Annotated in this window: 122 protein-coding genes, 6 tRNA genes, 3 rRNA genes and 1 pseudogene (1 of these 132 running past the window's edge); 114 read left to right on the forward strand and 18 right to left on the reverse strand. The window is 37.4% G+C overall.

Annotation, left to right across the window (positions count from 1 at the left end):
• The 7 genes from PYW36_RS02545 to PYW36_RS02575 all read left to right on the forward strand — a co-directional run.
• A protein-coding gene (locus PYW36_RS02545; RefSeq protein ID WP_103159007.1) for an LCP family glycopolymer transferase crosses the window boundary here: on the forward strand, positions 1-624 show its 3' portion. Its footprint begins 291 nt before the window's first position; 624 of the gene's 915 nt are visible here — the last part of the coding sequence; the start codon falls outside the window, past its left edge; its stop codon occupies positions 622-624.
• A 98-nt stretch (positions 625-722) separates the two neighbouring features.
• Positions 723-1,364 carry a pyroglutamyl-peptidase I gene (gene pcp / locus PYW36_RS02550; protein ID WP_103158983.1) on the forward strand — a complete coding sequence of 214 codons (642 nt, stop codon included), beginning with the start codon at positions 723-725 and terminating at the stop codon, positions 1,362-1,364.
• 172 nt (positions 1,365-1,536) lie between these two features.
• Positions 1,537-4,473, forward strand: a complete 2,937-nt coding sequence (gene fdhF / locus PYW36_RS02555; protein ID WP_103158984.1) for a formate dehydrogenase subunit alpha — start codon at positions 1,537-1,539, stop codon at positions 4,471-4,473.
• Positions 4,473-4,937, forward strand: coding sequence for a helical membrane plugin domain-containing protein (locus PYW36_RS02560; protein WP_037574902.1), 465 nt, complete (start codon positions 4,473-4,475; stop codon positions 4,935-4,937). The genes fdhF and PYW36_RS02560 overlap by 1 nt, the downstream gene beginning before the upstream one ends.
• Before the next feature lie 113 nt (positions 4,938-5,050).
• Positions 5,051-5,293, forward strand: coding sequence for a hypothetical protein (locus tag PYW36_RS02565; protein ID WP_037574900.1), 243 nt, complete (start codon positions 5,051-5,053; stop codon positions 5,291-5,293).
• 26 nt (positions 5,294-5,319) lie between these two features.
• A complete protein-coding gene (locus PYW36_RS02570) occupies positions 5,320-6,102 on the forward strand; it encodes an N-acetylglucosaminidase (protein ID WP_103158985.1) in 783 nt (260 codons plus the stop codon).
• A 130-nt stretch (positions 6,103-6,232) separates the two neighbouring features.
• Entirely contained in the window at positions 6,233-7,357 is a 1,125-nt protein-coding gene (locus tag PYW36_RS02575) for an FAD-dependent monooxygenase (RefSeq protein ID WP_103158986.1), read from the forward strand.
• A 74-nt stretch (positions 7,358-7,431) separates the two neighbouring features.
• Here PYW36_RS02575 and PYW36_RS02580 read toward each other — a convergent pair whose 3' ends face one another.
• From PYW36_RS02580 to PYW36_RS02590, 3 genes are all read right to left on the reverse strand, one after another.
• Positions 7,432-8,388 (reverse strand): 2-hydroxyacid dehydrogenase family protein, encoded by a 957-nt coding sequence (locus PYW36_RS02580; protein WP_103158987.1) that lies wholly within the window; start codon positions 8,386-8,388, stop codon positions 7,432-7,434.
• Positions 8,389-8,593: 205 nt separating this feature from the next.
• Positions 8,594-9,163, reverse strand: coding sequence for a CHAP domain-containing protein (locus PYW36_RS02585; RefSeq protein WP_037574890.1), 570 nt, complete (start codon positions 9,161-9,163; stop codon positions 8,594-8,596).
• A 397-nt stretch (positions 9,164-9,560) separates the two neighbouring features.
• Complete coding sequence (locus PYW36_RS02590) at positions 9,561-9,938, reverse strand: DUF4870 domain-containing protein (RefSeq protein ID WP_103158988.1); 378 nt, start codon at positions 9,936-9,938, stop codon at positions 9,561-9,563.
• Between the two features lie 190 nt (positions 9,939-10,128).
• On the opposite strand from PYW36_RS02590, the gene PYW36_RS02595 reads away from it, so the two are divergent.
• The 3 genes from PYW36_RS02595 (at position 10,129) to PYW36_RS02605 (ending at position 13,236) form a co-directional block, all read left to right on the forward strand.
• Entirely contained in the window at positions 10,129-11,205 is a 1,077-nt protein-coding gene (locus PYW36_RS02595; protein WP_037574884.1) for an NAD/NADP-dependent octopine/nopaline dehydrogenase family protein, read from the forward strand.
• A gap of 20 nt (positions 11,206-11,225) precedes the next feature.
• Positions 11,226-12,638, forward strand: coding sequence for a Na+/H+ antiporter NhaC (gene nhaC / locus PYW36_RS02600; RefSeq protein WP_037574882.1), 1,413 nt, complete (start codon positions 11,226-11,228; stop codon positions 12,636-12,638).
• A gap of 124 nt (positions 12,639-12,762) precedes the next feature.
• Complete coding sequence (locus tag PYW36_RS02605; RefSeq protein WP_103158989.1) at positions 12,763-13,236, forward strand: hypothetical protein; 474 nt, start codon at positions 12,763-12,765, stop codon at positions 13,234-13,236.
• A 142-nt stretch (positions 13,237-13,378) separates the two neighbouring features.
• On the opposite strand, the gene PYW36_RS02610 is transcribed toward PYW36_RS02605, so the two are convergent.
• Complete coding sequence (locus tag PYW36_RS02610) at positions 13,379-14,161, reverse strand: CHAP domain-containing protein (protein WP_103158990.1); 783 nt, start codon at positions 14,159-14,161, stop codon at positions 13,379-13,381.
• A 453-nt stretch (positions 14,162-14,614) separates the two neighbouring features.
• Between PYW36_RS02610 and PYW36_RS02615 the strand changes: the two genes are divergently transcribed.
• From PYW36_RS02615 to PYW36_RS02655, 9 genes are all read left to right on the forward strand, one after another.
• Positions 14,615-14,959, forward strand: coding sequence for a PH domain-containing protein (locus PYW36_RS02615; RefSeq protein WP_103158991.1), 345 nt, complete (start codon positions 14,615-14,617; stop codon positions 14,957-14,959).
• A 129-nt stretch (positions 14,960-15,088) separates the two neighbouring features.
• Entirely contained in the window at positions 15,089-16,138 is a 1,050-nt protein-coding gene (locus tag PYW36_RS02620; RefSeq protein WP_103158992.1) for an LLM class flavin-dependent oxidoreductase, read from the forward strand.
• 18 nt (positions 16,139-16,156) lie between these two features.
• Positions 16,157-16,510: a DoxX family protein gene (locus PYW36_RS02625; protein ID WP_037574870.1), complete on the forward strand. Its 354-nt coding sequence runs from the start codon at positions 16,157-16,159 to the stop codon at positions 16,508-16,510.
• Positions 16,511-16,768: 258 nt separating this feature from the next.
• Positions 16,769-17,116 carry a transcriptional regulator, SarA/Rot family gene (locus PYW36_RS02630; RefSeq protein WP_037574867.1) on the forward strand — a complete coding sequence of 116 codons (348 nt, stop codon included), beginning with the start codon at positions 16,769-16,771 and terminating at the stop codon, positions 17,114-17,116.
• A gap of 264 nt (positions 17,117-17,380) precedes the next feature.
• Positions 17,381-18,547 carry an acyl-CoA dehydrogenase family protein gene (locus PYW36_RS02635; protein WP_103158993.1) on the forward strand — a complete coding sequence of 389 codons (1,167 nt, stop codon included), beginning with the start codon at positions 17,381-17,383 and terminating at the stop codon, positions 18,545-18,547.
• An 87-nt stretch (positions 18,548-18,634) separates the two neighbouring features.
• Positions 18,635-19,030: a YbaN family protein gene (locus PYW36_RS02640; protein ID WP_103158994.1), complete on the forward strand. Its 396-nt coding sequence runs from the start codon at positions 18,635-18,637 to the stop codon at positions 19,028-19,030.
• A 187-nt stretch (positions 19,031-19,217) separates the two neighbouring features.
• The gene (locus PYW36_RS02645) at positions 19,218-20,132 is read left to right on the forward strand and encodes an ABC transporter substrate-binding protein (protein WP_037574859.1); all 915 of its coding nucleotides are present in this window, start codon (positions 19,218-19,220) and stop codon (positions 20,130-20,132) included.
• 328 nt (positions 20,133-20,460) lie between these two features.
• Entirely contained in the window at positions 20,461-21,015 is a 555-nt protein-coding gene (locus PYW36_RS02650; protein ID WP_037574857.1) for a biotin transporter BioY, read from the forward strand.
• Positions 21,016-21,039: 24 nt separating this feature from the next.
• Positions 21,040-21,798, forward strand: a complete 759-nt coding sequence (locus tag PYW36_RS02655) for a GNAT family N-acetyltransferase (protein WP_229717293.1) — start codon at positions 21,040-21,042, stop codon at positions 21,796-21,798.
• Between the two features lie 71 nt (positions 21,799-21,869).
• Here the strand turns inward: PYW36_RS02655 and fdhD are convergent, their stop codons facing one another.
• Positions 21,870-22,667, reverse strand: a complete 798-nt coding sequence (gene fdhD, locus PYW36_RS02660) for a formate dehydrogenase accessory sulfurtransferase FdhD (protein ID WP_037574851.1) — start codon at positions 22,665-22,667, stop codon at positions 21,870-21,872.
• Between the two features lie 188 nt (positions 22,668-22,855).
• Here fdhD and modA point away from each other — a divergent pair, with 188 nt between their 5' ends.
• From modA to PYW36_RS02685, 5 genes are all read left to right on the forward strand, one after another.
• Positions 22,856-23,629, forward strand: coding sequence for a molybdate ABC transporter substrate-binding protein (modA, locus tag PYW36_RS02665; protein WP_103158995.1), 774 nt, complete (start codon positions 22,856-22,858; stop codon positions 23,627-23,629).
• 8 nt (positions 23,630-23,637) lie between these two features.
• Entirely contained in the window at positions 23,638-24,309 is a 672-nt protein-coding gene (modB, locus tag PYW36_RS02670; RefSeq protein WP_037574845.1) for a molybdate ABC transporter permease subunit, read from the forward strand.
• Positions 24,310-24,936 (forward strand): ATP-binding cassette domain-containing protein, encoded by a 627-nt coding sequence (locus PYW36_RS02675; RefSeq protein WP_037574842.1) that lies wholly within the window; start codon positions 24,310-24,312, stop codon positions 24,934-24,936.
• Between the two features lie 207 nt (positions 24,937-25,143).
• The gene (locus PYW36_RS02680; RefSeq protein WP_037574840.1) at positions 25,144-26,148 is read left to right on the forward strand and encodes a ThiF family adenylyltransferase; all 1,005 of its coding nucleotides are present in this window, start codon (positions 25,144-25,146) and stop codon (positions 26,146-26,148) included.
• A gap of 12 nt (positions 26,149-26,160) precedes the next feature.
• Complete coding sequence (locus PYW36_RS02685) at positions 26,161-26,661, forward strand: MogA/MoaB family molybdenum cofactor biosynthesis protein (RefSeq protein WP_103158996.1); 501 nt, start codon at positions 26,161-26,163, stop codon at positions 26,659-26,661.
• 82 nt (positions 26,662-26,743) lie between these two features.
• Here PYW36_RS02685 and moaC read toward each other — a convergent pair whose 3' ends face one another.
• Positions 26,744-27,226, reverse strand: coding sequence for a cyclic pyranopterin monophosphate synthase MoaC (moaC, locus tag PYW36_RS02690; protein ID WP_037574834.1), 483 nt, complete (start codon positions 27,224-27,226; stop codon positions 26,744-26,746).
• A gap of 68 nt (positions 27,227-27,294) precedes the next feature.
• Here moaC and PYW36_RS02695 point away from each other — a divergent pair, with 68 nt between their 5' ends.
• The 6 genes from PYW36_RS02695 to moaA are packed head-to-tail and all read left to right on the forward strand — an operon-like array spanning position 27,295 to position 31,369.
• The gene (locus PYW36_RS02695; RefSeq protein ID WP_103158997.1) at positions 27,295-28,554 is read left to right on the forward strand and encodes a molybdopterin molybdotransferase MoeA; all 1,260 of its coding nucleotides are present in this window, start codon (positions 27,295-27,297) and stop codon (positions 28,552-28,554) included.
• Complete coding sequence (gene mobB, locus PYW36_RS02700) at positions 28,551-29,030, forward strand: molybdopterin-guanine dinucleotide biosynthesis protein B (protein ID WP_103158998.1); 480 nt, start codon at positions 28,551-28,553, stop codon at positions 29,028-29,030. Before PYW36_RS02695 ends, mobB begins: the two co-directional genes overlap by 4 nt.
• 1 nt (position 29,031) lies before the next feature.
• Positions 29,032-29,484 (forward strand): molybdenum cofactor biosynthesis protein MoaE, encoded by a 453-nt coding sequence (locus PYW36_RS02705; protein ID WP_037574826.1) that lies wholly within the window; start codon positions 29,032-29,034, stop codon positions 29,482-29,484.
• Entirely contained in the window at positions 29,481-29,714 is a 234-nt protein-coding gene (gene moaD / locus PYW36_RS02710; protein ID WP_037574823.1) for a molybdopterin converting factor subunit 1, read from the forward strand. The genes PYW36_RS02705 and moaD overlap by 4 nt, the downstream gene beginning before the upstream one ends.
• Before the next feature lie 9 nt (positions 29,715-29,723).
• A complete protein-coding gene (gene mobA / locus PYW36_RS02715) occupies positions 29,724-30,332 on the forward strand; it encodes a molybdenum cofactor guanylyltransferase MobA (protein WP_037574821.1) in 609 nt (202 codons plus the stop codon).
• A 14-nt stretch (positions 30,333-30,346) separates the two neighbouring features.
• Positions 30,347-31,369, forward strand: a complete 1,023-nt coding sequence (moaA, locus tag PYW36_RS02720) for a GTP 3',8-cyclase MoaA (RefSeq protein ID WP_103158999.1) — start codon at positions 30,347-30,349, stop codon at positions 31,367-31,369.
• 118 nt (positions 31,370-31,487) lie between these two features.
• On the opposite strand, the gene PYW36_RS02725 is transcribed toward moaA, so the two are convergent.
• Both PYW36_RS02725 and PYW36_RS02730 read right to left on the reverse strand, forming a co-directional pair.
• Positions 31,488-33,320: an endonuclease/exonuclease/phosphatase family protein gene (locus tag PYW36_RS02725; RefSeq protein ID WP_103159000.1), complete on the reverse strand. Its 1,833-nt coding sequence runs from the start codon at positions 33,318-33,320 to the stop codon at positions 31,488-31,490.
• 197 nt (positions 33,321-33,517) lie between these two features.
• A complete protein-coding gene (locus PYW36_RS02730; RefSeq protein ID WP_037574814.1) occupies positions 33,518-33,961 on the reverse strand; it encodes a MarR family winged helix-turn-helix transcriptional regulator in 444 nt (147 codons plus the stop codon).
• Between the two features lie 226 nt (positions 33,962-34,187).
• Between PYW36_RS02730 and PYW36_RS02735 the strand changes: the two genes are divergently transcribed.
• The gene (locus tag PYW36_RS02735; RefSeq protein ID WP_103159001.1) at positions 34,188-34,955 is read left to right on the forward strand and encodes a VOC family protein; all 768 of its coding nucleotides are present in this window, start codon (positions 34,188-34,190) and stop codon (positions 34,953-34,955) included.
• Here the strand turns inward: PYW36_RS02735 and PYW36_RS02740 are convergent.
• The gene (locus PYW36_RS02740) at positions 34,946-35,200 is read right to left on the reverse strand and encodes a hypothetical protein (protein WP_103159002.1); all 255 of its coding nucleotides are present in this window, start codon (positions 35,198-35,200) and stop codon (positions 34,946-34,948) included. The two genes, PYW36_RS02735 and PYW36_RS02740, sit on opposite strands and share 10 nt — an antisense overlap.
• Before the next feature lie 109 nt (positions 35,201-35,309).
• Between PYW36_RS02740 and PYW36_RS02745 the strand changes: the two genes are divergently transcribed.
• The 3 genes from PYW36_RS02745 (at position 35,310) to PYW36_RS02755 (ending at position 41,496) form a co-directional block, all read left to right on the forward strand.
• On the forward strand, positions 35,310-36,560 hold the full coding sequence (locus PYW36_RS02745) for a lipid II:glycine glycyltransferase FemX (protein ID WP_103159003.1): 1,251 nt from the start codon (positions 35,310-35,312) through the stop codon (positions 36,558-36,560).
• Between the two features lie 383 nt (positions 36,561-36,943).
• Positions 36,944-40,099 (forward strand): efflux RND transporter permease subunit, encoded by a 3,156-nt coding sequence (locus tag PYW36_RS02750; protein WP_103159004.1) that lies wholly within the window; start codon positions 36,944-36,946, stop codon positions 40,097-40,099.
• 245 nt (positions 40,100-40,344) lie between these two features.
• The gene (locus tag PYW36_RS02755; RefSeq protein WP_103159005.1) at positions 40,345-41,496 is read left to right on the forward strand and encodes an aminotransferase class I/II-fold pyridoxal phosphate-dependent enzyme; all 1,152 of its coding nucleotides are present in this window, start codon (positions 40,345-40,347) and stop codon (positions 41,494-41,496) included.
• 66 nt (positions 41,497-41,562) lie between these two features.
• Here PYW36_RS02755 and mspA read toward each other — a convergent pair whose 3' ends face one another.
• On the reverse strand, positions 41,563-41,880 hold the full coding sequence (mspA, locus tag PYW36_RS02760; protein ID WP_037574805.1) for a membrane stabilizing protein MspA: 318 nt from the start codon (positions 41,878-41,880) through the stop codon (positions 41,563-41,565).
• A gap of 42 nt (positions 41,881-41,922) precedes the next feature.
• Positions 41,923-42,096 carry an SE1832 family protein gene (locus PYW36_RS02765; RefSeq protein WP_169301477.1) on the reverse strand — a complete coding sequence of 58 codons (174 nt, stop codon included), beginning with the start codon at positions 42,094-42,096 and terminating at the stop codon, positions 41,923-41,925.
• A 126-nt stretch (positions 42,097-42,222) separates the two neighbouring features.
• On the opposite strand from PYW36_RS02765, the gene PYW36_RS02770 reads away from it, so the two are divergent.
• Positions 42,223-43,137 (forward strand): AEC family transporter, encoded by a 915-nt coding sequence (locus PYW36_RS02770; protein WP_103158732.1) that lies wholly within the window; start codon positions 42,223-42,225, stop codon positions 43,135-43,137.
• A 38-nt stretch (positions 43,138-43,175) separates the two neighbouring features.
• On the opposite strand, the gene PYW36_RS02775 is transcribed toward PYW36_RS02770, so the two are convergent.
• Complete coding sequence (locus PYW36_RS02775; protein ID WP_103158733.1) at positions 43,176-44,036, reverse strand: GNAT family N-acetyltransferase; 861 nt, start codon at positions 44,034-44,036, stop codon at positions 43,176-43,178.
• Positions 44,037-44,157: 121 nt separating this feature from the next.
• Here PYW36_RS02775 and PYW36_RS02780 point away from each other — a divergent pair, with 121 nt between their 5' ends.
• From PYW36_RS02780 to PYW36_RS03010, 47 genes are all read left to right on the forward strand, one after another.
• Entirely contained in the window at positions 44,158-46,290 is a 2,133-nt protein-coding gene (locus PYW36_RS02780; RefSeq protein WP_103158734.1) for a DNA topoisomerase III, read from the forward strand.
• 111 nt (positions 46,291-46,401) lie between these two features.
• Positions 46,402-47,736, forward strand: a complete 1,335-nt coding sequence (locus tag PYW36_RS02785; RefSeq protein WP_037574797.1) for an NCS2 family permease — start codon at positions 46,402-46,404, stop codon at positions 47,734-47,736.
• A 458-nt stretch (positions 47,737-48,194) separates the two neighbouring features.
• Positions 48,195-48,503 carry a 30S ribosomal protein S10 gene (gene rpsJ, locus PYW36_RS02790; protein WP_001118667.1) on the forward strand — a complete coding sequence of 103 codons (309 nt, stop codon included), beginning with the start codon at positions 48,195-48,197 and terminating at the stop codon, positions 48,501-48,503.
• Between the two features lie 27 nt (positions 48,504-48,530).
• Positions 48,531-49,190 carry a 50S ribosomal protein L3 gene (gene rplC, locus PYW36_RS02795; RefSeq protein ID WP_037574795.1) on the forward strand — a complete coding sequence of 220 codons (660 nt, stop codon included), beginning with the start codon at positions 48,531-48,533 and terminating at the stop codon, positions 49,188-49,190.
• Positions 49,191-49,216: 26 nt separating this feature from the next.
• Complete coding sequence (gene rplD / locus PYW36_RS02800) at positions 49,217-49,840, forward strand: 50S ribosomal protein L4 (protein WP_037574793.1); 624 nt, start codon at positions 49,217-49,219, stop codon at positions 49,838-49,840.
• On the forward strand, positions 49,840-50,115 hold the full coding sequence (gene rplW / locus PYW36_RS02805; protein ID WP_037567103.1) for a 50S ribosomal protein L23: 276 nt from the start codon (positions 49,840-49,842) through the stop codon (positions 50,113-50,115). Before rplD ends, rplW begins: the two co-directional genes overlap by 1 nt.
• A gap of 29 nt (positions 50,116-50,144) precedes the next feature.
• Entirely contained in the window at positions 50,145-50,978 is an 834-nt protein-coding gene (gene rplB / locus PYW36_RS02810; protein WP_103158736.1) for a 50S ribosomal protein L2, read from the forward strand.
• Positions 50,979-51,042: 64 nt separating this feature from the next.
• Positions 51,043-51,321, forward strand: a complete 279-nt coding sequence (gene rpsS, locus PYW36_RS02815) for a 30S ribosomal protein S19 (RefSeq protein ID WP_014613216.1) — start codon at positions 51,043-51,045, stop codon at positions 51,319-51,321.
• Between the two features lie 26 nt (positions 51,322-51,347).
• Positions 51,348-51,701 (forward strand): 50S ribosomal protein L22, encoded by a 354-nt coding sequence (gene rplV / locus PYW36_RS02820; protein ID WP_037574789.1) that lies wholly within the window; start codon positions 51,348-51,350, stop codon positions 51,699-51,701.
• 22 nt (positions 51,702-51,723) lie between these two features.
• Entirely contained in the window at positions 51,724-52,377 is a 654-nt protein-coding gene (gene rpsC, locus PYW36_RS02825) for a 30S ribosomal protein S3 (protein ID WP_037574787.1), read from the forward strand.
• A gap of 2 nt (positions 52,378-52,379) precedes the next feature.
• The gene (gene rplP / locus PYW36_RS02830; protein WP_037567112.1) at positions 52,380-52,814 is read left to right on the forward strand and encodes a 50S ribosomal protein L16; all 435 of its coding nucleotides are present in this window, start codon (positions 52,380-52,382) and stop codon (positions 52,812-52,814) included.
• Positions 52,804-53,013: a 50S ribosomal protein L29 gene (rpmC, locus tag PYW36_RS02835; protein ID WP_014613220.1), complete on the forward strand. Its 210-nt coding sequence runs from the start codon at positions 52,804-52,806 to the stop codon at positions 53,011-53,013. The genes rplP and rpmC overlap by 11 nt, the downstream gene beginning before the upstream one ends.
• A 24-nt stretch (positions 53,014-53,037) precedes the next feature.
• On the forward strand, positions 53,038-53,301 hold the full coding sequence (gene rpsQ, locus PYW36_RS02840; RefSeq protein ID WP_037567114.1) for a 30S ribosomal protein S17: 264 nt from the start codon (positions 53,038-53,040) through the stop codon (positions 53,299-53,301).
• A gap of 30 nt (positions 53,302-53,331) precedes the next feature.
• Positions 53,332-53,700: a 50S ribosomal protein L14 gene (rplN, locus tag PYW36_RS02845; protein WP_014613222.1), complete on the forward strand. Its 369-nt coding sequence runs from the start codon at positions 53,332-53,334 to the stop codon at positions 53,698-53,700.
• Positions 53,701-53,738: 38 nt separating this feature from the next.
• A complete protein-coding gene (gene rplX / locus PYW36_RS02850) occupies positions 53,739-54,056 on the forward strand; it encodes a 50S ribosomal protein L24 (protein WP_037567116.1) in 318 nt (105 codons plus the stop codon).
• A 24-nt stretch (positions 54,057-54,080) separates the two neighbouring features.
• Positions 54,081-54,620 (forward strand): 50S ribosomal protein L5, encoded by a 540-nt coding sequence (gene rplE / locus PYW36_RS02855; protein ID WP_037574785.1) that lies wholly within the window; start codon positions 54,081-54,083, stop codon positions 54,618-54,620.
• A gap of 21 nt (positions 54,621-54,641) precedes the next feature.
• On the forward strand, positions 54,642-54,827 hold the full coding sequence (locus tag PYW36_RS02860; RefSeq protein WP_037574783.1) for a type Z 30S ribosomal protein S14: 186 nt from the start codon (positions 54,642-54,644) through the stop codon (positions 54,825-54,827).
• A gap of 31 nt (positions 54,828-54,858) precedes the next feature.
• Positions 54,859-55,257: a 30S ribosomal protein S8 gene (gene rpsH / locus PYW36_RS02865; RefSeq protein WP_037574781.1), complete on the forward strand. Its 399-nt coding sequence runs from the start codon at positions 54,859-54,861 to the stop codon at positions 55,255-55,257.
• Between the two features lie 29 nt (positions 55,258-55,286).
• Positions 55,287-55,823 (forward strand): 50S ribosomal protein L6, encoded by a 537-nt coding sequence (rplF, locus tag PYW36_RS02870; protein WP_037567123.1) that lies wholly within the window; start codon positions 55,287-55,289, stop codon positions 55,821-55,823.
• A gap of 30 nt (positions 55,824-55,853) precedes the next feature.
• Complete coding sequence (gene rplR / locus PYW36_RS02875; protein WP_037574779.1) at positions 55,854-56,213, forward strand: 50S ribosomal protein L18; 360 nt, start codon at positions 55,854-55,856, stop codon at positions 56,211-56,213.
• 21 nt (positions 56,214-56,234) lie between these two features.
• Positions 56,235-56,735 carry a 30S ribosomal protein S5 gene (gene rpsE / locus PYW36_RS02880; protein WP_037574777.1) on the forward strand — a complete coding sequence of 167 codons (501 nt, stop codon included), beginning with the start codon at positions 56,235-56,237 and terminating at the stop codon, positions 56,733-56,735.
• 17 nt (positions 56,736-56,752) lie between these two features.
• The gene (gene rpmD, locus PYW36_RS02885; RefSeq protein ID WP_037574776.1) at positions 56,753-56,932 is read left to right on the forward strand and encodes a 50S ribosomal protein L30; all 180 of its coding nucleotides are present in this window, start codon (positions 56,753-56,755) and stop codon (positions 56,930-56,932) included.
• 16 nt (positions 56,933-56,948) lie between these two features.
• Entirely contained in the window at positions 56,949-57,389 is a 441-nt protein-coding gene (gene rplO / locus PYW36_RS02890) for a 50S ribosomal protein L15 (RefSeq protein WP_037574774.1), read from the forward strand.
• A complete protein-coding gene (secY, locus tag PYW36_RS02895) occupies positions 57,389-58,681 on the forward strand; it encodes a preprotein translocase subunit SecY (RefSeq protein ID WP_037574771.1) in 1,293 nt (430 codons plus the stop codon). Before rplO ends, secY begins: the two co-directional genes overlap by 1 nt.
• A gap of 17 nt (positions 58,682-58,698) precedes the next feature.
• Entirely contained in the window at positions 58,699-59,349 is a 651-nt protein-coding gene (locus PYW36_RS02900; protein ID WP_037574768.1) for an adenylate kinase, read from the forward strand.
• A 167-nt stretch (positions 59,350-59,516) separates the two neighbouring features.
• Entirely contained in the window at positions 59,517-59,735 is a 219-nt protein-coding gene (gene infA / locus PYW36_RS02905) for a translation initiation factor IF-1 (RefSeq protein ID WP_001118443.1), read from the forward strand.
• A gap of 32 nt (positions 59,736-59,767) precedes the next feature.
• A complete protein-coding gene (gene rpmJ / locus PYW36_RS02910; RefSeq protein WP_002509257.1) occupies positions 59,768-59,881 on the forward strand; it encodes a 50S ribosomal protein L36 in 114 nt (37 codons plus the stop codon).
• A 22-nt stretch (positions 59,882-59,903) separates the two neighbouring features.
• Positions 59,904-60,269 (forward strand): 30S ribosomal protein S13, encoded by a 366-nt coding sequence (gene rpsM, locus PYW36_RS02915; protein ID WP_037574765.1) that lies wholly within the window; start codon positions 59,904-59,906, stop codon positions 60,267-60,269.
• 24 nt (positions 60,270-60,293) lie between these two features.
• Positions 60,294-60,683 carry a 30S ribosomal protein S11 gene (gene rpsK / locus PYW36_RS02920; protein WP_014613235.1) on the forward strand — a complete coding sequence of 130 codons (390 nt, stop codon included), beginning with the start codon at positions 60,294-60,296 and terminating at the stop codon, positions 60,681-60,683.
• Between the two features lie 83 nt (positions 60,684-60,766).
• Positions 60,767-61,711 (forward strand): DNA-directed RNA polymerase subunit alpha, encoded by a 945-nt coding sequence (locus PYW36_RS02925; protein ID WP_037574762.1) that lies wholly within the window; start codon positions 60,767-60,769, stop codon positions 61,709-61,711.
• Positions 61,712-61,727: 16 nt separating this feature from the next.
• A complete protein-coding gene (rplQ, locus tag PYW36_RS02930; protein WP_037574759.1) occupies positions 61,728-62,096 on the forward strand; it encodes a 50S ribosomal protein L17 in 369 nt (122 codons plus the stop codon).
• A gap of 366 nt (positions 62,097-62,462) precedes the next feature.
• Positions 62,463-63,266, forward strand: a complete 804-nt coding sequence (locus tag PYW36_RS02935) for an energy-coupling factor transporter ATPase (RefSeq protein ID WP_103158737.1) — start codon at positions 62,463-62,465, stop codon at positions 63,264-63,266.
• Positions 63,263-64,129: an energy-coupling factor transporter ATPase gene (locus tag PYW36_RS02940; RefSeq protein ID WP_103158738.1), complete on the forward strand. Its 867-nt coding sequence runs from the start codon at positions 63,263-63,265 to the stop codon at positions 64,127-64,129. Before PYW36_RS02935 ends, PYW36_RS02940 begins: the two co-directional genes overlap by 4 nt.
• On the forward strand, positions 64,119-64,922 hold the full coding sequence (locus tag PYW36_RS02945) for an energy-coupling factor transporter transmembrane component T family protein (protein WP_037574751.1): 804 nt from the start codon (positions 64,119-64,121) through the stop codon (positions 64,920-64,922). Before PYW36_RS02940 ends, PYW36_RS02945 begins: the two co-directional genes overlap by 11 nt.
• Positions 64,923-64,936: 14 nt before the next feature.
• On the forward strand, positions 64,937-65,767 hold the full coding sequence (truA, locus tag PYW36_RS02950) for a tRNA pseudouridine(38-40) synthase TruA (protein WP_103158739.1): 831 nt from the start codon (positions 64,937-64,939) through the stop codon (positions 65,765-65,767).
• A gap of 188 nt (positions 65,768-65,955) precedes the next feature.
• Complete coding sequence (gene rplM / locus PYW36_RS02955) at positions 65,956-66,393, forward strand: 50S ribosomal protein L13 (protein WP_037574745.1); 438 nt, start codon at positions 65,956-65,958, stop codon at positions 66,391-66,393.
• Between the two features lie 19 nt (positions 66,394-66,412).
• Positions 66,413-66,805 carry a 30S ribosomal protein S9 gene (gene rpsI, locus PYW36_RS02960; RefSeq protein WP_037542446.1) on the forward strand — a complete coding sequence of 131 codons (393 nt, stop codon included), beginning with the start codon at positions 66,413-66,415 and terminating at the stop codon, positions 66,803-66,805.
• A gap of 296 nt (positions 66,806-67,101) precedes the next feature.
• Positions 67,102-67,854 (forward strand): DeoR/GlpR family DNA-binding transcription regulator, encoded by a 753-nt coding sequence (locus tag PYW36_RS02965; RefSeq protein WP_037574742.1) that lies wholly within the window; start codon positions 67,102-67,104, stop codon positions 67,852-67,854.
• A 239-nt stretch (positions 67,855-68,093) separates the two neighbouring features.
• The gene (gene lacA, locus PYW36_RS02970; protein ID WP_103158744.1) at positions 68,094-68,522 is read left to right on the forward strand and encodes a galactose-6-phosphate isomerase subunit LacA; all 429 of its coding nucleotides are present in this window, start codon (positions 68,094-68,096) and stop codon (positions 68,520-68,522) included.
• 15 nt (positions 68,523-68,537) lie between these two features.
• Positions 68,538-69,053 carry a galactose-6-phosphate isomerase subunit LacB gene (gene lacB / locus PYW36_RS02975; RefSeq protein ID WP_037574736.1) on the forward strand — a complete coding sequence of 172 codons (516 nt, stop codon included), beginning with the start codon at positions 68,538-68,540 and terminating at the stop codon, positions 69,051-69,053.
• A 101-nt stretch (positions 69,054-69,154) separates the two neighbouring features.
• Positions 69,155-70,126: a tagatose-bisphosphate aldolase gene (lacD, locus tag PYW36_RS02980; RefSeq protein ID WP_103158740.1), complete on the forward strand. Its 972-nt coding sequence runs from the start codon at positions 69,155-69,157 to the stop codon at positions 70,124-70,126.
• 30 nt (positions 70,127-70,156) lie between these two features.
• Positions 70,157-70,471 (forward strand): PTS lactose/cellobiose transporter subunit IIA, encoded by a 315-nt coding sequence (locus PYW36_RS02985; protein ID WP_103158741.1) that lies wholly within the window; start codon positions 70,157-70,159, stop codon positions 70,469-70,471.
• A gap of 5 nt (positions 70,472-70,476) precedes the next feature.
• The gene (locus PYW36_RS02990; RefSeq protein WP_172458431.1) at positions 70,477-72,225 is read left to right on the forward strand and encodes a lactose-specific PTS transporter subunit EIIC; all 1,749 of its coding nucleotides are present in this window, start codon (positions 70,477-70,479) and stop codon (positions 72,223-72,225) included.
• Positions 72,226-72,240: 15 nt separating this feature from the next.
• Complete coding sequence (gene lacG / locus PYW36_RS02995) at positions 72,241-73,644, forward strand: 6-phospho-beta-galactosidase (RefSeq protein ID WP_037574726.1); 1,404 nt, start codon at positions 72,241-72,243, stop codon at positions 73,642-73,644.
• Positions 73,645-73,909: 265 nt separating this feature from the next.
• Positions 73,910-74,917, forward strand: coding sequence for a zinc-binding alcohol dehydrogenase family protein (locus tag PYW36_RS03000; protein WP_103158742.1), 1,008 nt, complete (start codon positions 73,910-73,912; stop codon positions 74,915-74,917).
• A gap of 77 nt (positions 74,918-74,994) precedes the next feature.
• The gene (locus tag PYW36_RS03005; protein ID WP_103158743.1) at positions 74,995-76,521 is read left to right on the forward strand and encodes a BCCT family transporter; all 1,527 of its coding nucleotides are present in this window, start codon (positions 74,995-74,997) and stop codon (positions 76,519-76,521) included.
• 263 nt (positions 76,522-76,784) lie between these two features.
• Positions 76,785-77,114 (forward strand): hypothetical protein, encoded by a 330-nt coding sequence (locus PYW36_RS03010; RefSeq protein ID WP_103159485.1) that lies wholly within the window; start codon positions 76,785-76,787, stop codon positions 77,112-77,114.
• A 58-nt stretch (positions 77,115-77,172) separates the two neighbouring features.
• On the opposite strand, the gene PYW36_RS03015 is transcribed toward PYW36_RS03010, so the two are convergent.
• Both PYW36_RS03015 and PYW36_RS03020 read right to left on the reverse strand, forming a co-directional pair.
• Positions 77,173-78,324, reverse strand: coding sequence for an MFS transporter (locus PYW36_RS03015; RefSeq protein ID WP_037574714.1), 1,152 nt, complete (start codon positions 78,322-78,324; stop codon positions 77,173-77,175).
• A 140-nt stretch (positions 78,325-78,464) separates the two neighbouring features.
• Entirely contained in the window at positions 78,465-80,411 is a 1,947-nt protein-coding gene (locus PYW36_RS03020) for an IucA/IucC family protein (RefSeq protein WP_037574711.1), read from the reverse strand.
• A 101-nt stretch (positions 80,412-80,512) separates the two neighbouring features.
• Here PYW36_RS03020 and PYW36_RS03025 point away from each other — a divergent pair, with 101 nt between their 5' ends.
• The 6 genes from PYW36_RS03025 to PYW36_RS03050 all read left to right on the forward strand — a co-directional run bounded on the left by PYW36_RS03025 (position 80,513) and on the right by PYW36_RS03050 (position 87,599).
• Positions 80,513-81,679, forward strand: a complete 1,167-nt coding sequence (locus PYW36_RS03025; protein ID WP_037574708.1) for an MFS transporter — start codon at positions 80,513-80,515, stop codon at positions 81,677-81,679.
• A gap of 1 nt (position 81,680) precedes the next feature.
• Entirely contained in the window at positions 81,681-83,444 is a 1,764-nt protein-coding gene (locus PYW36_RS03030) for an IucA/IucC family protein (protein ID WP_103159484.1), read from the forward strand.
• Between the two features lie 3 nt (positions 83,445-83,447).
• Positions 83,448-84,518: an alanine racemase gene (locus PYW36_RS03035; protein ID WP_037574703.1), complete on the forward strand. Its 1,071-nt coding sequence runs from the start codon at positions 83,448-83,450 to the stop codon at positions 84,516-84,518.
• Between the two features lie 73 nt (positions 84,519-84,591).
• Complete coding sequence (locus PYW36_RS03040; RefSeq protein ID WP_037575241.1) at positions 84,592-85,569, forward strand: ABC transporter substrate-binding protein; 978 nt, start codon at positions 84,592-84,594, stop codon at positions 85,567-85,569.
• A 45-nt stretch (positions 85,570-85,614) separates the two neighbouring features.
• On the forward strand, positions 85,615-86,640 hold the full coding sequence (locus PYW36_RS03045; RefSeq protein ID WP_037574700.1) for a FecCD family ABC transporter permease: 1,026 nt from the start codon (positions 85,615-85,617) through the stop codon (positions 86,638-86,640).
• Positions 86,637-87,599 (forward strand): FecCD family ABC transporter permease, encoded by a 963-nt coding sequence (locus tag PYW36_RS03050; RefSeq protein WP_103159483.1) that lies wholly within the window; start codon positions 86,637-86,639, stop codon positions 87,597-87,599. Before PYW36_RS03045 ends, PYW36_RS03050 begins: the two co-directional genes overlap by 4 nt.
• Positions 87,600-87,700: 101 nt before the next feature.
• Here the strand turns inward: PYW36_RS03050 and PYW36_RS03055 are convergent, their stop codons facing one another.
• Positions 87,701-87,961, reverse strand: a complete 261-nt coding sequence (locus tag PYW36_RS03055; RefSeq protein WP_037574694.1) for a SunI/YnzG family protein — start codon at positions 87,959-87,961, stop codon at positions 87,701-87,703.
• Between the two features lie 187 nt (positions 87,962-88,148).
• On the opposite strand from PYW36_RS03055, the gene PYW36_RS03060 reads away from it, so the two are divergent.
• The 21 genes from PYW36_RS03060 to glmM all read left to right on the forward strand — a co-directional run bounded on the left by PYW36_RS03060 (position 88,149) and on the right by glmM (position 106,466).
• A complete protein-coding gene (locus tag PYW36_RS03060; protein WP_037574691.1) occupies positions 88,149-88,652 on the forward strand; it encodes a metal-dependent hydrolase in 504 nt (167 codons plus the stop codon).
• A 50-nt stretch (positions 88,653-88,702) separates the two neighbouring features.
• Positions 88,703-89,893 (forward strand): UTP--glucose-1-phosphate uridylyltransferase, encoded by a 1,191-nt coding sequence (locus PYW36_RS03065; RefSeq protein ID WP_037574688.1) that lies wholly within the window; start codon positions 88,703-88,705, stop codon positions 89,891-89,893.
• Between the two features lie 10 nt (positions 89,894-89,903).
• Complete coding sequence (gene trhA, locus PYW36_RS03070) at positions 89,904-90,590, forward strand: PAQR family membrane homeostasis protein TrhA (RefSeq protein ID WP_103159482.1); 687 nt, start codon at positions 89,904-89,906, stop codon at positions 90,588-90,590.
• Positions 90,591-90,599: 9 nt separating this feature from the next.
• Positions 90,600-90,800 (forward strand): hypothetical protein, encoded by a 201-nt coding sequence (locus PYW36_RS03075; protein ID WP_037574682.1) that lies wholly within the window; start codon positions 90,600-90,602, stop codon positions 90,798-90,800.
• A gap of 102 nt (positions 90,801-90,902) precedes the next feature.
• The gene (sdrM, locus tag PYW36_RS03080; protein ID WP_103159481.1) at positions 90,903-92,237 is read left to right on the forward strand and encodes a multidrug efflux MFS transporter SdrM; all 1,335 of its coding nucleotides are present in this window, start codon (positions 90,903-90,905) and stop codon (positions 92,235-92,237) included.
• 40 nt (positions 92,238-92,277) lie between these two features.
• Positions 92,278-92,745, forward strand: a complete 468-nt coding sequence (locus tag PYW36_RS03085) for a SepA family multidrug efflux transporter (RefSeq protein WP_037574677.1) — start codon at positions 92,278-92,280, stop codon at positions 92,743-92,745.
• Between the two features lie 345 nt (positions 92,746-93,090).
• Positions 93,091-94,527 carry an MDR family MFS transporter gene (locus PYW36_RS03090; protein WP_103159480.1) on the forward strand — a complete coding sequence of 479 codons (1,437 nt, stop codon included), beginning with the start codon at positions 93,091-93,093 and terminating at the stop codon, positions 94,525-94,527.
• Positions 94,528-94,619: 92 nt separating this feature from the next.
• Positions 94,620-95,684, forward strand: a complete 1,065-nt coding sequence (locus tag PYW36_RS03095; protein WP_037574671.1) for an Mrp/NBP35 family ATP-binding protein — start codon at positions 94,620-94,622, stop codon at positions 95,682-95,684.
• 646 nt (positions 95,685-96,330) lie between these two features.
• A 16S ribosomal RNA gene (locus PYW36_RS03100) occupies positions 96,331-97,880 on the forward strand.
• 278 nt (positions 97,881-98,158) lie between these two features.
• Positions 98,159-101,085 (forward strand): 23S ribosomal RNA (locus PYW36_RS03105).
• Between the two features lie 115 nt (positions 101,086-101,200).
• Positions 101,201-101,315, forward strand: a 5S ribosomal RNA gene (rrf, locus tag PYW36_RS03110).
• The 16S, 23S and 5S rRNA genes sit together here with 6 tRNA genes alongside, the layout of an rRNA operon.
• Before the next feature lie 10 nt (positions 101,316-101,325).
• Positions 101,326-101,400: transfer RNA gene (locus PYW36_RS03115), tRNA-Asn, on the forward strand.
• A 1-nt stretch (position 101,401) separates the two neighbouring features.
• Positions 101,402-101,473: transfer RNA gene (locus tag PYW36_RS03120), tRNA-Glu, on the forward strand.
• Positions 101,474-101,479: 6 nt separating this feature from the next.
• Positions 101,480-101,555, forward strand: a tRNA-Val gene (locus PYW36_RS03125).
• A 17-nt stretch (positions 101,556-101,572) separates the two neighbouring features.
• A tRNA-Tyr gene (locus PYW36_RS03130) sits at positions 101,573-101,656 on the forward strand.
• 6 nt (positions 101,657-101,662) lie between these two features.
• Positions 101,663-101,737, forward strand: a tRNA-Gln gene (locus PYW36_RS03135).
• 3 nt (positions 101,738-101,740) lie between these two features.
• Positions 101,741-101,813, forward strand: a tRNA-Lys gene (locus tag PYW36_RS03140).
• 478 nt (positions 101,814-102,291) lie between these two features.
• Entirely contained in the window at positions 102,292-103,197 is a 906-nt protein-coding gene (gene rocF / locus PYW36_RS03145) for an arginase (RefSeq protein WP_103159225.1), read from the forward strand.
• Positions 103,198-103,349: 152 nt separating this feature from the next.
• The gene (gene cdaA, locus PYW36_RS03150; RefSeq protein WP_037576505.1) at positions 103,350-104,156 is read left to right on the forward strand and encodes a diadenylate cyclase CdaA; all 807 of its coding nucleotides are present in this window, start codon (positions 103,350-103,352) and stop codon (positions 104,154-104,156) included.
• On the forward strand, positions 104,157-105,089 hold the full coding sequence (locus PYW36_RS03155) for a CdaR family protein (RefSeq protein WP_103159226.1): 933 nt from the start codon (positions 104,157-104,159) through the stop codon (positions 105,087-105,089).
• A 27-nt stretch (positions 105,090-105,116) separates the two neighbouring features.
• Positions 105,117-106,466 carry a phosphoglucosamine mutase gene (glmM, locus tag PYW36_RS03160; protein ID WP_103159227.1) on the forward strand — a complete coding sequence of 450 codons (1,350 nt, stop codon included), beginning with the start codon at positions 105,117-105,119 and terminating at the stop codon, positions 106,464-106,466.
• A gap of 55 nt (positions 106,467-106,521) precedes the next feature.
• On the opposite strand, the gene PYW36_RS03165 is transcribed toward glmM, so the two are convergent.
• Positions 106,522-107,625, reverse strand: a complete 1,104-nt coding sequence (locus tag PYW36_RS03165) for a mannitol-1-phosphate 5-dehydrogenase (RefSeq protein WP_103159228.1) — start codon at positions 107,623-107,625, stop codon at positions 106,522-106,524.
• Positions 107,625-107,960: pseudogene (locus tag PYW36_RS03170) on the reverse strand (PTS mannitol transporter subunit IIA); the annotation flags it as partial. The pseudogene PYW36_RS03170 and the gene PYW36_RS03165, both read right to left, overlap by 1 nt.
• Before the next feature lie 729 nt (positions 107,961-108,689).
• On the opposite strand from PYW36_RS03170, the gene glmS reads away from it, so the two are divergent.
• The 3 genes from glmS to PYW36_RS03185 all read left to right on the forward strand — a co-directional run bounded on the left by glmS (position 108,690) and on the right by PYW36_RS03185 (position 112,297).
• Complete coding sequence (glmS, locus tag PYW36_RS03175) at positions 108,690-110,492, forward strand: glutamine--fructose-6-phosphate transaminase (isomerizing) (protein WP_037576514.1); 1,803 nt, start codon at positions 108,690-108,692, stop codon at positions 110,490-110,492.
• Positions 110,493-110,594: 102 nt separating this feature from the next.
• A complete protein-coding gene (locus PYW36_RS03180) occupies positions 110,595-111,374 on the forward strand; it encodes an ABC transporter ATP-binding protein (protein ID WP_103159230.1) in 780 nt (259 codons plus the stop codon).
• Positions 111,375-111,442: 68 nt separating this feature from the next.
• Positions 111,443-112,297: a Cof-type HAD-IIB family hydrolase gene (locus tag PYW36_RS03185; protein ID WP_037576516.1), complete on the forward strand. Its 855-nt coding sequence runs from the start codon at positions 111,443-111,445 to the stop codon at positions 112,295-112,297.
• Between the two features lie 75 nt (positions 112,298-112,372).
• Here PYW36_RS03185 and PYW36_RS03190 read toward each other — a convergent pair whose 3' ends face one another.
• Positions 112,373-113,284 carry a hypothetical protein gene (locus PYW36_RS03190; protein ID WP_037576517.1) on the reverse strand — a complete coding sequence of 304 codons (912 nt, stop codon included), beginning with the start codon at positions 113,282-113,284 and terminating at the stop codon, positions 112,373-112,375.
• A 240-nt stretch (positions 113,285-113,524) separates the two neighbouring features.
• On the opposite strand from PYW36_RS03190, the gene PYW36_RS03195 reads away from it, so the two are divergent.
• Both PYW36_RS03195 and manA read left to right on the forward strand, forming a co-directional pair.
• On the forward strand, positions 113,525-114,226 hold the full coding sequence (locus tag PYW36_RS03195; RefSeq protein WP_037576519.1) for a FadR/GntR family transcriptional regulator: 702 nt from the start codon (positions 113,525-113,527) through the stop codon (positions 114,224-114,226).
• 166 nt (positions 114,227-114,392) lie between these two features.
• A complete protein-coding gene (gene manA / locus PYW36_RS03200) occupies positions 114,393-115,331 on the forward strand; it encodes a mannose-6-phosphate isomerase, class I (RefSeq protein ID WP_103159231.1) in 939 nt (312 codons plus the stop codon).
• Positions 115,332-115,343 lie beyond the last annotated feature (12 nt).

Below are 115,343 nucleotides of genomic sequence, written 5' to 3' on the forward strand. Positions count from 1 at the left end.
AGTATTCCACGTGATACACGTGCAGAAATTGTAGGACGTGGAACAACTGAAAAAATCAATCATGCCTATGCCTATGGTGGACCAGATATGGCTGTTAAATCACTCGAAAAATTAATGAATGTGCCTATCGACCATTACGCGACGGTAGATATGGATGGACTTAAAGATACGATTGATACAGTAGGGGGCATTGATGTTGTCAGCAACGCAACATTTACCGCTCAGGGACAAACCTTTACTCAAGGCCAAAAAGCGCATCTTAATGGAGACCAAGCGATGGCATTTATTAGAAGTCGTAAAGAATCTGGAGCTGGAGGCGATTTTGGTCGTCAAGAGCGTCAACAACTTGTGCTCCAAGGTTTAGCGAACAAATTAACAAGCGTCTCTTCTATTACTAATTTTAATGGTTTAATGAATCAGTTGAGTGATAACGTTAAGACGGATATGACTTTAGGAGAATTAAACACGTTCAGAAGTAACTATAAAGAGGGTAATGAAACTGTAAATAGACACCAACTTCAAGGTTCAGATACAACAGGTGAAGACGGTCTTTATTACTTTGTACCTGATGAAAACAGCAAACAACAAATTGTACAACGTTATCGTGATAATTTAGGATTATAACATTTAAAATTCGCCTTTTTTGTGGGCGGATTTTTTTCTATATTAAACGGTTATTTTCAATAAGTTGGACTTGAAAATTTTAAAAAGGAGGAAGAAACATGAATATTTTAATAACTGCATTTGAAGCTTTTAATGGAGAAAGCGTTAATCCTGCACAATTAGCAACGGCAGATTTACCTGAACATATTGAGCATCATCCTATAGACGTTCTTGTCATTCCCACCAGTTTTAAAGACAGTGTTGTGGCGATTGAATCGCAATTGGCTAAAAAAACATACGATGTTGTCATCGCTGTAGGACAAGCAGGTGGTCGGTCTGCAATCACTCCTGAACGTATAGCGATTAACATTGATGATGCCGTGATTCCCGATAATACTGGAGAACAACCCATCAACCAGCCTATCCAACCCAAAGGGCCAGCAGCGTATTTTTCTGATTTGCCTGTAAAGCGCATGGTGCAACACCTCCGAGAAGCGGGAACACCTAGTGAATTATCCAACACTGCTGGAACATTTGTTTGTAATCATGTGATGTATCAGTTAGCCCACCTCGCTAAAACGAGTTATCCTAATATGCGAACGGGATTTATTCACCTCCCTTATGCTACTGAACAAGTTCATGGACGAGAAAAAGTGCCTGCTATGCCCGTTTCAACGATGACGAGAGGGCTTATGTTGGCGATTCAAACGGCTATTCAATTTTCTGAAGATAGTGATGGTGTTTTAGGCACACTTTCATAAGCATAGAAAATGAATTTATGGGTATAGAAAGTTACCGCTTTCATTTTTGTAAAATGAACAATAGGTAAAATATTGGTAAAAGGTTAACATTTACAGTTAAACAGTATAAAATAGTAATAGCTAAGTATGTGGGGGCATCTTAGGCATATATTTGATTTATAGGGGGGATACTATGCAAGAACATCTTATCGTAACTTTAGATGGTAAAGATTATCTTGTAGAACCAGGTAAAAATTTACTTGAGTTCATTAAAGAGCAAAATACATTCGTACCTTCCATTTGTTATAACGAATCATTAGGTCCTATACAGACATGTGATACATGTGCAGTCGAAATCGACGGGCAAATCGCACGCGCTTGTGGGACGACAATTGATCGTTCAATGGTAGTCAACACACAAGGTCAAGATGTACAAACAAGTCAAAAAGAAGCTTTAGATCGCATTTTAGAAAAACACCAACTGTACTGTACAGTTTGTGACTATAATAACGGCAACTGTGAAATTCACAATACAATGGACGAATGGGGCCTAGAACACCAAACATATGAGTATAAACCAAAACCCTATGAGGTTGATTTTGGGCCATTCTATCGCTATGATCCAAACCAATGTATATTGTGCGGACGTTGCGTAGAAGTGTGTCAAGACGTACAAGTAAACGAAACGTTAACGATTGACTGGGAACGTGAACAACCACGTGTTATTTGGGACAATGATGTTTCAATTAATGAATCCTCATGTGTAGGATGCGGTCAATGTGCAACGGTATGTCCATGTAACGCCATGATGGAAAATAATATGGTTGGCAATGCAGGCTACATGACTGATATTGAACCAGGCTCATTAGCCTCTATGATTGATTTAACGAAAAAAGCAGAAACAGGCTACGGCCCATTATTTGCTGTGTCTGATTCAGAAGCTGCGATGCGTGAAGAACGCATTAAGAAAACAAAAACAGTATGTACATATTGTGGTGTCGGCTGTAGCTTTGAAGTTTGGACAAAAGACCGTGAAATTCTAAAAGTACAACCGTCTCATGATTCACCAGCCAATAAAATTTCAACTTGTGTTAAAGGGAAATTTGGTTGGGACTACGTGAACTCTGAAGAGCGTTTAACGAAACCATTGATTCGCCGTGGCAATCAATTTGAAGAGGTTGAATGGGAAGAAGCGATTCCATATGTCGCTAAGCGCATGAACGATATTAAAGAAAAATACGGTTCAAAAGCACTTTCATTTATTTCATCTTCAAAAGCTACAAATGAAGAGTCTTATTTAATGCAAAAAATGGCACGTCAAGTCTTTGGAACAAACAATATCGATAACTGTTCACGCTATTGTCAAGCACCGGCGACTAAAGGTTTATTCCGCACGGTGGGTCATGGTGGAGACTCTGGTTCTATTGAGGATATCGGTAATGCTGAAATGGTTATTACGATTGGTACGAATACAGCTGAAGCGCACCCTGTCATTGCTTCACGTATTAAACGATCTCACAAGCTATTTGGTCAAAAATTACATGTTTTTGATATTCGTAAACATGAAATGGCGCAACGTGCGGACGAATTCTATCAACCTCATCCAGGGACAGATTTAGTCTGGTTGTCTGCCGTGACAAAATACATTATCGACAATGATTGGCATGACAAAGCATTCATTGAAAAATGGGTGGATCATGCAGATGAATATTACAAATCCCTTGAACCTTATACAATGGAGTTTGCTGAAGAAACAACAGGCATTCCTAAAGAACGCTTAATTCACTTAGCTAAAGAAATTGTTAGCGTGAATTCAGTAGTTGTTTGTTGGGCAATGGGTGTAACGCAACAAGAAACAGGTTCTGATACAAGTACGGCGATTTCAAATATGTTACTTGCAACAGGTAACTACATGAAACCAGGCGCAGGTTCATATCCATTACGTGGTCACAACAACGTACAAGGATGTTCTGACTTCGGTAGTATGCCGGATAAATTCCCAGGTTATGAAGGGGTTACAGATGATGCAGCACGCGCACGTTATGAAAAAGCATGGGGCGTAAAAATTCCAAGCGAACCTGGCTATGACAACCATCAAATGATGGATCATATTCATGCAGGTGATGTACACAGTCTCTTTATTCTAGGGGAAGATACGGGTATTGTTGATTCAAATATCAACTACGTTCAAGCTGCTCTTGAAAAAGTAGACTTTTTAGTCATTCAAGATGAGTTCTTAACATTTACTGCTGAATATGCAGATGTGATTTTACCAGCGAGTCCATCACTTGAAAAAGAGGGTACATTTACAAATACTGAACGTCGTTTCCAACGCTTATATCAAGCGTTAGAGCCATTAGGTGATTCTAAACCAGACTGGCAAATTACACAACTTATTGCACAAGAACTTGGCTTTGATTGGAACTATCAACATCCATCTGAAATTATGGATGAAGCTTCTGACTTAGCACCAATGTTTGCAGGTGTAAAATATCATCGATTAGAAGGTTACAATAGTTTACAATGGCCTGTTGAAGCGGATGGTACAGATTCTCCATTGTTGTTTACAGAAGGCTTTAACTTCGATAATGGTAAAGCAAAATTCTTCCCACTCGAATTTGATAACTTCTATAAAACAAATGAAGAATATGATTTACATGTGAACAATGGACGTGTACTTGAACACTTCCATGAAGGTAATATGACGTATAAAGTTCCAGGACTTAAATACAAAATGCCATCAACATTTATTGAAATTTCACCAGAACTTGCTAAAGAGCGTGGTATCCACGAAGGGGCAGCGGTTAAATTAACGTCCGAAACAGGTGAAGCTACAGGTCATGTTCATATTACAGACCGAGTAAAAGGTAAACAAATCTATTTACCACTTAATGATAACAATGCTGCGGCCATCAACTACTTGACGAGCAGTGTGACTGACCCAGAAACACATACACCGGCATATAAATCCACTTGTTGCCGTATGGAAGTCTTAAGTAAGCGTGGTAAATCACCACTCAATCCGACAAATTTCCGTAACCAACAGCGCAATCCGCAATATAGTGTGGCAGTTGAGAAAAAATGGGCAAGACCAGATTACGTCTTCCCAGGGGATCAGGTGATGAAATAATGGCTGAGAGAATTTCTAAAATTAAGCGTATTGAAAAATCAGAAGCAGAAATCAAAGCAGAACAAGTGACGAAAGTGACAGATGCCATTGCCGCCAACAGTGACAGTATTTTAAAAGCAATTAAGCTAGTTGAAGCTTTAGATGAAGCTAAAATACTCGACGCTTTAACTGGAGCAGTCAAGCAACGTGGCGTGATTACAGAAAAAATCGTCACGGAATTAAACAAAGACCAGTATGCTGGGGCCATCCATAATATCGGTCAAATGGCTTTCTTACTCGGTGATTTAAATCCAGATGATTTAAAAATTCTAATGAATAAATTGAATAAAGGATTACGTGTAGCGCATCAAGCAAGCGCAAATCAACGCACATCAATTACTGGATTAATGGGCATCCTAAAAGATGATGACATGAATCAAAGTTTGACATACTTCCTAAATATTTTAAAAGGTATGTCAAGATAGATGAAAAAGTGGATGAGGTCGTTTTATACCTCATCCACTTTTTTTATGCTTGATCATCAAGCATAGTCATAGGTTTCATGATAAAATATAATGTGTTACAAAGGAGGAAATCTATGGATATTAAAAAAATCAAACTGCTTGCGATACTCTCTAATGTATTGATCGTTTTAGGATTGATTTCATTATTTTTTATACATACCATTGTGGCTATCATTTTCTTTTTACTTTCATTAGGATTAAGTCTGGTTGTATTTAATATGATGTTCAATGGTAAAAAATGGATACGTATCATTGTGAATGCTTCGTATGCCATCGTGTTAATCATCGTGATTGCCGTTTTACTCGCAATGACGTAAATTTTAATCAATTTGGGGAGTAACAGATGAAAGCATATATAAAAAAGCATCCTTCTCGGGTATTAGTGATTGTGATTTTAGCTGTCTTTTTTATTTTACTATTCATTAATGAGACGACCTTTTTAAAAAATGATAAAAATGTGACCTTTGATGAAGCTTATCAACGTCAAGTGAACGGACAAGTGCTTCATACTAAAGCAAGTCACAATCAATTTGTTGAAGCTTCGAATGAGGATGTTAAGGAAGCCATGCGCGTTAAACTAAGTGATTCCGATTTACAATATATGGATTTATCAGAACCCGTTCAATTGTCGGAAGAAGAAGTGAATCAAATGCTTAAAGGTAAAGGGGTCCTTGAAAATCAAGGAAAGGCTTTTTTAGAAGCGCAAAAGCAATATGATGTCAATGTGATTTATTTGATGAGTCACGCACTTGTTGAAACAGGTGAAGGGCGTTCTGAGTTAGCGCGTGGGATTAAACATGGCAAAGATCGCTATTACAACTTTTTTGGGATTGGGGCGTTTGACAGCAACGCAGTGGATACTGGAAAAAGCTATGCGGTGCGGGCAAAATGGACATCGCCTGAGCGTGCGATAAAAGGCGGGGCACAATTTGTAAGAGAAAACTATTTTAAAAATGGTCAAATCACGCTGTACCAGATGAAATGGAACCCTCAAGCGCCTGGTACCAACCAATATGCGAGCGATATTGACTGGGCCGCTAAAATTGCAGACCATATGCAAACATATTATGACAAATTTGGAATCAAAAAAGAACAAGTACGTCGTGATTTTTACCGCAATACCTAAATGAGAAGTTCGTTCGAGTTTAGCGTAGAAAAATTGGGCTAATTAACAGATGAAGCGTGAAAGGTTGATAAGGAAGAGGGCAAAAGCAATCTTTTTGTCCTTCTTTTAATGTTGAATGAGGTGAAAGAGAATGAAAATAGGAATCGTGGGGGCAGGCATTGGTGGTCTCACTGTAGCTGCACTCTTACAAGAACAAGGTCATGAGATTCAAGTATTTGAGAAAAAAGCCAGAATTGAGGACATCGGTGCAGGGATAGGCATTGGCGATAACGTCATCAAAAAATTAGGGGAGCATGACTTAGCAAAAGGATTGAAAAATGCAGGACATATCCTAGAATCGATGCAAATTAGTGATGATCAAGGACGATTATTAACTGAGGTCCCTTTTGCGAAAGAGACGACAAATTTAACAATGTTACGTCAATCGCTCACCGAACTTATTGCAACTTATGTAAAAACAGAAAACATACGTTTTAATGAGGAAGTGATTGGTATTCATGTGGCAGAAACTGGAGTGACCCTTGATTTTGTCTCAGGTGCGACATCACATTTTGATCTTGTGATTGGTGCAGATGGCTTACATTCAAATATTCGACAAGCCATTTTTCCTGATAGTAAGGTTAATTATCAAGGTTATACTTGTTTTCGTGGTGTCGTTGAAGATATGACGCATCTCGGACAAGTTGCGACGGAATACTGGGGACGCAAAGGACGCTTCGGTATCGTCCCTTTATTAAATGGTCAAGCGTATTGGTTTGCAACTATGAATGCCAAAGAGAAAGATGCGAAGTATTTACATTATAATAAACCGTATTTACAAGCATATTTTAACCATTTTCCGGAAGATGTTCGATCAGTTTTGGATAAACAACCTGAGACAGAAGTCTTGCATCATGATATTTATGATTTAAAGCCATTGAAAACTTTCACTTATAAAAATCGTGTCCTCTTGTTAGGTGATGCAGCGCATGCCACTACGCCTAATATGGGACAAGGGGCAGGTCAAGCTATGGAAGATGCCATCCTATTAAGTGGCTTGTTTGAAAAGTACGACATGGTAGAAGCCTTAAAAAAATATAATCAATTAAGAGTTAAACATACTGCAAAAGTTATTAAGCGCTCAAGAAAAATCGGTAAAATAGCACAAAAAGAGGGGAAAATAAGCACAGCTTTAAGAAATCGTTTCATGTCTGTGCTGCCAAATCAACTCATCGCAAATCAAACAAAATTTTTGAATAAATCAAAGCGCTTATAATCGCATGATTCATCATCATGAATAAAGGCCAGAACTTCCTTATACGGGGGGTTCTGGCCTTTTGGTTCATGGCTTTAAGCGTTCACAATGTAGTCCGGTGTTTCGCCTTGCGCTTTTTTAATTAAATTATTTGCAACGATTTCAGCCATCATATCACGCGCCTCAAAAGTAGCATTACCAATATGTGGTGTAATAACTACATTATCAAGAGATTTTAAGCCTTCAGTAATTTCAGGCTCAAATTCATAGACGTCTAGGGCAGCACCTTCAATGGTTTTATTTTGAAGTGCTTCGAGCAATGCTTTTTCATGTACAATAGGTCCACGAGAAGCATTGATTAAATAAGCTGTTGATTTCATAAGTTTAAGTTGTTCGGCATCAATCATATGTTCCATTGAAGTATTGTAAGCCGCATTAATCGTAATGAAATCTGATTCTTTAAGTAACGTTTCTAAATCAACATAAGAAGCATCAAGCGCTTGTTCTTTGTCTTCTTTACGATGAGGTCCAGTATATAAAATATTCATATCGAAACCTTTAGCGCGGCGTGCCACTGCACTTCCAATTTCACCTAAACCGATGATACCAATGGTTTTACCTGACACTTCACGACCTCTAAAGAAGAGAGGAGCCCAACCGTCGAATCCTTCATGACGCATGAGTTGATCTCCTTCTGGAATGCGACGCGCCACTGCGAGTAAAATACCCATCGTGAGTTCTGCTGTAGCATTTGTAGAGGCTTTTGGTGTATTAGAAACCTCGATACCTTTAGATTTTGCATAATCAATATCTACATTGTTAAAGCCTGCACCGTAGTTCGCAATAAAGGCAAGTTGTTCACCACTATCAATCACTTCTTTATCAACGTTTGTCGACAACAAGCTCACGAGTCCAAAAGCATCTTTGACACCTTTTTTTAATTCATCTTGACTAATAATGCCTTTTCCTTCATACATTTCAACTTCAAAGTGTTCTTTTAATAAGTTGAGACCTACTTCTGGAATAGGTCCAGCAACGAAAATCTTTTTCATCGTCATTCCCACCTTTCTCTTCAAGTATAAAGTAAACGTTTTCTCAGTGACAAGACAAGCGTACTTAAATCATAAAAAAGTGGACTTGAAATCAAATTCAAGCCCACTTTTTATAAAGTTTATTTTAGAACGAGTGACATAGATGCACACACCCAATGCACTTAAATCAATTCAAAAATACAGCGCATCTTGTCATGAAGTTCTATTATTTTACGTGAATGTAATTGTATGAACCAGCTTCACTTGCTGAAATTGTACGTTCACTTACACTGAATGGTCCGCCATTGTAGTTCATTTCTGAAACTGTAACTGAACCGTCTTCATTTACAGATTCTACATAAGCCACGTGGCCCATAGGTCCTTCAGATGATTGTAAAATTGAACCAGCTTCTGGTGTATTGTTCACTGTGTAACCTGCTGCAGCTGCTGCACTTGCCCAGTTGTTAGCATTGCCCCATGTTGAACCGATTGATCCACCGACTTTGTCATACACGTACCAAGTACATTGACCCGCTGTGTATAAGTTACCTGCTGAAACAGAACCTGTTGAATGTGTAGATGTAGATGTAGTTGTTGTGTTTGTACCATTTGTATATGATGAAGAGTTATTTGAAGAATAATCGTAGTTTGTTGAACCACCATTTGTATTGTAGTTGTAACTCCAAGAATAATTATAGCTACCTTCAGCGGCATCAGCATCGTGATGATCTAATCCAATTGCTGCTGCACCTACTCCTGCTGTTAATGTTGTTACTGTAGCGATTTGCTTTAACATAATAAAAGTCCTCCTAAAGATTAATTAGTATTTTATGAATAGATTCCTTATTTGCTTAAAGTATTCCCATGAGTATGCCACTCAAGGGGGATTTTTTGAATCGCTATTTTAACGACAAGACAAACTTTAACAAAAAAACCAACCTTTGTGTGGAATGTTACGATTTTGTAATCAAATGTAAAATTAGTTGATTTATTTTGTAATGATAACTTTTAGAGTGTTTTTGAGAAATAAAAGTCAAAGACATCCAATTTTAAATGTCGAAGTAAGAGGGGAAAGTCAGTAGTGATGCGTTATTTTTGAAGCCAAAAAAGATAGGAGCATGCGGGAGCGCTCCTATCTTTAGTGTTCTAACAAAAGGAATTATGTCACTGTTGTAACATTTTTTGTAACAATATTATTTAAAAAAACGAATTGAAAGTGGGGGTAAATAATCTTCACCATTATAAGCTTTAATAATGGCGACGATGTGAAAAATAAATGAAAGCAGTAAAACAATCGGTAAAATAACAAAACCAATGAGTACAAACATGAGTAGAGAGGCAACGATAGACCAAATCGAATAAGAGATAATAAAGTTAAAATAATTTTTGCCGCTAATATCTACAAATCGAGAAGTGTCTCGTTTTATCAACCATATAAGTAAAGGTCCTATAATACTTGTGAAAAATGATGTGACATAAATAAGGACGGCCATTAAACGTTCATCATCAGTTGGAACGTTTATATGAGGTGTATTTACTTGATGATAAAAGTGCGCATCATTATGATTCATGTTAAGAATTCCTCCAATTTAATGTACAATATTTTACATTAATTTTAACATATTTACTGAGTGATTTTACAAATATTTATGTTTCAAAATAGTATAAAATGAGCTTTTATAATAACTATTTTCTTTTAACGCTCGGTCTGTTAACATGCTTATGAGACATATTTATTTGATGAGGAGTGGGGAAGAAATCATGAAAATTGCTATCGTAGGTTCAGGAAATGGGGCAGTGACAGCTGCTGTTCAAATGAAAGATAAAGGTCATGATGTACGTTTATATTGTAGAAATCAAAGCATTCATAAATTTGATCATGCCAAAGCAAAAGGGGGCTTTCAATTTATTGAAGAGGGTGAAAGTTCTTTTGTGCCTTTTACAGACATTAGCGACGATATGGCTTACGTTTTAGAGGATGCTGAAGTCATTATGTTAATCATTCCGTCATCTTTTATTGAATATTATGCAGAATTGATGGCACCTTATATTCACGATGATCAAATTATTTTCTTTAATATGGCAGCGGCTATGGGTTCTGCCCGTTTTATTAAAGTTTTAAATGAAGTGAAAAGTGACATTCGTCCTGTGTTAGCTGAAGCGAATACACTGACATATGGCACACGCGTTGATTTTGATGAAGCTATTGTCAATTTATCTTTAAATGTGCGTAAAGTTTATTTTTCAACATTCAATACGGAAGACTTAAGTGCCACATTTAAAAAAATTGAAACGCTTTATCCTTATATTGTAAAAGAAGAGAGCTTATGGCGAACAAATCTAGAAAATGGAAACCCTGAAGTGCATCCCGGACCAACTTTATTAAATGTAGGGCGTATTGATTATAGTGGAGATTTCGCTTTGTATAAAGAAGGCATTACAAAGCATACGGTGAGGCTATTACACGCAGTTGAATTAGAACGCTTAACGCTTGGAAGAAAATTAGGCTTTGAACTTGAAACAGCTAAGGAAGGGCGTATTGAACGTGGCTACTTAGAAAGAGAGGACGAGGATAAATCGCTAAAAACGTTATTTAATGAAAGTCCTGTTTTCTCTCAAATTCGTGGTCCACATGAAGTGAATAATCGCTATCTCACAGAAGATATCGCTTACGGGCTTGTGTTATGGTCAAGTTTAGGCCGTGAAATTGGGGTTCCAACGCCTAATATCGATGCAATTATTGTGATTGCATCAACAATTTTAGAACGTGATTTTTATAAAGAGGGATTAACGATTGAGGATTTAGGCCGTGAAAACGTTGGCTTAACATCTTATTAAAAGCGATGGGGGGAGTATTCATGACGCGAAAACCTACTTTATTAGAATCGCTATCAACCATTGTCGTGATGATGGTAGTGGTATGTGTAGGATTTATCTTTTTTGAAATTCCTGTTCAACCTTTACTGATTATTGCTTCAGCATATGCTGCATTTATCGCATGGCGTGTAGGTCTTCGTTGGAAAGATTTAGAAGAGGGGATTACACAACGATTGGCGACAGCGATGCCTGCGATTTTCATTATTCTTGCAGTGGGCATTATCGTTGGGACGTGGATGTACTCAGGAACCGTACCAGGTTTAATATATTATGGTTTAAAGTTTTTAAGTCCACAATTTTTCCTAGTCTCTGCATTTATTATTTCGGCAGTTTGTTCTGTGGCAACTGGAACTGCATGGGGCTCGGCTTCTACTGCCGGCATCGCTTTAATCGCCATTGCTTTACAAATGGACATTCCTGCAGGTATGGCAGCGGGCGCGATTATCTCTGGGGCAGTTTTTGGAGATAAGATGTCCCCATTATCAGATACGACAAATCTTGCATCACTTGTCACGCGTGTCAATATATTCAGCCATATTAAACATATGATTTGGACGACGATTCCAGCATCAATAATCGGAATGATTATTTGGCATATTGCCTCTATGGGCCTTGCGCACAATGCGAACACTAAAAATATACAAAAGTTGCTTCACGATATAGAAACGATGTATCATATGAACTTTTTAATTTGGATTCCTGCGATTGTGATTATTGCTTGTCTTGCTTTTAAAATGGCAACAGTGCCAGCGATGCTAATTTCGAGCGCATCTGCCATTATTGTTGGAACGCTTAATCATGGATTCAAATTACAAGATGGCTTTAAAGCTACATTTAATGGTTTTACACCTGATATGTTGTTAGTGAAAACAGAGGGATTATCGAAAAATGCACTTACACTGATTGAACAAGGCGGCATCATGAGTATGACTCAAATTATCGTAACGATTTTTTGTGGTTATGCTTTTGCTGGCATCGTTGAAAAGGCAGGCTGTTTAGATGTACTTTTAGAATCAATTTCAAGTCGTGTGAATCATCGTGGATCACTCATATTGGTGACAGTTATCGGGACTTTAACGATGGTGTTAGCTGCAGGTGTAGCTTCTGTGGCGATTATCATGGTTGGCGTTTTATTAATGGATATGTACAACAAAATGGGTTATGATCGCGTCAATTTATCTCGGACACTTGAAGATTCAGGCACAATGGTCCTACCATTAATCCCTTGGGGAACATCCGGTGTTTATTATACGCAACAACTCGGCGTTCCGGTAAGCGAGTTTTTCATTTGGGCCATTCCTTGTTACCTATGTATCGTGATTGCCTTATTTTACGGTTTTACAGGTATAGGTATTAAAAAAGGAACAACACCTGATAAAACGATGACAACATAAATGTCCATGATATACGCTTGGTTTTAATAAAATGTGAAATTTATATGTTTAAAATTACCAAAAACGGTAATACTATTAATGTAAATGAGGTGATTCCATATTTTACTTAATAGTTCTTGTAGCGATGACACTATTAGGGTTTGGGATTCACCAATTTATCAATAAAGACTTACTTGTACTAAAAAGTCCTTCTATCATTTTCTGGGGTGCCAGCTTTATATTGTATTTTGTAGCGATTGTACTTTATAAAGCTGAAACCCTTACTTTTGTGTTTAAAGTCCATGAGGCTATGATCATCACTATATTCGGTTTTACGGTGTTATGGGTTTATTCACATTTATATAAGTCTATTGATACAATTGTCTATACGGTCATTATCGCCATACTAACGCTCATGTGCGCTTTAGTTACCATCCCAAACCCTCATGCAGACATGATATCACTGATGCTCGTTGTGCGACTAATTTTAACGATGTTGTTTGTCGCAGTGGGTGTTCATGTAGTCTGGAAGCAAATTAAAGCCAAACAGATGGAAAATTTTCCACTGTTGTATCTCTTTGCCTTTGGATATTGGGTCACTATTGCCTATTGGATATAAAAGGTTTCTGAAACAGTAACCGTTTGCTGCCTACGAAGTACTTTGCTTTGTGGGCAGTTTTTTAATACCAAAAAAAGACCAACCTTTTTGAGAGAGGTTGGTCTTAAAACTAAGGTTTCCTATAGCTAGGAAAGTATGTGTATTAGTGGATGAAGTTATAGCTTGCTGCTTGGCTCGCAGAAATTGTACGTGAAGTCACAACACCAGGGCCTTGGCCGTAGTTCATTTCTGATACCGTGATAGATCCATTATCATTAACAGATTCTACATAAGCTACGTGACCGAATGGGCCAGCTGTCGTTTGCATGATAGCGCCTGCTTTAGGTGTATGGTTTACTGAGTAACCTGCAGCAGCTGCAGCGCTTGCCCAGTTATTAGCATTGCCCCATGTTGAACCGATTGTACCACCGACACGGTCAAAAACGTAGTAAGTACATTGTCCAACAGTGTATAAGTTAGAACCAGATGTACCTCTTGATACAGAGCGTGTTGCATTAGATGTTGTTGAAGTTGTATAACTGTTATTTGATGTCATTGCTTTTGGTGCTGATGTTTGTACAGGCGCACTGTAGTTACGTGTTGGTGTAGCATATGAATAAGATGATGCGTTTGAATTGTTAGCATTTGAATAATTTGCATAAGATGCACGTGAGTATGATGGATTGCTAGCGTATGAATTGCTTTGAGTTGTGTAATTGTAGTTATAACCATTACCACCATTAAATTGAGCTGGAGACCAGTTACCTTGCCATGTAAAATGGTATTGATTGTTTTGGTCGATTGTATAGCTGTAACTATAAGATGTTGGATCGTTTGGATTATATCCACCATTATATTCAGCAGCATCTGCTTCTTGTCCGTGTGCTAAAGTGAATGCAGCTACACCTGCAGTAGCGATTGTAGTCGTAGCGATTATTTTTTTCATTTGAAAAAGTCCTCCTAAAAAGTTTAATACATATTTATTTTAAAAATAGGCCAAATGCAAAAGTGACATACTTTAATATTAATTTTAAAAATTTACTTTGTTTTAACAACGAATAATACTTTAACAGAAAAGCGCGTATTTGTGTGCGGTGTTACCACTTTGTAATTTTTAAGAAAATTTGAATGATTTAGCCAGATATGTTATGGGGAAAGAAGTGCATGATTTATCACTACTTTTTTATAGGAAGTGGAAAATTTAGAGTTGTTAGAAAATAATTGTTACCATTTTGTAATATAACTGATACTTAAAGGAATAACTACTCTTACTTCTCAAAGGGTAATAAGTAAAAGAAGAAGTGAACCACATGCTGCGTTATGAACCAATCACAAAGTGAGTATTTTCACACTCTTCTTGTTATAATCGAAGCGAGACTTTTTAGAAGGAGTGGATAAGATGATACTTGACCGTGTGAACCCAGAAGATTTATTTCCAACTGAGAAAGTAGGACCAGCTGTTCTAGGCATTATTGAATATGAAGTACAAGGACAAAGCGAATATGAAGGGGCCTATATCGCAACAAATGAGCGATTAATTATGAATGTAGATATGAACGGTCAATTTTATTACCGAAATATTCCTTATAACGATATTTCAAGTATTTCCTATGAAGACGGGAAGCTTTTGTTTGGTTTTGAAGTTGGAAAAGTCGCGATGAAATCTCTCAAAAGTAAAAATGTAGATGCATTTATTGCGTATGTACAACAACAAATGACACATGCAACTAAAACACAAAATTAGATGCAGAAGCTGATTTGAAGGGCTTTTGAGAAAAAATATTTCAAATTCGAAATAAAATCATTGACGCACGAAATGTTAGGGCGTATACTTTGAGTATAATATTTATACTGAAGTTGAGGTGACAATGGCATGAAAATAGAATTAGGTTTAACTTCATTTGCCGACAACCACGAAATCTATACTGAAGAAGGATCCTCCCCAGCACTTTCAAATGCTGAACGTATTCGTCACATCGTCGAAGAAATTCAAGTTGCGGATGAAGTAGGCTTGGATGTCTATGGTCTTGGGGAACATCATCGCCCAGATTATGCAGTCTCAAGCCCTGCTACAGTGCTTGCGGCAGCAGCAGCGACCACTGAAAATATAAAATTGTCTTCTGCTGTGACAGTGCTTTCTTCAGACGATCCTGTACGTGTGTATCAACAATTCTCTACAGTTGATGCCATTTCAAATGGACGTGCTGAAATAATGGCGGGTCGAGGCTCATTTATAGAATCTTTCCCATTATTTGGGTACGATTTAAATAACTACGAACAATTATTTGATGAAAAATTGCAACTTTTAATGGATATTAACAAAAATGAAATTGTTCATTGGGAAGGCAGCATGAGACCTAAAATTGATGGTTTAGGTGTATATCCTAGAGCGGATAAGGAAATTCCAATTTGGCTTGCAACTGGAGGCACTCCAGAGTCTTCTCTTAAAGCAGGTGCGTTAGGTTTGCCGATTACTTATGCTATTATAGGAGGTAATCCAAAACGATTTGCGCGTAATGTTGCGATGTATAAAGCAATCGCAGAGTCCAATGGCTTTAATGCAGACGACTTACAAGTTGCTTCACACTCATGGGGTTATGTGGCAGATACTGATGAACAAGCACAAGCTGAATATATGCCAGCAACAGAAGCCCATCATAACATTATTGCGAAAGAACGTGGATGGCCACCGTTTACGTTAGAACACTTCCAACGTGAAATTGGTCCAAATGGCGCAATGTATGTAGGTAGCCCTGAAACAGTCGCACAAAAAATTATTGATACTGTTGAAGCATTAGGACTTACACGTTTTATGTTACACCTTCCAATAGGGTCAATCCCGCATGAACGTACACTTCGTTCTATCCGTTTATTCGGTGAGAAAGTAAAACCAATTGTAGATCAATATTTTGAAAATAAATAATTAAGGAGAGATTTAACAATGTTATTAAGATATGTAACAAATTTAAAATTAGCAAAAGAATTACTTGGAGCAGCTAAACCTAAATTAAAAAACGATCAAGGGATGAGAGATGCATTTGAATCATTCAATCTATCACCTGAGCTCGTACGTGTTGTAGGTGCAGCTGAAGGCGCAGCAGCCGTATTATTCGGTTTAAGTATTTTTAATAAACGTTTATCTCAAGCAGCATCAATCATCACAGTTATCGTACTTGGTGTAGCAATTCAAAAACACTTTGCTGCTGGACATGGTAAAGAAGGTGCTAAAGCTGCAATTGATATTGCTTCAATGGCAGGTTTAAGCTTAGCAGATACGTTAGTAAGCCGTAAATAAATTTTAAAGTAATAGATTCCGATAAAATAAGCAAAACAGGTTAGGACAATGGTTCTAACCTGTTTTTGTATTCAAAATCACCTCAAAAAGTGAGTGGTTTAAGAATATTTTGAATATATTTCCAGAAAGTAATTGAAAAAAACACGTCAACGGTTTAGAATACAATATATAATAAAATAAATTTCCAAGTAAATATAGTTTTAGAAAAACAGAACGTTACGTATACATCTTGGATAGACAACTTTGGGGTGATTAAAAATGAGAAAATATCCAATTAAAAACATGAAAGAATTCATTGCGATGACGCGAACAGTCAAAGAAACATCAACTCTCATAAAACAAAAACATGGACTGACATACGAAGAAATGTACATTCTTGTTTATGTTTATGAAAAAAGGCTTCCAGCATACAATGTGAAAGACATCATTACGGTTTCAAAATTTAAACCCTACTACATCACAAAAGCATTACAGAAACTTAAAGAACAAGGATATTTATCTAAAAAACGTAATGAACAAGATGAACGTACCGTAATTATTGAAATTACAAAAGATCAATACAAAATGATTGACCAACTGTTCAAACAAATAGAAACGCTGTTTTGATAAAGATGTATTGCATTAAATCAATGGATATATAACTCAGAGCATAATCATGCGTGACATTCTGGATAAATACTTAAGATGTTTTATGACAACGCGTCATCGAGAGCTAAAACAAATTCTATGTTTTAGCTCTCCTTTTTTTATTTAAATGTTTAATGAGTCATTCAAAATTTGATTTATATTCATTTGAATGGGAACTTATGGTGGATTATATTATAATGTTGAGTGAGATGATAAGAAATAAAGCGAAAGAGAGTGAAAGATATGCAATCCGTATTAATTCAATCTGAGATTCAAAAGAAATGGATAGATAAACTAGAGTCTCAAAGAGCAACTTTTGAATCATTCGCACATGATAATGATCAAAATGCCTCATTTCCGCATCAAAATATTCAATGGCTGATTGACGAAGGCTATACTCAGTTAACGCTACCCAAAGCGTATGGAGGGTATGGTGCAACAATTGAAGATATGGTTATTCTGCAAACTTTACTAGGTTCTATGGACGGTGCTACAGCCCTTTCAATTGGATGGCATATGGGGTTAATTGGTGAATTATTTGAAAAACAGGATTGGGATGAAAAATTATTGAATCAACTTGCTGAAGAGGTTAAAAAAGGGGCTTTGATTAATCGCGCAGTGAGTGAAGCTGAAACTGGGAGCCCAACGCGAGGAGGCCGCCCTGCCACATATGCTGAGCGTCAGGGAGAATATTATGTATTGAATGGGGTGAAAACGTTTACGTCTATGAGCCCAGCTTTAACACATATTTTAGTGGCAGCCTACATTCCAGAGAAAGAAACAGTAGGATTTTTCTTAGTCAAAACGCCTACAGAAGGGTTAACCATCGCAGACAATTGGGACATGGTCGGTATGCGTGCGACTGAAAGTCATGACCTTATTTTAAAAGATGTCAAAGTTCCCCTCGAACATCTCGTTGAACTTAAAGGTCAAGGGCCTAAGTTTCAAAATGGATGGTTGCTTCACATTCCTAGTGCTTATTTAGGCATTGCACAAGCCGCAAGAGATTATGCATTTCAATTTGCAACCACACACCAACCCAATAGCATTGAAGCCCCGATTGGTGAATTGCCAGTGGTTCAACAAAATTTAGGCAAAATGGAAACGAAATTACTCGCAGCGCGACATATGTTATGGAGTACAGCGCACGCCTATCAATCAGATTTATCAATGCAGTCCATCTCTAACGAAACAAACGCAAGTAAAATCATTGTGATGAATGAAGGATTGGACGTAGTTGATCTTGCCATGCGTGTCGTTGGTGCTAAAAGTTTAGAAATGTCACGTCCGTTACAACGATATTATCGTGATATGAGAGCAGGGTTGCACAATCCACCGATGGAAGATATGGCCTATAGTCAAATTGCACAAATGGCCCTTAAAGCAGTACCAACGCATGATAATAAGTAGATCCATAATCAACCTAAATCTAGACTGTTGAAAGATAGAAAACACCTCTATATAATGAAACATATTACAATATAGGAGATTCTCATCATGCGCTATTTTTTAGTCGTAGTTGGCGTCATCTTCACAATACTAGGTTTTCTAGGAGCTGTTTTACCTCTTTTACCCACCACTCCTTTTTTATTAGTAGCTGTGATTTGTTTTGCCAAAAGTTCGAGACGATTTCATGATTGGCTCGTCCAAACAAGCTTATATAAAGCTTATGTAGAAGATTTTAAAACGTATCGCGGTTATACAATGAGAAAGAAAATTCAACTTTTAATCAGTCTTTACATCGTTGTCGGATTTTCTTTTTGGATGATAGATATGCCAATCATTCGAATCGGTTTACTCGTGATGGTCATTATGCAAACCATAGTACTGTTTACTTGGGTACGTACATTGCCCAAAAGTCATGATTTAAGAAAAAAATATGATACCTTCTAGCTTAAATGTTAAAAAGAAGGCATCATTGAAGAATATATTTGTTAAAAGCGGGGAGAGTGCTCATGAAGGCATTTCCTCCGCTTTTTATGTTTGAAAAATTGTGTGAAACTATTGAAATACTGATTGCCTTAATCGGAGAAAGTGATGTATAATAATGATAATCATTTTCAATTGGAGGAAATCACATATGAAAAAATGGATCATTCCATTTGTCGTTTTAATGTTTGTTTTAGCGGCATGTGGTCAAAATAAAGATGAACAGTCATCAAAAGAAAGTCAAAAAACGTTGGCAATTAAAACAGCTGATGGAGAACAAAAAGTTAAAATCCCTGAAAAACCTGAGCGTATTGTCGTCTTAGCACCGACTTATGCTGGGGGCTTAAAATACTTAGATGCGAATATTGTTGGTGTTTCAAATCAAGTAGACCAAAGTCCAGTTTTGAAAAAACATTTCAAAAATGTGGATAAATTAGGGAATGAAGATGTTGAAAAAGTCGCGTCATTAAAACCAGATTTAATTATTACGTATAATACAGATAAAAATACGAAGAAACTCGAAAAAATTGCGCCTACTTTAGCGATGGATTATGCGCAATACAATTATTTAGAGCAACAAGAATTACTTGGGAAAATAATGAATAAAGAAAAAGAAGTTGCAGATTGGAAAGCAGATTGGGAAAAACAAACCCAAGAAGATGGTGAAGCAATTAAAGAAAAAATCGGAGATAATGCCACTGTGTCCATTTTCGAAGACTTTGATAAGAAAATCTATGCTTATGGAAAAAACTGGGGTCGTGGTAGTGAAGTGCTCTATCAAGCATTTGGCTTAAAGATGCCAGCTGAATTAGAAAAAGCAACGAAAAAAGAAGGATGGAAAGAAATCTCTAAAGAAGAAATCGGGACTTATGCTGGGGATTACATTGTAAAAGCAAAAGTACCAAATGCAGCAGAACCTGAGTTCTCTAAAACCGCGATGTGGTCAAATTTACCAGCAGTTAAACAACAACATGTGATTGAAGCAAATTCAAATGTTTATTGGTACAATGATCCATATTCATTAGATGTAATTCGTCAAGATTTGAAAAAACAATTGTTAAAATAGTCCTACTACAGAAGTTAAAATCTCTACCTTATTAATTTTTATTTAAAATAGCCATCAAAATTTATCAGAGGGTAAGTTTTGATGGCTTTCTAATATATGTGAGACCCTAAATTCTAATAATATGAACAGTAAACTTCAAATATTGGACTAAAACTGCATTACATAAAAATGTGAGTGCTGAAATTAAGGCTTATGTCATATTGTAAACAAACTAGAAATAATGTTTACATTCGTGTATAATACGGCAATGGTGATGCCTTGACTTCTAGGAGGAACAAAATTAAAGAATTGCCTATATAATGTTTACATGAATAAGGAGGAAAGTGACGTGAAAACACGATTACTTGTTTACACAGCTTTAATGACGGCAATTATTGCTGTAATGGGGTTTGTACCGGCGATACCTTTGCCATTTATACCGGTACCTATTGTTTTACAAAATATTGGAATATTTTTAGCAGGAATGATTTTAGGACGTAAATACGGCACGCTTAGTGTACTCGTATTTTTATTACTTGTTTTATGTGGTGCACCTCTCTTATCTGGAGGCCGTGGGGGCATTGGTGTATTAATGGGACCAAGTGCTGGGTTTCTCATTATGTATCCCGTCGTTACATATTTAATGGGGTGGATGCGTGATCGCCATTTTAATGGCTTAAATGTCATCAAAGTATTTTTTATCATTTTAATTTTTGGTGTTGTATTATTAGATGTAGTAGGAGCAATTGTGATGGGCTTTGTGATTCATATGCCAATCTCTAAAGCATTGGTGCTCTCACTCACATTCTTACCTGGGGATATTATTAAAGCAATCATCGCATCTATCATCGCGATGGCTTTAATCAAAAATCCGGTGACAGGACGTATTTTTAAAAATGTATAATCTATCTTAAAGGGGAGGATACATGTGAGTCATGTATCATTAAAAGACATTTATACTGATGGGCACCTTGTTGAAACAGCGCAACGCTATACGAGATATTTAACACCAGAGCAACCTTTAAAATTTGATGCAAATAAATGGCAATATCATGAAATGCCAGATATTTTAACTTTTAAAGGAGACATGATGTGGCAAGAACAACATCATTTGGCCCAAGGCTCTCGTCATCTTCATTTTGACTTTCCAGAGGATCAAACATTGTCACAAGATATGTTGCGTTTTTTAAGAGCCTCCGGTTTTGAACTCGGATGCGTTGAGATGTATGCCATTGAAGGTAGAGAACTCCAAAGCTTAACAGATGAGCCTATCTGTTTGAAAAAAGTGACCTTACAAACAGTACAAGATTACCTCGAGATATTTAATCTTGTGGGGGCACCATATGGAGAAGACTACTTGAAAGAAGCAGGTCAACATATTATCGAACAAGTGACACAAGGCACCCCTTGTTTGGAATATTATGTCGCCTATGAAAATGGACCTGTTGGGATTCTCAATTTAATTCAAAAGCGCAACACTGTAGAAATAGACGGTTTTGCTGTCAAACCAGAACTACAAGGACGCAAGATTGGCACGCGGATGCAAGCGCAAGTGGGTAAAATCGCAAAACAGCGACTTGTCATTTTAGTGGCTGATGCTGAAGATACGGCCAAAGAGATGTATGTGAAACAAGGCTATACGTATTTGCATTTTCGATATAGTGCATTATTAGAAAAAAATACTTAGAATTATAATCTATAAAATTGAACGGGACTTAGAAATTTGGCTAGTGTCAGCCTCTGTCTAAGTCCCATTTTTTAATCAATTTTTTGAGTTATGCGTTTTGCATGACTATAGATATTAAAATGTCCATCACGCACAAAACCTATTGTAGTGATGTTTAAGTCATTCGCCAATTGAATGGCTAATGTTGTCGGTGCAGATTTTGAAATAATCATACCGACCCCAATTTTCGCAGCTTTAATTAAAATTTCAGACGAAATGCGACCGCTGAAGATTAAGACTTTATCTCTTACTGAAATTTCATTTTGTATACAGTATCCATAGAGTTTATCTAAAGCATTATGTCTACCGATATCTTGTCGGTGAATATAAAATTCCTGGCCATCACTAATGGCAGCATTATGTAAGCCACCCGTCGCTTGAAACGTTGCACTTTCATCTTGTAAGCGCGCCATTAAAGTTAAAACTTGTTCAGGATGGAGATTGAGGTTGCTCATGGATGTTTTGGCAATCGCTGCATCATTTTGAAAGTAAAACTCACGGCTTTTTCCACAACAGGACGCAACGAGGCGTTTAGTTGAAAGTTGTACACGGTCATGTACGTTGTACGTAATCTCCACATGGGCAAAACCTTTACTATCATCAATGTCAAGTTGCTTTAATTCTTTACGTTTCAATATGACACCTTCAGAAGCTAAAAAGCCTAGTACTAATTCTTTCAAGTTGGTCGGGCTACAAATGACGGTCGCAAATTCTTCACCGTTTACCATAATGGTTAATGGGAACTCTGTCACATAATCATCGTATGTTTCAAAAAGTTCGCCATCTTCATACCGAATAATTTTTTGATTATAGTTGATATCTCGATTCACCCCGAACCCCCCTTATTTCAATATGTTTATTTTACGCTTAAAATCAAATTTAGCAAACTGATGTGTTTGTCGTATGAGTGATACTTTGAAAGTGAAGAAAGTTTTTAATCCAACGTGCAATTTAACGATACTTATATGATAATAGACGTAAAGTTTAATTTATAAAATTTGAAAGGGGTATTTTCTATATGAAAAAAATTTGGCTATTAAGTATGAGCTTAATCGTCTGTCTTTTAATGATTGCAGGTTGTGGCCAAAATAGTTCAAAGTCAGAGCACTCTGATGCATCAAAAGAGAATACACTTACAATTTCAGCTGCAGCTAGTCTAACTGACGTCACAAAAGCATTAGAGAAAGAATTTAAAAAAACACATCCAGATACAAAAATTGATTTTAATTATGGTGGCTCTGGCGCTTTAAGACAACAAATTGAAAAAGGAGCACCCGTAGATGTGTTTATGTCTGCGAACACGAAAGATGTCGATACGTTAAAATCAAAAGATAAAGTGATAGAAACTTACGACTATGCGCATAACAAATTAGTGTTGATTAAACAAAAAGGACAACCCACAAAAACATTAAACCAACTTTCAAAAGAGGATCATCTTGCGCTCGGAGAGGTTGAGTCTGTCCCTGCAGGAAAATATGCAAAAACGTATTTAGAAAGAGAAGGTCTTTGGAAACAAGTACAGCCACAAATCGTTTATACAAAAGATGTTCGAGAAGTGTTAAACTATGTTGATAAAGGCAATGCCACATACGGTTTTGTTTATGAGACAGACTTATACGCGGGGAACACACAAAAATCAGGTGTTGAAAAAGTAAAAGCCGTTAAGCTAAATCAACCTATTACATACCGCATGGGTCGTATTTCAGATAATAAAGCCAGTGAAGCATGGTCTAAATTTATGAAAAGCGATAAAGCTAAAGCAATTTTAAAAGATTATCATTTTGAACAATAGGTGATTGTATGGCTGATTTAACGCCATTATGGATTTCATTACGTGTCGCATTTATCAGTACGGTGATTGTCATTATTTTAAGTATTATTTTGGCAAAATTACTTTACAATAAGCAGAATACGTGGACAAGATTAATTGAAAGTTTTTTGTTGTTGCCCATTATTTTGCCACCCACAGTTTTAGGTTTTTTACTTCTGATTGCCTTTTCTGTTGAGGGCGCATTTGGACATTTTATAACTCACGTGCTAGGAATACAAGTTGTTTTTTCGCTTGTAGGCGCTACTGTAGCCTCTGTCATAGTGAGTTTCCCATTAATGTATCAACACACCGTTCAAGGATTTCGCAACATCGATCGACAGATGTTAAACGCAGCGAGAACGATGGGGGCCTCAGAGTCTAAAATATTTTTTAAATTAATTCTCCCTTTGTCGAAACGTGCACTTATCGCAGGGGCAATGTTAGCTTTTGCGCGTGCCATCGGGGAGTTCGGTGCGACGTTAATGGTAGCAGGTTATATTCCTGGTCGTACCAATACATTACCTTTAGAAATTTATTTTCTTGTTCAACAAGGGCAAGAAAATAAAGCATGGCTATGGGTGCTCGTATTAGTTGCATTTTCTATTACGATTATTGGAACGATGAATATGCTCAACAAAGAGCATTACAAAGAGAGGGATTAGATGTTAAATATTTATATTAAACACCATGTTAATCGTCATCTTATTCAACTCAATATTCATACTGAGAATCCTAAAATATATGCTATCGCAGGCGTTTCTGGAGTGGGGAAAACGACCCTTTTAAACATGATTGCTGGTTTACGTACACCAGAAGAGGGGCGTATCCAAATTGGAACACGCACATTGTTAGATACGCAAAAAAAGTTAACGCTTCCCACACAAAAACGTAAAGTGGGCTATTTGTTTCAAGATTATCAATTATTTCCGCATATGACGGTCCTTCAAAATATTGAATTTATGCATCCTGAAAAAGCGCATGTGGCCAAATTATGTGACGCGCTAAAGATTGAACACTTAAAACATGTCTATCCGGATCGATGTTCGGGAGGAGAACGGCAACGCGTCGCCCTTGCACGTGCATTAAGCCAAAAGCCTGACTTATTACTCTTGGATGAACCGTTTTCAAGTTTAGATGATGACACGAAAGAAGAGAGTATGGCTTTAATTCAAAATATTTTTGCGGAGTGGCAAATTCCAATTATATTTGTGACGCATTCCAAATATGAGGCCTCTCAGTTGGCGCATGAAACCCTACACATTAAAGTAACGGAATCAGAAATCTTATAAAAATTTATAAGCGCTATGTGGCAACCACTTTTAAAACTGTAAGTTACCGATCGAGGGTGACAGGTACATCAGTCATTATATTTAAGGCGAGGACATTTTCATGTTCTTGCCTTTTTTATATAAACCGACAGTAAGTTATTTCATTGAGACATCTTACAGTTGAACGTATAATAGAAATCATAGACGATGTGAGAAAGGTATAGTTGACTGATGCAAAATCGATATTCAAGACAAATTTTATTTCAAGATATAGGAGAAAAAGGGCAGCGAAAAATCAATGAGAAAACAGTCTTAATTGTCGGCATGGGGGCTTTAGGGACACATCTGGCAGAGGGATTAGTGCGTGCTGGAATTAAAAAACTACGGCTGATAGACCGAGATTATATTGAGGCCTCTAACCTTCAGAGACAAACGCTGTTTAATGAGGCGGATGCAAATGAGGCCACACCCAAAGTCGTCGCAGCTGAACGCGCCCTGAAAAAAATTCGTTCAGACGTGATCATTGAATCGGTCATTAATCATGCCGATGTTCATGTTTTAAATGAACTTGTTGAGGATGTTGATTTAATTATGGATGCGACAGACAATTTTGATACCCGCATGATGATTAATGATGTCGCATACAAAAATCAGATTCCATGGATTTATGGTGGAGTTGTGCGGAGTACATATGTTGAGGCGCCTTTTATTCCTGGACAAACGCCTTGTTTTCAATGTTTAATTCCACAAATCCCATCCATGAATTTAACGTGTGATACAGTAGGGGTGATTCAGCCTGCTGTTACCATGACCACCAGTTTTCAATTGAGAGATGCGCTCAAGATTTTAACTGAGACGCCTTTCACGCCAAAGCTAACGTATGGAGATATTTGGGAAGGCACTCACCACACGTTTGGATTTCGTAAATTACACCGTCAAGAGTGTCCCACATGTGGTGCGCATCCAAGCTTCCCATTTCTTGTCCAACAACAACCTCAAATGGCAACGTTATGTGGCCGAGATACAGTACAATATCAACACCCAGAGGTTCATTTTGAGGATTTAATCACGTTTTTAGATAAACATAGAATCGCTTATAAAAGTAATGGCTATATTGTACAATTCATGTTTCAGAATCATCGCATCGTCGGCTTTCAAAATGGCCGATTGTTAATTCATGGGATGACAGATGTTAATCAAGCCTACACCATTATTAATCAACTTTTTGGATAAAGGAGACATAAGATGCATACAAATGTAAATTTAGGAAGAAATATTAAATGTGCAGTTTTAACCGTATCAGATACACGAAATGTAGAGACGGATAAGGGAGGTAAATTGGTTTTAGACTTTTTAAAAACACTCAATACAGAGGTTGCCCCCGAATGTTATACGATTGTTAAAGACGATATTTCTCAGATTCAAGCGCAAGTCTCTTCTTGGCTGCAAGAAGGTGTAGAAGTGATTATTACGACTGGAGGTACAGGCATTGCACAGCGTGATTGCACGATTGAAGCCATTCGTCCATTACTCGAAAAAGAAATAGAAGGTTTTGGAGAGTTATTTAGATATTTAAGTTACGTTGAAGATGTAGGGAGTAGGGCATTACTTTCTCGTGCGATTGGAGGCACTGTAGGGCATCAATTGATTTTTTGTTTGCCAGGCTCTACGGGGGCTGTCACTTTAGGAATGAAAAAGTTAATTATGCCAGAATTAAATCATCTTGTTCACGAACTGAACAAATAAAATAAAGGACGATGCTCATGTATGAAAATGAGATCGTCCCTTATGGATGGGATAGAATTGAAGGTTTAATAGGAGTTATTGATTAAGCATTACGTTGAAAATCAGATTTACCGCCTGTTTTTTGAATTAAATAAGTTTCTCCGATAATCATGCCTTTATCAACTGCTTTACACATATCATAAATCGTGAGAGCAGTCACTGAAGCTGCCGTTAAGGCTTCCATTTCTACTCCTGTTTTACCTGTCGTGGACACCTTACTTGTAATTTGAAGCACAAAAGTAGTTTCTTGTTGTGTCCATTCAAACTCGATATCAATCCCTGTCAAAGGTAATGGATGACACATAGGAATAATCGTGGCTGTATTTTTGGCAGCCATAATGCCAGCGATTTGTGCTGTATTTAGAACATTTCCTTTTTTAGCGGTATTATTCACAATTTGATTGTAGATAGTATCATTCACTTGAATGCTTGAGTGTGCGATAGCTGTACGACGCGTGACATCTTTATTTGAAACATCCACCATTTTAGCGTGGCCTTGTGTATTAAGATGAGTAAATTCAGACATGTTATACCTCCTGATATAAAGTAAAGTTAGTATAGCATGAATTGATTAAAATGTTAGGAGTGGACGGAATGACATTGAAAAAAAGACAACCTATCCCGGTAAGTGAGGCAATCTCTCGATGTTTGAAACAAAATATACGAATGACGAAAACGAAGGTCGACTTATACGAAGCGGAAGGATATATTCTTGCTGAAGATATCGTTGCGACTTATGATATTCCTAGGTTTGACAAGTCGCCATATGATGGATTTGCGATACGTAGTCAGGATAGCGAAGGGGCAAGTGGTGACAACCGTATCGCTTTTAAGGTTATTGATCATATTGGGGCAGGGAGCGTTTCAGCTGAAACATTAAAAGAAGGTGAAGCGGTTCGTATTATGACAGGTGCAGAAATGCCTAAGGGCGCAGATGCTGTAGTCATGTTAGAACAAACGGTTCAAACCGAAGAAGGCTTCACGTTACGTAAACCTTTTTCTCACCATGAAAATGTCTCATTAAAAGGTGAAGAAACACAAACAGGCGATGTGGTCCTTTCTGAAGGACAACGCTTGAACGCAGGGGGCATCGCAGTATTGGCCACTTTTGGTTATCGACAAGTCCCAGTGTACCAAAAACCGACTGTGGCGATTATTGCGACAGGGAGTGAGTTACTAGATGTTGAAGATGAGCTTGAACCAGGAAAAATCCGAAACTCTAATGGACCAATGATTCACGCGCTTCTTCGACAAGAAGGTATTGTAGCTGAAATATATAAAATTCAAAAAGATGATTTTGAAAGTAGTTTAGAAGTTGTAAAAACAGCTGCAGAAAGTCATGATATTGTGATTACGACAGGTGGCGTGTCTGTCGGTGACTTTGATTATCTTCCAGACATTTATCGTGCCTTAAATGCAGAAGTTTTATTTAATAAAGTGATGATGCGTCCGGGAAGTGTAACGACTGTTGCCGTGACCGATAATACATTTTTATTTGGATTATCAGGCAATCCTTCTGCGTGTTTTACGGGTTTTGAACTGTTTGTCAAACCCACGATGTATCGCATGATGGGTGCCCATCGATATTATCCAATGCTCATTCAAGCGACATTGATGGAAGACTTTAAAAAAGCCAATCCATTTACACGTTTTGTACGTGCGACCGCTTCATTTGACGGTCGAGCAGCAACAGTAAAACCTTCTGGATTTAATAAGTCAGGCGCTGTTGTCGCCATTGCACATAGTAATGCAATTATGGTCTTGCCAAGCGGTACACGTGGCTATAGCACAGGTCATCAAGTGGACGTTTTACTAACGAATTCGGAATATTACCAACAGGATTTTTATTTATGATTTTGCAAATCGTTGGCTTTAAAAACAGTGGAAAAACGACAATTGTGGCACATGCAGTTCAATTTTTTAAATCAAAGGGCTATCCTGTTGTCACGATAAAGCATCATGGACACATGGGTGAAGAAATTACGCTACCGGATGCTTCAGTAGACCATATGAAACATTTTCTAGCGGGTGCTGAACAAAGTATTGTACAAGGGCATCAATTTATTGAGACAATACAAAAAAATGAGGGAATCACCTTAGAGACTTTAATTAATGACTGTGTTACCATTGAAAACAGTATTATTTTAGTTGAAGGATATAAACATGCGCACTATGATAAATTGATTTTATATCGAGATGACAATGAACTCGCTGAACTCAATCAATTGTCTGGTGTTAAATATAGATTACAACGTCATGAAAGTGAGATTGATTTTGAACAAGTTGATCACATGTTAATGACTTGGTTGTCAGAACTAGAGGATGGTTAATTTGAAACAATTTGAAGTGACAACAGAACCGATTGTCCCTGAAATTTATCGTGAATGGACACTCAATGAAAAGCAAGGGGCAGTGGTTGTGTTTACAGGGCACGTAAGGGAATGGACGAAAGGCATTCGTACGGAATACTTAGAATATGAAGCATATGTACCTATGGCTGAAAAAAAACTTGCGCAAATTGGTGATGAAATTAGTGAAAAATGGCCCGGTACTGTGACGGCGATTGCACATAGAATTGGGGCATTAGATATTAAAGATATCGCAGTTGTGATTAGTGTCTCATCACCGCATCGTAAAGACGCTTATCGTGCAAATGAATATGCGATTGAACGCATTAAAGAGATTGTTCCCATTTGGAAAAAAGAGATTTGGGAAGATGGTGCCGAATGGCAAGGACATCAACGAGGGTATCATGAAGATGCAGTGAAAGGGGACCTATCATGAGAATATTATACTTTGCTGAAATGAAAGAGTTGTTAGATCGTTCTGAAGACCATTTTCATTTTGACTATGAAATTTCTGTCGAAGCATTAAAAACGCATCTATATCAAACTTATCCCATCATTCAAGGCAAAAAATTTCAAGTCGCTGTAAATGAAGAATTCGTGCAAAATGATGAAATGGTTAAACCGAATGATATTGTTGCACTTATTCCCCCGGTAAGCGGAGGTTAAATTAACGCAATGAAAGCAATCATATTAGCAGGTGGCGCATCTTCACGATTTGGTGCACCTAAGGCATTTGCCGAGATACATGAAGAGTATTTTTTTGAAAAAATTTATCATACCCTTGAATCAACGAATATGTTTAGCGAAATTATCATAAGTACTAATGAAGTATTGGCGTCCGAATTTGACGGATACCATGTAGTCATTGATGATGCCAAGCATAAAAGTAAGGGACCACTAAGTGGATTATACAGTGTCATGAAAGAAACAGAAGGAGATTTTTATTTTGTTATTTCTGTTGATACGCCGATGGTGACAGATAAAGCAATTAGCGAGTTATATCAGTTTTTAATTGCGAATTTAATTGAAGAACAATTATTAGTAGCCGGATTTCAGAGTGATGAGAGACCGATACCTACAATTGCTTTTTACCATAAAAATATATTACCGTCTATTGAAACAGCGCTAAATAGCAATGATTTCAGTATGCGGCATGTGTATCAATCTGTTTCTAATATGTGGTTAGATGTCAATAAAGTGGCATCGCCCGACTACTGGTACAAAAACATAAATTACAAAGAAGATTTAAGCGCATTAGAGAAAGAATTGAATCAATCCTATTGAGGGGAGGCGCAAAGATGACTGAGCAAATTTTAGATAAATTAGGACGCCCGATTCGTGATTTGCGCATTTCCGTGACGGACAGATGTAATTTTAGATGTGATTATTGTATGCCGAAAGAAATCTTTGGAGATGATTACGTCTTTTTACCGAAAGATCAATTGCTAACATTTGAAGAAATCACCCGTATTACCCGTATTTATGCTAAGCTCGGGGTGAAAAAAGTCCGCATCACAGGGGGAGAACCTTTATTGCGTCGCGATTTAGATCAATTGATTGCGCAAATTGTTGAAATAGAAGGCATTGATGATATCGGGTTAACTACGAATGGGTTATTGCTCAAAAAACATGGACAAAAATTGTATGATGCCGGGCTACGACGTATTAATGTCAGTCTAGACGCAATTGAAGACAATGTTTTTCAATCTATTAACAATCGTAATATTAAAGCTTCCACAGTTTTGGAACAAATTGATTATGCAGTGAAAATCGGTCTTCAAGTGAAGGTGAACGTTGTCGTTCAAAAAGGGATTAATGATGATCAAATTATCCCTATGATTGATTATTTTAAAGAGCGGGACGTGACGATACGTTTTATTGAGTTTATGGATGTAGGTAACGATAACGGTTGGGACTTTTCAAAAGTCGTTACAAAAGATGAAATGCTCAGCAAAATTCAGTCTCATTTTTACATTGAAGCAGTGGAACCTAAATATTATGGTGAAGTGGCGAAATATTACCGTCATAAAGGAGCAAAATCTAAATTTGGTTTGATTACAAGTGTATCTGACTCATTTTGTTCAACATGTACACGTGCACGTCTATCATCGGACGGTAAATTTTATGGTTGCTTGTTTAGTTCAGTGGATGGTTATGACATCCGTGGATTACTAAGAAGCGGTCATTCAGATGAAGAAATTGAAGCGCAAGTGAAAACACTTTGGCAAGTTAGAGATGATCGGTATTCAGACGAGCGTACACAACAGACGGTAGAAAATAGACGCAAAAAGAAAATCAATATGAATTATATCGGTGGATAGTATAAGAACACGTCTTAAATTTATATAGAGCAACGTGAAAGGACCATTAAAGATATAAAAGCACTCCCCATACGTTTTAACGTGAATGGGGAGTGCTTTTATTTGCTTTTACAAATGTTTATTTAGAAAAATCTATTTGTGTTAGTAATGGGTCATGATCACTTGCACGACCAGACATTTCAGTGAAATCACTATTGACGTGAATCATATCTAACTTCGCACGAGAAGCGAGGTTTTTTGAGACAAAAACATGATCTAACGTTTGTGCATTACCTTGATAATTATAAGAATAGCGCAATTTTAAAGGCACACGATTAACAAGATTGGTCATGCCGTAATTTTCAAATGTTTTTAAAGGTTGAGACCATTGGAAATCATTATAATCCCCTACAGAAATAATATTAGCTTTAGGGTTCTCTCTATATACTTGTTTCACAAATTCACCGACTGCTTTTGCCATTTCAACTCGTTGTGCTTCGCTTCGTCGTTCAACAGGTTGTTGACGGCCAAAAAGCGCATCATCCCCATTTTTTGAATTCCAATGGTTCACAATGGCAATAATCGATTGGCCTTTAAACGTGAATTGTGCAGCAAGTGGTTTTCTTGAATTGGTAAATGCTGGATTGTGAGGATCTATTCTGCCTGGATTTCGCGTCAATTTACCGTCTTTGTAATCAACAGCGGTATTTGCGTCTCCCGCTTTTATTTCATTATTAAATGAGACACGATCCGGACGATATAAAAAGCCGACACGAATATTGGCATTCGGTTGTCCTCCGTCTTTATTCATTTCTGGATCGATGCTTTTATATTCATATTTAGGTCCGCCCGTTGCTTGAATGGTTTTAATAAGGCGTTCATACGATTCATTGGCTGCAGGTCCGCCTTTACCAGAACCATCATTATCTTGAACTTCAGTGACGCCGATAATATCTGGGCTTTTCATATGGCTAACGATGCCATTGGCTAATTTTTCAGCTTTGTCATTGGTTGTCGTATAAGCATTATTTGAAAAGTTTTCGAGATTATAGGAGGCCATTGTAAGTTTATCTTTAGAAGACGTAAACTGCGTCCCTTTAGGTTGAGCTGTCCCTTTTGAGTGGGCCTTTTTCATCGTTTCGTAATCAATGTTGATTTTATAGTTTTGATAACCATAATTGACATATCCAATGAGAGGACCTTTAAAATGATCTCCTGTCGCAACATCAAAATTACGTCCTTGTTGTTGTGCATCATAAAGCTTAAAAGGAATGCGTTGCCCATTCGCATCGTTTTCTTTTAATAAAATTCCACCGTTTTTTGTTTCAGGTTTTACGTTATTTTGAACAGTAAACAAATCGCCATGTTCTTGGGGGCCTACACTTCTGACGTCGTCAACTTGTACACGCATCCCTTCTAATGATTCCCAATAATCTAAGGCATTGGTTTTTGGATTAAAACGTCCATCTGTAGAAGAGATTTTAGAGGGGATACGATTGATTTTTATTGGTTTCGGAAGAGATTGGTGAGAGGCTTTAACTATAATTTTTCCTTGTTTTTCAGGACGCGCATCAATTTCGGTAATCGGTTGATCGGTTTTTTGTTTATCTGGGTACCCTTCGATGGCATATTCAGAGACTAAACCTGAAACTTCAATCGCATCGCCAACTTTAACTTGAGGGGCTTCTTTACCAGTATAGACGATAATCCCTTCAGAAGTTTTAGGATCATTATCAGCATTACGGTCAGGGGTTTGTAAGTGAAAATAATGTTGGCCATTAATTTTATATTGATAAGTGACAATACCTTGGACAGCATCAACGTGTTGGTTGGCGTATTTAGACTGATATGTATTACCTTGAATATCGTGGATTTGTAAGCGCGGTGTTTCGGTTTTAGCATCAATAGGATGCATCATGACTGTTGAACTTATCAAACTTATAGATAAGCATGAAACTAAAAATTTTTTCATTGAATTCACTCCTAACAGTTATTAATTTATTTAAGTATATCAGAATAAATTTTTTGGAGTTATTAAAATGAAGTAAAAAAAGCGTAAAAAAGAATCGGATGTTTATTTACAAAGAAGAAAGTATAAGAAGATCTATGACATAGATAAAAGGAGCTTGTCAGTATAAGGAGTATTACTGACAAGCTCCCAAAAAGCAATTAGGCGTGCTGTTGATCAATATAAGTAATCATCGCATCATAGAGTTCATCTAAAATTGAAACGATACGTTGATATTCTTCTTCTGTTAAACCTAAATTATTAATATGAAATTGTTGTGTGGCTTCTATTTTGGATTTGAGTTGTTGATAGACTTCTTGACCTTGAGGAGAAAGTTGTAATAGTTTTTCTCGGCGATCGACGCCTGTACGTGCCATAATCCATCCACGAGATTCTAAGGCTTTTAAAATTTTCCGTGTGGTTGGTTTTTCGATGGAACGACGTTTTGATATTTGAACAAGCGTCGTATCGACATTTACGGCGATATCTTTCATCACCAACCACTGCGCTGGATGCAGGTCATATTCTGTCATTAAAGGTTGTACCATTTTGATATAAGGTCGATACAGTTTAGTAAATCTGTCAAATAATAATGATGGTTCCATTGACGTCTTCCTCTCAAACGATTTCTTTATTCTTACCATTATTATAGCACGCAAATCGTAAAAAGCTGGATTTACTCAGGTAAATTTAAGGAATGTTCAAATTTTATTCTCCAAGTTTTAGGGCTTGTTTAGTCGATTTAAATCGCGTGAGAGAAATAGGATTACTGTTCTCTTTCCTAAAATGTTTGGTAAAATAAACCACATAAGAACAAGAGGAGGGGTGACTGTGGTAGATATAGAATTTGATCATATCATTCATTATATAAAGGGATTAAACCATTTTGAGTTTCCTGGAGAATATTTAACAATTCAAAAAGGGGGACAACACGAAAAACTAGGAACATTTAACCGACTCGTACATATTGACTTGAAGTATATCGAATTAATAGATATTTTTGATAAAGGAAAAATAAAGCACCAATCTAAAACTCATGAAGGTAAATACTCGTTTGCGACATCAATTATGGCCAATGGCTATAAACAAGGATTTAAGAAGATATGTTTTCGCACGCACGACATTCATAAGTTAAAGTCGCAATTTAAAGAAAGAGGATTGGAAACCATAGGCCCAGTTAAAATGACACGTTATAACAAAAAGGGGAACTTAATTGAGTGGCAATTGCTCTATGTCAATGACCACGAATATGATATGATGATGCCTTTTTTCATTCAATGGAATAAAGACGATGAGACAAGGCAGGCGGATTTAGAAAGTTCATTTCAACGGCACCTTGACATTGATATGGTAGAGTTTAAAACACATCAACGTCACACAATGGTGGATCAATGGAAAAAATGGTTTGATATGCAAGTGATTGAAGAAAGTGATAAATATACGCTTTTATATAGTCCAGCACAAAAAGTAAAGTTTAAAATAACTGAAGGTCGCGAAGATATCATCGACACCTTACACTTGGTCGATCAAACAATAGATGCGCCTATATTAATTAGAACACGTGGCGCAAACTATCAATTTATCCCTCCTTATGAATAAACGACGTGATAAACTGTCATTATGAGCCATATGACATGAATCAAAGCGAGCATTAAACTACCAATGGCAATGTAGAGTTGACGTTTCGATTGATAAAGTAAAATCATATAAAGTGATAATACCGAGACGAGCGCGACAAGGATAATGCGTAAACTCAAATAGTCTATATTGATGCGATACAGAATTGAAATTATTAATACAATGAGCTGAATGAATGTTAAAATAATTAATGCGATATTTCTCATCGTCAGTCCTCCTAAATATTATCAGTATAGCATAGTTCTCAGAGGACAGACGAAGTGGAGAAAAGATAGAATAAATTTCCTCTTAGCAGATTTAAAGGAGTCAGTAGACATGAAATTAATGAATATTACGGATCAAGAACATGATGCGTTTGTAAAAGAGCATCCTAATGGTGATTTACTCCAACTTACAAAGTGGGGTGAAACCAAAAAATTAACAGGTTGGTACGCCAAACGCATTGCAGTTGGTGAAAACGGAGAAATCAAGGGTGTCGCACAATTATTATTTAAAAAAATCCCTCGCACGCCTTTTACTTTATGCTATGCTTCTCGTGGATTCGTCGTGGATTACACAAATAAACTAGCAGTTAAAGTATTGCTTGCTGAGGCGATTAAAATCGCCAAGCAAGAGAAATCTTATACTATAAAAATAGATCCTGATGTTGAAGTCGATGAAGATTCATCAGTGGTCGATGAATTAAAAGCTTTAGGATTTAGACATAAAGGTTTTAAACAAGGTTTATCAAAAGATTATATTCAACCCCGTATGACGATGATTACACCTTTAGATCAAACCGACGAAGAATTGATTAAAAGCTTTGATAACCGTAACCGATCAAAAGTACGTTTAGCATTAAAAAGGGGTACAAAAGTTGAACGTAAAGGTCGCGAGGACTTAAAGATATTTGCACAACTTATGAAAGAAACGGGAGAACGAGACGGTTTCCTAACAAGAGATGTGTCTTACTTTGAGACGATTTACGATGCACTACATGAAGATGGAGATGCAGAACTCATTCTTGTTAAGTTAGAGCCTAAACCTGTCCTAAAGGAATTGCGTCAAGAACGTCAGTCTTTAGATCAAGAAGAAGCAAGACTTAAAGCGAAAAAGCAAGACAAGAAAACGTTAAACAAAATCAACGATGTCAAAAATAAACAAAATAAAACAGACAGTTTGATTCAAGATTTAGAACAACTAGAAAAAACACATCCAGAGGGCCGTTATCTATCAGGGGCGCTCCTTATGTTCTGTGGTCATAAATCCTATTATTTATATGGGGCTTCTTCAAATGATTATCGTGACTTCTTACCCAACCATCATATGCAATTTAAAATGATGCAATACGCACGAGAAAAGGGAGCAAAAACGTATGACTTCGGTGGAACAGACAATCAGCCCGATAAAAATTCAAGCCATTATGGCTTATGGACGTTTAAAAAAGCATGGGGCACTTATTTAAGTGAAAAAATAGGTGAATTTGATTTTGTCCTTAATCCGATTGTCTATAAAGCTGTAGAACAATTCAAACCTCAATTGACACAATTGAAGATTAAAATCGTACGTAAAATAAAAAACTCTTAAAGTATTTTAAGCTAATATTGAATACTGTAAGACGTAAACTCTCGCTATCTTGATATATAAAGTTACCTCTCTTATTAATGTGAAAGAGGCTTGTCCATAAAACTTTAGATGTTTCAGTTAAGTCGCGTGACACAGTAGATAAATAAGTGTGCGAGTGAGTTGAAGAAAATTTAATATATTTTGTATGGTCAAAGCCATCAAAATTTATCTGAGCATAAATTTTGGTGGCTTATTTAGTGTTTAAAATATAAAATCGCTAGTGTTTTTTAGTTAGCGATTATGACAAAGTTCCCCCCTATAAATATTTTGTCCAAAATAAGATACTCATAGGTTAAAAAATGTGTTACTTTAACATTAAGATGTAAAATAAGGGAGCGATACGGGTGATAAAAAAACTGATAGACTTTTCCCTATCAAATAAATTTGCAATTATGTTAATGGTTTTACTTGTAATATTAGGGGGGATATATGCAAGTTTTAAAATGAAATTGGAGTTGTTGCCAGATACTGAGCCTCCGATGATGACTATTACGACAACGATGCCGGGAGCAACTCCAGAAACTGTGATGAAAGAAGTCAGTGATCCTATAGATGAAGAGATTCGGGGAATGGCTGATGTGACCAGTGTTAAAACGGAGTCCTTATCGAATGCCTCTATCATCACGGTTAAATTTGATGACCAAACGGATTTAGACAAAGCAGAACAAGCGATTCAGAAGTCATTACAAAAAATGAAATTCTCAGAGGGTGTTCAAGAGCCAGAAATCCAGCGCAACTCCATGTATGCCTTTCCAGTCGTGGCCTATTCATTTTTAAATAAGCAGAACGATGTGAAAGCGACAACAAAAGAAGTCGAAGAAAATCTCGTTCCACGTTTACAAGAAATCAATGGTGTCCAACGTGCCACGGTAAATGGTCAAACCGCACGTGAGGTCACAATTACTTTTGATGATAAAAAATTAAATGAGGTCGGCTTAAACCAACAACAAGTGGCTGACTATATCAAAGGAGCCACAAAAGAGACGCCGTTAGGTCTGTTTCAGTTCGGCAATAACGAAAAATCTGTTGTGATTGATGGACAATTTACGTCTGTCCGAGCTTTAAAAGATCTACAAATCCCGTTAGTGATTGCGAGTCAAACGCCTTCATCATCAACACAGAGTGAAGGAGACGGAAGTGCTAGAGAGGGACAAAGTGATGAAACTTCTTCTATGACGATGCCTCAAACGAGCAATGCCACTCAAAGTAATACCAAAGTACCGCTCAGTGACTTGGCCCAAGTCAAATTAACAGATGAACGAAAATCGATTTCTAAGACAAACGGGCAAGATGCGGTTGATGTGCAAATTGTAAAGGCACAAGATGCCAATACTGTGGCAGTCGCTAATGAAGTTGACCAAAAAATTCAAGACTTTGTAAAAGAACAGTCAGATTTAAAAACCGTTAAAATAATGGATACCGCAAAACCTATTAAAGATGCATTATCAACGATGATTGAGAAGGCATTACTCGGTGCAATTGTGGCCATTATTGTTATCTTACTTTTCCTAAGAAATATTAAAATGACTGCAATCTCAATTGTCTCGATACCGCTTTCTATTTTAATTGCGATGGTGGCTTTAAAGTTAACAGATGTTTCATTAAATATTTTAACGTTAGGGGCTTTGACTGTAGCCGTGGGACGTGTCATAGATGATGCGATCGTCGTTATTGAAAATATCTATCGACGTCTCGCCAAAAAAGACGAAACGCTTACTGGTGATCATTTAATTATTGATGCCACAAAAGAAGTATTTGTTCCAATTATGTCATCAACACTTGTAACGATCGTTGTATTCGCACCACTTGCCTTTGTGACAGGCTCTGTTGGTGAAATGTTTCGACCCTTTGCTTATGCCGTAACCTTTAGTTTACTTGCATCACTTCTAGTATCGATTACAATTGTGCCAGTTTTAGGGTCATTATTTTTCAAAAATGGGTTGAAAAAGCAACCTAAGCATCATCTCGGACGTGTGGGCCAAGGTTATCGTCGTATACTGGGGTGGAGTTTAGATCATAAATGGATTGTATTACTCTTAAGTACGATGATTTTAGTAGGAAGTATTGTGTTAGGAAGTATGAATATCGGCACGAGTTTTATTTCAACTGGTGAAGATAAGTTTATGGCCTTAACGTATAAACCTAAACCAGGAGAAACGAAAGAAGATGTGTTAAAAAATGCGGCACAAGTTCAAAAATATTTAAATAGCAAAGATAAAGTAAGAAATGTTCAATATTCCGTGGGAGGACCGTCACCCACTGATCCAACCGGTAGTACAAACAGTACGGCTTTGATGGTGGAATATGATTCAGACACGCCGCAATTTGATACGGAACCTGAACGTGTATTAAAACATATCGCAACTTATCATCACCCAGGAGATTGGCAACACTTAGATATGAGTACAGGTACAGGGTCAAATCAACTTGAAGTCAAAGTAACAGGACCTTCAACGAATGCCATTAAAGGGACTGTACATGAGGTTGAAAAACGCTTGTCAGATATGAAAGGATTGACCAACGTCAAATCAGATTTAACGGAAACGTATGATCAATATGAAGTTAAAGTTGATCAAGAACGTGCAGGCGATGCTGGAATTACGGCTGGACAATTGGCACTGTTACTCAATCAAAATATTCCAGATAGTACTATTTCCAAACTGAAAGATAAACAACAGACTTACGACGTTGTGGTTAAAAATCAAAAAGAAACGAACTGGACACAGAGCAAACTAGAAAATACACCTATTCCTTCACCTATGGATGAGAATTTAAAATTAAGTGATATCGCGACGCTTGAAAAAACGATAACGCCTAATTCTTTTGTGAAAGAAAGTGGCGATTATACAAGTACGGTGACTGCGAATATTTCTAGCAAAGATGTCGGGTCTATCACACAAGAAGTCATGAAATCACTCAATAAGTTAGATAAACCTCAAAATGTTAAAACTTCTGTGGGTGGCACGAATGACGATATTAATGACGCTTTCTCACAATTATTAGTCGCAATGCTTGCAGCCATCATTATTGTTTATTTAGTGCTCGTTCTCACGTTTAAAGGAGGTTTGGCACCATTTACTATCCTTTTCTCATTACCGTATACGGTGATTGGCGTAGTGCTTGCATTAATGGCCACGGGTGAAACCTTATCAGTGCCTAGTATGATAGGGATGCTGATGTTAATTGGTATCGTTGTGACGAATGCCATTGTTTTAATCGATCGTGTCATCAATAATGAAAAAGAAGGCATGTCGATGAAAGAGGCATTACTTGAAGCGGGGGGTACACGTATACGTCCAATTTTAATGACGGCAATTGCAACCATAGGCGCGTTAATTCCACTATTATTTGGACAAAACAGTTCGGTGCTCATTTCCAAAGGACTCGCCGCTACGGTTATTGGTGGTTTGTTATCTTCAACTTTACTAACGTTGATTGTAGTGCCAGTAATATACGAAATCTTATTTACGCTCAAAGCGAAACTAAGTAGAAAAAAATAAAATTGACGAATCCATATTGATTTGATAGGCTATTAACAATTCGATATATTGATGTTTTAATGATGCTCAGCAAAACATATGCGTATGTCCTTATATCTATTGATTAAGACTTTAAAACATCCATTGCAATAGCGTTCACAAATGATCGGAGGGTGTGAGATAGAAATGATTAAAATTTCCAAATCTCATGCCCTTTGTTTATATCGTAAGGAAGAGGACTTTTATGGATTAAAGGGGGCCGTCAGATGAGTTACACAACAATTTTAGATGAGATTCCAGAGAGTTATTTTGGTAAAACAATGGGGAAAGAGGTCAAACATGGACCTTTACCGTTAATTAATTTAGCGGTCGGTATTCCTGATGCAGATACACCTGAAACAATTTTAAAAGCTTTAGAAAAGGCGATTCGCGAACCAGTAAATCAAAAATATTTAGCCTTTCATGGAAAAGCAGCATTTAAACAAGCCATCGTTGATTTTTACGACCGTCATTTTGGTGTTACCTTAGATCCAGAAACAGAAGTGTGTCTATTTTATGGAACGAAAAATGGTCTGGTCGCTTTACCTACATGTGTCATTGAGCCAGGAGATAAAGTACTCTTACCTGACCCAGGATATACAGATTATGAAGCGGGCGTACGCTTAGCCCACGGGCAACCGCAACCTTTAAAGTTGTATCCTGAGCACCACTATTTACCCCAATGGGAAGAGATAGATACGTCAGAGACCAAATTGATTTATTTGACTTATCCTAATAACCCTACAGGTTCTGTGGCATCACCAGAATTTTTTCAACAGACGATGGATTATTTTAAAGATACTGAGACAATGTTTGTCCATGATTTTGCATATCAAGCATTTGGTTTTGATGCACCTAATCCAAGTCTATTAGCTGCAAACGGAGCAAAAGAACGGGCCATTGAAGTCTTCTCTTTTTCGAAAGGATATAACATGTCAGGGTACCGGGTTGGATTTGCCGTGGGTAATAAAGAGATGATTGCTAATTTAAAAAAATATCATACACATACACAAGCCGGAATGTATGGGGCTTTACAAGATGCGTGCACAGTGGCGTTAAATGATTGTGATGAAGTTCTTCGTGAACAAGCAAATATTTTTAAGCAGCGAAGAAATCTGATTGAAGAAAAATTGAAGGCAGCAAAGATTCCACATGAACCCATAAAAGGCGGTATCTTTTTATGGCTACCTTGTCCACCAGGCTTTTCAAGCGATGCCTTCGTCGAATATCTTTTAGCGCAATATTCGATATTAGTAGCACCCGGGCATCCGTTTGGAAGCGAAGGAGAAGGATATGTACGTGTGTCTTTCGCAATCGATGAGTCACAGCTACTTGAAGCGTTAAAACGACTTACGCAACTTGCGCCACTTTATCATTAATCAAAAATAAGGGGAGGAAGTGAGAAGACCTACGTCTTTTCATTTCCTCCCTATATCATCAGACCGTTATATCATGACGAAAGTTAAAATGATATAAATCACAAAGATAAGAACGGTCATCATATTAAGAATATGAACGCCTTTTTCGTCATTTTTTGAATGTTTAAATGCCGTTATTTCGACATTTCCGATAAGTAACAATAAGACGACGAATAACCACCACGTGCTAAACGTATGATAGGCTAATGATGAAGCAATGACGATGATGAGTAATATCGCCAAAATAATTCTTAATATACTTGATAAGCGCAAGTTCATTTTAAAGATACTGAGATAACTTACGATTAAATAAAGTAAAGGTAATAAGAGAAAATATATAAGCATGTGATTGTCCTTTCTCGTCAACGAAATTATGACGCTAATGAGTTACTGAGGTGTATTTTGAAGCTGCTGACGAATGTTTGCTATTTCGTTTTCTAATGCCTCAAGTTGTTGGATTAAGGGATCTACATGTTGGCCCGTAGATTCACGTTTTTCTAAATCACCTTGTAAGCGTACATAATCCATTTTGAGCTCTTGAAGTTGGGCTTCTAAATTCATATCCATAAGCCTCCTTTTAATAGGTATATTATAACATGCTTGAATGATATCATTAAATTTAATTTATGATGAATCGAAAGGTTAAAGGTACATAAAGTAGCTAAGAAAAATGAAAGAGGTGAAACGATGACTGAACGGTTTATCATGATTATATTATTAATAGCGTTAGGTTATATATTGAAGCGTACAGGTTATGTTAAAGGATCAGAAGCAAAAGTTTTAACAACCTTAGTGCTGAACGTGACATTACCTTCAGTGGTAATCGTCAATCTTAATGGTGTAACTTTAACGCCTTCTTTATCTGTGTTACCGCTCATGATGGTAATTTACGGAGCCTTCACTAAAATGTTCGTCGTGTGGCTCTTTTTAAAATATGATAACGAGGTTCGTGGGACAGTCGCTATGATGATGGCTTCTTTAAATATAGGTATTTTTGCTTACCCACTTGTTCAAGAAATGTGGCCTGAAAAAGGGCTATTGTATTTCGGGATGGCTGATATTGGAGGAGCGATACTCATGTTTGGTATCACTTACTTTGTCGCGGGTTATTATAAAAATGTCGAAGGTACTTTAAATGCGCGAACAATTTTATTGAGTTGTGTTCGGTCTGTACCTTTAATGACTTATATCCTGATGATATTTCTAAATTTGGCTCACTTCGAATTACCCCATGTCATGCTCGACTTTTTTGATATGGTAGGAAAAGCGAATTTACCTTTATCTATGATTCTGTTAGGGGTTTTACTAGATTTTAAAATTGAACGTCACTTTTTACCACTTACACTTAAATATCTAGGCCTACATTATGGCTTGGGTATAATATGTGGATTTTTAGTATACTTTTTTCTTCCAGTACAAGACGATATGATTAAAACCACGTTACAATTGATTTGGGTACTCCCTGTTGGTGTCGCAATTTTATCATATGCAGTTCAATTTCAATATAAAACATTACCGATGATCGCGATGGCAAGTAATATCACGATTGTCATCAGCATTATTATTTTATATTTGTATCAATATTTCTTTATACCAGCATAAAAGGGACTTAAAGCACACTGACTTTGAGTCCCTTACGTTTATCGTGCTAATTTGAATTTGCGGTATTCAGAGGTCATTTCAAAACCGAATTCATGAAAACGTTCGACCAGACGATGATTTTTACTTCGAATTTTAAAATAAACATCGTGTATATCGGGTTGAGCCAACGCTTCATGTATCGCGTGTTGAATTAAATCAAAAGCAATGCCTTTCAAACGATAATGCGTATGCGAAGAAAAATAACGGATTTCCGCATGTCCTTCATTTGGGTTTAAAATCAAATACAAGTACCCTTTTAAAATACCTTCTGCCATGTATAGTTTAAGTTGATGTTGTGCATCTAAGGTTTCAACGATTTCCTCGGCGCGCATCGCATTGTGTGAAAAAGTATCTTCATGTAATTTTTTGAAATATTTGAAGTAGGCCGGCTTATAATCAATAATGTGATGAATATTTTCCGTTTCTCCTAAATCTGTATGTGTAGAGAGGTGATAATCAGTAAAAGTATAAGACGCTCCAATCGTTTTCATATAGGCTTTAATGTGTTCATTTTCAGCAGCATAGGCAAAGTAATATGTCGCTGGTTTTGCATGTGACGAAGTAGCTGCATTAAATAAAAGTTCAAACGCATCACCGGTTGGAAGATAGTCTTTTTGAGTGATAGGGCCGATGACTTTATAGCGATTTTCAAGATAGGGGATGCAAATAAGTGCCATTTGAATCGCTCCATTTTCTTCTAATACGAAAATCCCTGTTGTTTGAATGGCCTCTTCAAGATACATATCATAAGCTTTGTCATATTGAAGCGGGAGTTTGTTGGTGTAAGACTGTGATGTTGAAACATTTTCCTTAATAAAGTTTGAAATACGATCAACGGAAGTGACTTGAGTAACTTTCATAGTGCCCCTCCTTAGTGGATTCTTTAAATTAATTATAATTTGTTTTGATAGGAAATGGAAGTGTGTCAATAAGAGGCATGTTACAATGATTACAATACCAAGTTGGAATAGGAGTAGATGAATGAAATCTTTAGTACTTGCAGAAAAGCCATCCGTAGGGAGAGACATCGCAAAAGCTTTACATGTCACACAACAAAAAAATGGCTATTTCGAAAATCAACAATATATTATTACATGGGCATTAGGACATTTAGTCACAAATGCAACACCAGAACAATATGATAAAAAATATCAGCAATGGCGCTTAGAAGATTTACCTATCATCCCAAAACATATGAAAACAATTGTTATTGGTAAAACGCGCAAACAATTTAACACAGTTCAGCATTTATTAAAAAGAGAAGATGTTAAAGACGTTATTATCGCTACAGATGCGGGACGAGAAGGAGAGTTAGTCGCACGATTAATTTTAGATAAGGTGCATGTGAAAAAGCCATTGAAGCGTTTATGGATTAGTTCGGTTACACCGAAAGCCATCCAACAAGGCTTTCGTCAACTCAAAGATGCAAAACATTATTATCCGTTATATCAAGCGGCCCTTGCGCGCAGTGAAGCGGACTGGATTGTGGGAATTAATGCGACGCGCGCACTCACCACACGTTATGATGCGCAATTATCTCTAGGAAGAGTTCAAACGCCAACGCTTAAATTGATTCAACAACGCCAAGAAGACATAAAAAAATTCAAACCTCAAACGTATTATACGCTTGAACTCAAAGCGGAAGGCATCCCGTTCAAGCTAGACCAAAATCAACGCGTGTTTGAGCGCAACAAGTTAGAAAAAATTGAGTCAGATATTCAAAAACAACTTTTAAAAATTGTAGAAGTTAAAGAAAAAGAGAAGAAAACATATCCTGGACGTTTGTTTAATTTAACAGATGTGCAACAGATGGCATATCAACGCTACAAAATTGGTGCGAAGCAAACTTTGAATGCGCTTCAAAGTTTATATGAACGTCACAAAGTACTCACATATCCTCGGACGGATTCAAACTATTTAACGACAGATATGGTCGGTACCATTAAAGAACGATTACAAGCAGTGATGGCTACAGAGTATAAACCAACAGCCCAGTCTTTAGTCAAACGCATATTTACACCTAAACTCAGTTGCGTTAATAACCAAAAAGTATCAGATCATCATGCGATTATCCCAACAGAAGTGCGTGTGGATATAGATGCATTAGGTGCCAATGAAAAGAAAATCTATTTAATGGTTGTCCAACGCTTTCTTGAAGTGTTATCAGACCCGTATCAATATATTGAGCGACGCGTTGTGGGGCAAATAGGTAAATATCAATTTGTGCATAAAAGTGAGGTTGTTACCCAATTAGGTTTTAAAGCCTTACAAAAAGAGGACCATAGGAAGGAAACATCATTTTCTATCCATCAAGGTGACGAACTAAAAAATGTTGAGGTTACAATTCAATCACATGAAACAACACCGCCTTCATATTTCAATGAAGGAACATTATTAAAAGCGATGGAGCGTCCTGATCAATTTTTCAACCTAGAAAACAAACATTCCGCAGAAACCTTAAAAGCCACGGGTGGCATAGGAACGGTTGCGACACGTGCAGACATCATTGAAAAACTATTTAATATGAATGCCATTGAAAGCCATGGAGGCCAATTAAAAGTCACTTCAAAAGGTATGCAAATATTAAATTTAGCACCTCAAGCCTTAACTTCACCGATGCTCACTGCTGAATGGGAAGATAAGTTGTTACGTATTGAGAAAGGTCAGTATCGCCGTCAAGATTTTATTGAAGAAATGAAAAAGTTTACGAATGAAGTGATTCACACAATTAAAGAGAGTGATCAAAAATATAAGCATGATAATTTAACTTCTGCTGAGTGTCCAACTTGTGGGAAATTTATGCTTAAGGTCAAAACGAAAAACGGTTCAATGCTCGTGTGTCAGGATCCATCTTGTAAAACAAAAAAAGATGTTAAGACGCAAACAAAGGCGAGATGTCCACAATGTAAAAAAAGATTGACGAAGTTTGGAACAGGGAACCAAGCAACGTATCGTTGTGTATGTGGTCACACAGAAACCCAAGAACAAATGAATCAACGTTTAAAATCTAAAGGAAAAGATAAAGTTTCGAAACATGATATGAAAAAATATATGAAAGATGAAGATATTGATAATAATCCATTCAAAGATGCATTAAAAGGATTAAAATTGTAGCTAAAATCGAACTTAATCAACATATATCTTCTTAAAGTTCGGAATTATGTTGAAAAAAGTCAGTGTACGTATTAAAATATGAAAGTATTTTGATAAAAGGAGCTAATAAAAGTGAAGCGATATTTCCGTTTTGAAGAACACCAAACGAATTTTAAGCGTGAAATTCTTGGTGGATTAACCACGTTTTTGTCTATGGCCTATATTTTAGCTGTCAACCCACAAGTGTTGAGTTTAGCAGGAGTTGACGGTGTATCACCTGATCAAAAAATGGATAAGGGCGCTATATTTGTAGCCACGGCTTTAGCTGCATTTGTAGGGTGTTTATTTATGGGGATTATTGCCCGTTATCCAATCGCACTTGCCCCTGGGATGGGATTAAATGCCTTTTTTGCCTTCACAGTTGTACTAACGATGGGCATTCCATGGCAAACGGGTTTAACTGGCGTACTGTTTTCCGGTTTTATCTTTGCGATTTTAACAGCCACGGGTCTAAGGGAAACGATTATTAATGCGATTCCTTTCGAAATGAAAATGGCCGTTTCTTCCGGAATAGGACTTTTTATTACATTTGTAGGTCTACAAAGTTCTGGAATCATAACGAACCAAGATGCTACATTAGTCACATTAGGTAAACTTACAGAACCCCATGTTTTACTGGCAGTGTTTGGGATTGTGATAACGATTATTCTTTATGCTAAAAAGGTGCCAGGTGCTATTTTTATAGGGATGGTCCTTACAGCGATTGCTGGACTTATCACACAGCAAATTGCACCTCCGACAGGTGTGATAGGTAAAGTCCCAAGTATTGCACCGACGTTTGGCGCAGCTTTTGAAGCATTTCAAGACCCAGCACAGTTATTTACGGTTCAGTTTTTAATTGTCATTTTAACGTTTTTATTTATAGATTTCTTTGATACAGCAGGAACTATCGTTGCCGTTGCTTCACAAGCAGGTTTCATGAAAAATAACCGTCTGCCAAGAGCAGGACGTGCGCTATTTTCAGATTCACTTGCAACAATGGTAGGTGCCATTTTTGGTACGACGACAACCACTTCTTATATTGAATCAACATCAGGCGTGGCTGTAGGTGCCAGAACAGGGTTTGCAAGTATTATTACCGGCTTTTGTTTCTTATTAGCTCTATTCTTTAGCCCATTAATGGCTGTTGTGACGCCAGCTGTAACGACACCCGCGCTTGTGGTGGTAGGTGTACTGATGGCTTCAAATCTTGCTTCCATAAGTTGGAAGAACTTTGAAGTCGCCGTGCCTGCATTTGTGACGATTATTATGATGCCACTTTCTTATTCAATCGCAACAGGGATCGCTTGTGGGTTTATCTTCTATCCGATCACGATGGTTTTAACGAAACGTCACAGAGAAGTTCATCCAATAATGTATGCATTATTAGTTATTTTTATATTGTATTTTGTATTTGTACATGGCTAAGTGAAGATGTATACTTACTCGAAAAATTGGGCATTAACTGCAATGTCCAATTTTTTTGTTTTAAGAGACTAATTTAGAATTTGGCAATAGCAAATAGGATTCGTACTTTCGTCATCAACTCCTATGGACGAAAACATAATGAGTTCTGAAATGTAATAAAAAACTCATATTTAATATAGAAGGTTTGTAAGTTAAAAATATTGAAGAAATTCACAAAAAAGTGTTGAAGTAGTGGCCTATTTAGAGTAAAATAATGGGGTATGTGAATTAGACATAAATATTTTACAGAAAAAAGGTTGAACGAATCTACTTTTTCGTGTAAGATGTCTAATGTTGGACTTTTAATGCGATGAAGCGAAAGGTTACTGACACACCCGGCCGCTTTGCCATGGCGTTGTGTGAGATAGTTTTCGTGGAGAAGTCTTATCACTAATGAAGACGAACAAGGAGGGTAAATTATGGCAAAACAAAAAATCAGAATCAGATTAAAAGCTTATGATCACCGTGTAATCGATCAATCAGCTGAAAAAATTGTTGAAACTGCGAAACGTTCTGGTGCAGACGTATCAGGACCAATCCCGTTGCCAACAGAAAAATCAGTGTACACAATTATCCGTGCGGTGCATAAGTACAAAGATTCACGTGAGCAATTCGAACAACGTACTCATAAACGTTTAATCGACATTGTTAATCCTACACCAAAAACAGTTGATGCTTTAATGGGATTAAACTTACCATCAGGTGTAGACATCGAAATTAAATTATAATAGAAAATTTTAGGAGGTGGACTTTCGATGACCAAAGGAATCTTAGGAAGAAAAATTGGAATGACTCAAGTATTCGGTGAAAACGGAGACTTAATTCCAGTAACAGTAGTAGAAGCAAAAGGAAATGTTGTTTTACAAAAGAAAACTGAAGAAATCGACGGTTACAATGCTGTACAAATCGGTTTCGACGACAAATTAGCGTACAAAAAAGATAGCAAAACAAACAAATATGCGAACAAACCAGCTGAAGGACATGCGAAAAAAGCTGGCGTAACACCTAAGCGCTTCATTCGTGAATTCAGAAACGTAAACGTTGATGAATACGAAGTAGGTCAAGAAGTCTCAGTAGATACATTCGAAGCAGGCGACATTATTGACGTAACAGGAACTTCAAAAGGTAAAGGTTTCCAAGGTGCAATTAAACGTCACAACCAAGCACGTGGACCTATGTCACACGGTTCTCATTTCCACAGAGCACCAGGTTCAATCGGTATGGCGTCAGATGCGTCTCGCGTATTTAAAGGACAAAAATTACCAGGCCGTATGGGCGGTAATACTGTCACTGTTCAAAACTTAGAAGTTGTTCAAGTAGATACGGAAAACAACGTAATTTTAGTTAAAGGTAACGTACCTGGCCCTAAAAAAGGTTTTGTTCAAATCCAAACAGCAATTAAAGCTAACAAATAATAAGTAGCGAAAGGAGGAAATGCATAATGGCAAATTATGATGTATTAAAAGTTGACGGATCTAAAGCTGGTTCAGTTGAACTTAGCGATGCAGTATTCGCAATCGAACCTAACAACGAAGTATTATTCGAAGCGATTAACTTACAACGCGCTTCATTACGCCAAGGAACACATGCTGTTAAAAATCGTTCAGCTGTTCGTGGCGGTGGACGTAAACCATGGAGACAAAAAGGTACAGGACGTGCACGTCAAGGTACAATCCGTGCTCCACAATGGCGTGGCGGTGGTGTAGTATTCGGCCCAACACCAAGAAGCTACAGCTACAAAATGCCTAAGAAAATGCGTCGTTTAGCATTACGTTCTGCATTATCTTACAAAGTCCAAGAAAACGGACTTAAAATCGTTGATAACTTCAACTTAGACGCTCCAAAAACTAAAGACTTTAAAACAACATTAACGAACTTAGAATTACCTAAGAAAGTATTAGTTGTAACACTTAGTGAAGACGTAAACGTTGAATTATCTGCACGTAACATCCCTGGTGTTCAAATTACAACTCCAGAAGGATTAAACGTATTAGATTTAACACACGCTGACAGTGTTTTAATCACTGAAGAAGCAGTTAAAAAAGTTGAGGAGGTGCTCGGATAATGGAAGCGAGAGATATTCTAAAGCGCCCCGTAATTACTGAAAAATCATCTGAAGCAATGGCTGAGGACAAATACACTTTTGATGTAGATGTACGTGCCAACAAAACACAGGTTAAAATTGCTGTGGAAGAAATCTTCGATGTAAAAGTAGCGAATGTTAATATCATTAACTACAAACCTAAAAAGAAACGTATGGGCCGTTACCAAGGCTATACAAACAAACGTCGTAAAGCTATCGTAACTTTAAAAGAAGGTCAAATCGACTTATTCAACTAAAAAACATACCAATAAGGAGGTAAGCGACAATGGCATTAAAATATTATAAGCCAATTACAAATGGTCGTCGTAATATGACTACTTTAGATTTCGCTGAAATTACTGAATCTAAACCAGAAAAGTCATTATTACAACCGCTACCGAAAAAAGCGGGTCGTAACAACCAAGGTAAATTGACTGTACGTCACCATGGTGGCGGTCACAAACGTCAATACCGTGTGATTGATTTCAAACGTAACAAAGATGGAATTGCTGGTAAAGTTGATTCTATCCAATATGATCCAAACAGATCAGCAAACATTGCATTAATCGTATACGCAGATGGTGAGAAACGTTACATCATCGCACCAAAAGGATTACAAGTAGGTCAAATAATTGAAAGTGGTTCAGAAGCTGACATTAAAGTTGGTAACGCACTTCAATTAAAAGACATTCCTGTAGGTACTGTTATCCACAATATCGAATTAAAACCAGGACGCGGCGGTCAAATCGCACGTTCAGCTGGTGCAAGTGCACAAGTATTAGGTAAAGAAGGTAAATACGTTCTTGTAAGACTTCGTTCTGGTGAAGTACGTATGATTCTTTCAACTTGTCGTGCAACAATCGGTCAAGTTGGTAACCTTCAACACGAACTTGTAAACGTTGGTAAAGCTGGTAAATCAAGATGGTTAGGTAAAAGACCTACTGTTCGTGGTTCTGTAATGAACCCTAACGATCACCCACACGGTGGTGGTGAAGGCCGTGCGCCAATCGGACGTCCATCTCCTATGTCACCATGGGGTAAACCAACGCTTGGTAAGAAAACACGTCGTGGTAAGAAACATTCAGACAAACTTATCGTTCGTAGACGTAAGAAAAAATAAAAATAGCTTATTTGGGTGTGCGGCTTCCTAGCTGCACGCACACAATAAGAAAGGAGGCGCCACTATGGCTCGTAGTATTAAAAAGGGACCTTTCGTCGATGATCATTTAATGAAAAAAGTTGAAGCTCAAGGCGACAGCGAAAAGAAACAAGTAATTAAAACATGGTCACGTCGTTCAACAATTTTCCCAAACTTCATTGGACACACATTTGCAGTATATGATGGTCGCAAACACGTACCTGTATATGTAACTGAAGATATGGTTGGTCACAAATTAGGTGAATTTGCTCCAACTCGTACATTTAAAGGACACGCTGCAGACGACAAGAAAACAAGAAGATAATAACGTAAGTAGAGGAGGAAATACGAATGGAAGCAAAAGCGGTTGCTAGAACGATCAGAATCGCACCTCGTAAAGTTAGATTAGTATTAGATCTAATCAGAGGAAAAGACGTAAGAGAAGCAGTAGCGATTTTAAAATTAACAAACAAAGCTTCTTCTCCAGTAGTAGAAAAATTATTAATGTCCGCTTTAGCAAATGCTGAGCACAACTATGGAATGAACACTGATGAATTAGTTGTTAAAGAAGCATACGCTAACGAAGGACCAACATTAAAACGTTTCCGTCCACGTGCACAAGGCCGTGCGAGCGCAATTAACAAAAGAACAAGCCACATTACAATCGTTGTAAGTGATGGTAAAGAAGAAGCTAAAGAAGCTTAATAAATACTAAGGAGGGAATACCGTGGGTCAAAAAATTAATCCAATCGGACTTCGTGTTGGTATCATCCGCGACTGGGAAGCGAAATGGTTCGCTGAAAAAGACTTCGCATCATTATTACACGAAGACTTAAAAATTCGTAAATTTATCGACAACGCATTAAAAGATGCGTCAGTATCTCACGTTGAGATTGAACGTGCTGCTAACCGTATTAACATCGCAATTCATACTGGTAAACCGGGTATGGTTATTGGTAAAGGCGGTTCAGAAATCGAAAAACTTCGTAACAAATTAAACCAATTAACTGACAAAAAAGTACACATCAACGTTGTTGAAATCAAGAAAGTTGATTTAGATGCTCGTTTAGTAGCTGAAAACATTGCACGTCAATTAGAAAACCGTGCATCATTCCGTCGTGTACAAAAACAAGCAATCGGAAGAGCAATGAAACTTGGCGCAAAAGGTATCAAAACTCAAGTTTCAGGTCGTTTAGGTGGCGCTGACATCGCGCGTGCTGAACAATATTCAGAAGGAACTGTACCACTTCATACATTACGTGCTGACATTGACTATGCACATGCTGAAGCTGACACAACTTATGGTAAGTTAGGTGTTAAAGTATGGATTTATCGTGGTGAAGTTCTTCCTACTAAGAAAAATAGTGAAGGAGGAAAATAATTATGTTACTACCAAAGCGTGTAAAATATCGTCGTCAACATCGTCCTGACACTAAAGGTCGTTCTAAAGGCGGTAACTACGTAACATTTGGCGAATTTGGTTTACAAGCAACTACAACATCTTGGATCACTTCTCGTCAAATCGAATCAGCTCGTATCGCTATGACACGTTACATGAAACGTGGCGGGAAAGTTTGGATTAAAATCTTCCCTCATACACCATATACTAAAAAACCTTTAGAAGTACGTATGGGTGCTGGTAAAGGTGCGGTAGAAGGCTGGATCGCAGTTGTAAAACCAGGTCGTATTTTATTTGAAGTTGCAGGCGTATCTGAAGAAGTTGCGCGTGAGGCATTACGTTTAGCGAGCCACAAACTTCCAGTTAAAACGAAGTTTGTAAAACGTGAAGAATTGGGTGGTGAAACAAATGAAAGCTAAGGAAATTAGAGACTTAACCACTTCAGAAATCGAAGAGCAAATCAAATCATCGAAAGAAGAGCTTTTTAACCTACGCTTTCAATTAGCTACAGGTCAATTAGAAGAGACGGCACGTATTAAAACAGTCAGAAAAACAATTGCACGTCTTAAAACTGTTGCGCGTGAAAGAGAATTAGAACAAGGAAAAGCAAACCAATAATAGTTGAAAGAGGAGGTTACTAAAGTGAGCGAAAGAAATGATCGTAAAGTTTACGTTGGTAAAGTCGTTTCAGACAAAATGGACAAAACAGTGACTGTTTTAGTTGAAACATACAAAACACACAAACTATATGGTAAACGTGTAAAATATTCTAAGAAATATAAAACACATGACGAAAACAATTCAGCTAAACTAGGAGATATCGTTAAAATTCAAGAAACTCGTCCTTTATCAGCGACAAAACGTTTCCGTTTAGTAGAAATTGTCGAAGAATCAGTAATTATTTAATGACTATTTAAAGATAAGGGAGGTTTAATCATGATCCAACAAGAAACACGTTTAAAAGTAGCAGACAACTCTGGTGCTCGTGAAGTACTTACAATCAAAGTATTAGGTGGATCTGGCCGTAAAACAGCAAACATCGGTGACGTCATCGTAGCAACTGTTAAAAATGCTACACCAGGAGGCGTTGTTAAGAAAGGCGATGTTGTTAAAGCTGTAGTGGTACGTACAAAATCAGGTGTACGTCGTAAAGACGGTTCTTACATCAAATTTGATGAAAATGCATGTGTTATCATTCGTGACGACAAAGGACCACGTGGTACTCGTATCTTCGGTCCAGTAGCGCGTGAATTACGTGAAGGAAACTTTATGAAAATCGTTTCTCTTGCACCAGAAGTACTATAATTTATAAAATCTAAATCACAATTCAAGGAGGTGCCCACATGCATATCAAAAAAGGTGACAACGTAATCGTTATCGCAGGTAAAGACAAAGGTAAAACAGGTAAAGTCGTAGCAACTGAACCTAAAAAAGACCGTGTCGTTGTGGAAGGTGTAAACGTAGTTAAAAAACACCAAAAACCAACTCAAATCAATCCTGAAGGTGGAATCTTAGAAACTGAAGCAGCTATTCATGTTTCTAACGTACAATTATTAGACCCTAAAACAAACAAACCTACACGTGTAGGCTACAAATTTGTTGATGGTAAAAAAGTAAGAATCGCTAAAAAATCAGGCGAAGAAATCAAGTCTAATAAATAATAAAAGTTGAAAGGAGGATCCACTTTGAACCGTTTAAAAGAAAAATTCAACACTGAAGTTAGTGAGAACTTAGTAAAAAAATTCAACTATAGCTCAGTAATGGAAGTACCAAAAATTGATAAAATCGTAGTAAACATGGGTGTTGGTGATGCAGTTCAAAACTCTAAAGTATTAGATACAGCAGTTGAGGAGTTAACAGCAATCACTGGTCAAAAACCTTTAATCACTAAAGCTAAAAAATCAGTTGCGACTTTCCGTTTACGTGAAGGTATGCCAATTGGTGCTAAAGTAACATTACGTGGTGAAAGAATGTATGAATTCTTAGATAAATTAATCTCTGTATCATTACCACGTGTACGTGATTTCCGCGGTGTTTCTAAAAACGCATTCGATGGTCGCGGTAACTACACTTTAGGTGTTAAAGAACAATTAATTTTCCCTGAAATCGATTATGATAAAGTATCAAAAGTTCGTGGAATGGATATCGTTATCGTTACTACTGCTAACACTGACGAGGAAGCTCGTGAATTGTTAACACAATTCGGTATGCCATTTCAAAAATAATCTCTAAAGGAGGCTAAATAAGTGGCTAAAAAATCAATGGTTGTTAAACAACAAAAGGAACAAAAGTTCCAAGTACGTGAATATACACGTTGCGAACGTTGTGGTCGTCCACATTCTGTTTATCGTAAATTTAAACTTTGCCGTATTTGTTTCCGTGAATTAGCTTATAAAGGTCAAATTCCTGGCGTACGTAAAGCTAGCTGGTAAAAATTTAACTCTTGAAAGGAGGCAACAAACTATGACATTGTCAGATCCAATTGCAGATATGTTAACTCGTGTAAGAAACGCAAACATGGTGCGTCACGAAAAATTAGAATTACCTGCATCAAACATTAAAAAAGAAATCGCTGAAATCCTTAAAAAAGAAGGTTTCATCAAAAACGTTGAGTACATCGAAGATGATAAACAAGGTGTTATTCGTTTATTCTTAAAATATGGTTCAAATAACGAGCGTGTTATTACAGGCTTAAAACGTATTTCTAAACCAGGTTTACGTGTTTACGCTAAAGCGAACGAAGTACCTAAAGTATTAAATGGTTTAGGTATCGCATTAGTTTCTACTTCAGAAGGTGTTATCACTGACAAAGAAGCTAGAAAACGTAATGTTGGTGGCGAAGTATTAGCTTACATTTGGTAATCATTAATTAAATAAGGAGGTGCCACAGGATGAGCCGTGTTGGTAAAAAAATTATCGAGATTCCTAGTGACGTAACTGTAACTATCGAAGGTAACAAAGTCACTGTTAAAGGACCTAAAGGTGAATTATCACAAACACTTAACGAAGAAATGACTTACAAACAAGAAGAAAACACACTTGAAGTTGTTAGACCATCTGATTCTAAAGAACATAGAACAATTCATGGTACAACTCGTGCGTTAATTAATAATATGGTACAAGGTGTATCACAAGGATACGTTAAAGGACTTGAACTTATCGGTGTTGGTTACCGTGCTCAAGTACAAGGTTCTAAACTTGTATTAAACGTAGGTTATTCTCACCCAGTTGAAATCGAAGCTGCTGAAGGTATTACTTTCTCAGTAGAGAAAAATACAACTGTAAAAGTTGAAGGTATCGACAAAGAATTAGTAGGTGCAACAGCATCTAAAATTCGCGATGTACGTCCACCAGAACCTTATAAAGGTAAAGGTATTCGTTACCAAGGTGAATATGTACGCCGTAAAGAAGGTAAAACTGGTAAATAATAAATAAACTCTACAGAAAGGAGTATTGACATGATCAGCAAAATTGATAAAAACAAAGTACGTTTAAAAAGACATGCACGTGTTCGTACGAAATTGTCAGGTACTAGCGAAAAGCCACGTCTTAACGTATATCGTTCAAACAAACACATTTATGCACAAATCATTGATGACGTTAAAGGTGTAACGTTAGCTCAAGCTTCTACAAAAGATAGCGATATTGACACATCAGCAACAAAAGTTGAAATGGCAACTAAAGTTGGTGAATCAATCGCTAAAAAAGCAAGCGAAAAAGGCATCGAAGCAGTTGTATTCGATCGTGGAGGATACTTATTCCACGGACGTGTTAAAGCGTTAGCAGATGCAGCTCGCGAAAATGGACTTCAATTTTAATTTAAAGGAGGGACAATATAAATGGCTCGTAGAGAAGAAGAAGTTAAAGAATTTGAAGAACGCGTTGTTACGATTAACCGTGTTGCAAAAGTTGTTAAAGGTGGACGTCGTTTCCGTTTCACAGCACTTGTAGTTGTAGGTGACAAAAATGGTCGCGTTGGTTTCGGTACTGGTAAAGCACAAGAGGTACCAGAAGCAATTAAAAAAGCTGTTGAAGCTGCGAAGAAAGATCTTATCACAGTTCCACGTGTTGATGGTACTACACCACACACAATCACTGGACGTTATGGTTCAGGAAGTGTATTCATGAAACCAGCTGCTCCTGGTACAGGGGTTATCGCAGGTGGACCAGTTCGTGCCGTATTAGAACTTGCAGGTATTACTGATATCTTAAGTAAGTCATTAGGTTCAAACACACCTATTAACATGGTACGCGCAACAGTTAACGGTTTACAAAACTTAAAAAATGCTGAAGATGTTGCCCGTTTACGTGGTAAATCAGTAGAAGAATTATATAATTAAGGAGGGAAACATTTAAAATGGCTAAAATTCAAATTACCCTCACTCGAAGCGTTATCGGACGTCCAGAAACACAACGTAAAACAGTTGAAGCTTTAGGTTTGAAAAAAATGCATTCTTCTGTAATTGTTGAAGATAACGATGCGATTCGTGGACAAATTAACAAAGTAAGTCACTTAGTAACAGTAGAAGAAAAATAATTAAGGAGGTGCCCAAATGAAATTACATGAGTTAAAACCATCAGCAGGTTCACGTAAAGTACGTAACCGTGTAGGTCGTGGTGCGGCTACTGGTAACGGTAAAACAAGTGGTCGTGGTCAAAAAGGTCAAAAAGCACGTTCAGGTGGTGGCGTAAGACCAGGATTCGAAGGTGGTCAATTACCATTATTCCGTCGTATCCCTAAACGTGGTTTCACTAACATCAACCGTAAAGAATATGCTATTGTTAATTTAGACCAACTTAACAAATTCGAAGATGGTACTGAGGTTACACCTGAATTATTAATTGAATCAGGCGTAGTTAAAAGTGAAAAATCTGGCATTAAAGTATTAGGTAATGGTTCTTTAGAAAAGAAATTGACTGTTAAAGCACACAAATTCTCAGCTTCTGCTAAAGATGCTATTGAAGCGAAAGGCGGAGCTCACGAGGTGATCTAATGTTTCACACGCTTGTGAATTTCTTTAAAACTAAAGAAGTTCGTAACAAGATTTTCTTTACTCTTGCAATGTTAGTGATTTTCAAAATTGGTACGTATATTCCAGCACCTGGAGTTAATCCAGCAGCATTTGATAATCAACAAGGTTCTCAAGGCGTCACTGATCTGTTAAATACATTTGGTGGCGGGGCCTTGAAGAACTTTTCCATTTTTGCAATGGGGATTATGCCTTACATCACAGCTTCCATTGTGATGCAATTGTTACAAATGGATATTGTTCCAAAGTTTACAGAATGGGCGAAGCAAGGTGAAGTAGGACGCAAGAAGTTAAATAACATTACGCGTTATTTCACGATTGTACTTGCGTTTATCCAATCTATTGGTATGTCTTATCAATTTAACTCATACCTCGGTGGTGCACTGATTCAAACACAAAATGTTTGGTCGTATCTTTTAATAGCAATTGTATTGACAACAGGTACTGCATTCTTAATGTGGTTAGGTGAACAAATTACGCAATACGGTGTCGGTAATGGGATTTCCATTATCATCTTTGCAGGTATTTTATCAACACTGCCATCCGCTTTAATGCAATTCTATCAACAAGAATTCATTGGACAAGATGATGTCACACTTGCTTGGCTGAAAGTCATTGGTCTTATTGTAGGTATGATTTTACTTACAGTGGGCGCGGTTTTCGTATTACAAGCCATTCGTAAAATTCCTATTCAATATGCAAAAAAACAATCGAATATGCGTCTTGGTTCACAAGCAACATATTTACCATTAAAAGTTAACTCTGCAGGGGTAATTCCTGTCATTTTCGCAATGGCATTTTTCTTATTACCACGAACATTAACTTTGTTCTTCCCTAAAGCAGATTGGGCGCAGAAAATTGGTAACTATGCTGATCCATCAAACAATATGGGAATGATCGTTTATGTAGTACTTATTATTGCATTTACGTATTTCTATGCGTTTGTTCAAGTTAACCCTGAAAAAATGTCAGATAATCTGAAAAAACAAGGGAGCTATGTTCCTGGGATTCGTCCTGGAGAACAGACGAAAAAGTATATAACCAAAGTCTTATATCGCTTAACATTCGTAGGTTCAATTTTCTTAGCAGTGATTGCGATTCTTCCTATTATTGCAACGAAATTCATGAATTTACCACAAGCTATTCAACTTGGTGGTACAAGCTTACTCATCGTTATCGGTGTTGCTATTGAAACGATGAAAAGTTTAGAAGCTCAAGTGAATGAAAAAGAATATAAAGGCTTTGGTCGACGATAATTCATAGGAGGGCATTTATGAATATTATCTTAATGGGATTACCTGGTGCTGGTAAAGGAACTCAAGCGAGTGAAATTATTAAAAAGTACCCTATTCCTCATATTTCTACAGGGGACATGTTCAGAAAAGCGATTAAAGATGAAACCGAACTAGGTAAAGAAGCTAAATCGTACATGGATCGTGGGGAACTTGTACCAGATGAAGTTACAGTAGGCATTGTGAAAGAACGTATCTCTGAAGACGATGCGAAAAAAGGTTTCTTATTAGACGGATTTCCTCGTACAATCGAACAAGCTGAAGCTTTAAATTCGATTTTAAAAGACCTTGGAAGAGAAATCGATGCAGTTGTAAACATTGATGTGCCAGAAGAGGAATTGATGAATCGTCTTACAGGTCGTCGCATTTGTGAAATTTGTGGCACAACGTATCATCTTGTTTTCAATCCTCCAAAGGTTGAAGGTGTTTGTGATCTTGAAGGTGGTAAACTTTACCAACGTGAAGATGACAACCCTGAAACAGTTGCTAACCGTTTAGATGTTAACATCAAACAATCTAAACCTATTTTAGATTTTTATAGCCAAAAGGGCGTACTTAAAAATATTGACGGTTCTAAAAATATTAATGAAGTTACAGAAGACGTCATCCGTATTTTAGAATCTTTAAAATAGTAACGACTTGGTTTAAAGTGTTTGACTTTACACGTCGTTAACTTTGAAACTGTAATCAAAATTCCGTGACAAGTCTTATAAACGATACGCTTTGACAATGTAAACCAAGCCAACTATTATTCGTTGATATATTAAGATCCTTACAACTGAAAAGGAGGCGTTAATTCATGGCAAAACAAGATGTTATCGAACTCGAAGGTACAGTATTAGATACTTTACCAAATGCAATGTTTAAAGTAGAATTAGAAAATGGTCACGAGATTTTAGCTCACGTTAGTGGCAAGATTCGTATGAACTATATTCGTATTCTACCTGGCGATAAAGTAACAGTAGAAATGTCTCCGTATGATTTAACACGCGGAAGAATCACATATCGTTATAAGTAATTGTCACTCCATCATTGAAGGAGGTATAAAAAATGAAAGTAAGACCATCAGTTAAACCGATTTGCGAAAAATGTAAAGTCATTAAACGTAAAGGTAAAGTAATGGTAATTTGTGAAAACCCTAAACACAAACAAAAACAAGGTTAATTAAAAGAGAGGTGTAAATAATATGGCACGTATTGCAGGAATTGATATCCCACGTGATAAACGCGTAGTAATTTCATTAACATATATCTACGGTATCGGTAAAACATCAGCGAAACAAATCTTATCTGAAGCAAACGTTTCAGAAGACACTCGTGTTAAAGATTTAACTGACGACGAATTAGGCCGCATCCGTGAAGTTGTAGATGGCTACAAAGTTGAAGGTGACTTACGTCGTGAAACAAACTTAAACATTAAGCGTTTAATGGAAATTTCATCTTACCGTGGTATCCGTCACCGTCGTGGTTTACCAGTAAATGGTCAAAAAACTAAAAACAATGCGCGTACGCGTAAAGGCCCAGTTAAAACTGTAGCTAACAAGAAAAAATAATAGGTAAAGGAGGCAAATTAATCTATGGCACGTAAACAAGTATCACGTAAACGTAGAGTGAAAAAGAATATTGAAAACGGTGTTGCTCACATCCGTTCTACATTCAATAATACAATCGTAACTATTACAGATGAATTCGGAAATGCTTTATCATGGTCATCTGCAGGTGCATTAGGATTCAAAGGTTCTAAGAAATCTACACCATTCGCAGCTCAAATGGCTTCAGAAACAGCTTCAAAAGCTGCAATGGAACATGGTTTGAAATCAGTTGAAGTAACAGTAAAAGGCCCTGGTCCAGGTCGTGAATCAGCGATCCGTGCATTACAATCAGCAGGCTTAGAAGTAACAGCGATTAAAGACGTTACTCCAGTTCCACATAATGGTTGCCGTCCACCAAAACGTCGTCGCGTATAATTAAATTTTTGTTTTGTCACTACTCACTTAACACTAAAAATTTATAGTTTATGCAAGTCGACGTACTTAAGGAGGATATGTAAATGATAGAAATCGAGAAACCTAGAATTGAAACAATTGAAGTTAGTGATGATGCTAAATTCGGTAAGTTTGTTGTTGAACCACTTGAACGTGGTTACGGTACTACACTAGGAAACTCCTTACGTCGTATCCTACTATCATCATTACCAGGTGCGGCTGTGAAATACATCGAAATCGAAGGTGTTTTACACGAATTCTCAGCGATTGATAACGTTGTAGAAGATGTTTCTACGATTATCATGAATATTAAAAAGTTAGCACTTAATATTTACTCTGAAGAAGAAAAAACATTAGAAATCGATGTAAAAGAAGAAGGCGAAGTCACTGCCAAAGATATTACACACGACAGTGATGTTGAAATCTTAAATCCTGACCTTAAAATTGCCACTGTATCAAAAGGTGGACATTTCAAAATGCGTTTAGTCGCTAATAAGGGCCGTGGATATGCATTAGCTGATCAAAACAACTCAAGTGATTTACCAATTGGTGTTATTCCAGTGGATTCACTTTACTCACCAGTGGAACGTGTGAATTACACAGTTGAGAATACACGTGTCGGTCAAAGCTCTGACTTCGATAAGTTAACTTTAGATGTGTGGACTGATGGTTCAATCACACCACAAGAAGCTGTCTCATTAGCTGCAAAAATCATGACTGAGCATTTAAACATTTTTGTTGGTTTAACTGACGAAGCGCAAAATGCTGAAATTATGATTGAAAAAGAAGAAGATCAAAAAGAAAAAGTACTTGAAATGTCTATCGAAGAATTAGACTTATCTGTACGTTCTTACAACTGTCTTAAACGTGCTGGTATTAACTCAGTGCAAGAACTCGCTGACAAATCAGAGGCTGATATGATGAAAGTGCGTAACTTAGGTCGCAAGTCTCTTGAAGAAGTTAAATACAAATTAGAAGACTTAGGTTTAGGTCTAAGAAAAGAAGATTGATAAAGGAGGTTAACTCATGGGTTACAGAAAATTAGGTCGTACTTCAGATCAACGTAAAGCAATGTTACGTGACTTAGCAACTTCACTTATTGTTAACGAGCGTATTGAAACAACAGAAGCACGTGCGAAAGAACTTCGTAGTGTCGTTGAAAAATTGATCACTTTAGGTAAAAAAGGTGACTTAGCTTCTCGTCGTAACGCTGCTAAAACATTACGTAATGTAGAAATCTTAAACGAAGATGAAACAACACAAACAGCATTACAAAAATTATTTGGTGAAATCGCGGACCGTTACCAAGAGCGCCAAGGTGGATACACTCGTATCGTTAAAGTTGCGCCACGTAAAGGTGACGGTGCATTAACAGTTATTATCGAATTAGTATAATAAATACACACTACTACATTTAAAGCATATGAGTGCAACGATAATGTTTGCCACATACAAATATTGTCTAGCTCAAAGTGCCCCATCTAACTTAATATTGACGACAAAGCGTGAACTCAATATAGATGGGGTGCGCGCTTTTTTCTTGTCAATCGTTTGTGATGTTCATTTTTGAATCATTGCGATTGAGATAATAGCATCATCTGGGCTTTTCCATATATTGGAGATGCCCTTTTTTGTTTATTTACAAAAGTTAAAATCGCGTGAGTCTAACCATTTTAAATGTCATCATATCGGCTCGGTTGGTATACAATCTATCTTATATTCGGTAAAATAGGAGAGAAGTTAAAAAAGAGAGGATAAACCATGCAACCTATCATTGAATTCAAAAATGTTTCATTTCAATATGATGCATCAGAAACAACGATTTTAAAAGACATTAATTTTTCTTTTAATCCAGGCGCGTGGGTTTCAATCGTTGGTCATAATGGCTCAGGTAAATCAACATTAACTAAACTCATCGCAGGTATTGAATCTGAGTTTGAAGGCGATATCCTTATAAATGGTCACTCTGTAAAGTCAGAGACGCATTCAGCTTTTCGAGAACGCATTGGGGTCGTATTTCAAAATCCGGAAAACCAATTTGTGGGGTCCACGGTCAGTTATGACGTTGCTTTTGGACTTGAAAATAAAAAAGTTTCATATGAAGAAATGCATCAAATTGTCCCTCAAGTTTTAAAAGATGTAGATATGTTTGATAAGCGTCTGCATGAACCGACTTCTTTATCAGGAGGTCAAAAACAACGTGTTGCGATTGCAGGGGTGCTTGCTTTAAAGCCCAAACTGATTATTTTAGATGAAGCTACCTCAATGTTAGATCCTGAGGGGAAAGCTGAAATTTTAAAAATGATTCAAACACTTAATCATCAGTGGGGAGTTACTGTGCTTTCAGTGACACATGATTTAAGTGAAGTTGTGGACTCAGATTGTATCATCGTCATGAATGAAGGCCGGATTGCCATGCAAGGAGATGCAGAAACGATTTTCAAGGAATCAGATATGCTTCAACAACTTGGCTTAGTTTTGCCCTTCTCCATGCGTATGGCTGAAAAGTTACAATTAGAAACACATTTATTATCTTACGATGCACTAGTGGAGCGATTACTATGATTCAATTTAATGACGTGTCATACACGTATCAAAAGCATACGCCTTATGCTTATCAAGCTTTAAATCTTGTGACGACGACGTTTGAAGAAGGCCGCTATTATGCCATTATAGGTAAAACAGGTTCAGGTAAATCAACTCTTATTCAACATTTAAATGGATTATTAAAGCCTTCAAGAGGGACGTTACAAGTCTTTGATATGCATATTAATCGTAAAACGAAAGATCGTGAATTAAAAGCAATACGACGACGTATAGGAATGGTTTTCCAATTCCCTGAAGCACAACTTTTTGAAGAAACCGTAGAAAAGGAAATTTTATTTGGCCCTAAAAATTTCAAAATGGATACAGCGAAAGCCTTGGAAAAAGCAAAAAAGTATTTAGAGATGATGGGCATCGAACCAGAGAAATTATTACAAAAATCTCCGTTTTTATTATCTGGAGGACAAATGCGAAAGGTGGCAATCACTTCAATTTTAGCCTGTGATCCAGACGTTTTAATTTTAGATGAACCTACAGCAGGACTTGATCCTATTAGTAAACAACAAGTGATGACCCTTATTCAGCATTTAAATCAACAAGAAGGCAAAACGGTTATTTTAGTTTCACATGAAATGAATGATGTTGCACGCTATGCAGACGAAGTGAAAGTGATGAAAAAAGGACACATTGTTGGAACGTACACACCTGAAGTATTTTTCCAACAAGAGGAACTCGTAAAATCACTCCATCTAGATTTACCTGATACGTTACGTTTACAACGTGATTTAGAGCAACGTTCGAACATGCTATTCGATGGTGTGGCTTTAACGGAAGAATCCTTTATAGAATTGTATGAAAAGTGGGGTGGCCGACGTGAAAGATAAACTGATTATTGGACGTTACCTACCACTAAATTCTATTGTGCATCGCATTGATCCTAGAGCAAAGTTTTTGTTTGTTTTTCTATTTATTATCATCATTTTTTTCAGCCATCATTGGTTTGCATATTTATGGCTCGCATGCATTCTATTAGTCATTATTAAATTAGCACGCTTGCCTCTTTTCTTTTTATTGAAAGGGTTAACCCCCGTTTTTATTTTTGTAGGATTGACGTTTGTCATGCATCTATTTGTCACCAAAGGGGGCACACGTCTTTTCGAATGGGGAATCCTCTCTATTGATAGTCAAGGGGTTAATGAAGGGGCACTCATTGTATGCCGACTGATATTCATTATGTTGATTTCAACAATTTTGACGCTCACGACCAGTCCATTAGAGCTCACGGATGCTTTTGAACGCTTATTTAAACCATTAAAGTATATAAAAATACCTGTTGCCGCATTAAGCATGATGATGTCCATTGCATTACGGTTTATTCCAACGTTAATGGAAGAATTAGATAAAATTATGATGTCTCAAAAGTCGAGAGGTTCAGATTTTAATTCTGGGGGGCTTTTCCATCGCATACAAGCATTTGTCCCTTTACTCATTCCACTATTTATTTCGGCATTTAAACGTGCAGAAGATTTAGCCATCGCCATGGAAGTCAGAGGATATGATGCCCAACTCGAACGGACGAGTTATCGTCATTTAGAATGGCACTTTAAAGATACAGTAACGATTGCATTGCTCATTCCTATTGGTGCGGTTGTTTATTTAATTCGATTATATTTATAGAAAGGCGGCAAAGCATGCAACGTGTACTCGTAAAAATCAGTTACCACGGAGGACAGTTTTTAGGATTTCAAATTCAAAATCAGGGACGCACTGTCCAAGGGTATTTTGAAAAGATTTTAAAGCGCATGCATAAACACCCTGTACGCATCCATCCGTCAAGTCGCACAGACCGTGGTGTGCACGCATTAGAGCAATACTTTCACTTTGATACCGAACTGGTGATTTCGCCCACACAGTGGCAATATGCGATGAATCGTGCGTTACCTGAAGACATTTATGTGCATGACGTTACGTTTATTGATGACGATTTTCATTGTCGGTATGATTGTGTCGGAAAAACATATCGATATAAGATTTATCAAGGAGCGCACAAAGACCCTTTTCAAGCGCATCTTAAAACCTATATTTCTCATGAATTGAATATAGACGAAATGAACAAAGCTGCACAGTTATTTATAGGAACACATGATTTCACAAGTTTTTGTTCACAAAAAACAGAAGTCGAAAGCAAAGAACGTACCCTCTATGAAAGTCGTGTTATTCCAACACAAGATGGTTTAGATTTTGTCATTTCAGGCTCAGGTTTTTTATATAACATGGTGCGTGTCATCATGGCATTTTTAATTGAAGTAGGAAAAGGCAAACGTCAAGCAGATGAAGTGCCGATGATTTTAAAAGCGCAAGATCGTAATCTTGTGCCCCATACGGCGCCTGCGGAAGGCCTCTATTTAGAAAGAATATATTTATCTGAGGCGGAATTGATTGAAAAATTCGGTTCAGAAATTCGAATTCATAAGAAAAAATCATTACAAAATTCTATGAAACACATTGACAATAACGGGTAAAAATTATATCATAGTTAACGGTATTGTTTTATATCACCCCACGATAAGCCCCGGAAACTTATTGTGTTACAAGATATAGAAGCAGGACAGATCAACAGTTAACGGAATAAACATTTCGTTCACAGTTGTGTACGAAAACTGGTTGAAAACACGCTTAGAATTACTTATTCACTAGGAGGACAATTAATATGCGTCAAACATTTATGGCAAATGAATCAAATATTGAGCGCAAATGGTATGTTGTTGATGCTGAAGGCCAAACATTAGGTCGTTTATCATCAGAAGTAGCATCTATCTTACGCGGTAAAAATAAAGTAACTTATACACCACACGTTGATACAGGTGATTACGTAATCATCATCAACGCTGAAAAAATCCAATTCACTGGTAACAAAGAACAAGATAAAATTTACTACAGACACTCAAATCACCCAGGTGGTTTAAAATCAATCACTGCTGGTGAATTAAAACGTACAAACCCAGAACGTTTATTAGAAAACTCAATTAAAGGGATGTTACCAAGTTCACGTTTAGGTGAAAAACAAGGTAAAAAATTATTCGTTTATCGTGGCGCTGAACATCCACACGCTGCACAACAACCAGAAAACTACGAGTTACGTGGTTAATTAGAAGGAGGAAAAGACATTGGCACAAGTTGAATATAGAGGCACAGGCCGTCGTAAAAACTCAGTAGCACGTGTACGTTTAGTACCAGGTGAAGGTAACATTAAAGTAAACGACCGTGACGTACGTGAATACTTACCATTCGAATCATTAATCTTAGACTTAAACCAACCATTTGACGTTACTGAAACAAAAGGTAACTACGATGTATTAGTTAACGTTCATGGTGGCGGTTTCACTGGTCAAGCACAAGCTATCCGTCATGGTATCGCTCGTGCATTATTAGAAGCAGATCCTGAGTACAGAGGTTCTTTAAAACGCGCTGGATTACTTACTCGTGACCCACGTATGAAAGAACGTAAAAAACCAGGTCTTAAAAAAGCACGTCGTTCACCACAATTCTCAAAACGTTAATATTTCAAACTGTTACGATATTATTCGAATACAGATTTGTGTATCATATCAAAAGCACATCTCGACAAAGGTCGGGATGTGCTTTTTTATAGTTAAGGAAATTATTTAAGCTCTGAAGATAAATGAAAAATGAAATTACATATTGTTCCGCCCTTTGTTTGTTTATGTTGAATTAAACTGTTTAGAAATTCGCAATTGTTTATTTTTGCATCTATTTATAGTAAATTGAAGTTAATATGAATAAATGGACTGCTTTAAGCAATGAAGCGAGGACAAACAAAAAGGTTGTGAACAGATTGAATAAATATGAACGATTAGATGAAATCGCAAGACGTGTTCATGAAAAAGGAACAATACGTATTCAAGATATCGTCGATGACTTGAATGTATCTGATATGACGGTTAGGCGAGATCTGATTGAGCTAGAAGAACAAGGTGTTTTAACGAAAATACATGGGGGTGCTCGAAGCAATACGGCTTTTCAATATAAAGAGATGTCCCATAATGAAAAACATACGCAACAAATGGAAGAAAAAAAAGAGATTGCTAAAAAAGCGGCGCAACTGATTGAAGATGGCAACAACATCTTTCTTGGTCCTGGGACGACGATTGAATTGTTAGCTAGCGAGATTCAAAACAAGCGCTTATCGGTAGTCACCAATTGTCTTCCCGTATTTCACATTTTGTTTCGTAAACGCTCTGAACACTTCAATGTTTATTTAATCGGAGGCGCTCAACGAGAAATTACAGAATCATTTGTTGGTGAGATGGCCAATACGTTACTTGAGAAGATGCGTTTTTCTAAAATCTTTTTTAGTGCAAATGGAATTAAAGGTAATGATGTGATGACTTCTTCTTATGAAGAGGCTTATACGCAAAAATTAGCTATCGCCCACGCAAATGAGAAATATTTGCTTGCAGATGATTCTAAATTAGGCAAAGAAGATTTTGTTTCGTTTTGTGAGTTAACGGATCTCACAGCTATTGTAACGAACGATTTAACAGAAGAGCAACAGCGCATGATTCGCAATTATATTGAAGTGATTTAGTCACTCGTGTATTCCATGAATAAAAATTTTTATCTAATTCTAAAGACAGACGAAAGATTTCATACTTCGTCTGTCTTTTTTTGTCTAAATTGAGAACAAATCAAACTTAAATAAACATAAATCAACATTAGATGTTGTAAAAATGTTTATTTAAGTTTATAATTTAAACATAAAGAGATGAAAGCGCTTATTTCAATGTAAGTTTCAACATAGGCGATAACTTAGGAAGGATGATTAATGTGAAAGTAGTAATAGGTGCAGATCAGTATGGTTTAGCGTTAAAGGACCACATTAAAACTTATCTTGAAGAGAACAATTACGACGTATTAGATGTCACTGAAAAAAATACATCAGATTTTATTGATGTTACTGTAGCTGTGGCAAAAGAAGTTCAGAAAGATGATAGTAACTTAGGGATTGTCATTGATGAATATGGTGCAGGGAGCTTTATGGTAGCAACAAAAATCAAAGGCATGATAGCTGCAGAAGTGTCTGATGAACGTTCAGCGTATATGACGCGCAGTCATAACAATTCCAAAATGATTACAATGGGCGCTGCACTTGTGGGTGAAAAATTGGCCATTAATATTGTTAAAGGCTTTGTAGAAGGTTATTACGATGGCGGCCGTCATCAAATTCGCGTCGATATGTTAAACAAAATGTGTTAATAGGAGGCAATAAATATGAAAATAGCAATTGGTTGCGATCATATTGTAACAGATACAAAAATGGAAGTTTCTCAATTTCTAAAATCATTAGGTCATGAAGTCATTGATTGTGGAACTTATGACTTTACACGTACGCATTATCCGATTTTTGGTAAAAAAGTTGGAGAAGCAGTGACACGTGGAGAGGCAGATTTAGGTGTATGTATATGCGGTACAGGTGTGGGGATTAATAACGCCGTAAATAAAGTGCCAGGCATTCGTTCAGCATTAGTGAGAGATATGTCGACAGCGTTATACGCCAAAGAACAACTCAATGCGAATGTAATAGGTTTCGGAGGCAAAATTGTAGGTGAGCTTTTACTTTGTGATATTGTTGAAGCATTTATCAATGCAGAGTATAAGCCGACTGAAGAAAACAAAAAGTTGATTGAGAAAATATCTAAAGTTGAATCGATTAATCAAGAACAAAAAGATGAGCATTTCTTTGATGAGTTTTTAGAAAAATGGGACAAAGGTGAATATCACGATTAATTCTATCTTTTATATTTTGAAAATTTAGATAAAAAATGTGGTAGATTTATACGTTAAAAATCAACAACCAAATGTATTAACAAAATGAAGAGGTGTAAGACATGAGCTCAAAACAAACATTTTTAGAACAAGTCAGTAACGAAAACGGTATTATTTCTGCGCTTGCCTTTGATCAACGTGGCGCATTAAAACGTATGATGGCCAAATATCAAACAGGAGAACCTCAAGTAGAAGACATCGAAACTTTAAAAAAATTAGTTTCTGAAGAACTAACGCCTTATGCATCATCTATTTTATTAGACCCTGAATACGGCTTACCTGCGACACAAGTCCGTCATCCTGAAGCAGGGCTCTTATTAGCTTATGAGAAAACCGGCTATGACGTAAATGCTAAAGGTCGTTTACCAGACTGCTTAGTCGACTGGTCAGCAAAACGTATTAAAGAAGCTGGCGCACACGCTGTGAAATTCTTACTTTATTACGATATTGATGATGAGGAAGCGATTAATAATCAAAAAGAAGCCTATATTGAACGTATAGGTTCTGAATGTAAAGCGGAAGATATTCCGTTTTTCTTAGAAATTTTAGCGTATGATGACACGATTGAAGACAATAAAGGACCAGAATATGCCAAAGTAAAACCACGTAAAGTGATTGAAGCAATGCGTGTTTTTTCAAATGAACGTTTTGGTGTAGATGTTTTAAAAGTCGAAGTTCCAGTAGATATGAATTATGTGGAAGGATTTGGTGAAGGGGAAGCGGTCTATACGCAAGAAGAAGCGGCTGCTTACTTTAAACAACAAGACGAAGCCACAGAACTTCCTTACATTTATTTAAGTGCAGGGGTGTCAGCACAATTATTCCAAGACACATTACGTTTTGCATCTAAAGCTGGCGCTCAATTTAACGGTGTACTGTGTGGACGTGCCACTTGGGCAGGTTCAGTAGAAGCCTACATTAAAGAAGGCGAAACAGCAGCAAGAGAATGGTTACGTTCAGAAGGATACCGCAATATTAGCGAATTAAACAACGTTTTAAAGGACACAGCCGTATCATACAAAAAGCATGTTTAAAATTATTCAATTTTAGTGGAGGGGATTTCCATGAACAGAGAAGAAGTTACAATGTTAGGGTTTGAAATCGTTGCTTATGCTGGAGATGCACGTTCTAAATATTTAGAAGCTTTAAATGTTGCGCAAACAGGAGATTATGCGAAAGCGGAACAATTAATCGAAGAAGGCAACCAATGTATTGTTAATGCACATAATGCACAAACCTCTTTATTACAAAAAGAAGCGGCAGGTGATGATATCGCATACAGTGTGACGATGATGCATGGCCAAGATCACCTTATGACAACATTATTATTAAAAGATATGTTAAAGCACATCATTGAATTATACAAAAGAGGGAGTTAATCATTATGATGAATAAATTAATCGGTTTTATTGAAAAGGGTAAACCATTCTTTGAAAAGCTCTCTCGAAATATATATTTAAGAGCCATTCGTGATGGATTTATTTCAGCAATGCCTGTCATTTTATTTTCAAGTATATTTCTACTTATTGCCTACGTCCCGAATATCTTTGGATTTACATGGCCAAAACACATCGAAGCAGCCATAATGAAACCTTATGGGTATACGATGGGCGTTGTAGGTTTACTTGTCGCAGGGACTACCGCTAAAGCATTAACTGATGCCTATAACCGTCGACTTGAAAGTACGAATCAAATTAACTTTATTTCGACGATGCTTGCTTCAATTTGCGGATTTTTATTTTTAGCAGCCAACCCTCTTGAAGAAGGTGGTTTTGCGAACGCCTTTATGGGAACAAAAGGGTTATTAACAGCATTTTTATCTGCCTTTGTGACTGTTATTATCTATAACATATGTGTGAAAAACAATGTCACGATTAAAATGCCAAAAGAAGTGCCACCGAATATTTCTCAAGTATTCAAAGATTTGATTCCATTTACACTTGTTATTTTAGTGTTATATGGTTTGGATTTAACGGTGCGTGCCCTTATTAATACAAATGTGGCAGAAGCTATTGTAAAGATGTTTGAACCTTTATTTACAGCAGCAGATGGTTATGTGGGAATCACCTTAATTTTTGGTGCTTTTGCCTTGTTCTGGTTTGTCGGGATTCATGGCCCATCAATTGTTGAACCGGCGATTGCCGCAATCACCTATGCCAATATTGAAACAAACTTTAAAATGCTTCAAGCAGGTGAACATGCAGACAAAATTTTAACACCGGGTACGCAAATGTTTATCGTAACTATGGGGGGAACTGGGGCAACATTGGTTGTGCCGTTTATCTTCATGTGGTTATCAAAATCAAAAAGAAACAAAGCTATCGGTCGTGCGTCTGTCGTACCAACATTTTTCGGTGTGAATGAGCCGATTTTGTTCGGGGCACCGATTGTTTTAAATCCAGTCTTTTTTATTCCGTTCATCACAGCACCGATTGTTAACGTTTGGATTTTCAAATTTTTTGTTGATGTTCTAGGGATGAACAGTTTCAGTGTTGTACTTCCATGGACAACACCAGGTCCACTGGGCGTTATCATGGGAACAGGTTTCGAAGTGTGGGCATTTGTCCTTGCACTCGTACTGATTGTCGTCGATGTCCTCATCTACTATCCATTCTTTAAAGTTTATGATAAGCAAATTTTAGAAGATGAGTTAAAAGGGATTGATGGTTCAGACGAATTACGTTCAAAAGTCTCTGATAATTTTGATACGAAAAAAGCGGATGCGGTCATCGCCTCATCTGTTGGAACAACAACAGCACAAGAAACAAAAGCAGACCAAACGCAAACACAAGAGGCTAAAAGTGTCGACGATATTACTGAACAAACCAATGTACTTGTCTTATGTGCGGGTGGAGGCACAAGTGGTTTACTCGCAAATGCGCTTAATCAAGCAGCCGCAGAACACCATAAACCTGTGACGGCAGCCGCAGGAAGTTACGGCGCACATATGGATATTATGAAAGAATACGATTTAGTTATTTTAGCCCCACAAGTGGCATCTAACTATGAAGACATTAAACAAGATACAGATCGACTAGGTATTAAATTGGCTAAAACGCAAGGTGCCGAATATATCAAATTGACGCGAGATGGCGAAGGGGCACTACAATTTGTGAAAGATCAATTCAAATAAAAGGAGTCTTATACAATGAAAAAATTACCGAAGGATTTTATTTTCGGCGGGGCCACTGCAGCGTATCAAGCAGAAGGTGCTACTCAAACTGATGGTAAAGGTCGCGTCGCTTGGGACACATATTTAGAAGAAAATTATTGGTACACAGCTGAGCCAGCAAGTGATTTTTATCATCGTTATCCTGTAGATTTAGAGTTGAGTGAACAATTTGGGGTGAATGGTATTCGTATTTCCATCGCTTGGTCTCGTATTTTTCCAACAGGATATGGTGAAGTTAATGCCAAAGGTGTTGAGTACTATCACAACCTGTTCAAAGAGTGTTTAAAGCGTGGGGTAGAACCCTTTGTCACATTACATCACTTTGATACACCTGAAACGTTACATTCGGATGGTGATTTCTTAAATCGACAAAACATTCAACATTTTGTGGATTATGCAGCATTTTGTTTTAAAGAATTTGAAGAAGTGAAGTATTGGACAACATTTAATGAAATTGGTCCGATTGGCGATGGACAATATTTAGTTGGGAAATTCCCACCAGGGATTCAATATGATTTTGAAAAAGTCTTTCAATCTCATCATAATATGATGGTTGCCCATGCCAAAGCCGTAAAATTATATAAAGAACAAGGATATACTGGGGAGATAGGTGTAGTTCACGCATTACCAACAAAATATCCGTTTGATAAAAATAATCCTGAAGATGTGCGCGCTGCAGAACTCGAAGATATTATTCACAATAAATTTATTCTTGATGCGACATATCTTGGAAAATATTCTGAGGCCACAATGAATGGCGTTAAACACATTTTAGACGTGAATGGTGGACAACTTGATTTACGTGAGGAAGATTTTGAAGTTTTAGAAGCGGCTAAAGATTTAAATGACTTTTTAGGAATTAATTATTACATGAGTGATTGGATGCGTGGTTTTGATGGAGAAAGTGAAATTACGCATAATGGTAAAGGGGAAAAAGGCGCATCTAAATATCAATTAAAAGGGGTAGGTCAACGTGAATTTGATATAGATGTTCCACGAACAGATTGGGACTGGATGATTTATCCTCAAGGACTCTATGATCAAATTATGCGTGTAAAACGTGATTATCCGAATTATAAAAAAATCTATGTCACTGAAAACGGCTTGGGTTATAAAGATGAATTTAAAAATAACACAGTTGAAGATGATGCACGTATTGATTATGTGAAACAACATTTAGAAGTGATTGCGGATGCGATTGAAGATGGCGCAAATGTCAAAGGTTATTTTATTTGGTCATTGATGGATGTCTTCTCTTGGTCAAATGGTTATGAAAAACGTTATGGTCTTTTCTATGTGGATTTTGAGACACAAGAACGCTATCCTAAAAAAAGTGCATATTGGTATAAAAAGCTCGCAGAAACTCAAATCATTGAATAAGCGATTAAAATAACATCTAAAAATCAACAAAATTCATGTAGGCCTCTCAAAATTGGATTAAATAATTGGGAGAATGTATTAGTTTTTGAAACAATTGCCTACTTTATCGAAAAAGAGGCTCGGACATACACGTGTTCGAGTCTCTTTTATCTTCATTGAACGGAACTAAAGATAGTGCTATATTGAGGGAGAATTAAGGAGACACGTATGTGATGCTGAGTGGCACTACATTTGTCAATTTGAATCCAAGGAGGAAGTTGAAAATATGAAAGCTATTGTGAGTACACAGCCTTTCGAACTGAAAGAAGGCAATCTATTTAAAGAAATCGAAGTCACACATCCTCATCCTACGAAAGATGAAGTACTAATAAAAGTACATGCTACGGGAGTCAACCCTGTAGATACAAAAACACGCAAAGCCCCATTAAATGATGCGTATCGTATTCTAGGATTTGATGCTGCGGGGGAAATTGTGGCTTGTGGAGAAAATGTATCTGACTTTCATGTCGGCGACCGTGTATTTTATGCGGGATCTAATCAACGCCAAGGCGCTAATCAAACACATCAACTGATACCTACTGACTATATTGCGCGTATTCCTGATGACTTGTCTTACGAAGATGCTGCGGCGCTTCCATTAACAGCGTTAACCACGTATGAGACGTTTTTTGATGTGTTTGGTATTTCGAAAAACCCTGAAGATAATAAAGGGAAAACACTGCTTATTATTAATGGCGCAGGTGGCGTTGGAAGTATTGCCACACAAATTGCCAAAGCCTACGGATTAACGGTGGTCACAACAGCAGGACGCGAAGAAACGAAAGTTTGGTCCTTACAACAAGGTGCGGATGATGTATTGAATCACAAAAATTCACTCGTGGACGAATGGGCAAAAACAGAACGTCTTGCACCTGATTATATTTTCTGTACTTACGACACAGACGCTTATTTTGAACCGATGATTGAATTAGTACAGCCCCGTGGGCATATCGCAACGATTGTGGCATTCAAAGAAAAACAAGACTTAAATCTTTTGAAAAATAAAAGTATCACATTCACGCATGAGTTTATGTTTGCGAGAGCGATTCATCAAAAAGAGGTTAAACAATATCAAACTTACTTAATAGATGTGGCGGATAAATTAGAAAAAGGGCAATACATTTCAACGCGAACGAAAACGCTTGAAGGTCTCTCTGTGGAAACAGTATACGAAGCGCATGAAGAAATGGAAAATCAACAATTTATTGGTAAATTAGTTATTAAAATCATTTAAATTATTCGATGAAAAACCGATTAAATAGCTGGGAATAGGGAAAGTGCATAGAAATAAAGTGAAGGTGGATATGAAGTATGAAAAACTTTAAAGTGAGTATCGTCTTTTGGGTATCACTTGTATTGTGTGCGCTTTTCGTATTATTAGGTGCACTTTTCCCTAAACACGTGGAGACAACCACTCAAAAAGTCACGAGTTTTATTGCGACAAACTTCGCATGGTATTATTTATTGCTTGTTTTAGCGATATTATTTGTCTGTATTTATCTCTTATTTTCAAAGTACAGTTCAATCACATTAGGAAAAGAAGGAGAAGATCCAGAGTTTTCATTAAAATCTTGGTTTGCGATGTTATTTAGTGCTGGTATGGGCATGGGGCTTGTATTTTGGACTACAGCAGAGCCTTTAAGCCATGCTTATACAAGTGCACCATTAGCAAAACCTGGATCTAACCAAGCGATTGAAGATGCGATACAATTTGCCTTTTTCCATTGGGGCATTCACGCATGGGGTGTCTATGGGATTGTTGCATTAGTGATGGCTTATTTTAATTTCCATAAAGGCTATCCGGGATTGGTTAGTGCGACCCTTCGTCCCTTATTTGGTGAAAAGCGCATGTCTGGACCGTTAGGCAGTTTACTAGATGTGCTTGCGATTATCGCAACAGTGACAGGTGTCGCTGCAACACTCGGTTTTGGTGCGCTACAAATTAACCAAGGTCTTAATTTTATGTTCAACATCAAGCCTTCGTTTACAGCGCAGTTATTGATTATTTTGTTTTCAGCGATGGTCTTTACATGGTCAAGTTGGACCGGAATTAGTAAAGGAATAAAGTATTTAAGTAATATTAATATGTTACTGGCGTTTATTGTTTTAGTTTTAGTTTTTGTACTAGGACCTACGCTTTATATTTTAAATACTTTTTCTAATGGTCTCGGTAATTATATCGCCCACTTTTTTGATATGAGTTTACGCATGCCATTAAATAATGAACAGCAGAAAACATGGGTCAATAATTGGACGATTTTTTATTGGGCATGGTGGGTCTCATGGGCACCATTTGTCGGTATTTTTATAGCGCGTGTTTCACGTGGAAGAACGATTAAAGAATTTATTATTGGTGTATTATTTGTGCCATCATTCGTATGTTTTATTTTCTTTGCCGTGTTTGGCGCATCCGCGCTTGATCAACAACAACATGGAGTGGCAAATTTGGCAAAAGAAGCAACAGAAACAGCTACATTTGCCATGTATCAACATTTTCCTATGGGTTTTCTATTAAGCTTGTTGACATTGATTGTGATTTTTATCTTCTTTATTACATCTGCCGACTCAGCGAACTATGTACTGGGGATGTTGAGTACTAAAGGAGATAATAACCCAGCTTCGTTTGTCAAAATCGCATGGGGAATCATGCTTGCGTTATTTGCGATTATTATGATTGTGACAGGTGGCACACAAGCGATTCAAAATATGTTAATTATTGCAGCACTGCCGTTCTCCTTTGTCATTATTTTAATGATTTGGTCTCTATTCCGCGCTTTAGCTCAAGAGCGTCCACGTCGACATGTGACAACAAAAGAAGATAAAAGTAAAAATGAATGAGTGATGTAGGGCTAAGCTATATGCGGTATCATTTATTAAAATATATTTTTGATTCTTAGCAAAGCAATGAATCAATTTTGATACATTTCATTTCAAATAAACGTTATAAATTAGTGCTAATTTTGGGTGGGCGTGTAGTCCACCCACTTTTATGTTTTAATTTAAGTTAACTTTATATATTTATTAAAAATAAGATTGTATTGTGTGTTTTATTAAGTATAATATATCTATAATCAAGTAAAATTAGAAAGTAGCGTTTTTTCATGATCTCTCAGTTAGCACTCACACCACAGGTAGTCACACAAATACAAGTTATTTTTGACAGAGAACTGAGTTTTAACTCTGGTATACGTCATTGGCGACCACAATATCAAATGTCCACATTGCGAAAAAATACGCCTTCAACGAAATGGTTAAAGATGAATCAGCAATGTTTGAAAATTTATTTTCAAGTCAGTATTGATGAAGCCTATGAACCTATCATGGTCTTAAGAAAACTTCATCGCCACGTACAAATGACGATGAAAGAATATTGTATTCCTGTCGAAGTTGAATTACATATGCAAATCACGCATTTTTTGACTAAGCAATAATGACAACGCTAAAAAACCCATCGTATTCTCTATAGACGATGGGCTTTGTTTATAGTGTTCAATGGTTTTTAGGTTGCGGTTTTTTTAGAGAGAAGATTACGAGTAAACCTAATATCCCAATACCCATAGCCACATAAATCGTGGCATAGAGATTCATATGGGCGACAATGAGGCCACCAAGTAATGCGCCAAATCCTATGCCGGCATTAAGTGCGGACATATTCCAACTCATGATTTGACTGTTATCACCTTCGACTTGTTCAATTAAACCACTTTGTACAGCGGGGTTAGTACTCCATTGAATCAAATGCCATACAAATAAGGCGATAAGTAATAAAATACTGTAGGTCCAAAGTTGATTTAAAATAAGCATCATAATAGTAAAGAGGGTTCCACTAATCAGTAACCATTTTTTAAAAGATAAGATGTCTGTAAAAAAGCCGCCTATTGATGTTCCGAAGACACCTGCTACACCAATGATGAGAAGGGCAAGTGAAACAAACTGGATAGTATGATGGCCTGAAAGAATCAGAGGATTAATATAAATATAAGCCACTGAATTAGCAGTTAAAAAGATAAAGGTAATGGATAATAATTTTATGACTTCAGATTTATGACGAATTTTCATGCGGTAATCTTGAGTGGTTTCATAGTTTGTTTGTAATTGCTTTGGCAAATAAATACTTAACAAAATACCTGCGATAATGGCAACGAAAATAATCATACCAAATGTATAGCGCCAACCAATCCAGTCACCGATTAATGTTCCTATAGGGACACCAAACACATTCGCGCCGCTAAAGCCAGTGTAGACTAATCCTAGCATCCGACCACGATGCTGGGGTTTAGCAAGAATCACGGTGATGGCTAAAATTTTTACGACAATTAAGGCAGCAGCAGCTGAAGAAATGATTCTACCGATAACAATCATTGTAAAATTGGGAGCAATTGCAATCATGAAGTTCCCTAAGATAAAAGCAATGATTGTGATTAGTAGAACAGGTTTAGGTGAAAAACGTTCTGTTAATTTTACGAGTATGGGCCCTGTGATTGCGAAAGTAAAAGCATAAATCGTAACAAGTTGACCTATCCATGCTTCAGAAATTTGAAGGTCTGTACTCATTAAGCTGAGTATTCCTGCAACGACAAGCTCTACCATTCCTACAATAAAAATACTTAGCATAAATGTAATTGTACGCATGACGGTCATAATAAAAAAACTCCCTTTTTATAGTCTCTGAGCTCAATTTTAATATACTTTTCATAAATACGAAACAGGACAAAAAGAGAAGTGACAAGAGACGTTCAAATGAAATGAAGGAACTCTTGCCACTTACTAAAATTGGAAAGTTATTTTTTTAATGGATTGTCTACTTTTATATACGTATACGCATGAGCTTCGTCTAATAAACGCATAGTTGTCACACATTTATAGTCGATTTGTGGACTGAAAAAGACAGCGTTAAACTTCTGAATTCGTGTACTAGAGACATTGTTTGCTTGAGCTTTACTCATCACATTATCTAGTCGATTGCGCACGAGTTGCCAGAGCGCTTCTTCTAATCCAGATGATGCGAAATGTTTTGAGATACATGCCACCAATTCACCGAGATGGTTTTGAATGGTTGAATAGAATGCTTTGTTAAATACAGTCGATTCACTTTGAGTTAAAATACGAGACTTTTCATGAAAGTGACTTGTGTCGTAACCTGTAGCGTTAAGCTGATGTTCGTCAATACGTAATCCTTCAAAGTCACGAATAAACATTTTTGAAACGGCACTTGTTTTTTTATTGATTGTAACAATCGTATTTTGCAAATGTGCTTCAAGCGCAATCCCGTATTTCACGAGAAGCGGCATGACATAATCAATCAATGAGTTGGCGTAGGTTTCAAACCAACTACATATACTAGTTTGTTCATCTTTTTGAGTGTACTGCTGATATTTTTTAATAATATCAATAATGAGCGGTAAAGATTGATTAGATGATGCTGAAACTAAGCTTGAAGGAATGATAGGGAATTCTTCCTCTGTCACTGCATGATAAATGTTTTCACGATAAAGGGTTCCTAATTGTTCGCTTCGTTGTTCTTGGATAGAGGCATCATCTGAAGAATCAAAAAAGTGGATCCCTGCCCATTCTGGTACAGATTGTGTATTGAGCGGTTGGAACCAAGCATCGTTTTTTTCTATCGACTGTAATATGTGTGTCATTAATGGTCCATTATGCGTCGTTTGTTCAGACAACGTTCGAATTTCACCTGTAATATGTACGTTAGTTGATAACTTAATATGTGGAGATTTATTCGGAAATTTTGGCATCAATGTTCTAAATGAAAGTCCTGCATAATAAGGCGCTTCATAACGTATCGGAATAATCTTCTTGGAATGTAATTCCTCTGAATAATCTCGGTTCATAATTTCTTTATATTGCCAAGGATGTATGACCATCACATCATACTCATCAAGAGAAATATCCTCAGAAAATTGTGCTTCAATGGCATCTTTTAGTCCAGAGAACATTTCAAAGACCAAGTCTTCATAAGATTTTCTAACACTTTGTTTGCGTGTTAATGAATGATGAATAAGGACAAATTGTAAATCCACTTCATGACCATATTCAGAGGCATAAGCAATGGTTTCTTCAGTGTTCATCCCTTTACGTAATTTGGCGCCAGGATGAATAGGATGGCCTTCCACGACAGACTGTTCTGAAGTAAGGTAGGGGTCTTGCTGAGATGTAATCAGGTCATATAAGGACAACCCATGTTGTTGATATTGTAATGATTGATAGCTCAATGCTAGAGACATGTGCGTGGCACTATTCTCCAAATCATCTGCAAATTGCTCACTATTGTCTCCCTCTAATGAAGGGTCTTCGCTAAGTATTACACGTAATAATTCATTAGGATGGAGCACGCGTGTAAACTGATCATGTTTTTTCCAGTAAAATGGCCCTTTAACATCAATTCTATTAAAGGCATGTTGCCCAATGATTTCTCCGCACAATGAAATATCTTGTTTTGGAAAATGGATGCTGAGCATCTCGCCCTCGTTTAAAAGGTCAGAACTGAGTAAATGGGGAGCGACAATTTGGCTATGGGTATAACCTCCTACAAGGTTTTCTCTATATAGGGAACCCATTAAACGTGCAGTAATTTTGTCACGTCCATCGGGGAGGATATTTAAAAAGAGTTCAGCCCATTCATTGGAATGTTGCTTTAAATATTGGTAGCTAAGTTGTTCTTCGTTTGTCAGTGAAAGTTCTTTTTGACTTACTTTACTTTCGGAATTCATATGTGCACCTCATTCTTTTTATTTTACAAATGCAAAGATGATTCGTATAATCCATAATATCGGAATTGAGAATGATTATCAATTATAGAAAGGTGAGTATTTTGGCTAAATGGTATTTTTCTAGCACTTTTTTACTCTTTTTAGGCAACTGGGTCGGCCAAATTGCATTGAATTGGTACGCATTTCAAATCAATCATCAAGCAATGGATTTAGCATTTATAAATTTCTTTCGTCTGATTCCTATTTTCCTTTTGAGCTTATGGGCAGGTAGTCTTGCTGACCGTTACCGTCGGTGTAAGCTGATAAAGTTAAGCGTCTTTTGCTCTTTTATTATTACCTCTACGCTTACCATTTTGGTGTTGGTATTGGGAGAGGTTCCGATGATGCTACTCTATGTTTACGCATTGTTACGGGGGTCCTTAAGCGCGATTGAGACACCTATCAGACAAGCTGTTTTACCTGATTTATCTCACAAGCTCCCTGTCTCAAAAGCAGTCTCTTACAATTCATTTATTTTAAATATTTGTCGCTCTATTGGTCCTGCAATTTCCGGGTTTTTGATAGCGTTATATGGTAGTGCTTTCGCTTTTGTTCTACAAGCACTTCTATATTTCTGTTCACTTCTATTAAGTTTACCGCTTTATTTTAAATCGAAACAACAGAAACGCGTTCGTGGGATTTCATTTGCAGTGGCGAAACGTTATCTCAAAATACATATCGAAGGTAGAACAATTTTTATCACGTCGTTACTTATTATGGCTACAGGCTTTTCATATACGACACTATTACCTATACTCACAAATGCTCATTTTCCTAACAATGCCTCTGTATTTGGAACGGCGATGACGATTAGTGCCATTGGAGGCGTGGTCGCAACATTGGTGCTTCCTTATCTAATCGACTATGTGCATAATCAACGGATATATTTCATAAGTTCGATTTGTTTTGGTGTGGGTCTTATAATTATATTCAAAGCGAATATCATAGGATTATTCATTGCCATCTTTTTTATTGGATTATTTGGTCAATTTGCAAGAACATCCAATCGAATCTTTTTTCAAAATGATGCAGAAAAAGAACATCGAGGTAAAATTTTAAGTGTCATCATGATGGATCGAGGGATGATACCATTAGGGGCAATGTTGATGAGTTTATTAACAAATTGGTTAGGGATTACAACCACATTTTTAATCATGGGTATCAGTACATTTGTGATCGCAATCGTCGGTTATATCATCAATCAAAAATATGTCGGAGGTCAAATTTAAAATGAAAGTCACAGATTATAACTTTGCGGATCGTAATATCCAATATCGTGTGATTCTTGCAAGTATAAAGGAATCTTTATTTCCTAATCACGCACGTATTTCTTTTGAGGACAAATGGGTTGAAATACAACTCCATCAACATCTTTTATATGTGCAATATTCGACGAAAAGTGCGTTTTTTCAAATTCATTTGGAAGGACCGATTGTTTATCAAGTCGGGCAAAATAAGGAAGAAATTAATCATTTAGAAAGATTACTAGAACTATTAACAGATAAATTTAACATCCCTTTTGATGCAAGACTCATCGAAGAGCTTCAACATAGTCGTCTAGGACTTTCTCTCACTTATGAGCAATTTGAACAACGTAAGATTGCGATGCATCATGCCCTTAAGATTACGAGATTACCAGAAAAAATTAATTTCATTTCTTGGTTGAGTCATATGCAAGGGAACGAGCATACGAGCAGTCTTGCATATACGGAGGGCATGATATGGGAAGGTCATCCTTCGCATCCATTAACTAAGACCAAATTACCACTCAATGAAGCGGAAATTCGAGATTATGCACCTGAATTTATGAAAACAGTGTTTTTAAAAATTGTTTTAGTGCATCGGAGTTATTTGGCTATTACCTCCATGGATGACAATGATCGATTTGTAGGTGAACATATCATTCCAGAATATAATAGTCGCTTGAAACAATTTTTAGAGCCCTTAGGTTGCGAATTAAGTGATTACCGTGTGATATTAGTTCACCCGTGGCAGTATGAGCATGTCATCACTGAACAATTCACCATCGCTATAAAAAATTTAAATGTCATTCCGACACCTTATTCTATTCCATCAACGCCGACACTCTCATTTAGAACGATGGCGCTTGACCATAAACCTTACCACATAAAACTGCCAGTTAATGTCCAAGCTACAAGTGCCGTACGAACAGTTTCACCTGTGACCACAGTCGATGGTCCTAAATTAAGCTATCAATTGCAAGGGTTGTTGAATATCTATCCTTCACTTCAAGTGGCTATGGAGCCTTATGGTATGTATGTGAAAGAAGAAAATGACATAGCAAGACAATTTGCGATGATTGTAAGACAATCTCCAAAAACGTCCGATAACAATATATTACAATTTGTCACGGCAGCCCTCACACAAGAAAATCCAGTAGACGAGCAAGTGACGGTAGACAGTCTCATTGAGTTTTTATATGGAACTATTGATGCAAAGGCCATCGAGACCTTTATCCAATCCTATACAAAGGCATTAATTCCACCTTTGATAGCCTATATACAAACTTATGGGATTGCATTAGAAGCACATCAACAAAATACAATTTTTCAAGTGAACCAACAAACACAAGAATTCTCATTTATTGTGCGAGATTTGGGAGGTTCGCGTATAGATATAGACACATTAGTCAAAGAGGTGCCTCACATTGAGATTACTAATGAAAGTCTTATTGCAGATAATATCGAAGCAGTTGTGGCGAAGTTTCAACATGCAGTGATTCAAAATCAATTAGGAACACTCATTGACCATTTCCATCATGCGCATCATATGGATGAGGCACTACTCTATAAAATCGTTCGTGAATGCGTTGCGCGTTCCATCGATGACACTTTAGCGCATTTTAACACCTTAAGAGACGTTCTATTTGGAGAAACTGTTACAGTGAAAGCGTTGCTCAACATGCGCATGCATCAACGTGTCAAATCCTATATGGAAATTGAATTACAAAACCCCATTCAAAAAGAGGTGTAACTTTTGGCACACATTAATATCCATCTCAGTAAAATTCAATATAATGCTTTAGTTTTAAAAAAATTGCTTGAGGATCGTAAAATCCAAATGATTCCTGTGTTGAAATGCGCAGGAGGAGACGTGCAAATCGCGAAACTCTTTGAAAAAATAGGATTTTATCTTGTTGCAGAATCACGTTTGAATCTTATTGAAGCCAATACGACGGATTTAGACTATATGATGATTAAGGGATCAACACCGATAGAAGTCCCAAAGCTCGTCCAAAATACAACTCTAAGTATTCAAACGGATTTAAATGTCATTCGAGCGATTAACGAAGAGGCCAAAAAACGCCACAAACCCCATTCTATTTTATTGATGGTGGACTGGAAAGATGGTAGAGAAGGCATTTTAACGTATGAGACGATAGATTATTTAAACGAAATTATGAAACTGGATCATATCTATCTAAAAGGTCTTTCTTTTAATTTTATGTGTTATAGACCTTTACCGCCGACCGAAGAAGATATTAGTTATATTGAGCACTTTATTCATAATATCCATAAAGAAACAGGGTTAAGTTTTCCAATCATTTCTGGTGGCAATTCTAGCATGTTGACGCTAGCCATGTATTATGATTTAGGTTGTATTAATGAATTGCGTATCGGGGAAGCTTTATTTAGAGGCTATGAAACAGCTCAGCAACAGAGATTACCCTTTTTATATACGGATACCATTGAAATTGTGGGTCAAATTGCTGAAATAAAACCACGGCTTAATTTATCGACGCATCATGCCTATATGCAAGCTTTAGTAGACATCGGAAACTTAGATACAGAGATATCTGACCTCACACCGCGAGATGAAAAGTTAAAAATTGTCGGTAGTACGAGTGATTTACTATTGCTAGACTTAGGGGATACCTATAGTTATCAAGTTGGAGATACGGTGACCTTTAACATGGGTTATGGCGCAATAGCACAAAGTATGCATTCTAAACAGCTGAACAAAATTTACTATCAGGACAAGGGTATAGAATTAATGGCGGAGCATTTTAACGGTGCAACAGAGCATAAATGTTTAAAACAATATTGACATTGAGAATCATTATCAATAAAATAAAAAAGTAAGGTGAATTACATAAGAAAAGGAGAATGTCATTGTGAACATGAAAAGAGCGATAAGTTTATTCACATTGGTAGCATTCATGGTGCTCCTCGCCGCTTGTGGTAGTGTGAGTGATTCAGGGAACTCTACCTCAAAAAATAAAGACGGTAAAGGTGTCGAAGTGAAGCATGAAGCGGGTACGACAACAGTGAAAGGTGAACCTAAACGTGTGGTGGCTCTCGAATACTCATTTGTCGATGCACTCGTTTCACTAGGAGTTAAACCTGTCGGAATTGCTGACGATGGGAAGAAAGGTAACATCATTGAGCCCATAAAAGATAAGGTTGGCAACTATAAATCTGTAGGTTCACGTAAACAACCGAACTTAGAAGTTATCAGTGAGCTAAAACCAGATTTAATTATTGCAGATAGCAATAGACATAAAAGCAATTATGAACAATTAAGTAAGATAGCACCAACAATTTTATTACCAAGTTTAGATGCGGACTATAAAGAAAACATCGAAGCATTTAAAACGATTGGTAAAGCATTATCTAAAGAAAAAGAAGCGGATCAACGTTTGAAAGCACACGAAGATAAAATAGAGAAATATAAAAAAGAAATTTCAATGAATAAAGATTTAAAAGTTTTACCAGCAGTCATTTCTCAATCTGGCTTCTTAGCCCATTCAGATAAATCCTATGTAGGTCAATTTTTACATGAATTAGGCTTTAAAGAAGCATTAACAAAAGAGGTTGCAGATCAATTGCCTGAATATTTAAATGCGCCATATTTAAATATGAATGCCGAGCAACTGGCAGAAGTGAATCCTGAACGCATGTTTATTATGGTTAACGGCGAAAATGATCCACATTATGCTAAAATGAAGAAAGATCCAGTCTGGAAAGATATTGACGCTGTAAAACATGACCGTGTGCACATCGTTGATAGACAAACATGGTCTAAATTCAGAGGTTTAATCTCATCAGAAGAAATTGCAAAAGAGTTAGCTGAAATTTCTAAGAAAGAACAAAAATAACAACCTTGTGATAACTTCATTTCATTTTTATTAAAGGTGATTTCAATGTCAAAACATACACATGCTAAAATAGAAGAAGATCACCAAAGAAAACGCACAACGCTCACATTTATTGTGAGCGTGTGTTTTCTTATTATTGCAATTTATCTCAATCTTGCAATCGGTGCGACTAAAATTCCATTTCAATCTATGATGGATTATTTCTTTCATCTTAATCAAACGAAAGAAACTTTTTTAATACATAATGTGCGTATGCCAAGAATGGTAGCCGCTTTACTCATTGGAGCAGCACTTGCAGTCGCAGGTGTGCTAATGCAATCTATTACGAGAAACCCTTTAGCATCACCACAAATTTTTGGTGTGAATGCAGGGGCTTCCTTTATTGTTGTGTTAATTACGGTTATGATTCCTTCACTTGCAAATCATACTGTCGTTTTTGCGTTTATCGGTGCCTTTATTGGTGGCCTAACTGTGTATATGTTAGCAGGCTCTACTAAAGGAATGACCCCTATCAAATTAGCGCTTGCAGGGATGACCATCCATCTTTTTTTCAGTAGTTTGACGCAAGGCATTATACTCCTCAACGAAGATGCTACGACTACAGTTATGTTTTGGCTTGTAGGTGCCCTACATACCATTAAATGGCCAGATATCATCCAAGTTTTGCCTTGGATTTTGGGAGGACTTCTTGTTGCTCTAGCGCTTGGTAAACAACTGGCGATATTAGAGCTTGGAGATGAACTGGCTAAAGGGCTAGGTCAACATACACAACGGGTGCGTGCCATTGCAGGATTCATCGTCGTGATACTTGCAGGTGCCTGTGTGTCCATTGCAGGTCCTATTGGTTTTGTAGGTCTCATTGTCCCTCACATTGTTAAACATTATTTGAATAGAAATTATGTTTTGATTATCTTGCTCTCGATGATTATTGGAGCCGATTTATTATTAATTTCTGATGTTGTGAGTCGATTCATTGCATTTCCATTTGAGTCACCCGTAGGTATTGTGACATCATTCATCGGTGCATTGTACTTCTTATGGATTACGATGAGAGGGGTGAAAGCACGATGACATTTCAGTTATCCAGACGCTATTTTTTCGTGGTACTGTTATTGATAATTTGTTCATTTTTAAGTTTAAGTGCAGGGGCTATTTGGATGTCTCCTTTAAAAGTATTGAGAGAAATATGGACAGGGGAGAACTTTATTTTAGTGGAGTATCGCATACCAAGAATGATTTTAGGTATTCTTGTTGGGGCGGCTTTAGCCATCTCAGGTGCAGTGATTCAAGGCGTAGTACGTAATCCTTTGGCATCGCCAGACGTCATTGGAATTACGAAAGGAGCGAGCTTAGCCGCAGTCATTGTGATTATCGTTTTCCCAGCGGCGCCTCTATTTGTATTACCCTTTGCTTCTTTTGTTGGGGCAATGGTGATAAGTATTGTATTATCGCTACTCATTAGTTTTAAAGGTGTGAAGGGGTCTCAACTTGCGTTAATTGGGATGGCCATTGGAGCAATAGCGATGGCTCTCGTTCAATATTTACTCATTCGTAGTCCAATGGAGGCCAATATTGCACTTGTATGGTTAACAGGAAGTTTATTTGGAAGAAACTACCAACATATCATTTCAATCTTGCCATGGTTGATTGTAGCTATTCCAGTGATTATGCTATATAGCCGCAAATTAGATTTACTTCATCTCGGTGAAGACGTAGCCACAAGTTTAGGAACGCATGTCAAACGCACAAAAATGATTTTATTAGTTGCCGCAGTGATGCTCGCGGGTGCCGCTATCTCAGTAGCAGGTGGATTAAGCTTTTTAGGTTTAATTGCACCGCACATTGCACGGAGTATCGTAGGTCATAAACATGTTCATATTGTTATGATGTCAGGACTCATAGGGGGACTATTGATGGTGTTTGCTGATGGATTAGCACGTATGATAGCACCTCCCCTAGATATTCCAGTTGGCGTTTTAATTGCAATTATAGGTGCGCCTTACTTTCTTTATGTCCTTCGAAAAATGTAGAATTAAGCATTTTATCATATCATCTTTAAGTCAATACAAAAAAGCGAGCTAAGAAATTTTCTTAACTCGCTTTTTATTGTTCATAAATGTGAACGTCTATTTTATTTTGTGATTTCGTTATATACTTTTTTATCGTTTAATGTGTAAATGATGTATTGATGGTCATCCGTATCGATAATTACACGGTTCGTTTTGCCAAATGTTGATCCAATACGAGAAACTTCTTTTTCACTATCACAAGGAAATGCATGAATATCTTGGTCTTCAGTTACGTTTTTGATTTCGTCATTTGGAATACGGATATCTGCAACTCTCCATTGGATTTGTACTTCTTTGTCATTTTTCTTAACTGTCATAGCCATTTGACTGACACATCCTTTACCTAATTGATGATTACATTGTAACCGATTTCTCACAAGATTGCAAGTGTAATGTGCTATACCTAATATTAAATGTGTCATACTATTAAAAGCGAAAATACGTTCGTATTTAATGGAGAATTGTGATATACTATGAGCATATTTTATATAAGTTTGAAAGGAGTCTAAAATGACAGGAAAGACGCATTCTTCTGCAGGATTGCTCATCGGGTCGATGGTAGCTACACATTATCAATTAGATCTATTTGAATCTGTGACAGCTATTGTAATTGCGGGTCTTGCGAGCATTCTTCCAGACATCTGTCATTCACGAAGTATAATCAGTCAACGATTAAAATTGATAAACTTTATTATCAAACATTTGTTTGGCCATCGTACTTTTACACATTCTATTTTATTTATATTTATATGTTATTATTTATTAACCTTAATTCAAACACCAATTTACTACATGATTAGCATTATTTGTGGTATGCTTTCACATGTAATATTAGATATGTTGACTCCTAGAGGTGTCCGCTTATTATTTCCATTACCAGTGCGTGTTCGCTTTCCCATTCAATTTAAAACAGGCGGTCTTTTAGATGTATCTTTAGCTTCGGCTTTTAGTATTTTGACGGTATACATATTATTTGAAGCGCCGATTAAGCGTATTCTTACGACATGGATTTAATCATTGTATTCACGTTGTTCGCACATTAGAATCAAAGGAGCGTATCACAAATGCTTGAGAAAAATAAATTAGAAAAATATAATCAACAACACTTACTAGAATATGAAAAGTTAATGAGTCAGAAAGAAAAAGAAAGACTAAATGACAGTTTGCAATCTTTGGATTTAGCAGAAATTCAAAAACTATATGAAGATGTTTACGTTAATCGTCAGACCATTCGAGACGTTTCTTCTATTCAAGAAGTAATTTATACACGTAAAACAGACCTCAACGAAGACGAAATTGCAATGTATGAGCAAAAAGGGTTAGAGGCACTTCGCCAACATCAATTTGCAGTTTTATTAATGGCAGGAGGGCAAGGCACAAGACTTGGGTATAAAGGTCCTAAAGGCTCTTTTAAAATTGAAGGGGTTAGCTTGTTTGAACTTCAAGCAAGACAACTCATACGTTTATATGAACAAATTGGGACGTACATTGATTGGTACATCATGACAAGTGATATTAACGATGAAGAAACGCGACAATTTTTTAAAGATGAAAACTACTTTGGATATGACCCTGAGCATATTTATTTTTATAAGCAAGATACTGTCGTGGCTCTAAATGAAAAGGGACAACTTATCTTTAACAAAAACGCGCAAATCATGGAAACACCTAATGGTAATGGAGGCGTTTTTAAATCATTAAAAAAAGCAGGTTTACTCGAGCAAATGATTACGCGTGGTAATCGATTTATTTTTATGAATAATATCGATAATGTTCTCGTAAAAGTATTAGACCCCGTTTTTGCAGGTTTCACTGTCCACTTTGATAAGGATGTCACGTCTAAATCCATACAGCCTAAGCATGGCGAAAGTGTAGGGCGACTTGTGAGCCACGAAGAGAAAGATACAGTGCTTGAATATTCGGAATTAGACCCTGAAGTTGCAAATCAATTTGATAATGCTAATATCGGGATTCATGCCTTTAAAACCGAATTCATTCAAAATGTAGTGGAGGAGCCATTACCGTATCATTTGGCCATTAAGCAATTAGAACAATTAGACGAAGATTTTGGTATAGTAAAACAACCCACCCTTAAATTTGAGCTTTTTTATTTTGATATTTTCAAATACGCAAACTCATTTATTACGTTGCAAGTTCCACGTGAAGAAGAGTTTAGCCCACTCAAAAATAGAGAAGGCAACGACAGTGTTGAAACCGCAACGAATGATTTGAAACGAATGAATATAATTGAATAGAGGTGGCGAAATGTCACATTCGCAAGGCACAAAAGCAAAAAAGACGAAATCGAACGCTTTTAAAGATATCAACCCCCTGTCTTTTGGGGAGGAAATTGGAAATGCCGTTTCTCATGGATTTGCTGCTTTACTCATGTTGCTTGCACTTCCATATGCTGCTGTTTACAGTTATATCACTCAAGGTGTAACCATGGCGGTTAGTGTTTCAGTATTTGTAATCAGTTTGTTTTTAATGTTTATCTCTTCAACGGTATATCATACGATGCAACAAGCTTCTTCGCACAAATATGTACTCCGGATTATAGATCATAGTATGATTTATGTGGCAATTTCTGGGAGTTACACACCAGTGTCCCTTGTCCTAGTCGGTGGATGGTTAGGGTGGACCGTCATGATATTACTGTGGGTCATTACGATTTTAGGAATTTTATATAAATCCATCGCCACACACGTTAACCCTAAATTAAGTTTATTTATTTACTTATTTATGGGATGGGTCGGTGTGATATATTTCCCAATTATCTTAAAAGAGCAGGCTTGGTTATTTTTACTTTTTATCGTGCTCGGTGGTGTAGCCTATACGATAGGTGCATGGTTTTATGCTCAAAAAAATAGACCTTATTTCCATATGATTTGGCACATTTTTATCTTTATCGCATCAATTTTTCATTTTATTGCGATTGTTTATTTTATGTAGGTGATAATGATGAAGTTATCCAATTATAAATTAATCATGTTTGCTTTAGTAGTATTGTTACTCTTTCAATTTTACTTTGCGTTTTATTATCTCCTTGGTGAAGGTGCATCAAATGGTTCCCCAATTATGGGACTTTTATCTTTGATTTTAGCTTTTATCGTCATTGCGATAATGTTGTCAATACGACACTATTTTAAAAAGCATAAATAAGACAAAAACGAATCTCTCTGTATTTATCGGGGTGGTTCGTTTTTATTACTTTAAAAATTATCATATAGTTATAGATGAATAGAAAAAAGGTGGACGCAAAAAATGAAAATTAAACAGATAAATATTATCGTGTCGCTAGTATTAATTATGTTTATGTCAGCTATAGAGACGACAATTGTGGCAATTGCCTTACCTACGATGAGAAAAGCTTTACAACCAGATGCCTCCATCGCCCTTGTTTTTACGATATATTTTGTGGGTATTGTGACTGCGATTCCCGTGATTAGTGAGATGATGTCTCGTATCAAAGTACGTATGATTACGCTCATTGGTTTGTGCTTTTTTATAGGCGGAAGTTTACTTGCTGGGTTGAGTGGCAATTTTGAATTATTGCTACTTGCCCGTTTCATTCAAGGAATCGGTGCAGGTGTTAATATGTCGCTCGCTCAAATTGTCCCAAAATTAGCTTTTGAAATTCCATTTCGATATAAAGTTATGGGAATTGTAGGCAGTGTTTGGGGAATTTCAAGTATTATAGGTCCATTTATTGGCGGAGTGATTTTAGAGTGGACTACGTGGCATTGGTTATTTTTTATCAACGTACCCATTGGATTAGTCGCGATGATTTTAGTGGTTTTAAGCTATCATTTTGACAACGAAACAATTCAAAAACACCCCGTTGATTTCAAAGGTATCTTAGGGTTTTATTTCGTTATAGCGTTGTTCATGCTTTTAGTTTCAACTTTTAAACTTCAATGGATTTATTTAGTGGGTATCGCACTTTTTCTAATCAGTGGTTGGGGAATGATTCAATATTTTAAAAGACAGTCACGTCCATTTATTGCACTTAAAGAATTTACGCCAACGGTACGCTTAGCCTTTTTTACAGACTTGTTAATCGCGATGATTTTAATAGGCTTCAACGTCTTTATACCTTCCTATCTGCAAGATACGTTGAATTTAACACCCTTACAAAGTGGACTTGTCATTTTTCCATTATCCGTCGGTTGGTTAATTATCAATTTTACTTTAGACAAAATAGAAGCTCGGTTGTCATTGAAAATGTTATATATCAGTTTGTTGAGTATTTTACTTCTTGCAAGCTTAAGCGTGTTCTTTAATGTCATGCATCCTATTTTTATCGCGATAACCGTGTTCTTTGCGGGGATGAGTTTTGGAAGTGCCTATACTAAAGACAGTGTTTTAGTTCAGGAAAGCGTTTCAGCTGACCAAATGAAAAAAATGATGTCGTTATTTACGTTAACGCGTAATTTGGGAAATGCGATAGGTTCAGCAATTATGGGGACAGTTTATGGTCTGTCGATTGCAATTTTCCATTTTCCAATTCAACATGTGATGTTACTTACATTGGTTTTAATTATCATTTTAATCCTTTTATGGATTGTCAATGCTCGGCGAATAAATACCCATAATTAAATCTTGTATTTAAACAATTGTTAAATGAGGAGGCGTTGTAGTGAAAGGAAAATTTAATTTTGTTAATCTCATTACATTACTCGTCATTATTACAATATTTGTAATTTCAGGGGGTATTTTTTTAACTTTACTCGCTTTCGGCTTATTTGGGTTGAGTCGAATATTGATATATTTTCAATTAGCAGAGTTTACGTTTAACGAAGGTTTTTATGACAATCTATTTTACTATGGAAGTTACATTTTGTTAGGATATTTTCTTATCTATTGCATTGAGTATGTGATGGATATCTTGAAAAAGAAACTTTATCCAAACCCTTATTTACAAGGGATGACCTTCCATCTCATCACATATACACTCATTGTTTGTATGTTTTACTTTATTGTTCATATCCATTTTTCGCATATTCACATCGATTTTTGGGTGCTAATGATCATTATTGCTTTTCTATATTTGTGTAAGGAAATTTTTTATCCTGATTCTGAAGATTTATACCATCATCGAAAATAACTTTAATTGTCTATAAATGACGCTTCTTATTTTAAAGGTAAATGCCTACTTTAAAGAAGCGCTCATTTATAGCTTTTTTATATAGTATAATCAAAATTTTTGGTGATTATATTTTTGACGTGTAAACTAAAAATGATTCTATTTTTGAAAAGTATTTAGCTTTAAAACGAGTAAGATGTAAAGTCTAGTGACCATATATATGATGACCTATAGGGTTGTAACTGAATTTAATTAGTAAGTGAAATCCAAACTTTGAAAGAACTAGACGCTTTTAAAAAATGAATAGAATAATTGTTTTGTCAGAAGACGATGTTTCAAATATATGAAGAAAAGGGGAGAAGCAGGATGTCGGGGATTCAAGTGAAAAAAGAAGAACGTAACATTATTGTTGCGGTGATGTTGATTAGTGCGTTTACTGCAATTTTGAATCAAACGTTACTCAATACCGCATTACCAGATATTATGCGGGGATTAAATATTGATGAAAGTACCTCTCAATGGTTAGTCACAGGGTTTATGTTAGTGAATGGGATTATGATTCCACTCACGGCTTATTTTATGGACCGTATACAAACAAGAACACTTTATATGATTGCAATGGGGATATTTTTATTGGGTTCTATTATTGCAGCGCTCGCCCCAAATTTTGCCATTTTAATGACAGCTAGGGTAATACAAGCGATGGGCGCGGGGATTATCATGCCATTGAGCCAGTTTACAATGTTTAGCTTGTTTCCTAAAAATCAACGTGGCTTTGCCATGGGGCTCTCAGGGCTTGTCATTCAATTTGCGCCAGCGATTGGACCGACTTTATCAGGAGTTCTCGTCGATCACTTTTCATGGAGGGTTCCATTATTTGTGGTCGTTGCAGTCGCAATCATCGGTTACGTATTTGGTTTTAAATATATGAAAAACTTTAGTGAGATCAAACAAGTGAAATTAGATAAAGCCTCAGTCGTATTATCGACGTTAGGCTTTGGCCTTATGCTATATGCGTTTAGTATTGCGGGAACAGTCGGTTTTAGCAATATCATTGTCATCCTAAGTCTCATTATTAGTATTATCATTATTATTGTTTTCGTTACACGACAATTGTCTATTTCGAACCCTATTTTACGACTGGAAGCGTTTAAAAATCGTATATTCACATTAACGTCGATTGCATCAATGATTGCATTCACGTCTATGGTTGGACCTGCATTATTAATACCTATATACATTCAAAATGTATTGCATTTATCTGCGTTTCTATCAGGTCTTGTCATATTGCCAGGTGCCATTATTAATGGTGCGATGTCAGTCGTGACAGGGAAAATATATGACAAAGTAGGGGCACGTGTCTTAATTATTCCTGGTTTTACTTTGTTACTTATTACGACACTCATGCTAAGCCAGGTTACAGCGCACACCTCATTTACGTATGTCATTATCGTCTTTACGATTCGTTTATTCTCAATATCCTTTATTATGATGCCTCTTAATACAGCAGGGATTAACGCACTTGATAATGATATGGTTTCTCATGGTACAGCAATAATGAATGCATTACGTACTATTGCAGGTTCAATGGGAACAGCAATTATGGTGACGGTTATGGCAATTGGAACAAAATTATATCAACCAGATCCATCAGTGAGTGCACAAATGATTCCGAGAGAAGCTATGGCATATGGTGTAGAACTGGCATTTTACCTCGCTTCCGGAATTATCTTTTTGGGCTTGATTTTAAGTCTATTTATTCATGATCGTTCGAAAAAGAAGAAAAACTTATCTGTAAGATAAGAGTTTGTAAATAATTTAAAGCAATAACCTTATTTTGTAACGACAAATTTGGTAAAATAAAAGCAAATTGTGCAATAAAGGAGATGGCGGAAGTGTTAACAGAAGTGCAAGTTAAACAAATAGTAGGTGAAATTATTGATCCTTCAGTTAATGTTCCATTAAAAGAAACAGATGGAATTTTAGAAGTTTCTATAAAAGAAGAAAAAGAACATGTCAGTGTAAAAGTGGCAATGGCTCAATTAGGTGGCCAACAGCAATTAGATTTACAAATGGCAATTGTAGAAAAGCTTAAAGAAAATGGAGCAAAAACAGTAGGAATTCGTTTTGAAGCATTACCTGAAGATAAAGCTAAACAATTTCAAAGCTCAAACAATAATCAGCAACAAACAATTGAAGAGTTTTTAGCAAAAGGGAATGACTTGGAATTTATAGCGATTGCTTCTGGTAAAGGGGGCGTCGGTAAATCTACTGTTGCGGTTAACTTAGCGGTTGCTTTAGCGCGCGCTGGTAAACGTGTAGGATTAATTGATGCAGATATTTATGGTTTTAGTGTGCCTGACATGATGGGTATAGATAATAAACCAGGCATAGAAGGTAAAACTGTAGTCCCCGTAGAGCGTCACGGCGTAAAAGTAATTTCAATGGCATTTTTTGTAGAAGAAAACGCGCCCGTTATTTGGCGTGGACCAATGCTTGGTAAAATGTTGACAAATTTCTTCACTGATGTGAAATGGGGCGAACTTGACTATTTAATTCTAGATTTACCACCGGGCACAGGGGACGTCGCTCTAGATGTTCATACAATGTTGCCTTCAAGTAAGGAAATTATTGTGACGACCCCACACCCAACAGCTGCTTTTGTTGCTGCACGTGCAGGAGCTATGGCAAAGCACACTGAACATAGTATTTTAGGTGTCATTGAAAACATGTCATATTTTGAAAGTAAAGAAACAGGAAATAAAGAATATATATTTGGACAAGGTGGCGGCCAAAAGCTAGCTGAGGAACTTCATACGGACTTGTTAGGACAACTTCCATTAGCGCAACCTTCATGGAAACCAACAGACTTTTCACCTTCTGTATATCAACCAGAAGATGAACTAGGTCAAATCTATTTAGATATGGCTCAAAAAATTATCAACAAAACTGAAAAATAAATAACGATTGAGAGTTTGGAAAATAGAGCCAACCCTTAATTTAGAAGGCCATCAAAATTTACTTTAAGATAAATTTTGATGGCTATTTTAGTACTCCTTAAGCGTTTATACCTGCGTCAGTAAGAGCGATTTTATAACTTGATCTTATGGACGAATGATAATATAAAACGCTTCTTTTTATGTAGGTGTACGTAAGACACGCCTTTATGTGTAAATAAAGAGTTAAAAGTGTAAATAAAAACCTTGATATTCTTCATAAACATGATAGAATATTTTCTTGTGAGTGATAACACACACATATCTAACGAAAAAGTTAAAGTAAAAAAGTAGAAAAAACTTGTTGACTTTATACAGTTGAGTTGATATGATATAAAAGTCGCTGAAAACGACAGCAAACATTTAATAAAAAAGATTTCGAAAGTGTAAAATTTACTGTTGAAATCACGAAATGAATGTTTTAAACTTATAAAAGTCTTGTAAATAACTTGTAAAGAACATTAAGTTGTGATAAGATATTCGAGACAAAAATGAACATTGAAAACTGAATGACAATATGTCAACGTTAATTCCAATAATTTTGAGTACGTAACGTACTTTCTAGAGTGATTGGCTGAACCAATCAACGAGCTATATCAAGCTTACTTCTTTTATGGAGAGTTTGATCCTGGCTCAGGATGAACGCTGGCGGCGTGCCTAATACATGCAAGTCGAGCGAACTGACGAGGAGCTTGCTCCTTTGACGTTAGCGGCGGACGGGTGAGTAACACGTGGGTAACCTACCTATAAGACTGGAATAACTCCGGGAAACCGGGGCTAATGCCGGATAACATATCGAACCGCATGGTTCGATAGTGAAAGACGGTCTTGCTGTCACTTATAGATGGACCCGCGCCGTATTAGCTAGTTGGTGAGGTAACGGCTCACCAAGGCGACGATACGTAGCCGACCTGAGAGGGTGATCGGCCACACTGGAACTGAGACACGGTCCAGACTCCTACGGGAGGCAGCAGTAGGGAATCTTCCGCAATGGGCGAAAGCCTGACGGAGCAACGCCGCGTGAGTGATGAAGGTCTTCGGATCGTAAAGCTCTGTTGTTAGGGAAGAACAAATGTGTAAGTAACTGTGCACATCTTGACGGTACCTAACCAGAAAGCCACGGCTAACTACGTGCCAGCAGCCGCGGTAATACGTAGGTGGCAAGCGTTATCCGAATTATTGGGCGTAAAGCGCGCGTAGGCGGTTTTTTAAGTCTGATGTGAAAGCCCACGGCTCAACCGTGGAGGGTCATTGGAAACTGGAAAACTTGAGTGCAGAAGAGGAAAGTGGAATTCCATGTGTAGCGGTGAAATGCGCAGAGATATGGAGGAACACCAGTGGCGAAGGCGGCTTTCTGGTCTGTAACTGACGCTGATGTGCGAAAGCGTGGGGATCAAACAGGATTAGATACCCTGGTAGTCCACGCCGTAAACGATGAGTGCTAAGTGTTAGGGGGTTTCCGCCCCTTAGTGCTGCAGCTAACGCATTAAGCACTCCGCCTGGGGAGTACGGTCGCAAGACTGAAACTCAAAGGAATTGACGGGGACCCGCACAAGCGGTGGAGCATGTGGTTTAATTCGAAGCAACGCGAAGAACCTTACCAAATCTTGACATCTTTTGACCACTCTAGAGATAGAGTTTTCCTCTTCGGAGGACAAAATGACAGGTGGTGCATGGTTGTCGTCAGCTCGTGTCGTGAGATGTTGGGTTAAGTCCCGCAACGAGCGCAACCCTTGAGCTTAGTTGCCATCATTAAGTTGGGCACTCTAAGTTGACTGCCGGTGACAAACCGGAGGAAGGTGGGGATGACGTCAAATCATCATGCCCCTTATGATTTGGGCTACACACGTGCTACAATGGACAATACAAAGGGCAGCGAAACCGCGAGGTCAAGCAAATCCCATAAAGTTGTTCTCAGTTCGGATTGTAGTCTGCAACTCGACTACATGAAGCTGGAATCGCTAGTAATCGTAGATCAGCATGCTACGGTGAATACGTTCCCGGGTCTTGTACACACCGCCCGTCACACCACGAGAGTTTGTAACACCCGAAGCCGGTGGAGTAACCATTTGGAGCTAGCCGTCGAAGGTGGGACAAATGATTGGGGTGAAGTCGTAACAAGGTAGCCGTATCGGAAGGTGCGGCTGGATCACCTCCTTTCTAAGGATAATATACGGAATATCGCTTTTAAGCGATAAGGAATAACGGAGACATATTGTATTCAGTTTTGAATGCTCATTTGAGGATTCAACATTGTACATTGAAAACTAGATAAGTAAGTATAGATTTTACCAAGCAAAACCGAGTGACAAGCGAAAAGCTTGAAACAAAAATTATCGCTAGTCGTCGACAGACGACTCACAATAATTAATAACTGGTGGATGTTGGTTATTGTTTAATTCGAAAGCCGAATGTAAACGATTGCCAAAACATCAAAAGATTAAGTTATTAAGGGCGCACGGTGGATGCCTTGGCACTAGAAGCCGATGAAGGACGTTACTAACGACGATATGCTTTGGGGAGCTGTAAGTAAGCTGTGATCCAGAGATTTCCGAATGGGGGAACCCAGCACGAGTTATGTCGTGTTATCCGCATGTGAATACATAGCATGTGAGAAGGTAGACCCGGAGAACTGAAACATCTTAGTACCCGGAGGAAGAGAAAGAAAAATCGATTCCCTGAGTAGCGGCGAGCGAAACGGGAAGAGCCCAAACCAACAAGCTTGCTTGTTGGGGTTGTAGGACACTCTGTACGGAGTTACAAAGGAACATGTTAGACGAATAACCTGGAAAGGTTAATCAGAGAAGGTAAAAATCCTGTAGTCGAAAACATCTTCCCTCCTGAGTGGATCCTGAGTACGGCGGAGCACGTGAAATTCCGTCGGAATCTGGGAGGACCATCTCCCAAGGCTAAATACTCTCTAGTGACCGATAGTGAACCAGTACCGTGAGGGAAAGGTGAAAAGTACCCCGGAAGGGGAGTGAAAGAGAACTTGAAACCGTGTGCTTACAAGTAGTCAGAGCCCGTTAATGGGTGATGGCGTGCCTTTTGTAGAATGAACCGGCGAGTTACGATCTGATGCAAGGTTAAGCAGAAAATGTGGAGCCGTAGCGAAAGCGAGTCTGAATAGGGCGAATGAGTATTTGGTCGTAGACCCGAAACCAGGTGATCTACCCTTGGTCAGGTTGAAGTTCAGGTAACACTGAATGGAGGACCGAACCGACTTACGTTGAAAAGTGAGCGGATGAACTGAGGGTAGCGGAGAAATTCCAATCGAACTTGGAGATAGCTGGTTCTCTCCGAAATAGCTTTAGGGCTAGCCTCAAGTGATGATTATTGGAGGTAGAGCACTGTTTGGACGAGGGGCCCCTCTCGGGTTACCGAATTCAGACAAACTCCGAATGCCAAATAATTTAACTTGGGAGTCAGAACATGGGTGATAAGGTCCGTGTTCGAAAGGGAAACAGCCCAGACCACCAGCTAAGGTCCCAAAATATATGTTAAGTGGAAAAGGATGTGGCGTTGCCCAGACAACTAGGATGTTGGCTTAGAAGCAGCCATCATTTAAAGAGTGCGTAATAGCTCACTAGTCGAGTGACACTGCGCCGAAAATGTACCGGGGCTAAACATATTACCGAAGCTGTGGATTGTCCTTTAGGACAATGGTAGGAGAGCGTTCTAAGGGCGTTGAAGCATGATCGCAAGGACATGTGGAGCGCTTAGAAGTGAGAATGCCGGTGTGAGTAGCGAAAGACGGGTGAGAATCCCGTCCACCGATTGACTAAGGTTTCCAGAGGAAGGCTCGTCCGCTCTGGGTTAGTCGGGTCCTAAGCTGAGGCCGACAGGCGTAGGCGATGGATAACAGGTTGATATTCCTGTACCACCATGATTCGTTTTAAGCGATGGGGGGACGCAGTAGGATAGGCGAAGCGTGCTGTTGGAGTGCACGTCCAAGCAGTAAGACTGAGTGTTAGGCAAATCCGGCACTCATTAAGGTCAAGCTGTGATGGGGAGAGGAAACATGTTTTCCTCGAGTCGTTGATTTCACACTGCCGAGAAAAGCCTCTAGCTAGAAGATTGGTGCCCGTACCGCAAACCGACACAGGTAGTCAAGATGAGAATTCTAAGGTGAGCGAGCGAACTCTCGTTAAGGAACTCGGCAAAATGACCCCGTAACTTCGGGAGAAGGGGTGCTCTTTGAGGTTCACGCTTCGAAGAGCCGCAGTGAATAGGCCCAAGCGACTGTTTATCAAAAACACAGGTCTCTGCTAAACCGTAAGGTGACGTATAGGGGCTGACGCCTGCCCGGTGCTGGAAGGTTAAGAGGAGTGGTTAGCATTAGCGAAGCTACGAATCGAAGCCCCAGTAAACGGCGGCCGTAACTATAACGGTCCTAAGGTAGCGAAATTCCTTGTCGGGTAAGTTCCGACCCGCACGAAAGGCGTAACGATTTGGGCACTGTCTCAACGAGAGACTCGGTGAAATCATAGTACCGGTGAAGATGCCGGTTACCCGCGACAGGACGGAAAGACCCCGTGGAGCTTTACTGTAGCCTGATATTGAAATTCGGTACAGTTTGTACAGGATAGGTAGGAGCCTTAGAAACGTGAGCGCTAGCTTACGTGGAGGCATTGGTGGGATACTACCCTAATTGTATTGGATTTCTAACCCGCAACTCTTATCGAGTTGGGAGACAGTGTCAGGCGGGCAGTTTGACTGGGGCGGTCGCCTCCTAAAGTGTAACGGAGGCGCTCAAAGGTTCCCTCAGAATGGTTGGAAATCATTCATAGAGTGTAAAGGCATAAGGGAGCTTGACTGCGAGACCTACAAGTCGAGCAGGGTCGAAAGACGGACTTAGTGATCCGGTGGTTCCGCATGGAAGGGCCATCGCTCAACGGATAAAAGCTACCCCGGGGATAACAGGCTTATCTCCCCCAAGAGTTCACATCGACGGGGAGGTTTGGCACCTCGATGTCGGCTCATCGCATCCTGGGGCTGTAGTCGGTCCCAAGGGTTGGGCTGTTCGCCCATTAAAGCGGTACGCGAGCTGGGTTCAGAACGTCGTGAGACAGTTCGGTCCCTATCCGTCGTGGGCGTAGGAAATTTGAGAGGCGCTGTCCTTAGTACGAGAGGACCGGGATGGAGATACCTCTGGTGTACCAGTTGTCGTGCCAACGGCATAGCTGGGTAGCTATGTATGGACGGGATAAGTGCTGAAAGCATCTAAGCATGAAGCCCCCCTCAAGATGAGATTTCCCAACTTCGGTTATAAGATCCCTCAAAGATGATGAGGTTAATAGGTTCGAGGTGGAAGCGTAGCGATACGTGGAGCTGACGAATACTAATCGATCGAAGACTTAATCAATTTAGTTCATAAGGTGATGCTTGTGAAACAATACTTACTATCTAGTTTTGAATGTATAAACATTCATTTTACGAAGTGAAAACGTATGCGAACGTTTGTCACGAAGTAAAAATTGTTTGGTGACAATAGCAAAGAGGTCACACCTGTTCCCATGCCGAACACAGAAGTTAAGCTCTTTAGCGCCGATGGTAGTCGGACTTACGTTCCGCGAGAGTAGGACGTTGCCAAGCATTTTATTAATCCACAGTAGCTCAGTGGTAGAGCTATCGGCTGTTAACCGATCGGTCGTAGGTTCGAGTCCTACCTGTGGAGCCATGGCCCCTTGGTCAAGCGGTTAAGACACCGCCCTTTCACGGCGGTAACACGGGTTCGAGTCCCGTAGGGGTCATTTTATGGAGAATTAGCTCAGCTGGGAGAGCATCTGCCTTACAAGCAGAGGGTCGGCGGTTCGAACCCGTCATTCTCCACCATTTTTGAATTACATATCGGAGGGGTAGCGAAGTGGCTAAACGCGGCGGACTGTAAATCCGCTCCTTCGGGTTCGGCAGTTCGAATCTGCCCCCCTCCACCATCTTATTGGGCTATAGCCAAGCGGTAAGGCAACGGACTTTGACTCCGTCACTCGCTGGTTCGAATCCAGCTAGCCCAGCCATAAGAGCCATTAGCTCAGTTGGTAGAGCATCTGACTTTTAATCAGAGGGTCAGAGGTTCGAATCCTCTATGGCTCACTCATTGATCCTATCTTCGGATAGGGTCTTTTTTTGGTTCTCTGTCAAACATGAAATTATTTATACATCAGTCCGATTTATTATAGAACCCTTTTTTGTTGCTTCTATACTTTTAACGGTGGGTGAGTTATTTACTCACCATTGTTTTGAATACTACAAAAGCGTACTAAGTAACAAAGTTTTGTCACTTAGCATGTTATATCTTCACCAACCGACGTTGCCCCCTTTTTATACAGCCAATTTCTCAAAAAATATTTAATGTATAAACATTGTATATTTTATACGTTACTAAAATGAATGAACACGAAAACATAGATATTCATTCAAAAAATGTCATATCAATAATTTTAAGCACACTTCCGCTATTTGACACACACTTGCGAATACAAAATGAAAGCTATATGATGATTTTAAGGCTTTAACACACGTGTGAGGGGAAAAGCGTGTCTTAATCTAAAATCACAAAGGGGTTATACATATGAATAAAACTATTGAAATTATTGGTGCACCTATAACATTTGGACAAAAAAAGCTAGGGGTTAATTTTGGACCTGATGCGATTCGCTATGCAGGGGCAGTGGAAAGGCTCAAAAGAATTGGGCACCGCGTCATTGACAGCGGAAATGTGCAAACACCAGAAATTGATTTAGAAAAATTTCACGCCCAACAAGAAGGTTTACAAAACTATGATGAAATTTTAGCATTTTCAAATGATTTAAAGGATAAAGTCTCAGATAGTATTAAAAATCAACATTTTCCGGTTATTTTAGGCGGTGATCATTCATTAGCGATTGGTTCTATTTCTGGAGTGAGTCAGCATTATAAAAATCTAGGAATTATTTGGTATGATGCACATGGGGATTTAAATTTACCTGAAGAATCTCCTTCAGGAAACGTTCATGGAATGCCTTTGCGTGTGCTTGCCGGTGAAGGTGAGGAGGCGCTTGTTCATTTAGGAGGGTTTGCACCTAAAGTAAAACCAGAAAATATTGTCTTAATTGGGATGCGCGATTTGGATTATGGGGAGCGCGCTTATATTAAGAAACATCAAATTAAAACGTATACGATGGCAGAAATCGATGAGATGGGTATTAAAAAGGTAATTCAAGAGACGATAGAATATCTGAAAGAACGTACAGATGGCATCCATTTGTCGTTAGATGTTGATGCATTAGATCCTGAAGAAACACCAGGAACAGGCACAAAAGTACTCGGGGGACTCACTTATCGTGAAAGTCATTTTGCATTGGAACAATTGCAAAAATCAGGGTTGGTTACTTCTATGGATTTAGTAGAGGTAAACCCTTTGTTGGATATAGGAAATAAAACTGCAGAGCAAGCTGTTGCATTATTAGGTTCATTCTTTGGTGAGAGTTTACTCTAATAATTTAACGTATTCAACCTATTAGACGTTTAACCGTTTAATAGGTGTTTTTTTATGTAAGAAAATGAATAGAACATTATTTTCATATATGACAGTGGCCGCAATGCTTGCTATAATATGGATTATGGGAATAGATTACCGGAGGAGATGCTATGCAAATTTCTAACCTCTTTCAAAATTTAAGTACGCTTGAGGTCATTACAGGCATTCTAGATTTATTAATTGTATGGTATGTCATCTATCTCCTTATAACCGTATTTAAAGGAACTAAAGCAATTCAATTGTTAAAAGGGATTTTATTTATACTGGTAGGTAAAGGGATTAGTGAATATTTACAGTTAACAACGACTTCAAGACTTTTTGACTTAGTGATGCAATGGGGCTTTCTAGCCATTATTGTTATTTTTCAACCTGAGATTAGACGTGCGTTAGAACAACTTGGAAGAGGGAGTTTGTTCAAACGTTATGCGATGACATCTTCAGTTGAAGTACCTAAACTCGTTGAATCGGTGTCAAAAGCAGTCCAGTATATGGCTAAACGTCGTATTGGAGCTTTAATTGTCTTTGAAAAAGAGACAGGGTTACAAGATTACATAGAGACTGGCATTCCGATGCATTCTGATATTTCACAAGAACTACTCACAAACGTCTTTATTCCTAATACGCCATTACATGATGGGGCGATGATTATTCAAGGTGACAAAATTGCTACGGCTGCAAGTTACTTGCCTTTATCAGATAGTCCTAAAATTGCGAAAAGTTTAGGAACGAGACATCGTGCGGCTGTGGGTATTTCTGAAGTTTCTGATGCATTTACAGTTGTTGTCTCTGAAGAAACGGGCTCCATCTCCGTGACATTTGATGGTAAATTACGTAAAGATATTTCTGTTGAAGCTTTTGAAGAGTTGCTCACTGAACATTGGTTCGGATCACATTTTTCTAAGAAGGGCGTGAATTAAATGTTTGAATCAAAATGGGGACTGAGATTTTTTGCATTTATTCTCGCACTGTTGCTCTTTTTATCAGTGAATAATGTATTCGGCGAATCTTTTAGCACAGATACTATATCAAATGATGGCAATAAAACTATCAAAAACGTGCCTGTCGAAGTCATTAACAACAATAAAAATTTATATGTTTCAGGAGCGCCCGATAGTGTAGATGTAGAGTTGAGTGGACCTCAGTCTAAAATTTTACAAGCTCAAAAAGTAGAAGACTATAAGGTGACGCTCGATGTATCTGATGCAAAGACAGGGGACCAAACGGTGGACTTTCAAGTGAGAGGATTAGATAAAGATATCAATTATCGTGTCTATCCTAAAGAGGCAAATCTTTCTATAGAGAAAAAAGAAAGTAGAACAGTTACAGTTGAACCGAATACAAGCCCTTATGCTGTCGATGCCAATTATATGATTAAGGAAGAATCTGTCTCACCACGAACTGTAAAAGTAGTAGGAGGCAAAGAACAACTTGATCGGATTGCGTTTGCAAAAGCAAGCTATACAAATGATGTAGGTATTTCCGAAAAGACGACCGCGCAAGCGAAAGTGGCAGTGTTTGATAAAAATATGAATAAACTTGATGTTCAAGTTGTACCCGCTTCAGTTGATTTGAGCGTGGATGTGGAACCTTATCATAAAAAAGTAAAAGTTAAAGTAACACGTAAAGGCAATCCTCAAGAAGGCACCTCTATTTCGGATGTCAGTCTAGATAATGAGACCATTGATATTTATGGCAATCGAAATGATTTAGAAGATATTGACGAAATTACCGGTCAGGTGGATGTCAATAACGTTTCAGAAACGACAAAGAGGGAAGTTAAATTAGACTTACCACAAGGCGTAACTTATTCAAAACCATCAGCAGTGGAAGCGAATATTAAAGTAAATTAATGATGAGATATAAAGGAGAAATGAATTATGGGTAAATACTTTGGTACAGACGGTGTAAGAGGCGTTGCAAACCAAGAATTAACTCCAGAACTTGCATTTAAACTTGGGCGTTATGGTGGCTACGTCCTTGCACATAATCAACATAAAGACCACCCACGTGTATTAGTCGGAAAAGATACGCGTGTTTCAGGTGAAATGTTAGAACATGCGTTAATTGCAGGTCTTGTATCGATTGGTGCAGAAGTAATGCGATTAGGCGTCATTTCAACACCAGGTGTCGCATATTTAACAAGAGAGATGGAAGCTGAATTAGGTGTGATGATTTCAGCCTCTCACAATCCTGTGGCGGATAACGGCATTAAGTTTTTTGGGTCTGACGGATTTAAGCTTTCAGATGATCAAGAGAATGAAATAGAACAACTGTTGGATCAAGAGCATCCAGACTTACCACGTCCAACTGGAAATCAAATTGTCCATACCTCTGATTACTTTGAAGGGGCTCAAAAATATTTAAGCTATTTGAAATCGACAGTTGATGTCAACTTAGAAGGCCTCAAAATTGCACTAGATGGTGCACATGGCTCTACAGCTTCTTTAGCGCCATTCTTATTTGGTGATTTAGAAGCGGATACTGTGACAATTGGATGTAATCCAGATGGTTACAATATTAATGATGGTGTGGGTTCGACGCATCCTGAAACATTGGCAAAAACAGTTGTCGAATCAAAAGCTGATTTTGGTTTAGCTTTTGATGGTGATGGAGATCGTCTCATCGCAGTTGACGAACAAGGTCATATTGTTGACGGGGATCAAATCATGTTTATCATTGGTCAAGAAATGGCGAAAAATCGTGAATTAAATGACAATATGATTGTTTCAACAGTTATGAGTAATCTCGGTTTTTATAAAGCATTAGAGCGTGAAGGCATTGCTTCTAACAAAACAAAAGTGGGAGATCGCTATGTCGTAGAAGAAATGCGTCGTGGAAACTATAATCTAGGTGGAGAGCAATCAGGTCATATCGTCATGATGGATTATAATACTACTGGTGATGGTCTTTTAACAGGGACTCAATTAGCTGCAGTTGTGAAACGCTCAGGTAAAAAATTAAGTGAGCTAGCCGCCCAAATGCAAAAATATCCACAGTCATTAGTCAATGTACGTGTAACAGATAAACATGGTGTGGAGGACAACCAAGATGTCCAAGCGATCATGCGCGATGTTGAAGAAGAGATGAATGGCGAAGGACGTATTTTAGTACGACCTTCAGGTACTGAACCATTAGTGCGTGTGATGGTTGAAGCAAAAACTGATGAAGATGCAGAACGTTTTGCACAAACAATCGCAAACGTCGTAGAAGAAAAAATGGGATTATAATATAAAAGCAGTGAGCGTGTATAGTGCTCACTGCTTTTTCTTTATCCGTATTTAATTATAAAGCATGATAGGCTGATTCAATTTCTTGAGCGAGTGTTTTATTCACTTCGGCATGCTGCATCAAAAATGTTTGCATGCCTTCTTCTTGTAATCGCTTGTTTTTCTCAATGGTTTCAGCATCATTCTGATCTGTATAATGTAATGCATACGCTGCTAGTTGTGTTAAAGCTGTATGCGGTTCGTTTTTAGCGTGTAAAGCTTTCAATGGTTTCATAATGCGATCATTTGGGCCTAATTTACGAAGAACTCCACGGCCTACACGTGTAATATCATCAGATAAATAAGGATTTTGATAGCGTTCAATGATCGTCTCTCTATATGTTTTCATTGTGTCATTATCAAAATCAAACTGTGTAGTAATATAGTTACTTGTTTCTTCAAGTACGCGTTCTAAACCTTTAAAAATCGACGTGTCGTTAATGGCTTCTAAAATCGTTGAATGATGAAAATATTGACCCGCATAAGCAAGATAAGCATGACCAGTATTCACAGTGAGTAATTTTCGTTCAATATAAGGCGTTAAAGCTTCAACGTATTTAACCCCTTGTAATTTTTGACCATACCAAGTGTCCGCTTCGATAACCCATTCATAAAATGGTTCAACTGTCACATCAAGTATATTTTCATTATGTTGAATTGGCACAATGCGGTCTACAGCTGCATTAGAAAAATGGATGTGTGTTTCAAATGGGCCAACTTCTGCTTCTAATGCACTTTGGAGTTGATCTGTCGCATTAATCGCATTTTCACAAGCGACGACATTGACGGCAGTTTGACGTCTTTTTAACACGGGAGCCAGTGACTTAGCAATCATCGGTAAAATATTCACACCAACAGCAGTTGTAATTAGATCTGCTTCTAAAATAGCGTCCTCTAATGCATTTGCATCTTCAGTTGAATGTAAAGCAGTGACCTGCGTTACATTGTTTTTCGTTTGTGCTTCATTCGCAAGGGTGACGGTATAGGATTGTTCTTGTTTTAAGGCTTGTACGATATCGCTATTGACATCTGCAAATGTCACCTCATATCCATTGTCTGCTAATATAAAACCAATGAAACCTCGGCCAATATTTCCTGCGCCAAAATGTAAAGCTTTCATTATGCATCCGCCTCCTCAAAGACACGTCGAATCGTAGCACCATCTTTTGCATGAATAATTTTTTCAACGTTTTCTTCTTCACTAAAAGCAATCGCAATTTGAGAAAGGAGGTCAAGATGTTCGCCATCTTTACCTGCGATGCCAATAACAACTTTCACTTCTTCGCCATTCCAATCCAAACCGTCAGGAATTTGAATTAAAGATAAGCCCGAAGTGAGGACTTCATTTTTAGCCTCATCAGTTCCGTGAGGGATCGCAAGGGCATTTCCCATAAAAGTAGAAACCAATTGTTCACGCGCTTTCATAGCTTGAATATAGCTTTCAGTGACAACCCCCTTAATCGATAAAGTAAGTAACTTACTTCTTCATCGTAAGCGCTGTCATTATCGTCAGCAATGCAAACTAAATTCGGGTTTGTCACTTTGAGAATGACAAATCACAATTAACGTCGTTTTTATAGGGATTATATTTTTAGAAGAATGCGTTGAGTGAGAGAACGCGATTAATTCAAAAATAAAATTTCGCGGGGAGAGGAGGTTTAATAAAAGCAATCTACATCAAAAATGATATTCATATGCCCGAAGATTTAATATTGAAGTCAATTCATTTGATACAAATGTGTAACAATTTCAAATAAATTTTGTGTGAACGCACGAATAATTATTTGCAATATGTAAAGATGAAAGTGTAAAATAAGTTATATTGTTTTGAAAGGAGGATAGAGGGTACATCAATAAAAGCGCCAGCACAAGTGAGTGATACAACCATACTCTATATTTTAAAACAGAAAATATATGAGGGTTATTGATGTCGCTTGTAGACGAGGAGGATAGTGATCGAACTTTTTCGGCGGATGCTATCCCGGATGTGGCTCATTCGTTAGCTTATTAATTAAATCAGCAAGGTGACTTGTTGGACAAAGTTAATAAGATCGCCAACATAAAAAATAGAGATGAAAAGCGATGCTTAACTGCTCGAAAGGTGAGTCTCTCCATTAAAACAGAATGGGGACCTGATCAAAAGAGTGTTCAAAGCACCGTTATTTCAATGTGGAGGAAAAAATTATGTGCGGAATTGTAGGTTATATTGGTACACAAAATGCAAAAGAAATTTTATTACGTGGACTTGAAAAGTTAGAATATCGTGGTTATGACTCAGCAGGTATTGCGACACGCGATGAACAAGGTGTGACTGTTACTAAAGCGCAAGGTAGAATTGCTGAATTACGTAAAGAAGCTGAAAAAGCAGGTGACGGTTCAACAGGTATTGGACATACACGCTGGGCAACACACGGTGTCCCTAGTTATGAAAACTCACATCCACATCAATCATCAAGTGAACGTTTTACGTTAGTTCATAATGGTGTAATTGAAAACTATGAGGAATTAAAACAAGAATACATTCCTCATGTGGAATTGAAATCAGAAACAGATACAGAAGTTATTGTACAATTAGTTGAACATTTTTCAGAAGAAGGCTTATCTACAGAAGAAGCTTTTACTAAAGTAATTAGTTTATTACACGGTTCTTATGCACTCGGTTTATTAGATTGTGAAGATGAGAGCACAATTTACGTAGCGAAAAACAAATCTCCATTATTAGTTGGTATTGGGGATGACTTTAATGTTATTGCCTCTGATGCATTAGCGATGATTCAAGTCACAAGTGAATATAAAGAATTAAAAGACCAAGAAATCGTACTTGTGAAACGTGACAGCGTTGTGATTAAAGATTTGAACGGACAAGTGATTGAACGTGAAAGCTATACAGCTGAAATCGATGCATCTGACGCTGAAAAAGGCATTTATAGTCACTACATGTTAAAAGAAATTCACGAACAACCTGCTGTTATGCGTCGTATCATTCAAGAGTATGAAGATGAGTCAGGGAATCTAAAAATTGATCCTGAAATTGTGAAAGATGTGAGTTCAGCCGACCGTATTTATATTATTGCGGCAGGGACAAGTTACCATGCGGGTCTTGTAGGTAAAGAATTTCTCGAAAAATGGGCGGGCGTGCCTACGGAAGTTCATGTAGCTTCTGAGTTTGTTTATAACACGCCATTACTTTCTAAAAACCCATTATTTATCTACATCTCTCAATCTGGAGAAACTGCAGATAGTCGTGCAGTACTTGTTGAAACAACAAAATTAGGACACAAGTCTTTAACAATTACGAACGTAGCGGGTTCTACTTTATCTCGTGAAGCGGACCACACATTATTGTTACATGCAGGACCTGAAATTGCCGTTGCATCAACGAAAGCGTATACGGCGCAAATTGCTGTATTATCTATCCTTTCTCAAGTTGTGGCTAAAGAACATGGCCGTGAAACGAACATTGATTTATTGCCTGAATTAGCGAAAGTGACAGCTGCAATTGAAACTATCGTGGACGATGCACCAAAAATGGAACAAATTGCGACAGATTTCTTAGAAACAACACGCAATGCCTTTTTCATTGGTCGTACAATTGACTTCAATGTCAGCCTTGAAGGTGCACTTAAGTTAAAAGAAATTTCATATATTCAAGCAGAAGGATTTGCAGGCGGTGAATTAAAACACGGCACAATCGCATTAATTGAAGAAGGTACACCTGTCATTGCCCTTGCGACACAAGAAGGGGTTAACCTTTCTATTCGTGGTAACGTAAAAGAAGTTGTTGCACGTGGTGCCAACCCATGTATCATTTCAATGGAAGGACTAGAAAAAGAAGGGGATACGTATGTTATTCCTCATGTACATGAATTATTAACGCCACTCGTTTCAGTCGTTACATTACAATTAATTTCTTATTATGCAGCATTACACCGTGATTTAGATGTGGATAAACCACGAAACCTTGCTAAATCAGTGACTGTAGAATAATTCTTAAATAAAGCTTAAAGACGGCGATTTGCCGTCTTTTTTGTATGCAAAAATAGCCGATTTTGGTACGATGAGTGTAATATGTAAAAAGGTGTGGTGGCCATGTTAATTTCATTGAAGAATGTCTCAAAAACGATAGAGGGACGGGAAATACTAAAAGATATCAATTGGCAAGTCAATAAAGGCGAGCATTGGCTAGTGTATGGCTTAAATGGTGCCGGCAAAACAACATTATTAAATATTGTAAATGCTTATGAGTTTGCTACAACCGGAGAAGTGGTATTGTTTGGACATCGCCCAGGTGAAATAGGCTATTCGGCGCAAGATGTGAGAGCACAAATGGGCTACATTTCATGTGAGCTTTCTGGGAAATTTCAACCTGAAGAGACCGTCAGGGATGTGGTATTAAGCGGTTTTCGTCAAACGATAGGTTTATATCATACACCGACACAAGAAGAAATCAATCGGGCAAAAGATGTGCTTGAACAGTTAAATATAGCCGGATTTGAATCTCAATGCTTAGGTAAGTTATCTTCAGGTGAGCAACAACGCGTTTTGTTAGCACGTGCGATTATTAACCGACCTAAAGTTTTGGTGTTAGATGAACCTACAAATGGCTTAGACTTTGTAGGACGTGAACAATTTATAGATACATTAAAACGCATGTATTATCACTATCCTGAAACAGCTTTAATTTATGTCACGCACTTTATTGAAGAAATTTCAAGTGATGTTAACCAGGCGCTATTGTTAAAAGAGGGCTCCATTCATGCCAAAGGTGAAATAGAAGATGTACTCAATGGACACCACCTTTCTAAGTTATTTAATATGCCTGTTAAAGTCTATCATCACCATCATCGATACCAAATCGTGCGTTTGTAATGAGCATTGATTCATGAAGATAAACATGAAACAATATAGAAGAAAGTATTGTGGAAAGGAAAAGGATTATGAAAAACGTGAAAGCAATTTTTTTAGATATGGATGGGACATTACTGCATGAAAATAACCGTGCATCAGAAAACACTGCGTCAGTGATTACAAAACTACGAAACAAAGGTTACCGAGTGTTTCTAGCGACGGGAAGAGCTTATGAAGAAATTCATTTACTTATTCCAAAGGATCTTGAATTTGATGGAATCATCTCTTCCAATGGAACTTTAGGACATATTCATGAGCAAGTGTTGTTTGAGCATGATTTAAGTGTCACAGCGGTCGAAACAATTGTAGAACAGGCTCAAAAGTCAGGTATTTATTATGAGGTTTTTCCGTTTACAGAATCTCGTTTTGCGCTCACTAAAGATCAATCTTGGATTTTAGAACTTGTAAAAGGAGAAAAACCAAATCAAGTCGCCGAGAGTGAATGGTTGTCTCGTCATGAAGCGATAAAGGAAAAACTGACATGGCGACACGATATTCCGGATGACTTAGGCTATTCAAAAATGTACTTGTTTCACCCCGATTTAAATAAAATTGAAGCTTTTCGTAATGCCATGCATGAGCAAAGTGAAACATTAAAAATTGAAGTGTCTAATTCAACACAAAATAATGTAGAAACGATGAAATATGGCATTAATAAAGGCACTGGGATACAAGAAATGTGTCAACATTTCGATATTGACCTCTCTGAAACACTTGTGATGGGAGATAGTGATAATGACCGTACGATGTTTGAAGTAGGTGCAGTGACTGTAGCCATGAAAAATGCTAAGCCCCATATTAAAGCATTAACTGAATATGAAACAGAAGATGATAATAATGAAGACGGTGCAGCAAAGTTTTTAGAAAAACACTTGCTTACATAAAATAACAAGCTCATATTAAAGTAAAAACCAGGGCGGAATTATTCCGTCCTGGTTTTTACTATCAATATTAATCTATTATTTCACTTGTTTTTCTTGTTTTTGGCCACGTCTTACAAAATATTGAACAATGGTACCGATTATAAAGAAATAAACAAAGAAACGCAGTAAGAAGTATACAATCACAGTGATAAGTTTAATAATGTTTAACGTTTCTAATGAAAGTTGACTCACTAAATTTGATAGTAACTGCAATATTGGCAAGGCAAATAATATTAAGATAAAGTTCAAAATGAGAAGGCCAATAAAGAATGGTAAAAATGTTTTTTGTTTGTTGCGAATACCAGACCAACCTAGTTTGATGAGTTCTTTTAAAGGACGTTTTGGCTCTTCAACATAAGCGACAGTCATATTCGTAACAAATATACATACAAACCAAATGATAATACTACTAATGATTGAGATAATCACAAACCCAATCAAGATGATTGTTTGTAGTGTCCCATTACTAAGTGAAAGATCTCTTAAAGATAGTATTAACGTGCTTAATAATGATTTAAGTCCCATGCTAACAAGTGTATTTATAGCTGACATAAGTACAAGACAAAGTGTTACAAATAAACCAAGTTTAACGGCCTTCAACCAACGACCACCCGTAAATGACTTGAAAATGTCTGTAAATTTAACTGATGTATGATCATGAATCGCGTGATAAAAAGTGCGAATAGATCCAGTAAATAATGGGTAGATGAGGAAAACAAAAATGATGAGCGTAAGGACGATAAATCCTATCATCGTCAAGATAATGTTTTGAATGCTTCCTTGTCCCATCATCATTGATATTGAAGCCATTTGTATCAATTGTTGAAATGGAATAAAAATCAACATGAGTATAACGGCCATTAATAAAAAGTTGACAAAGTTCGCTAATAATAACGTCTTTCTTTGAGATTTGGAATTGTGCCAAAATAATTTTGTGAATTTAAACACCTGCGAGCACTCCTTTCAATACTTAACACATTATCAAAATATATTGGTTTTGGAAATCAATAAGGTAAAAATAAGTTATTTTTCTGGTGATTAAACTTCAAAAATAAAGATATTAACTAGAAAAGGGTCATTTCATTCGTTTTAGACCTTTTTAAAATGATATTTTGTTTCAACGATTATTGAATTTAATGGGCGACTGAGAAACTTATTTGTTAAAATAAATATGAGGTGAGATGGGGGATGAAAATTTCAAATCAAAAGATTTACGAGCAAATCGCTAATGATTTAATAGAGCAAATTGAAAAGGGACAATTACAAGAAGGGGAACGTCTTCCTTCTATACAAGCATTAGCCAAAACATACGGTGTGAGTAACGCCTCTATGCGAGAAGCATTAAATGCTTTACGTATGATAGGTTTAATCGAAATCAAACATGGTTATGGGACGTTTGTCAAACAAAAGCAGCCACAGTTATTTGATTTTAAAGATCAAGCGTTAACGCAAAAACGTGTAAAAGATATTTTAGAATTACGTGAAGCTGTTGAAGTAAAAACGGCAAGTTTGGCTTCTGAAAGACGAACTGATCAAGATTTAGTCGCCATGAAAAAAGCATTAGATGAAATGGAACACGCAATTCAAAATAATACGTCTGGTGAAGTGGCGGACTTAAATTTTCATTTAGCGATTGCTAAAGCCACGGACAACCCTTTTTTATACGAGTTACTCAACAACATTGCGGATAAGATTCAACATACAATGAAAGGAACGCGTCATATTTATTTATATAGTCGTCAAAAACGAATGGAAAAATTGTTTCATGAACATATGGAAATTTATGATGCCATCCAAAGACAAAATGAGACAGATGCTGCTCAGAAAATGACAATCCATTTACAAGAGGTGCGACAAACACTTGTCGATAATTATATTGTAGAATCATAGAAAAACAGAGGCGTGTACTAGGAATTTGAAATGTGGATGAAAGACTTAATTTCGTTGAGATGTCCTAGGCACGCGCTTTTTAATTGTGTTACAATCACTGTATAACTTAGCAAATACTTACGCGAATACATAGAAATTATAGATAAGAATGTGAGGTGACATCCCCATGCCTTTAATGTTAAAGCCGGTTTTTCAGGAACGACTTTGGGGAGGTACAAACTTAGCACAATATGGTTACGTGTTACCTAGTGACCATATCGGTGAAGTATGGGGAATATCGGCACATCCTCATGGTGCGAATGAAATTTTAAATGGCCCATATCAAGGGATGACGCTAGACGACGTTTGGGCGACGTACCCTAAACTATTTGGGGAATTTCCGACAAAGAAATTCCCATTACTAACAAAGATATTAGATGCAACACAAAAACTCTCTGTTCAAGTGCATCCAGATGATACGTACGCCTATGAATTTGAAAATGGCGAATCTGGTAAAACAGAATGTTGGTATATCTTGGATGCAAAACCAGGGGCGGAAATTATATATGGGACAAATGCAGATTCAAAAGAAACGTTAGCAAAATTACTAGATGAACGTCGTTTTGATGAGCTTTTTAAACGTGTGCCTGTCGAAGCGGGCGATTTCTTTTATGTTCCTGCAGGGACAGTCCATGGTATTGGCGAAGGTATCATGATTTTAGAGACGCAACAATCGTCAGATACGACTTATCGTATTTATGATTACGACCGCCGTGACCAAAATGGACAATTGCGTCCTTTACACATTGAAAAAAGTAAAGATGTGATTCAGTACGGAAATGAAAGTCCCAATGTCATCCCTACCACCGAAGTGATTGAAACACATAAAAGAACCACATTTGTACAAAATGAATTCTTCACGGTTGTGAAATGGGAAATAGACGGTACGTTGAATTATATGAAACCAAGAGAGTTTGTTTTAGTCTCAGTTTTAGAGGGACGCGGGGAACTTATTGTTGATGGAGAAATTTATCCTATTGAGAAAGGCCATCACTTTATTTTAACGGCAGAAGATTTGGACAATGTATTTGAAGGTGAATTTACATTAATCATCAGCTATGTCTAAGGGCGGTGTTTC

The sequence above is a fragment of the Staphylococcus chromogenes genome (assembly GCF_029024625.1).
Lineage (GTDB): Bacteria > Bacillota > Bacilli > Staphylococcales > Staphylococcaceae > Staphylococcus > Staphylococcus chromogenes.

Bases quoted from the DNA above. Each gene is read 5' to 3' on its own strand.
- pcp (WP_103158983.1), top strand. From the start codon at position 723: ATGAATATTTTAATAACTGCATTTGAAGCTTTTAATGGAGAAAGCGTT.
- fdhF (WP_103158984.1), top strand. From the start codon at position 1,537: ATGCAAGAACATCTTATCGTAACTTTAGATGGTAAAGATTATCTTGTA.
- PYW36_RS02560 (WP_037574902.1), top strand. From the start codon at position 4,473: ATGGCTGAGAGAATTTCTAAAATTAAGCGTATTGAAAAATCAGAAGCA.
- PYW36_RS02565 (WP_037574900.1), top strand. From the start codon at position 5,051: ATGGATATTAAAAAAATCAAACTGCTTGCGATACTCTCTAATGTATTG.
- PYW36_RS02570 (WP_103158985.1), top strand. From the start codon at position 5,320: ATGAAAGCATATATAAAAAAGCATCCTTCTCGGGTATTAGTGATTGTG.
- PYW36_RS02575 (WP_103158986.1), top strand. From the start codon at position 6,233: ATGAAAATAGGAATCGTGGGGGCAGGCATTGGTGGTCTCACTGTAGCT.
- PYW36_RS02580 (WP_103158987.1), bottom strand. From the start codon at position 8,388: ATGAAAAAGATTTTCGTTGCTGGACCTATTCCAGAAGTAGGTCTCAAC.
- PYW36_RS02585 (WP_037574890.1), bottom strand. From the start codon at position 9,163: ATGTTAAAGCAAATCGCTACAGTAACAACATTAACAGCAGGAGTAGGT.
- PYW36_RS02590 (WP_103158988.1), bottom strand. From the start codon at position 9,938: ATGAATCATAATGATGCGCACTTTTATCATCAAGTAAATACACCTCAT.
- PYW36_RS02595 (WP_037574884.1), top strand. From the start codon at position 10,129: ATGAAAATTGCTATCGTAGGTTCAGGAAATGGGGCAGTGACAGCTGCT.
- nhaC (WP_037574882.1), top strand. From the start codon at position 11,226: ATGACGCGAAAACCTACTTTATTAGAATCGCTATCAACCATTGTCGTG.
- PYW36_RS02605 (WP_103158989.1), top strand. From the start codon at position 12,763: ATGACACTATTAGGGTTTGGGATTCACCAATTTATCAATAAAGACTTA.
- PYW36_RS02610 (WP_103158990.1), bottom strand. From the start codon at position 14,161: ATGAAAAAAATAATCGCTACGACTACAATCGCTACTGCAGGTGTAGCT.
- PYW36_RS02615 (WP_103158991.1), top strand. From the start codon at position 14,615: ATGATACTTGACCGTGTGAACCCAGAAGATTTATTTCCAACTGAGAAA.
- PYW36_RS02620 (WP_103158992.1), top strand. From the start codon at position 15,089: ATGAAAATAGAATTAGGTTTAACTTCATTTGCCGACAACCACGAAATC.
- PYW36_RS02625 (WP_037574870.1), top strand. From the start codon at position 16,157: ATGTTATTAAGATATGTAACAAATTTAAAATTAGCAAAAGAATTACTT.
- PYW36_RS02630 (WP_037574867.1), top strand. From the start codon at position 16,769: ATGAGAAAATATCCAATTAAAAACATGAAAGAATTCATTGCGATGACG.
- PYW36_RS02635 (WP_103158993.1), top strand. From the start codon at position 17,381: ATGCAATCCGTATTAATTCAATCTGAGATTCAAAAGAAATGGATAGAT.
- PYW36_RS02640 (WP_103158994.1), top strand. From the start codon at position 18,635: ATGCGCTATTTTTTAGTCGTAGTTGGCGTCATCTTCACAATACTAGGT.
- PYW36_RS02645 (WP_037574859.1), top strand. From the start codon at position 19,218: ATGAAAAAATGGATCATTCCATTTGTCGTTTTAATGTTTGTTTTAGCG.
- modA (WP_103158995.1), top strand. From the start codon at position 22,856: ATGAAAAAAATTTGGCTATTAAGTATGAGCTTAATCGTCTGTCTTTTA.
- modB (WP_037574845.1), top strand. From the start codon at position 23,638: ATGGCTGATTTAACGCCATTATGGATTTCATTACGTGTCGCATTTATC.
- PYW36_RS02675 (WP_037574842.1), top strand. From the start codon at position 24,310: ATGTTAAATATTTATATTAAACACCATGTTAATCGTCATCTTATTCAA.
- PYW36_RS02685 (WP_103158996.1), top strand. From the start codon at position 26,161: ATGCATACAAATGTAAATTTAGGAAGAAATATTAAATGTGCAGTTTTA.
- moaC (WP_037574834.1), bottom strand. From the start codon at position 27,226: ATGTCTGAATTTACTCATCTTAATACACAAGGCCACGCTAAAATGGTG.
- PYW36_RS02695 (WP_103158997.1), top strand. From the start codon at position 27,295: ATGACATTGAAAAAAAGACAACCTATCCCGGTAAGTGAGGCAATCTCT.
- mobB (WP_103158998.1), top strand. From the start codon at position 28,551: ATGATTTTGCAAATCGTTGGCTTTAAAAACAGTGGAAAAACGACAATT.
- moaD (WP_037574823.1), top strand. From the start codon at position 29,481: ATGAGAATATTATACTTTGCTGAAATGAAAGAGTTGTTAGATCGTTCT.
- mobA (WP_037574821.1), top strand. From the start codon at position 29,724: ATGAAAGCAATCATATTAGCAGGTGGCGCATCTTCACGATTTGGTGCA.
- moaA (WP_103158999.1), top strand. From the start codon at position 30,347: ATGACTGAGCAAATTTTAGATAAATTAGGACGCCCGATTCGTGATTTG.
- PYW36_RS02725 (WP_103159000.1), bottom strand. From the start codon at position 33,320: ATGAAAAAATTTTTAGTTTCATGCTTATCTATAAGTTTGATAAGTTCA.
- PYW36_RS02730 (WP_037574814.1), bottom strand. From the start codon at position 33,961: ATGGAACCATCATTATTATTTGACAGATTTACTAAACTGTATCGACCT.
- PYW36_RS02740 (WP_103159002.1), bottom strand. From the start codon at position 35,200: ATGAGAAATATCGCATTAATTATTTTAACATTCATTCAGCTCATTGTA.
- PYW36_RS02745 (WP_103159003.1), top strand. From the start codon at position 35,310: ATGAAATTAATGAATATTACGGATCAAGAACATGATGCGTTTGTAAAA.
- PYW36_RS02755 (WP_103159005.1), top strand. From the start codon at position 40,345: ATGAGTTACACAACAATTTTAGATGAGATTCCAGAGAGTTATTTTGGT.
- mspA (WP_037574805.1), bottom strand. From the start codon at position 41,880: ATGCTTATATATTTTCTCTTATTACCTTTACTTTATTTAATCGTAAGT.
- PYW36_RS02765 (WP_169301477.1), bottom strand. From the start codon at position 42,096: ATGAATTTAGAAGCCCAACTTCAAGAGCTCAAAATGGATTATGTACGC.
- PYW36_RS02770 (WP_103158732.1), top strand. From the start codon at position 42,223: ATGACTGAACGGTTTATCATGATTATATTATTAATAGCGTTAGGTTAT.
- PYW36_RS02775 (WP_103158733.1), bottom strand. From the start codon at position 44,036: ATGAAAGTTACTCAAGTCACTTCCGTTGATCGTATTTCAAACTTTATT.
- PYW36_RS02780 (WP_103158734.1), top strand. From the start codon at position 44,158: ATGAAATCTTTAGTACTTGCAGAAAAGCCATCCGTAGGGAGAGACATC.
- rpsJ (WP_001118667.1), top strand. From the start codon at position 48,195: ATGGCAAAACAAAAAATCAGAATCAGATTAAAAGCTTATGATCACCGT.
- rplC (WP_037574795.1), top strand. From the start codon at position 48,531: ATGACCAAAGGAATCTTAGGAAGAAAAATTGGAATGACTCAAGTATTC.
- rplD (WP_037574793.1), top strand. From the start codon at position 49,217: ATGGCAAATTATGATGTATTAAAAGTTGACGGATCTAAAGCTGGTTCA.
- rplW (WP_037567103.1), top strand. From the start codon at position 49,840: ATGGAAGCGAGAGATATTCTAAAGCGCCCCGTAATTACTGAAAAATCA.
- rplB (WP_103158736.1), top strand. From the start codon at position 50,145: ATGGCATTAAAATATTATAAGCCAATTACAAATGGTCGTCGTAATATG.
- rpsS (WP_014613216.1), top strand. From the start codon at position 51,043: ATGGCTCGTAGTATTAAAAAGGGACCTTTCGTCGATGATCATTTAATG.
- rplV (WP_037574789.1), top strand. From the start codon at position 51,348: ATGGAAGCAAAAGCGGTTGCTAGAACGATCAGAATCGCACCTCGTAAA.
- rplP (WP_037567112.1), top strand. From the start codon at position 52,380: ATGTTACTACCAAAGCGTGTAAAATATCGTCGTCAACATCGTCCTGAC.
- rpmC (WP_014613220.1), top strand. From the start codon at position 52,804: ATGAAAGCTAAGGAAATTAGAGACTTAACCACTTCAGAAATCGAAGAG.
- rplN (WP_014613222.1), top strand. From the start codon at position 53,332: ATGATCCAACAAGAAACACGTTTAAAAGTAGCAGACAACTCTGGTGCT.
- rplX (WP_037567116.1), top strand. From the start codon at position 53,739: ATGCATATCAAAAAAGGTGACAACGTAATCGTTATCGCAGGTAAAGAC.
- rpsH (WP_037574781.1), top strand. From the start codon at position 54,859: ATGACATTGTCAGATCCAATTGCAGATATGTTAACTCGTGTAAGAAAC.
- rplF (WP_037567123.1), top strand. From the start codon at position 55,287: ATGAGCCGTGTTGGTAAAAAAATTATCGAGATTCCTAGTGACGTAACT.
- rplR (WP_037574779.1), top strand. From the start codon at position 55,854: ATGATCAGCAAAATTGATAAAAACAAAGTACGTTTAAAAAGACATGCA.
- rpsE (WP_037574777.1), top strand. From the start codon at position 56,235: ATGGCTCGTAGAGAAGAAGAAGTTAAAGAATTTGAAGAACGCGTTGTT.
- rpmD (WP_037574776.1), top strand. From the start codon at position 56,753: ATGGCTAAAATTCAAATTACCCTCACTCGAAGCGTTATCGGACGTCCA.
- rplO (WP_037574774.1), top strand. From the start codon at position 56,949: ATGAAATTACATGAGTTAAAACCATCAGCAGGTTCACGTAAAGTACGT.
- secY (WP_037574771.1), top strand. From the start codon at position 57,389: ATGTTTCACACGCTTGTGAATTTCTTTAAAACTAAAGAAGTTCGTAAC.
- PYW36_RS02900 (WP_037574768.1), top strand. From the start codon at position 58,699: ATGAATATTATCTTAATGGGATTACCTGGTGCTGGTAAAGGAACTCAA.
- infA (WP_001118443.1), top strand. From the start codon at position 59,517: ATGGCAAAACAAGATGTTATCGAACTCGAAGGTACAGTATTAGATACT.
- rpmJ (WP_002509257.1), top strand. From the start codon at position 59,768: ATGAAAGTAAGACCATCAGTTAAACCGATTTGCGAAAAATGTAAAGTC.
- rpsM (WP_037574765.1), top strand. From the start codon at position 59,904: ATGGCACGTATTGCAGGAATTGATATCCCACGTGATAAACGCGTAGTA.
- rpsK (WP_014613235.1), top strand. From the start codon at position 60,294: ATGGCACGTAAACAAGTATCACGTAAACGTAGAGTGAAAAAGAATATT.
- PYW36_RS02925 (WP_037574762.1), top strand. From the start codon at position 60,767: ATGATAGAAATCGAGAAACCTAGAATTGAAACAATTGAAGTTAGTGAT.
- rplQ (WP_037574759.1), top strand. From the start codon at position 61,728: ATGGGTTACAGAAAATTAGGTCGTACTTCAGATCAACGTAAAGCAATG.
- PYW36_RS02935 (WP_103158737.1), top strand. From the start codon at position 62,463: ATGCAACCTATCATTGAATTCAAAAATGTTTCATTTCAATATGATGCA.
- PYW36_RS02940 (WP_103158738.1), top strand. From the start codon at position 63,263: ATGATTCAATTTAATGACGTGTCATACACGTATCAAAAGCATACGCCT.
- truA (WP_103158739.1), top strand. From the start codon at position 64,937: ATGCAACGTGTACTCGTAAAAATCAGTTACCACGGAGGACAGTTTTTA.
- rplM (WP_037574745.1), top strand. From the start codon at position 65,956: ATGCGTCAAACATTTATGGCAAATGAATCAAATATTGAGCGCAAATGG.
- lacB (WP_037574736.1), top strand. From the start codon at position 68,538: ATGAAAATAGCAATTGGTTGCGATCATATTGTAACAGATACAAAAATG.
- lacD (WP_103158740.1), top strand. From the start codon at position 69,155: ATGAGCTCAAAACAAACATTTTTAGAACAAGTCAGTAACGAAAACGGT.
- PYW36_RS02985 (WP_103158741.1), top strand. From the start codon at position 70,157: ATGAACAGAGAAGAAGTTACAATGTTAGGGTTTGAAATCGTTGCTTAT.
- PYW36_RS02990 (WP_172458431.1), top strand. From the start codon at position 70,477: ATGATGAATAAATTAATCGGTTTTATTGAAAAGGGTAAACCATTCTTT.
- lacG (WP_037574726.1), top strand. From the start codon at position 72,241: ATGAAAAAATTACCGAAGGATTTTATTTTCGGCGGGGCCACTGCAGCG.
- PYW36_RS03000 (WP_103158742.1), top strand. From the start codon at position 73,910: ATGAAAGCTATTGTGAGTACACAGCCTTTCGAACTGAAAGAAGGCAAT.
- PYW36_RS03005 (WP_103158743.1), top strand. From the start codon at position 74,995: ATGAAAAACTTTAAAGTGAGTATCGTCTTTTGGGTATCACTTGTATTG.
- PYW36_RS03010 (WP_103159485.1), top strand. From the start codon at position 76,785: ATGATCTCTCAGTTAGCACTCACACCACAGGTAGTCACACAAATACAA.
- PYW36_RS03015 (WP_037574714.1), bottom strand. From the start codon at position 78,324: ATGACCGTCATGCGTACAATTACATTTATGCTAAGTATTTTTATTGTA.
- PYW36_RS03020 (WP_037574711.1), bottom strand. From the start codon at position 80,411: ATGAATTCCGAAAGTAAAGTAAGTCAAAAAGAACTTTCACTGACAAAC.
- PYW36_RS03030 (WP_103159484.1), top strand. From the start codon at position 81,681: ATGAAAGTCACAGATTATAACTTTGCGGATCGTAATATCCAATATCGT.
- PYW36_RS03040 (WP_037575241.1), top strand. From the start codon at position 84,592: ATGAAAAGAGCGATAAGTTTATTCACATTGGTAGCATTCATGGTGCTC.
- PYW36_RS03045 (WP_037574700.1), top strand. From the start codon at position 85,615: ATGTCAAAACATACACATGCTAAAATAGAAGAAGATCACCAAAGAAAA.
- PYW36_RS03050 (WP_103159483.1), top strand. From the start codon at position 86,637: ATGACATTTCAGTTATCCAGACGCTATTTTTTCGTGGTACTGTTATTG.
- PYW36_RS03055 (WP_037574694.1), bottom strand. From the start codon at position 87,961: ATGGCTATGACAGTTAAGAAAAATGACAAAGAAGTACAAATCCAATGG.
- PYW36_RS03060 (WP_037574691.1), top strand. From the start codon at position 88,149: ATGACAGGAAAGACGCATTCTTCTGCAGGATTGCTCATCGGGTCGATG.
- PYW36_RS03065 (WP_037574688.1), top strand. From the start codon at position 88,703: ATGCTTGAGAAAAATAAATTAGAAAAATATAATCAACAACACTTACTA.
- trhA (WP_103159482.1), top strand. From the start codon at position 89,904: ATGTCACATTCGCAAGGCACAAAAGCAAAAAAGACGAAATCGAACGCT.
- PYW36_RS03075 (WP_037574682.1), top strand. From the start codon at position 90,600: ATGAAGTTATCCAATTATAAATTAATCATGTTTGCTTTAGTAGTATTG.
- sdrM (WP_103159481.1), top strand. From the start codon at position 90,903: ATGAAAATTAAACAGATAAATATTATCGTGTCGCTAGTATTAATTATG.
- PYW36_RS03090 (WP_103159480.1), top strand. From the start codon at position 93,091: ATGTCGGGGATTCAAGTGAAAAAAGAAGAACGTAACATTATTGTTGCG.
- rocF (WP_103159225.1), top strand. From the start codon at position 102,292: ATGAATAAAACTATTGAAATTATTGGTGCACCTATAACATTTGGACAA.
- cdaA (WP_037576505.1), top strand. From the start codon at position 103,350: ATGCAAATTTCTAACCTCTTTCAAAATTTAAGTACGCTTGAGGTCATT.
- PYW36_RS03155 (WP_103159226.1), top strand. From the start codon at position 104,157: ATGTTTGAATCAAAATGGGGACTGAGATTTTTTGCATTTATTCTCGCA.
- glmM (WP_103159227.1), top strand. From the start codon at position 105,117: ATGGGTAAATACTTTGGTACAGACGGTGTAAGAGGCGTTGCAAACCAA.
- PYW36_RS03165 (WP_103159228.1), bottom strand. From the start codon at position 107,625: ATGAAAGCTTTACATTTTGGCGCAGGAAATATTGGCCGAGGTTTCATT.
- glmS (WP_037576514.1), top strand. From the start codon at position 108,690: ATGTGCGGAATTGTAGGTTATATTGGTACACAAAATGCAAAAGAAATT.
- PYW36_RS03180 (WP_103159230.1), top strand. From the start codon at position 110,595: ATGTTAATTTCATTGAAGAATGTCTCAAAAACGATAGAGGGACGGGAA.
- PYW36_RS03185 (WP_037576516.1), top strand. From the start codon at position 111,443: ATGAAAAACGTGAAAGCAATTTTTTTAGATATGGATGGGACATTACTG.
- PYW36_RS03195 (WP_037576519.1), top strand. From the start codon at position 113,525: ATGAAAATTTCAAATCAAAAGATTTACGAGCAAATCGCTAATGATTTA.
- manA (WP_103159231.1), top strand. From the start codon at position 114,393: ATGCCTTTAATGTTAAAGCCGGTTTTTCAGGAACGACTTTGGGGAGGT.